This window comes from Amycolatopsis camponoti, from assembly GCF_902497555.1.
Classification (GTDB): domain Bacteria; phylum Actinomycetota; class Actinomycetes; order Mycobacteriales; family Pseudonocardiaceae; genus Amycolatopsis; species Amycolatopsis camponoti.
In genome coordinates, this window is sequence record NZ_CABVGP010000002.1 from 1,428,918 (window position 1) to 1,539,433 (window position 110,516).

Genomic DNA, 110,516 nt, shown 5'->3' on the forward strand with positions numbered 1-110,516 from the left:
AAGATCGTCCAGGCGGACATGCCGCTGGGCCTGGTCGTCCCGGACGGCACGGACATCGAAGCGGTGGCGAACAACCGGCCGGGTGCGCCGGGCGGGCGTGAGACGGAGCTGGCGTGGGTGCTGCGGGAGATCCAGCGCCGCCGCGTCCGCAACGTGGTCTGGCTGACCGCGGACGTCCACTACACGGCGGCGCACCACTATTCGCCGGACCGAGCGGCCTTCCAGGACTTCGACCCGTTCTGGGAGTTCGTGTCCGGACCGCTGAACGCGGGCGCGTTCGGGCCGAACGCCCTGGACCCGACGTTCGGCCCGGAGGCGGTGTTCGTCCACGCCCCACCGGTCGCGAACACGGCCCCGATCGACGGCTTCCAGCACTTCGGGGAGCTGAACATCGACGGCGGGAGCGGTGACCTGACGGTGGACCTCCGGGATGCCACCGGGGCGTCGCTGTGGTCGAAGAAGCTGCACCCGCAGGGCCGCTGACCCGGTCGGCTACGCTCACGCGCACCGACCCAAACCGCACCAAGGAGAAACACCGTCGTGACTGAACGCACGCTGGTCCTCGTCAAGCCCGATGGCGTCGCGCGCGGCCTCGTCGGCGAGGTCGTCTCGCGGATCGAGCGCAAGGGCCTGAAGCTCGCCGCCCTCGAGCTGCGGACCGTTCCGCAGGCGCTGGCCGAGGAGCACTACGCCGAGCACAAGGAGCGTGCGTTCTTCGGCGACCTGCTGGAGTTCATCACGTCGGGCCCGCTGGTCGCGCTGGCCGTCGAGGGCCCGCGGGCCATCGCCGCGTTCCGTCAGCTGGCCGGCGGCACCGACCCGGTCGAGAAGGCCATCCCGGGCACCATCCGCGGCGACTTCGCGCTGGAGACCCAGTACAACCTGGTCCACGGCTCGGACTCGCCGGAGTCGGCCGAGCGCGAGCTGAAGCTCTGGTTCCCCGACCTGTGATCGGCACCGGGGCCACGCCCGCGCGTGGCCCCGGTTCTCCCCAGGAGCGACCATGACGACGATGCCGTTCCCGGCCCGCGACTACCTCCCCGTCCTGCGGGAGCTGACGGACGCGTTCGCCGCGCGGCTGCACACCGCCGACGCGGCCGCCGCGGTGCCGGACTGCGCCGGCTGGACCCTGGCCGACCTCGGCACCCACCTCGGGAACGTGCACCGCTGGGCCGCCACCGTGGTCACCACCGGCGAAGTGCAGCCGCAGAACTTCGAAGCCGGCCCGGACGCCGATCTCGCGTCCTGGTACGCCGAAAGCGCTCAGCTGCTCCTCGCCGCCCTCGAGAAGGCGGTCCCCGAAGACCGGTGCTGGCACTTCGGCGGCACCGGGAAGACCAAGGCGTTCTGGTTCCGCCGCCAGGTTCACGAAACCGCCGTCCACCTCGCCGACTCGGGCAGCGACCACGCACTGGACCCGCCCGTGGCCGCGGACGGCGTCGACGAGGTCCTGACCGCTTGGCTCCCGCGCGTCACGCGCTGGCACGCCGCGCCGTCGCTGACCGCGCCCCTCGCGCTGCGCGCCACCGACACCGGCGACGTCTGGACGCTGCACCCGGGCGAACCGCCCACGCTCGGCTCGGCGACCGAACCCGCCGCGACCGCCGAGGCGCCGGCCCGGGACCTCCTGCTGCACCTGTGGAAGCGAACGGCGACCCCGCCGAGCGTCAGCGGTGACACCACGATCGCCGACCAGCTCCTCAAGGCCCCTTTCACCGCCTGACCCGGTAGCTGTTCTAGACCATTCAGGCGGCGTTCACCGGGAAGCCTTCCGCCGGCCGTGCCGCTGCGCTGTGCTGGTCGGGCTCACTCTCACTCGATACTGGGGTACCTGGTGAAGAAGTCACACTCTCTTTTCGGGGGTCCGGGTGGCGGAGCCCCCGGCTCGGGGCGAAGCCCCGGTTGTTACCGCGTAGTGCTGCCGTTCGTCGCCCTGGTCGCGACGGCGTTCGCCGTTCCCGCCCACGCCGATCCGCTCCGGGCGCCGCTCGGCACCCCACCGGTCGAGGCCGCGCCCGCCGCGTCGTCCGACCACCAGGCTCCGGCGACCTTCGCCGTCGCGGATCTCGACGACGGGCTCGTCACCGGCAGCGCGACCACCGAGGTCGCGCCCGGCTTGAACCTCACCCAGTTCGACCGGTTCGACCCGGCGGGCTGGATCCGCGGCGACACCCTCGCCGTCGACCTGGGCAGCAAGGTCCTGAAGCCGGCGTACCTGAGCCCCGGCACGGTGTCCGCGCGCACGCCGCTTTCGCAGCAGCTCGCGCGCACGGGCGCGGTCGCCGGCGTGAACGGCGACTTCTTCGACATCAACGCCACCGGAGCCCCGATCGGCGTCGGCATCGACCACGGGCAGCTGCAGACCGCGCCCGCGGCCGGCCACAACTACACCGCCGCGATCACCGACGCGGGCAAGGCCCAGCTGGCCTCGGTGTTCCTCGAAGCCGCGGTGACGCTGCCGGGCGGCACCGTGCAGGCCACGAACTTCAACAGCCCGGTGCTCGACAAGGACGCGATCGGCGTCTACACGCCGTTGTGGGGCGCCTCCGGCCGCGCGACCTCGGTGGCCGGGGCGTCCCGGGTGCGCGAGGTCGAGCTGCGCGACGGTGTCGTCACCGCCGTGCGCGAGCGGCCCGCCGACGGCCCGATCGCGGCCGGGACCACGTTGCTCTTGGCCCGCGAAGCCGGGGCGGACGCCCTCGCGGCGCTCGAGCCGGGTGACCCGGTGGACGTCACGTACGCGCCGCGCTCGGACGCCGGGAAGATCGCGGTCGCCGTGGGCGGCAACGAAGTCCTGCTGCGCGACGGCGTCGTGCAGCCCGTCGACAACGTCGCGATGCACCCGCGGACGGCGGTCGGCTTCTCCGCCGACGGCAAGCGGCTGTGGCTGGCCACTGTGGACGGACGCCAGGCCGACAGCCGCGGCATGACCGAGCTGGAACTCGCCCGGCACATGAAGAGCCTCGGCGCCGACGACGCGATCAACCTCGACGGCGGCGGCTCGTCGACCCTCTTGGCGCGCAACGAGGGCGAAGCCGCGCCGAGCGTCCGGAACGCACCGTCGGACGGCGGGGAACGCCTGGTGCCCAACGGGATCGGCTTCACGACCGTGCCGGGCAGCGGCAAGCTCACCGCGTTCTCGCCGACGCCGGCCGTCGCGACCGGCGACGCGAACCGCGTCCTGTCCGGCCTGACCCGGCACCTGGTCGCCGACGGCCACGACGAAACCGGGGCGGCGGTCGCCGCCGACCCGCGCTGGAGCACGTCGGACCCGCGGCGGGCCACCGTGACCCGCGGGGTCGTCACCGGGCACGGCGCGGGCGCCGTCGACGTCGTGGCGCGCTCGGGTCGCGCGGCGGGGAAGACGGCGCTTTCGGTGCTGGGCAGGCCGGTCCGGCTCGGCACGAGCACCGAGCAGGTCGCGCTGTCCGGTGCAGGCGCGAAGAGCACGTTCGAGGTCTACGGCTACGACGCCGACGGCTACGGCACCTGGCTGGAGCCCGACGACGTCAAGCTCGACTACGACCACTCCGTCGTGCGGGTCGAGCCGTCGGGGGACGGGTACGCGGTGACCGCGCTGACCGCGTCCGGCGCTTCGGCGATCACCGCTTCGGCGGGCGGCCTGACCACGCACCTGGCGGCGTCGGTCGGGACCGTGCCGCAGGTCGCGTCGCCGCTGGACGGGCCGGCGGGCTGGACGGCCACGGTGTTCCCGGCGGTCGTCGGCGCGGCGCTGTCCGCGGCGCCCGGGCGCGCCGGCGGCGCCGGTCTCGCGCTGGACTACCGGCTCACCGGCACGACCGCGACGCGCGCCGCGTACGTGACGCCGTCTTCTCCGCTCGCGGTTCCCGCGGGCACGCAGAAGATCGGGCTGTGGGTGAACGGCGACGGCAAGGGCGCCTGGCTGCGGGCCGAGCTGCGCGACGCGGCGAACGTCGCGTCCATCGTGGACTTGTCGCTGAGCGTCGACTGGACGGGCTGGCGTTACGTCACCGCCGCCGTCCCGGCCGGGCTGCCGGACGGCCAGCGGCTGGCGCGCTTCTACGCCGTGGAAAACGTGCCGGACCAGCAGTACGAAGGTCACCTGGTGTTCGACGACCTGACCTTCGAGGTGGCGCCGACGACGGCGGTGCCGGCCGATCCGGCGCCGCGTGATCCGGCGCTGGTCACCGACGGCACGCTGACCGGCGGCCTGCGCGTCGCGGTCGTCAGCGACGCGCAGTTCACCGCGGACGACCCGGCCGGCCCGCTGGTCGCGCAGGCCCGCCGCGCCCTGCGCGAAGCCGTCGCGGCGAAACCGGACCTGGTGCTGATCAACGGCGACTTCGTCGACCGCGGCACGGCACCCGACTTCGTGCTCGCCAAGCAGGTCATCACCGAGGAACTGGACGGCAAGGTGCCCTGGTACTACGTGCCGGGCAACCACGAAGCCGAAGGCGGCAACGGGCTCGCCAACTTCCAGGCGGCGTTCGGCGTGACGCACCGGGTCGTCGACGTGCACGGCATCCGGCTGGTGCTGATGGACTCCTCGCGCGGCTCGCTGCGGGCGGGCGGGTTCGACCAGGTCCGGATGCTGCGGGACGCTCTCGACTCGGCGGCGGGGGACCGGTCGGTCCGCGGCGTCGTCGTCGCGATGCACCACCCGGTGAAGGACCCGAGCCCGACCGGGAACTCCCAGCTCGGCGACCGGAAGGAAGCGACGCTGCTGACCCGGTGGCTGACCGGGTTCGAGCGGGCGTCCGGAAAGCCGGCCGCTTCGGTGGCTTCGCACGCCGGCGTGTTCTCCCTGTCGCGGGTGGACGGCGTGCCGTACCTGGTCAACGGCAACTCGGGCAAGGCGCCCGCGGCCGCGCCCGGCGACGGCGGGTTCGTCGGCTGGACGCTGCTGCGCCTCGACCCGGCCGACCACGCGCAGCCGGTGCGCTTCGAGACGCGGCCGAACGTCGACTCCCTGACCTTGTCCGGGCCTTCCTCGCTGAAGCGCGGCGAGCGCGCCGAGGTCCGCGCGACGCTGCGGCAGGGGACCCGCGACGTGCCGGTCTCGTACCCGGTGAGCGCCGACTGGACGGTCTCGTGGGGCGTCGTCGCGTTCGACCCGGCTTCCGGCGTCCTGACGGCGTTGCGGCCGGGCGTCGCGCGGCTTTCGGTGACGGTCAACGGGGTGACGCGGACGCTGGTCGTGACGGTCCGGGGTTAAACCGTTCGGTTTTTGTCGGTGCCCGCTCGTATGGTCGGGGTGTGGACGAATCGGAGGACCGGGAACCGGCGCTGGTGCAGGCGAAGGCACTCGTGAAGCGCTTCGGCGAGTTCGAGGCCGTGCGCGGGATCGACGTGGAGGTGCGGCGCGGGGAGGCGTTCGGCTTCCTCGGCCCGAACGGCGCCGGCAAGTCGTCGACGATGCGGATGATCGCGTGCGTGTCGCCGCGCACCGACGGCGACCTCCGCGTGCTGGGGCTGGATCCCGAGGTCGCCGGGCCGCGGATCCGCGCGCGCCTCGGCGTGGTGCCGCAGCTGGACAACCTGGACGTCGAGCTGACGGTCCGGGAGAACCTGGTGATCTACGCCCGGTACTTCGGGCTGTCCCGCGCGGCGGCGCGGGCCAAGGCGGACGAGCTGCTGGAGTTCGCGCAGCTGAGCGACCGCGCGGCCGACAAGGTCGACCCGCTGTCGGGCGGCATGAAACGCCGGCTGACGATCGCGCGGTCGCTGGTCAACGACCCGGAGCTGTTGCTGCTCGACGAGCCGACGACCGGGCTCGACCCGCAGGCCCGCCACCTGCTGTGGGACCGCCTGTTCCGGCTGAAGGAGCAGGGCACGACGCTGATCGTCACGACGCACTACATGGACGAGGCCGAGCAGCTGTGCGACAGGCTGGTGGTGATGGACCACGGCCGGATCGCCGCGGAGGGGTCGCCGTCGGAGCTGATCAGCCGGTACTCGACGCGGGAGGTCGTGGAGCTGCGGTTCGCGTCGGGCCACCAGGTGGCGTCGGCGCAGCAGGTGGAGGGCCTGGCCGAGCGCATCGAGGTACTGCCGGACCGGGTACTGCTCTACAGCGACAACGGCGAAGACACCCTGGAGCACGCCCACGCGCGCGGGGTACGGCCGCTGTCGAGCCTGGTGCGCCGCAGCTCGCTGGAGGACGTGTTCCTGCGGTTGACCGGCCGGACGCTGGTGGACTGATGGGGAACGAACTGACTGCGCCGCCGCCCGCCGGGCCGATCGGTGGTGTCCTGCCGCGCTCGGTCGCCTCCGGAGCCTCGGCGTACGACCGGGCTGCGAGTGGGCCTTTCCCACGCCCGGCGCGGGTTTCGGGCACTGCGCCGCGCGTTCGGAGGTGGCGATGACCACCGTCGAGCCCACCGGCCGCGTCGTCGGTACGTGGCACGGCGCCTGGCTGCGCGTCGAAGGGTACTGGACCTGGTACCGCCGGCACTGGGTGTCCACTTTGTACTCCACCGGCCTCCAGCCGGTGCTGTTCCTCGCCGCGATGGGACTCGGCTTCGGGTCGCAGGTGCGGCCGGGTGCGGTCACCGGTGGCCTGTCCTACCTCCAGTACATCGCCCCGGCCCTGCTCGCGGCCGGCGCCGCGCAGCAGGCCGTCGGCGAATCGAGCTACCCCGTGCTGTCCGGGTTCAAGTGGCAGAAGGACTACCTGGCGGTCACCGCCACCCCGGTGTCGCCGGGCCAGGTGCTCGGCGGCCACCTGATCTGGACGACGCTGCGGCTGACGCTCGCGGGCGCGATCTACGCGGTGGTCGCGGTGTTCTTCGGCGCCTGGACCGGCCCCGGCGTGCTGCTGGTGATCGTCGCCGGCACCGTCACGGGCCTCGCCTGCAGCACGCCGGTGACCGCGATGGCGGCGCGGACGTTCGACGAAGGCCAGCGCTTCGGCATCGTCTTCCGCTTCATCCTGATGCCGATGACGTTGTTCTCCGGCACGTTCTTCCCGATCGCGCAGCTGCCGGGCGCGATCCGCTGGCTGGCCTGGCTCTCCCCGCTGTGGCACGGCACGCAGCTCGCCCGCGGCGTGAGCGTCGGGGGAGTCGGCGGCTGGGCGATGCTCGGCCACTTCGCGGTGCTCGCGGCGATGTTCGCGGCCGGGTGGGCGGTCGCGCACCGGGCCTTCTACCGGAGGCTGGTGGTCTGATGGTGAGCGTCCAAGCTCCGCCGGCGCGGGCCGGGCTGCTGCTGCGGATCCTGCCGCCCGGGCTGTACGCGGGCCGCGCGCGCATGCTCGTCGAGCGGTCGGTGCGGGTCTACCGCAACAGCTGGCTGATCTTCCTGTCCGGCGCGGCCGAGCCGTTCCTGTACCTGCTGGCGTTCCAGCTGGGATTCGGCAAGCTCGTCACCGAGGTGGCGGGCCCGGACGGCCGCCCGATGGGCTACGTCGCGTTCGTGGCGCCGGCGCTGCTGGCGACGTCGGCGATGAACGGCGCCGTGTTCGAGTCGACGTACAACCTGTTCTTCAAGCTGCGTTACGCGAAGCTGTACGACGCGATGCTGGCGACGCCGATCGGCCCGCTGGACGTGGCGCTCGGCGAGATCGGCTGGGCGATGACCCGCGGCGGCGTCTACGCGGTGGCGTTCCTCGCGATCGCGGCGGCGATGGGGCTGCTGGCGTCGTGGTGGGCGCTGCTGATGGTCCCGGCGGCGCTGCTGGTCGGGCTGGCCTTCTCGGCGATCGGCATGGCGCTGGTGACGTTCCTGAAGTCGACGGCCCAGTTCGACTACATCGCCCTCGCGCTGATGCCGATGTTCCTGTTCGCGACGACGTTCTTCCCGCTGTCGGTGTACCCGGAGCCGCTGCAGTGGGTGGTCCGCTGCCTCCCGCTGTACCACGCGATCGAGCTGATGCGGGGCCTCGCGACGGGCCTGCTCTCCGGCAGCATGCTGGTCAACCTGGCCTACCTGCTGGCCCTGGGCGCGCTGGGCCTCTGGGCCTCGACGCGCCGCATCGCGAAGCTCCTTTTGACCTGACGTCGTGTCGTCCACCCGGGTACGCGTGTCGTCCGTTCGCGTGCGGCTCAGCGGGCCGGATCGGGCCGTCCCCGGGGCGCGACGGCGGCGAGCGCGTCCACCATCCCGTGCCCGTAGAAGCCGTTGAACCCCTCGTACCCCGCGCAGTACGCGTCCTGGGTCCCGTCGCCGGTGAGGTCGTAGTCGGCCGGGCACGGCATCGGCATCGCCTGGGCGTCCAGCGTCCGCCGCAGCTGCCGCGGCCCGGCGTCCCGGTGCGTGGACGCCAGCAGCGCCAGCACCCCGGTGACGTGCGGCGCGGCCATCGACGTCCCGCACAGCGGCGCGTACCCGCCGGGCACCGTCGAAAGCACGCACTCGCCCGTCTCCCCGCCGGGCGCGGTGACGTCGATCACGCCCAGCCCGTACGAGCTGTAGCCCGCCTTCACCCGGTCCGAGCCGACGGCGGACACCGCGACGACGTCCCGCAGCGCCGCCGGCAGTGCCTCACACCCCGAACCCGCCCCGGGCGAGCCGGACCGCGCCGACGGCGTCAGGTCGACGGCCTCGTTGGTCGCCGCCGCGACGTTCAGCGTGCCCGCGGAAGTGCTGTACTCGACCGCGCGCGCCAGCGCTTCGTGCACCACCCCGCGGTCGTCGCCGCGGATGCACGACAGCGTCCACGGGTTCACGAAGAAACTGCTGTTCGTCAGCTTCATGTGGCGTGACGCCGCCCACATCAGCCCGCACACCGCGGCCTCCGGGTCGGCGTAGCCGCGGTCGTCGATCACTTTCACCGACGCCACCCTGACCCCGGGCGCCACACCCGTCACGCCCCGACCGTCGTCGGCCGCCGCGATGATCCCCGCCACGTGCGTGCCGTGCACCGACGTCGTCGGCGCCCAGGCCGACGGTGACCGGTCCGGGGCGCCGGTCAGGCAGCCGGCGGAGTCGTCGCGGTCGAGGGCGCCGCTGAGGTCCGGGTGGTCCGGGTCGATGCCGGAGTCGAGCACGCCGACGACGACGTCGCGGCTTCCGCGCGAGACGTCCGACACGCCCGGGGCGCGGCCCGCGTTGATCATCCGCATGTCCCACTGCCGGTCGCTGAGATCCGCGGTGGGAACGCGAGCCGGGTCGGTGACGGGCAGCGTCGCCCGCGCGGGCTGCGGCCTGACCTCGGTGGCGCGCTGCGCGGCCAGCCGCTCGGCCTGGGCGCTGAACGCCTGGTCGAGCCCGATCCGGGCGCCGAACGAAGAGTCGCCCGAGGTGGCGACGGCGACGGCGATCTGCGGGTAGTAGACGGTGGTGGCCCCGCACGCGCCGGTGATCCGCGCGCGAGCGGTGGACTCGGGCGTGCCGCGGTCGAAGGTGACGACGTAGCGGAGGTTCCGGCCGTGGCCGCAGGCGGGCTCGTCGGCCGCCGCCGGACCGGCGGTGACGCATCCCGAAAGCACCAGGACGGTGCACACGGCCGCCCGCAGGGGCCGCGCCAGCAGGGACACCGGACCTCCCACCGGATGCAGGAACCGCGGGTGCCGGCGCGCGAGATCCCGGTCACCCCGAGCCGCACGGTAGCCACCCCGTGCCCGGCGGACAAGCGCTACGGCCAAGTTCCCCCGGCCGGTGGGCCCCGCGGCGCGCCCGGCGGCGTGGGCGGAGGTACCGAGTACACCGGAGCAGTCACCCGGTGTGGGATACTCGGGGAGGCCACCGGGCCGCGGGGCGCATGTGAGAGGTGCTGCCTGCGGTGTTGTGGCCCGGTGATGTGCGTGAACTCCCGCGACGCGTCGCCGCCCGCGAGCCGGGCGGCTGGACGACGTGGCGGGCGGCCCGGGGGTTGCGACAGCCTGGCCACGCACGCTCACCGTGCAGACCTTTGACCGGGTTGTGCGCCACCGAGGCGGTGGTGCGGCGCCCGGTTGTCGGGCCAGGATTCCCGCCGCTGGTGACCACCACGGCGGAACGAACAGAAAGGGGCCCCTGCGCGGCCGCGTCCCTGCCGGTGAACACCGGCAGACGCGCCCGGGGGCGGAGGAGACACATGTCGAACGCGGAAACACCCGCCGAGCAGACCGGCGGGAATCCCGCCACACCCACGAGCGGTCCACTGGCCGACCTGCCTGCCCGGATCCGGGTCCACGCGCTGGCCAAGCTGCTCGCGAAGAACAGCCGGGACGTCATGGCCAAGCTCACCGAGCTGGGCGAAAGTGTGCGCAGCGCGCAGTCGAGCGTGACCAGGGACGTCGCGCACAAGGTCGCCGAAGCCTTCTCGGGCGGTGACGTCGAGGTGGCGCCGGCTTCCGGCGGTGACGTCGAGGTCGCGCCCGCTTCCGGTGGCGACGTCGAGGTGGCACCGGCGAAGGCCGAGCCGGAGTCCCGCCGCTCCGCCGTCCCGCCGGTGGCCGAGGTGCCGGCTGCCGAAGCCGAGAAGCCGCGCCCGCGGCAGAAGACCCGCGCGCACCTGCCGGTGTTCGCCGCACCCTCGCCGGTCTTCCTGCCGCCGGAGCCCGCGGCCACCAAGCCGGCCCGCAAGCCCGCCGACCCGTTCGCGGAGCCGCCGGCCCCGGTGAAGCAGCAGGTCGAGCCGGAGAGCGCCGAGGAAGAGGCCGAGGACACCACGCCGGTCACCGACTCCGGTGACGACGACGGTGACGACGCCAACAGCCGCCGTCGCCGCCGTCGTGGCCGCCGCGGCCGTGGCCGGGGCAAGGGCGCCGACGGCAGCGACGAGACCGAGAACGAGGGCGACGACAGCCAGGCCGAGGAGCAGCCGCCCGCGCGTCGCCGCTCCCGCAACGCTGACGAAAAGCCCGCGAAGGACGAATCCGACACCGCCGAGGAGTCCGAAGGCGCCACCGACGAGTCCGACGCCGACAGTGACGACGGTGAAGGCGGCAGCAAGCGCCGTCGCCGCCGCCGTCGCCGCAAGGGCTCGGACGGCGACGACGCCGAGACCACCGACGACCCGCCCAACACCGTCACCCACGTCCGCCAGGCCAAGGCCGAGCAAGCCGAGCGCGAGCGCCCGGCGCGCGACGAGGTGCGCAGCGTCCGCGGCTCGACGCGGCTGGAGGCCAAGCGCCAGCGCCGCCGTGACGGCCGCGAGGCCGGCCGCCGCCGCGCGCCGATCCTGTCCGAGGCCGAGTTCCTCGCCCGCCGCGAGTCCGTCGAGCGCGAGATGGTCGTCCTCGAGAAGGGCGACTCGACGCAGATCGCCGTGCTCGAGGACGGCGTGCTGGTCGAGCACTTCGTGACGCAGTCGGGCTCCGGCTCGATCGTCGGCAACGTCTACCTCGGCCGCGTCCAGAACGTGCTGCCGAGCATGGAAGCCGCGTTCATCGACATCGGCCGCGGCCGCAACGCCGTGCTCTACGCCGGTGAGGTCGACTGGGACGCCGCCGGGCTCGAGGGCAAGGCCCGCAAGATCGAGCAGGCGCTGTCCACCGGCGACTCCGTGCTGGTCCAGGTGACCAAGGACCCGGTCGGGCACAAGGGCGCCCGGCTGACCACCCAGATCTCGCTGCCCGGCCGCTTCCTGGTGTACGTCCCCGCGGGCGGCGCCACCGGCATCTCCCGCAAGCTGCCGGAGAACGAGCGCCGCCGGCTCAAGGACATCCTCAAGCGGATCGTCCCGGAGGACGCGGGTGTCATCATCCGCACCGCCTCCGAGGGCATCGGCGAGGAGGAGCTGGGCCGCGACGTCGACCGCCTGAAGGCCCAGTGGGACGTCATCAAGGAGAAGGCCGCCGCCGGTTCCGGCAAGAAGGGCGGCGCTCCGACCATGCTCTACGAAGAGCCCGACCTGCTGGTCAAGGTCGTGCGTGACCTCTTCACCGAGGACTTCGCCAAGCTGGAGATCCAGGGCAACCGCTCCTGGGAGACCATCAACGGCTACGTCAGCCACGTCGCGCCGGAGCTCGCCGACCGGGTCAAGCGCTACACCGGCACCGGTGACGCGTTCGCCGACCACCGGATCGACGAGCAGATCACCAAGGCGCTCGACCGCAAGGTCTGGCTGCCGTCCGGTGGTTACCTGGTCATCGACCGCACCGAGGCGATGACGGTCATCGACGTCAACACCGGCAAGTTCACCGGTTCGGGTGGCAACCTCGAGGAGACGGTGACCCGCAACAACCTGGAGTCGGCGGAGGAGATCGTCCGCCAGCTCCGGCTGCGGGACATCGGCGGCATCATCGTGATCGACTTCATCGACATGGTGCTCGAGTCCAACCGCGAGCTGGTGCTGCGCCGCCTGACCGAGTGCCTCGGCCGCGACCGCACGCGTCACCAGGTCGCCGAGGTCACCTCGCTCGGCCTGGTGCAGATGACCCGCAAGAAGATCGGCACCGGCCTGCTGGAGGCGTTCTCGACGCCGTGCGAGCACTGCAAGGGCCGGGGCGTGCTCGTCTCGACCGAGGTGCAGCGCACGGCCGGCGGCTCGCAGTCCCACGGCGGGAACGGCAACGGCGGCGGCAACGGCGGCAACAGCGGTGGCGGCGGCGGGGAGAAGAGCTCCCGCCGGTCGCGGGGCCGCGGCAAGGGCGACGAGGCAGCCAAGGAGCAGGCCGAGGCCGCCAAGGCCGAGGTCCACGCGGTCCCGCCGCCGGAGCAGCGCGCGTCGGTCGCGTCCGCGGTGGCGGCGATGGCCAACGCCTCGAAGGCGGCCAAGGACCACGACCACGGCGCGCTCAACGGCAACGGGCACGTCCCGGAGGTGACCGACACGGCCGAGGCCGCGGAGGCCGCCGAAGAGACGCGTCAGGAGGCCGTCGTGGAGCCGGCCACCGAGGTCGCGGGCGTCCCGGTGACCACCGAGGCGGACGAGGCCCCGGTGCCGCAGGAGGAGCCGGCGGTCGAGCGGACCTCGGCGCCCGAGCCGGCCGAAGAGCCGGTAACGGACGCTGTGGGGTCTTCGGAGCCCGCCGACCTCGACGTCGAGGTGCCCGAACCGGCCACGCGCCCCACCCGGCGCCGGTCGCGCCGGGCCGCGTCGCGCCCGGCGGGTCCGCCGGTGCACGCCTCCGACCAGAGCCAGTGAACGACTTGGGGACCCCGGTGGTAACGCACCGGGGCACCCCACGTAACCTGTAGTACGGCCTGCCACCAGAGCAGGTCGCTGCGCGAGTGCAGGACCGCCTCCCCGGAGGTGGGCCGATCGTGCGGGCCCCCACCCATTGTCGAGTAATGCAGGAGACTTCCGTGTCGGCGTACGCGATCGTCAAGACCGGCGGCAAGCAGTACAAGGTGGCCGTCGGCGACGTCGTCGAGGTCGAGAAGCTCGAGGGCGAGCCGGGCACCGAGCACATCCTCCCCGCCGTTTTGTACGTCGACGGTGGCGATGTCACCACGGACGCCGACGCGCTGGCGAAGGTCTCGGTCACCGGCAAGGTCGTCGAGCAGACCAAGGGTCCGAAGATCCGGATCCACAAGTTCAAGAACAAGACGGGCTACCACAAGCGTCAGGGTCACCGGCAGAAGCTGACCCGCGTCGAGGTCACCGCCATCTCCCTGTAAGAACTTCCGGATCTGCTTTTCAGAAAGAGGGCTGAGCCATGGCTCACAAGAAGGGTGCGTCCAGCTCCCGCAACGGTCGTGACTCGAACGCGCAGCGCCTCGGCGTCAAGCGCTTCGGCGGCCAGGAAGTCAACGCCGGCGAGATCCTGATCCGCCAGCGTGGCACCAAGTTCCACCCCGGCGTGAACGTCGGCCGCGGCGGCGACGACACGCTGTTCGCGCTGGCCGCCGGTGCGGTCCAGTTCGGCGAGAAGCGTGGTCGCAAGACGATCAACATCGTCGTGCCTGTCGAAGCCTGAGTTTCGGCTTCTACGCTAGACCTCTGACGAGGGGTGGGGCCGGAATATCCGGCGCCACCCCTCGTTTGTTTTGTCAGTACCCCTTTTGGTTTCGCGAGTGAATAGAGGCAAGTCATGGCGTCCCGGTTCGTGGACCGCGCGGTCATCCACCTGACCGCCGGTGACGGGGGCAACGGCTGTGCCTCGGTGCACCGCGAGAAGTTCAAGCCGCTCGGCGGCCCGGACGGCGGCAACGGCGGCAACGGCGGCGACGTCCTGCTGGTCGTCGACCCCAACGTGCACACCCTGCTCGACTTCCACTTCCGCCCGCACGCCAAGGCGGGCAGCGGCAAGATGGGCCAGGGCGGCAACCGCGCGGGTGCGGCGGGGGAGACCCTGGTGATGAAGGTGCCGTCCGGCACCGTCGTGTTCACCGAAGACGGCGAGATGGTCGCCGACCTCATCGGCCCGGGCACCACGTTCGTCGCGGCGCAGGGCGGCCGCGGTGGCCTCGGCAACGCGTCGCTGTCGTCGAAGGCCCGCAAGGCCCCCGGGTTCGCGCTGCTGGGCGAGCCCGGTGAGGCCCGCAACCTCGTGCTGGAGCTGCGCTCGGTCGCCGACGTCGGCCTGCTCGGCTTCCCGTCCGCCGGCAAGTCGTCGCTGATCTCGGTGCTGTCCGCGGCCAAGCCGAAGATCGCCGACTACCCGTTCACCACGCTGGTGCCGAACCTCGGCGTCATCACCGGCGGCGAGACGGTGTTCACGATGGCCGACGTGCCCGGCCTGATCCCCGGCGCGTCCGAGGGCAAGGGCCTGGGTCTCGACTTCCTGCGTCACATCGAACGCTGCGCCGTGCTGGTGCACGTCGTCGACTGCGCGACGCTGGAGCCGGGCCGCGACCCGCTGTCCGATGTGGACGCTCTCGAAGCGGAGCTGTCCAAGTACACCCCGGGTCTCGGCGGGAAGCTCGAGGAGCGCCCGCGCGTGGTCGTGCTCAACAAGATCGACGTCCCGGAGGCCGCCGAGCTCGCCGAGTTCGTCCGGCCGGAGCTGGAAGCGCGCGGCCTCCAGGTGTTCGAGGTCTCGACGGCCTCGCGCAAGGGCCTGCGCGAGCTGACGTTCGCGCTCGCCAAGGTGGTCGAGCAGTACCGCGAGATGCAGCCCGTGCTGGAGCCGGAGAAGATCGTCCTGCGGCCGCTCGCCGTCGACGACACCGGCTTCACCGTCGAGCTCGACCCCGAGGAGGAGGGCGCGTTCATCGTGCGCGGCGTCCGCCCGGAGCGGTGGATCCGCCAGACCAACTTCGGCAACGACGAGGCCGTCGGCTACCTGGCCGACCGGCTCAACCGCCTCGGCGTCGAGGACAAGCTGGCGAAGCTCGGCGCGCGGCCGGGCAGCCCGGTCACGATCGGCGACGTCCAGTTCGAGTGGGAGCCGACGACGCCGAGCGTCGCGATGCACCTGTCCGGGCGCGGCACCGACGTCCGCCTCGAGAACCACGACCGGATCGGCGCGGCCGAGCGCAAGGAAGCCCGCCGGATCCGGCGCGACGGCTCGGACGAGCCGGAAGGCGACGACCTGGACCTCGACGCGTGAGCGGCACGCGGGAAGCCATCGCTCTTGCTCGCCGGCTGGTCGTCAAGGTCGGTTCGTCGGCCCTGACCACGGCGGGCAGCGGGCTCGACGCGGCCCGGCTGGACGCGCTGGTCGACGCGATCGCGGACCGCGTCGCCCGGGACACCCAGATCGTGCTCGTCTCGTCGGGCGCGATCGGGGCCGGGCTGGCCCCGCTTTCGCTCGGCAAGCGCCCGCGCGACCTCGCGACGCAGCAGGCGGCGGCGAGCGTCGGGCAGCTGGCGCTGGCGCACGCGTACGCGGAGTCGTTCGGGCGGTTTTCGCTTACGGTCGGCCAGGTGCTGCTGACGTCCGACGACGTCGTCCGCCGGTCGCACTACCGCAACGCGCAGCGGACGTTCTCGCGGCTGCTGGCGCTCGGCGCGGTCCCGGTGGTCAACGAGAACGACACGGTGGCCACGGAAGAGATCCGCTTCGGCGACAACGATCGCCTGGCGGCCCTGGTGGCCCACCTGATCGGCGCGGACGCGCTGATCCTGCTGTCCGATGTGGACGGACTCTACGACGGCGACCCCCGCGAAGGGGCCACTCGCAAGCTCACCGAGGTCCTTTCGGAGTCCGATGTGGACGGGATCTCGGTCGGCATGTCCAGCTCCGGCCTCGGCACGGGCGGCATGGTGTCGAAGCTGGCGGCGGCGCGCACGGCGGCGGGCGCGGGCATCCCGGTCCTGCTGGCGGCGGCGTCGGAAGCCTCCGCCGCGTTGACTTCCGCCTCCCCGGGCACGGCGTTCGCCCCGGCGGACACCCGCCTGTCGGCCCGCCGCTTCTGGCTCGGCTACGCGGCGGACACGACGGGCAAGCTCCGCCTGGACGACGGCGCGGTGACGGCGGTGGTCCGCCGCCGCCGGTCGCTGCTGGCGGCGGGCATCACGGGCGTGGAGGGCGACTTCCAGGCCGGCGACGTGGTCGACCTGGTGGACGCGAAGGACCGCCCGGTGGCCCGCGGAGTGGTGGCGTTCGACGCGACCGAACTCCCGGACCTGGTCGGCCGCTCAACCCCCGAACTCCCCCCAGAGCAACGCCGCGAGGTAGTCCACGCCGACGACCTCGTCCCCCTCCGCCGCTGACCCCCACCCCGCGTCCCCGCAGGCATCACCCGTGATTGAGCAGGCATCACACGTGATCCGGCGGGCATCACCGTGTCGACCCTTCAATCACGCGTGTCGACTCCCCAATCACGTGTGATGCCCCTTCAGTCACGTGTGATGCCCTTCCGATCACACGTGATGCCTCGCTGATCACGGGTGATGCCCCGTCGCGACGGGCTCAGCCAACCGAGACCAGGCGGGCGCCGCCGTCGGCTTCCAGGATCGTGCCGCTCAGGTTGCGGTTCGTCGCCGCCAGCGCGACCACCTCGGCGACGTCGTCCGCCGTCGCCACGCGGCGGGACGGGATCGAAGCCGCCGTCTGCGCGAAGAACCCTTCGCGCACCTCCGTCGGGAAGCCGCTCCACCAGGCCGTGTCGACGACCCCCGGCGAAACCGCGTTCACCCGCCGCGGCGCCAGCTCGACCGCCAGTGGCTTGACGAGCGCTTCCACCGCCGCGTTGAGCGCGCCGATGCCCGCCGTCCCGGGCATCGCCGCGTGCGCGCTGATCGCGCCGAGCAGCGTGATCGACCCGTCTGCGGCCAGGTGCGGCAGCACCGCCTGGATCGTCGTCAGGTGCGCCCAGAACTTCGCGTCGAACGCCCGCCGCAGCATCGCCAGGTCCAGCGAAGCGATCGGCCCCATCCCCTCGGCGCCGGAGAGGCTCACCACCAGCACGTCCACCATGCCGAGCGACTCCGCCAGCGCGGCCATCGCCCCGGCGTCACCGCCGTCGGCCTGGTGTCCCGTCAAGGAAGGGTCGCTCACCGCGACGTCGTCGAGACGTTCCTTGCCACGTCCGGTCACGTGGACGTCGTAACCCTGTTCGTGCAGCCGACGCGCGGTCGCCAGGCCGATGCCCGAAGTGCCGCCGGCCACGAGAGCGATGCTCATGTCTGTTCCCCATTTCGAACCGGTACGTCTCGTTTCGAAATGGACGCTACCATCGGATCCCATGACCGACCAGTCCCGTCCCGGCCGCAAGCGCAGCGAACAGAGCCGGCTGGCGATCCTCGCCGCGACGCTCGACCTCGTCGCGGAGGCGGGCTACGGCACGCTGACCGTCGAAGGCATCGCCGCGCGCTCCGGCGTCGGCAAGCAGACGATCTACCGCTGGTGGCCGTCGAAGGCCGACGTCCTGCTCGACGCGCTCGCGACGAAAGCGGACCTGTTCGTGCCGATCCCGGACGAGGGGACGTTCCGCGCCGACCTCGCCGGCTTCCTGGGCAGCACGTTCGAGCTGGGCGAAAAAGCGCAGGTGGCGGACACGCTGCGCGCGCTGATGGCGCAGGCGCAGATCGACCCCGACTTCGGCAAGCGGTTCCGCGAGGACTTCCTCAACCGCCGTCGCGAGGCGCTCGGCACCATCGTCGAACGGGCTCGCGAGCGCGACGAACTGCCGGCGGAAGTCAGCTCCCGCACGGTGATCGACGTCGTGTTCGGCACGCTCTGGTATCGGCTCCTCGCGACGCGGGAGCCGATCGGCCGCGATCTGGCCGGTGAACTGGTGGCGCTACTGGCCGATCACGGCGCTTCGACCGCCGAAATCCGGTAGCGCGCCACCGACGCGTCGACGATCTGCACCGCCTGCTCGTCCGACGGCCCGGACCCGCGGAAGCGCTCGAGGTCCTCGTCGGACTCCCAGCGTTCGTACACGGTGATCCGGCCGGGGTCGAGCAGGTCGGCGCCCAGCGAGTATTCGAGGCAGCCAGGAGCTTCCCGCGCCAGCCGCACAGCCTCACGACAGTCGTCGAGGTACGCATCGCGGCTTTCGGGAGCGACGGCGAGCCAGCCGGCGACGATGATCATGTCGGGTTGATCCGGTCCGGCTTGATCGTGAGCAGCAGCCGCGTCTGGTCCCGGCCACCCCACCACGGGTACGGGCCGCCGAGGTAGCGCTGCGAGAGCTTCTCGATGTGCTCGACCGCGCCGTCCTCGGTCATGTCGATGACCTGCCCGCGGATCGCGTAGTAGCGCGACGGCCGTTCGCGGTCGGCGACGTTGAGCGCCACCCGCGGGTCACGCTCGATGTTGCGCTGCTTCTGGTGGCCCAGCACGGTGTTGACGAGGAGGTGCGTGCCGTCGGTGTCCACCCAGGTCTGGGTGAGCTGCGGCGAGCCGTCCGGCATCACCGTGGACAGGAAACAGAGGCTGGGCTCGCTCAGCAGAGCGAGCAGATCGCCGGGCAGTTCCACAGTGGTCTCCCGCTAGAGCTGGTCGGGCGCTTCGATGCCGAGCAGGGAAAGCCCGAGCGCGAGCGTGTGCGACGTCAGCGTAGTCAACCTGAGCCGGGACGCGCGCAGTGACGGTGAAGACGCTTTCAAGACCGGACATTCCTCGAAGAACCGCGAGAACGAGACCGCGGTCTCGTACAGGTACGTACAGAGCTTGTGCGGCGCGTAGCCGTCTGTCGCGGCCTTCAGCGCTTCGCCGAACCTGAGCAGCTTCAGCGCCAGCGCACGCTCGGCGGGCGCTTCCAAGAGCACGTCGGTGCCGTCGGGCAGCCCGCCCGCCTTCCGCAGGATCGACCGCGTCCGCGCGTACGCGTACTGCAGGTACACGGACGTGTTGCCCTCCTTGGCGAGCATCCGGTCCCAGGCGAAGACGTAGTCGCGTTCGCGGTCGCCGGACAGGTCGGCGTACTTGACCGCGCCGATGCCGACCGCACGCGCGACTTCGGCTTGCCCCGCCGCGTCCAGCTCACTGCGTTCGGCGACGACCGCGGCAGCCTGCGTCACGGCTTCGGTGAGCAGGTCGGCCAGCTTGACCGTGTCGCCGGAGCGGGTCCGCATGGTCTTGCCGTCCGCACCCAGCACCGTGCCGAAGCCGATGTGCTCGGCGTGCCCGGTCAGCCAGCCGGCCGCGCGGCAGACGGCGAACAGCATCGCGAAGTGCTGTGCCTGCGGCGCCCCGACGACGTAGAGGAGGTCGGTCGCGCCGCGTTCGGCCGTCCAGTACCGGACGGTGGCCAGGTCGGTCGCTGCGTACCCGTAGCCGCCGTCGCGCTTGCGGACGATCAGCGGTAGCCGGTCGCCCTCGCGGTTGCGGAACCCGTCGGGGAACACGCAGACGGCGCCGTCGCTGACCTCGGTCAGCCCGGCTTTCTCGAGGTCGTCCACCACCGCCGCGAGGTACGGGTTGTAGAAGCTCTCGCCGTAGATGTCCTGGTCCGTCAAGGAAATTCCGAGCAGCGCGTAGACCTCGTCGAAGTGCCGTGTCGATTCGGCGACCAGCTCCCGCCAGACCGCGAGGGTTTCTTCGTCGCCGCTCTGCAGGAGCACGACGCGCTCGCGCGCCCGCGTCGCGAACCCTTCGTCGCTGTCGAACTTCTGCCGTGCTTCGCGGTAGAACGCGTCGAGGTCGGCGATGGCGCGGTGCCCGGCCGGTACGTCGAGGAGGTGCTCGATGAGCATGCCGAACGGCGTACCCCAGTCGCCGAGGTGGTTGTGCGGCAGCACTTCGTGGCCGGCGAACCGCAGCAGGCGCGCGAGCGCGTCGCCGATCACCGTCGTGCGCAGGTGCCCGACGTGCATCTCCTTCGCGACGTTCGGGCTGCTGTAGTCCAGCGCGATCCGCCGCGGCCCAGTCGTTTCGGGCACGCCGAGACGTGGATCGCCGAGCAGCCCGGCGGTGCGTGTCTCCAGCCATTCCTTGCGCAGCACGAAGTTCAGGAAACCCGGCCCGGCGACTTCGGGTGGGTCGGCGATGCCGTCGAGTTCCAGCGCTCCGGCAATGGCTTCGGCGACTTCGCGCGGTGGGCGGCCGAGCCGCTTGCCCAGGCTCATCGCGAGGTTGCCCTGGTAGTCGACGCCGTCGCGCGGCGACGCCTGGATCAGCGCCTGCTCCGGCCTCAGGTCGACGTTCAGTGCTTTGCCGGCGGCGGCCACCACGCGGCGCGCCAGCTCCTCGGTAACGTCGGCGGTGTGCACGGTGTCCCTCCTTCGGCTCGGTCTCGGAGCACGCAGCGTAGCGAGCGTGACCGGGCGGTGACGAAGGGTTTACCGCAGCTCGCTGCCCTTGGTCTCGGGCAACGTGAGGATGACGGCGAAGGCGATCGCCGCGCCGGCCGCGACGTACCAGAAGTAGAGCGTCGGCGAGACCGCGCCGAAGACGGTGATGAGCAGCGGCGCGGTGCCGCCGAAGATCGCGACGGTCAGGTTGTACCAAGCGCCGATCCCCAGCCCGCGCAGTTCGGTCGGGAACAACTCGCTCATGATGGCCGGCGCGATCGACGTCATCGCCGTGTACAGCCCGAGCCCGACGCAGAACACGACGAGCAGCCCGCCGATGCTCGGGCCGATCAAGGTCGACAGCGGCACGACGACGACCGCGGTCGCCCCCGACCAGACGAGCAGCTGCGGCTTCCGCCCGACCCGGTCCGCGAGCGCGCCCATCGGGTACTGCAGGGCGATGAACAACGCCGTGCCGACGGAGAGTGCGAGGAACACGGAGTCCGCGTCGGCGTGCCGGTTCTTGACCGCGAACGACGTGAGCGCGCTGAAGAACGTGTAGTAGCAAAGGGTCGAGAGCATCGTGAAGCCGACGAGCCTGCCGACGGCCTTGGGGTGGTGCGTGAGCGTCGTCAGCAACGGCCGTTCGAGCTTGCGCGCCTTGGCCTTCGTCTGCTCGAACAGCTCGGTTTCGGCGAGACTGCGGCGCAGCCACAGCCCGACCAGGCCGAAGACGCCGCCCAGCAGGAACGGCAGCCGCCAGCCCCAGGACGCGAGCTGCGCCTTGTCCAGCGTGCGGGCCAGGACGAACCCGAGCACGGTCGCGATCAGCACCGCCGTCCCGGTCGAGATGTAGAAGAACGCCGAGTACCGGCCACGACGCTCCGGCGGCGCGATCTCGCCGAGGTAGGCGGACGCGTTCGACACCTCGCCGCCGAGTGACAGCCCCTGCGCGATGCGGGCGAGCAGCAGCAGGATCGGGGCGAGCCAGCCGACCTGGGAGAACGTCGGCAGCAGCCCGATCGCGACCGAGCCGCCGGCCATGAGCAGGATGGTGAGGATCATGGCGGGCTTGCGGCCGCGCGTGTCCGCGAAGCGCCCGAGCAGGACTCCGCCGAGCGGGCGGAAGAAGAACGCGAGCGCGTAGGTGGCGAACGTGTTGATCAGGGCGAGGGTGTCGTTCCCGGCGGGGAAGAACGCGCCGGCGAAGTAGATGCTGAACGTCGCGTAGATCGTCCAGTCGAACCACTCCAGCGCATTGCCCGCGCTCGCCGCGAACAGCTTGCGCACCGGCAGCCGGTGCCGCAGGGATGCCTGCACGGTGGACTCGGTCATGGCGGCCTCCACGTCACCCGAAGGTGGAACGGGACTTTGCCACATTCGTTCGCGGTGCGAAAGATCCCCACTGCCCGATTACCCCGCCACCCCGACTTCCAGCCACGCCCCGACCCTCCAGCCACGCGCCCCGGCCCTCCAGGCACGCGAGTCGTCCGTCCAGGTACGCGAGTCGTCCGTCCGGATAGGTAACTCCCTCCCTTACGCCGTGCTGGCCAGCGCGAACGGCAGCACCGCGGGCGCCCCGGCCCGCCGCAGCAGCCGCGCGGCCAGCGTCATCGTCCAGCCCGTGTCGATGACGTCGTCCACCAGCAGGATCGGCCCGGCCGGCAGCGTCGCCGCGAGGTCGGCCGGCATGCTCATCCGCCGCCACAGATCGGCCAGCCGCTGCGCGCTGTTCGCCTGACGCGGCGGCGGCCCGTCCGCGTCGAGCGCGCCCAGGAAGTCCAGCTTGCCGACGTCGGCCAGCCGCGTCGCGAGGCTGTACACGAGCTGCGGCCGCGTCGACGACGGCACCGCCACCACCGCGACCGGCCGCTCCGCCCACTTCCACCCGGCGAGCACCTGGACGCAGGCCTTGAACACCGAGTCGGGCACGTCGGTGTCCGCCGCCGTCGCGCCGACGAGCTCCCGCAACCGGTTGCCCCACCCGACGTCGGTGAGCCGCCCGAGCACCTGACCCGGCTCGGCCTGGTCGTCGGCCGAGATCCGGCCGGACACCGGAACGTCCAAAGAGGACATCCCGGTGGGCCACTGCTTCCGGGGCGCGACCTCGACGCCCGGCCGTTGCAGCCGTTCCCGGGTCGCTTCGGCGACGTCGTCGGCGACCGTCGTGTCCCAGTGCTTGCCGGTGCAGTTGTCGCACCGCCCGCACGGCGCCGCCTCGGGGTCGTCGAGCTGGCGCCGCAGGTACTCCATCCGGCAGCCGTCGGCCGCCAGGTAGCCGAGCATCGCGGCTTGCTCGCGCTCCCGGGCCTCCGCGACCCGTCGGTACCGCCCGCGGTCGTACTCCCAGTCCTGACCTGTGCTCGTCCAGCCGCCCTTCACGCGCCGCACCGCGCCGTCGACGTCCAGGACCTTGAGCACCATTTCCAGCCGAGACCGGGAAAGCTCCACCGACGGCTCGAGCGCGGCCGTCGACAGGGGACGGTCGGCGTAGGCGAGGGTGTTCAGCACCTGCGTCACCCGCAGCTCGTCGGGGAAGGCGAGCGACCCGAAGTACGCCCAGATCGCCTTGTCCTCCTCGCCGGGCAGCAGCACGACCTCGGCGCGCTCGACACCACGCCCGGCGCGGCCGACCTGCTGGTAGTACGCGATCGGCGACGACGGTGCCCCGAGGTGCACGACGAACCCGAGGTCCGGCTTGTCGAACCCCATGCCCAGCGCGGACGTCGCGACCAGCGCCTTGACCCGGTTGCCGAGCAGGTCGTCCTCGGCCGCCTGCCGGTCGGCCGGGTCGGTCTTGCCGGTGTACGCCGCCACCGGGTAACCCCGGTCCTTCAGCAGCGACGCGACGTCGTGCGCCGCCGCCACGGTCAGCGTGTAGATGATCCCCGACCCGGGCAGCTCGGCCAGGTGCTCGGCGAGCCAGGCCAGCCGCGCCTGCGATGTCGGCAGCCGGCACACCGACAACCGCAGGCTCTCCCGGTCGAGGGTGCCCCGCAGCACGAGCGTGTCGGTGCCCGTGCCGAGACCCAGCTGCTCGGCGACGTCGGTGACGACGCGGTCGTTCGCCGTCGCCGTGGTCGCCAGCACCGGCACGCCGTCGGGCAGGTCGCCCAGCAGCGTGCGCAGGCGCCGGTAGTCCGGCCGGAAGTCGTGCCCCCAGTCGGAGATGCAGTGCGCCTCGTCGACCACCAGCAGCCCGGTGCTCGCGGTCAGCTTCGGCAGGACGTTGTCGCGGAAGTCCGGGTTGTTCAGCCGTTCGGGGCTGACCAGGAGGACGTCCACCTCGCCGGCCGCGACCGAGGCCTGCACCTGGTCCCACTCCTGCGCGTTCGCGGAGTTCATGGTCGCCGCGTGGATCCCGGCCTTCGCCGCGGCCGAGATCTGGTTGCGCATCAGGGCGAGCAGGGGCGAGACGATGACCGTCGGCCCGCTGCCCTGTTCCCGCAGCAGTGCCGTGGCCAGGAAGTACACCGCCGACTTGCCCCAGCCGGTGCGCTGCACGACCAGCGCGCGACGTCGCTGCGCGACCAGGGCCTCGATGGCCGTCCACTGGTCTTCGCGCAGCTTCGCCGAATCGCCGGCCAGGGCCCGGAGGAGGGTCTCGGCGCGGTCGCGGAGGGCTGGGGTGGTGCTGGTCGTGTCCACGTCCCCACGTCTACCCCATGGCACCGACGATCCGGGAATCGGCGGCGGCGCGAACGGACCGTTCGTGTCGAATACGGGTGGTTATGTGACCTGAATCACATTCGCGACCCGGTCGGGCGAGGTGGCGGACAGCACCCGACGCCTCGCGCGCGCGATGTATAGGCTCCCGAGTCATGTCACCACGGCGGATCGGGGTCATGGGCGGCACGTTCGACCCCGTGCACCACGGCCACCTCGTCGCGGCCAGCGAGGTCCAGTCCCGGTTCGGGCTCGACGAAGTGATCTTCGTCCCCACCGGCCAGCCCTGGCAGAAGACCAGCCGCCGGGTGACCAAGGCCGAGGACCGCTACCTGATGACGGTCATCGCGACCGCGTCCAACCCGGTCTTCTCGGTCAGCCGCGTCGACATCGACCGCGCCGGCCAGACCTACACCGTCGACACCCTGCGCGACCTGCACGCCGAGTACCCCGGCGACCAGCTCTTCTTCATCACCGGCGCCGACGCCCTCGAGCAGATCCTGACCTGGCACAAGGCCGACGAGCTGTTCGACTTCGCGCACTTCATCGGCGTCACGCGGCCCGGCTACCGGCTCAATTCGCACCACCTGCCCAGCGGCAAGGTGAGCCTCGTCGAGGTCACCGCGATGGCGATCTCGTCGACCGGCTGCCGCGATCGCGTCGAGCGCGGGGAGCCGGTCTGGTACCTCGTTCCCGACGGCGTCGTCCGCTACATCGCGAAGAAGGATCTCTACCGGAAGAGCGACTGAAGCACCGCTGGTCGCGGCGGGTACTCTTCTCGGGCGAACCCGATCTGTGAAGGAGCACCGTGGCAGCCACGTCCGAGGCACGAGAGCTGGCCGTAGCGGCCGCACACGCGGCGGCGGACAAGAAGGCCAGCGACGTAGTCGTGCTGGACGTGTCCGAGCAGCTCGTCATCACCGACGCCTTCGTCATCGCCTCCGCGTCCAACGAGCGCCTGGTCGGCGCGATCGTCGACAATGTCGAGGAGAAGCTGCGGGAGAGCGGGCACAAGCCGGTCCGCCGCGAAGGCGCCCGCGAGGGCCGCTGGGTCCTGCTCGACTACGTCGACGTCGTCGTGCACGTCCAGCACGTCGAGGAGCGCACGTTCTACGGCCTCGAAAGGCTGTGGAAGGACTGCCCGCGCATCGAGGTGGCCGGTCTCGAAGAGCCGCCCGCCGACGAGGACCCGGACGTCCCGTGAGCCCCCGGCGGCTCGTGCTCTGGCGCCACGGCGAGACGGACTACAACGCCGCCGGGCGGATGCAGGGACACCTCGATTCGGCGCTGACGCCGGTCGGCTGGAACCAGGCCCGGTTCGCGGTCCCCGCGCTGGCCCGGTTCTCCCCGGACCTCGTCATCGCGTCCGACTTGCGCCGCGCCACCGACACGGCCACCGTGCTCACCGACGCGATCGGTGTTCCGCTGCGGATCGACAAGCGGCTGCGCGAGACGCACCTCGGCGAATGGCAGGGGCTCACCGGCGCGGAGGTCGACGCGGCCTACCCCGGTGAACGCGACCGCTGGCGCAAGGACGCGACCTGGGCGCCGCCGGGCGGGGAGAACCGCCTCGACGTCGCCGACCGCGCGGGCGAGGTGGTCAGCGACCTGCAGCAGGCCAACTCTTCGGTGGGCGACACCGTGCTGCTGGCCGCGCACGGCGGGCTGATCACGGCGCTCACCGCGCGGCTGCTGAACCTGCCGGTGGAGACCTGGCCGTCGCTGGGCGGGATCTCGAACTGCCACTGGGTCGAGCTGGGCGCGCGCGACGGGAAGTGGCGGCTGCAGGCCTACAACGCGGGGATGCACGGCTAGCCGATGGGGCCGCGCCTGCTCGTGTTCGGCGATTCGCTGAGCTTTCACGGTCCCGAAGGACCCTGCGCCGCGGACGAACCACGGCTGTGGCCCAACGTGGCCGCGGCCGCGTTGGGCGGCACCGCCGACCTGGTCGCCGGGATCGGCTGGACTGCCCGCGACGCCTGGTGGTCGCTGACCGGCGACCCGCGGGTCTGGGCCGATCTGCACCACGTCGACGCGGTCGTGCTGGCGGTCGGCAGCATGGACACGTTGCCGTCGCCGTTGCCGACGTACCTGCGCACCGGGCTGAAGTACCTGCGGCCCGACCCCGTGCGACGCGTGGTGCGCAAGGCCTACCTGGACGCGCAGCCCCGGCTTTCGGTCGCCTTCCGCGGCCGTCCTGTCGTGCTGCCGGCCAAGCTCACCGTGCAGTACCTCGACACGGCGGTGGGCGCGTTGCGCGTCCTGCGGCCGGAACTGCCGATCTTCAGCATGCTGCCCTCGGTGCACCGCGCGGCGGCCTACGGTGGCGTGCACACCGCGCGGCCGGCCGCGGCGGCCGCGATGGCGGCCTGGGGCGCGCGGTCGGGGGTGCCGTTGCTGGACCTCGAAGCCGTTGTCGGAGAGCACGTCCTGAGCGGCGAAGGCAACCCCGACGGCATGCATTGGGGCTGGCAGGGACACGCCGCGGTGGGCGACGCGATGTCCGTGTTGATGAAGCCGGTGCTGACCCCCGGCCACGTAGGCTGACGGCGTGTCGGTCGCCGTAGTCACGGATTCCACCGCCCACCTGCCGGAGGGCTTCGCCGAACGGCACGCGGTCCGGGTGGTGCCGCTGCACGTCCTGGTCGACGGCGTGGTCTCCCTCGACGGCGTCGAGACCGGCCCCGCGGCGGTCGCCGAGGCGATGAGCCAGCACAAGATCGTCACGACGTCCCGGCCGACGCCCACGGAGTTCGTCAAGGAGTACCGCGCGGCGCTCGCCGACGGCGCGGACTCGATCGTTTCGGTGCACCTCTCGCGCGAGTTGTCGGGCACCTGGGAAGCGGCGGTGCTGGCCGCGCAGGAAGTCGGGCCGGACCGGGTCCGCGTGGTCGACTCGCGCACCACCGCGATGGGGCTCGGGTTCGCCGCGCTGCACGCCGCCTCCGCGGCCGCGGCCGGGTCCGACGCGGCCGCGGTCGAAGCCGCCGCGGTGACCGCGGCCGGTTGCTCGTCGACGTTGTTCGTCGTGGAAACCCTCGACCACCTGCGTCGCGGCGGGCGGATCGGGCCGGCGGCCGCGCTGCTCGGCACGGCACTGGCGGTGAAGCCGGTGCTGCACATGTCCGAAGGCCGGATCCTGCCGCTGGAGAAGGTCCGCACCATGAACCGGGCGCTCGCGCGGCTGGTCGAGCTCGCCGCCCAGGCCGCCCGGGACGACGACGTCGAGCTGGCCGTCCACCACCTCGCGTCGCCGGAGCGGGCGGTCGAGCTGGCGAACCGGCTGGAGGAAGCCGTGCCGCGCTCGGCGGGGTGCGTGGTTTCCGAGCTGGGGGCGGTGATCGGGGCCCACACCGGGCCCGGGGTGCTCGGGGTGGTCATCCAGCGGACGGTCCCGTCCCGCAGCTAGCCCGCCGGCGCGCCGAACCCTCCAGGATGCCACCCGGGTACGACGGAAACGACCGTTCCCGGCTCGGGCGGAGTGGATCCGTCCACATCACCCCGGTTGTCCACAGGACGCGGCGGCACCCCTGTCGGACGCCACCCCGCGAGCCCTAACGTCGATCGTGTGTTCGAGCAGCCCGCCCGGGATCCGGGCCTCCCCGTCAACGACCGGCTCGCCTGGCTGGCCGACCAGCTCTCGCCCGACGCGAGCACGGTCGGGCCCGGTGGCCGGCTGGTCCGGCGCTGGCTGCCGGGCGGTCCGGCCGGTGCCGGCCGCCGCCGGTGGGCGTTCGCCGGTGTCCTCGTGTCGGTCGTGGTGATCGTCCTCGGCTCGGTCGCGCTCTTCGGCGGCCCGCCGGTACCCGAGCCCCCGCCCGCGCTGCCCAGCGCGAAACCGGCAAGCGAAGCACCGGCCCGGGCCGCACCCCAGGCGGGTCTCGTCGTCAGCGTGATCGGCCGGGTCCGGTCGCCCGGCCTGGTCACTGTGGTCCAGGGCGCCCGGGTCGCGGACGTCCTGCGGGCCGTCGGCGGGGCCGAGCCCGGCGCGGACCTGAGCGCGCTCAACCTCGCCCGCCGGGTGACCGACGGGGAGCAGCTCGCGGTCGGGATCCCGGCGCCCGCGGCCGCGCCGGCCGGTGCCCCGGCGGACGCGAAGGTCGACCTCAACGCGGCGAGCGCGGACCAGCTGGACACGCTGCCCGGCGTCGGCGAGGTGACGGCCCAACGGATCATCCAGTGGCGCACCGAGCACGGCGGCTTCACGAAGGTCGAGCAACTGCGCGACGTCGGCGGCATCGGCGAAAGCAAGTTTCAGAAATTGCGGGAGAAGGTGACGGTCGGATGAGCACCCTGCCCACGACCGACACCCGGCAGGACATGCGGCTCGTCCCGGCGGCGCTGGCGTGCTGGCTGGCCGCGCTCGGCGGGCTGCTGCTGGGCTGGTGGACGGCGGTGGCACTCGGCCTCGCTTCGGCGGTGGTCGCCGGGCTGCTGCTCTGGCGGGCGCGGGGGCGTCCCCGGGTGCTCGGCGCGGCGGCGGCCCTGCTGGTGCTGGGACTGGTCGCCGCGGGCCCGGTCGCCTGGCGGATCCGGGAGGCGCAGCGCGACGACCTCCGCGCGGCTTCGGCCGACGGGCTCCCCGCGTCGCTGCGGGTCGTCGTCGCCGAGCGGCCGAAACCCGTGCGCAGCGCCGGCTACGCCGATCAGCAGGCCGGTGCCCGATCGGTGGTGCTGACGACCGACGTCCGCACGGCGTCGGTCGACGGCCGGCCCGTGACGTCGTCCGGACGCGTCCTGCTGCTGGCGCCCGTCGCCCAGTGGGCTTCACTGCTGCCGGGCCAGGAGGTGACGGCGAGCGGCTTGCTCATGTCACCGCGCGGCTCGGACCTGACCGTCGCGGTGCTGTCCGTGCGCGGCCCGCCGGGAGACCTCGGGTCGGCGCCGTGGTGGCAGCGGACCGCGGCCGGGCTGCGCGCCGGACTCCACGACCTGTGCCAGGTCCTGCCGGACGAACCGGCCGGCTTGCTGCCGGGCCTGGTTCTGGGCGACACGAGCGGGTTGTCGCCGCGGGTCGAGCAGGAGTTCGTCACCGCCGGGCTCGCCCACCTGACCGCGGTCAGCGGGGGAAACCTGGCCGTGGCGTGCGGCGCGGTACTGCTCTTGCTGCGGCTGGTGCGGCTCGGGCCGCGGCTGTCGGCGGTGGCGGCCGGCGCGTGCCTGGTCGGGTTCCTCGTCCTGGTCGGCCCGGAGCCGAGCGTGCTGCGCGCGGGGGTGATGGCGGCGGTCGCGTTGCTGGCTCTGGCGCTGGGCAAGCGAGGTTCGGCGTTGCCCGCACTGGCTTTCGCGGTGGCTGCGCTGGTGGTGACGGATCCGGCGATGGCGACGGACTTCGGGTTCGCGCTGTCGGTGTTCGCCACGGCCGGGCTGGTCCTCCTCGCGCCCCGCTGGGCCGTCGCGCTGGCTCGTCGCGGTGTCCCGCCGGGATTCGCCGAAGGGCTGGCGATCCCGCTGGCGGCCTTCCTCGTGACCGCGCCGGTCATCGCGGGCATGGCGGGCACGGTGAGCCTGGTTTCGGTGCTGACCAACGTCCTCGCCGCGCCCGTCGTGGCCCCCGCGACGGTGCTCGGCGTGCTGGCGACGGTGATCGGGCCTTGGTGGCCGGGTGCCGGGAAGGTCCTGGTGCACCTGGCCGACCCGGAGGCCCGGTGGCTGATCACCGTGGCGCGCCACGGCGCGCGGGCTCCCGGCGCGGTCGTCGCCTGGCCCGGCGGCTGGTCGGGCGGGCTGCTCGCGGCCGCCGTGCTGGCGGTGCTGGTGCTGGCCGCTCGGCGCCGGCGCGTGCGGTTGGTAATGGCGGTGCTCGTCGTCGGCGCGCTGCTGGTCTTCGTGCCGGTCCGGGTGCTCGCGCCGGCGTGGCCACCGCGGAACTGGGCGATGGTCGAGTGCGACGTCGGGCAGGGCGACGCCGTCGTGCTGGCGACCGCCGAGCCGGGACGCGCGGTCGTCGTGGACACCGGACCCGAGCCGGGACCGGTCGACGAGTGCCTGCACCGGCTGGCGGTCGACCGGATCCCGCTGCTGGTGCTGAGTCACCTGCACGCCGACCACATCGGCGGGCTGACATCGGTCTTCGACGGCCGGGCGGTCGGCGGGATCGCCGTCGGCCCCGGGCGGGCGCCGGAGTGGGCGTGGCGGCAGGTCGCCGCGGAGGCTCGCCGGCAGGGGGTGCCCCTGGTGGAGCTGAGCCCGGGGGAGCGGCTGACGTGGCCCGGGCTGTCGCTCGACGTGCTCGGCCCGCGCTACGTGCCGGAGCGTTCGGCCGGTCTGCAGGACGGCACAACGATCAACAACAGCTCGGTCGTCCTGCGAGCACGGACCCCGGCCGGCCGGGTGCTCCTGACCGGCGACGTCGAACTGGCGGCCCAGGCCGACCTGCTGGCCGACGGCGACGACCTGAAAGCGGAGGTGTTGAAGGTGCCCCACCACGGCTCGCGCTACTCGTTGCCGGCGTTCCTCACGGCGGTCGGGCCGCGGGTGGCATTGGTCAGCGTGGGCGCGGGCAACACCTACGGGCACCCGAACAAGTCCACAATGGACACCTTGACGGCGCTCGGAGCCTTGGTCACCCGGACCGACATGGACGGCGACACGGCGGTGGTCGGCGACCCGGCAGGCCCGGCGGTAGCGCGACGGGGCGAGCCGCGCGGCCCGCCGCGCCGCTGAAGCCGGAGCTGGCCCCGCGAGCCCGCCCTGCAGCGGAGGTCAGTAGCCGAGCTTCTTGATCGCTTTGACGAACAGCCTGGCGGCGTTGGCCGGACCGATGCGGGTGGCGGCGCAGCGGAGGCGGGCGGCCCAGCACGTGGTCCGCCTCGCCGTTGAGCGAAGTCGCCTGTCCGCAATAAGACCCCGAGAGGAGGTACTCGCCGGGCGGGCAGCGGAGTCTACCCCGGCCGCGGAGGTCAGTAGCCGAGCTTCTTCTTCATGGCTTCGCTGCACAGCTCGGCGGTGCCGGCTGGACCGACGTGGGCCGTTGAGCGGAAGTCATCTGTCCCGCGAACAAAAATCCGAAAGGAGGCACTCGCCGGGGCGGGCAGTGAACCCGCCCCGGCGAAGGACGTCAGTAGCCGAGCGCCTCGTTCACTGCCTTGGCGGACGCGGCCACGGTCGCCTTCGGGCCGATGTGGTTCTCGACCGCGTCGAGGGTCTTGAGGCCGTCGCCGGTGATCAGGAGCACCGTCTCGGCGTCCGGGTCCAGCTTGCCGGTCTCGACCAGCTTCTTCGCCGTCGCGACGGTGACCCCGCCCGCGGTCTCGGTGAAGATGCCTTCGGTGCGGGCCAGCAGCCGGATGCCCTCGACGACCTCTTCGTCGGTGACGTCCTCGATCGCGCCGCCGGTGCGGTTGACGATGTCGAGCACGTACGGGCCGTCGGCCGGGTTGCCGATCGCCAGGGATTTGGCGATCGTGTCCGGCTTCACCGGCTGGACCACGTCCTGGCCGGCGCGGAACGCGGCCGACACCGGCGAGCAACCGGTGGCCTGCGCGCCGAACACCTTGTACGGGCTGGCGTCCACGAGACCGAGCTGGCCCAGCTCGCGGAAACCCTTGTCCACCTTGGTCAACTGCGAACCGGAGGCGATCGGCACGACGATCTGCGGCGGGATGCGCCAGCCGAGCTGCTCGGCGACCTCGAAGGCCAGCGTCTTCGAGCCTTCCGAGTAGTACGGCCGGACGTTCACGTTGACGAACGCCCACTTCGGGTGCTCGCCGGCGAGCTCGGTGGCGAGGCGGTTGACGTCGTCGTAGTTGCCGTCGACGGCGATCAGGTCGCCGTCGTAGACCGCGGTGGTGAGGATCTTGGCGCGCTCGAGGGTCTTCGGGATCAGCACGACCGACCGCCAGCCCGCGCGGGCCGCGGCGGCGGCCGTCGCGTTGGCCAGGTTGCCGGTCGACGGACAGGCGAGCACCTCGAACCCGAACTCGCGGGCCGCGGCCAGCGCGACGGCGACCACGCGGTCCTTGAAGGAGTGCGTCGGGTTGCCGGTGTCGTCCTTGACCCACAAGCGCTTGAGGCCGAGTTCCTTGGCGAGGCGGTCGGCGCGGATCAGCCGGGTCGCGCCGGGCTCGGTGTTCGGGATCTCTTCGATGTTGGACGGCACCGGGAGGAGCTTCTTGTAGCGCCAGATGTTCTTGGGGCCGGCCTCGATGTCTTCGCGGCGGACGCGGCCGAAGTCGTAGGCGACCTCGAGCGGCGAGAAGTCCTCGGCGGAGACGAACTCCGGGGCGAGCGGCTGCCGGTGGCCCTCTTCCTTCGACACCAGTTCGACGGCGGGACCGAGATCCGGGGTCTTCGTGGTGGAGGTCGTTCCGAGGGTGGCGGTCATCGCGAGGTTCCTTTCCTCATCTGCCCCGCCGAAGCGGGCCGGAATTGGCACCGTGGTCGTCAGCTACCCCGCGATCGCGGGATGACAGGCTGTACGCCGGTTGCCGGGGCTTCGTCGGGCCGTTCCCTCTGCCCCTCTGGATGAGCGGTATTCGGTTGTCGGTGCGCGCCAAGAAGCGCGCCGCCTCGAGGACACCGTACGACATGGCGCTCACGCTGTGCCATGGTGGCCGCTCGACATCACCGGAGCGGGCGCACGAGACCGCAAGTGAGAGGATCCACCCGTGACCGCGCAAGCCACCGCCCCGGCCCCGCTTCACCTGGTCCTGGGTGAGGAAGAACTGCTGATCGAGCGCGCCGTGCGGGAGACGCTCGCCGCGTCCCGCGCGCTCGACGCCACGGCCGAGCTGACTCGCGTCCGGGTGTCGGATCTCACAGCCCCCGAGCTGGCCGAACTCGTCAGCCCGTCGCTGTTCAGCGAGGGTCGCGTGATCGTCTTGGAGTCGGCGCAGGACATCTCGCAGGAGCTTTCCGACGCGGTGGCGTCCTACCTGAAGGACCCGGCGGACGGTGTCGTGCTGGTCGTCGTGCACACCGGCGGCGGGCGCAGCAAGGCGGGCAAGACGCTCCCGGCGGTGCTGAAGAAGGCCGGCGCGGAGGTCACCGAGTGCCCGAAGATGACCAAGCCGGCCGAGCGCGAGCAGTTCGTACGGCACGAGGTGCGCCGCGCGGGCGGCAAGATCGACCCGGGCGGAGTCGCCGCTCTGATCGACGCCGTGGGGTCCGACCTGCGAGAACTCTCCTCGGCGGCGACGCAACTGGTGGCGGACGCCGGCGGAACCGTCGACGCGGACGCAGTCCATCGCTACCACCGCGGGCGCGCTGACGTGACCGGCTTCGCGGTCGCGGAGAAGGCCGTGAGCGGCGACCGTTCGGCGGCGCTGGAGTCGCTGCGCTGGGCGATGCAGCTGGGCGTCCCGCACGTCCTGGTGGCGGACGCGCTGGCCGACGCGGTCCGCACGATCGCCCGGGTCTCGGGCGCGGGCCGGGGCAACCCGAACCAGCTGGCGGGCGAGCTGGGCATGCCGCCGTGGAAGATCCGCAAGGCCCAGGGCCAGGTCCGGGGCTGGAACCAGGACGGCCTGGCGACGGCGATGCGCGTGGTGGCGAGGCTGAACGCCGAGGTCAAGGGCGTGGCGGCCGACCCGGGCTACGCGTTGGAGCGCGCGGTCCTCGAGGTAGCGGCCGCCAAGGGCGACCGCTGACGGCGGTGAAACGAGCCGCGCCCACCGGCTCCCGCCGCGCCCACCGGCTCCCGCCGCGCCCACCGGCTCCCGCCGCGGCTCCCGCGCGGGCGGTCATGACGGGTCTCGCGCGGTCGGCGTTGCCGTACGCGAGTACTGATCAGGGCTCGCGGCAAGCGACCGGCGGGTGCAGCTCTGCCGCTCGCGGGAATGTGCCGACGCCGATCCACTGCGCGCGCCGCGCAAGCTCCGGGCATGAAGAAAGCCCCGGCCGAAGCCGGGGCTTTCCCAGAAATCAACCGGCTCAGAGCGCGTTGACGCGCTTCGCCAGCGCCGACTTCTTGTTGGCGGCCTGGTTGGCGTGGATGACGCCCTTCGAGACGGCCTTGTCCAGCTTCTGGGCGGCGTCGCGCTGCAGCTCGACGGCCTTGGCCTTGTCGCCGGACTCGGCGGCTTCGCGAACCTTGCGGATCGCGGTCTTCACCGAGGACCGGATCGCCTGGTTGCGCTGACGCGCCTTCTCGTTCGTCGTGATGCGCTTGATCTGCGACTTGATGTTGGCCATAGGGCAACTCCTGTTTCACTCGGTGAGATCGCCGCCGCGCTGAAGTGGCCCCGCGGAAAGCGGGTTTCCTCCATGACGGAATGCCGCACGGGCAGCGAGCGACCACTTTAACAGCCGGGCCGCGGACGCCCGGAGCCGGGAGTATCGTGGGCGGCGGCAGTGCCTAGGGTTCCGTCGCCGGTCTGCGCTCCCGCTCCACACAACCAGGACCGGCGGGTCTGGTCCGAGCGGCACCATCGGCGGGCCCGGACGGCCGGTCGTTCATCTGACGGGGCAAAAGCCTGGAGGACCCGGTTTTCGCGCGCGCGAAAACCCGAAGGGTCCCATGAACACCACCGCCCTCTCGCTCGTCCTCGTCGCCGCCGTCGTGCACGCCGCGTGGAACCTGGCCGCCAAGCGGATCTCCTCCGGTGGCACCCAGTTCGTCTGGCTCTACTACACCGCTTCCGCCGTCGTGCTGCTGCCGGTCACGGTCGTGCTGCTCGTCGTGGAAGACGACCGTCCACAGTGGAGCTGGCTGGTGGCCGCGGTGGTCACGTCGGTGCTGCACATCGTCTACGGCATCGTGCTGCAGCGCGGGTACCGCGTCGGCGACCTCTCCGTCGTCTACCCCGTCGCGCGGGGCACCGGGCCGCTGCTGTCGGTGCTGGCCGCCGTCCTCGTGCTCGGCGAGCGGCCCGGCTGGCTCGGCCTGCTCGGCGCGTTCCTGGTGATCGCCGGGGTGCTCGTGATCAGCACCGGCCGCCAGGGCGGCGACCCGAAGGCCGTCAAGGCCGGCATCCTCTACGGCCTCCTGACCGGGGCCGTCATCGCCGGCTACACCCTCTGGGACGCGCACTCGGTGACCGGCCTCGGCGTGCCGCCGGTCGTCTACTTCGGCCTCGGCTCGGTCCTGCAGAGCGTGCTGCTCCTGCCCGGCGCGCTGGCCGGCCGCGTGGAGGTGACGCGGATCTGGCGCGAGCAGCGCCGCGAGGTGTTCATCGTCGGGCTGCTTTCGCCGATCGCGTACATCCTCGTGCTGTTCGCCCTCACGATGGCGCCGGTCAGCCTGGTCGCGCCCGCCCGGGAGCTGAGCATCGTGCTCGGCGGCCTCGCCGCCTGGCTGGTGCTGGGCGAAAGCGACGCCGTGCGGCGGCTCGCCGGGTCGGTGATCGTGCTGTCCGGCATCGCCGCGATTGCGGCGGCCTGAGCGCGTCCGGTAGGGATGGTCGGATGGAAGTCCTGAAGAGCAGGCTGATCGTCCGCGCGCGCGACGCCGAGGCGACGACGGCGTTCTACCGCGACACCCTCGGCCTGGCCGTGGAGCGTGAGTTCCCCGGCGGCACGGTGTTCTTCCTCGGCCACGGCTCCCTGGAGGTCTCCGGCCGGGGCGAGACGGGCGCGTCGCCCGATCTGGTGCTCTGGCTGCAGGTCCGCGACCTCGCCGGCACCTTGGCCGATCTCAAGGAGCGAGGCCTGGAGCCGGTGCGGGGCGCCCAGCGCGAGCCCTGGGGCCTCGACGAGGCCTGGATCGCCGACCCGGAAGGCACGCGGATCGTGCTGGTCGAGGTGCCCGAGGGCCACCCCATCCGGGTGGACACCCGTTAGACGGGCTTGACGGCGCGCAGCTGCGCGGCCAGCGCGGCGAAGCCGGGCGGGTCCCAGGTCCACGTCTGCAGGTCGGCGAAGCCCGCTTCGGCGGCTTCGTCGGCCAGGACGTGCCTGCTCACGGGCAGCCACTTCTCGTGCGCGGACAGCAGCAGCCGCCCGCCGGGCCGCAGCACCCGGAGCAGCTCGGCGAACCCGACCGCCCGGTCGTCCCAGAGCATGACGTTGTTGACGGTCAGCACGACGTCGACGGACCCGTCGGGCTCGCCGGTGCGGGCCGCCGACCCTTCGCGCAGCTCGGCGCGGTCGCCGCAGCGCTCGTGGCAGAGCCCGAGCATCTCGGGGGAGGGGTCGACGCCGATGGCGCGCCCGGCCAGCCGCGCGGCGGCGTCCAGGCCGACGCCGGGGCCGGGGCCGACGACCAGGACGGTCTCGTCCGGTTCGATCCGGGCCAGGTCGACGACGCGCTGCTCGGTGGCGGCGTTGCCCCGCGCCATCACCCAGCCGCCGAGGCGGCCGAGCGGGCCGGAGGGGTGACCGAACGCACGGTCGAGAACGCGGGCGAAGCCGCTGGTCTCCGGCTGGGGAGGGGGTGCCGGCTGGTGCGAAGTGCTCATACTTCGAGGGCACCACGGATCACCAAAGCCCGCATCGGGGATGACCCCCACTGGCACCCGGAGGGCCATGGGAGCATAGAGGTGGCCATCCCCGACTTTCCGAGGACTCATTCGAGTGACGACGTTCGCCGACACGACCTTCACGCCTCCGGAGCTCATCCGGAACTTCTGCATCATCGCGCACATCGACCACGGCAAGTCCACCCTGGCCGACCGCATGCTGCAGCTCACCGGCGTCGTGGAAGAGCGGGCCATGCGCGCTCAGTACCTCGACCGGATGGACATCGAGCGCGAGCGCGGGATCACGATCAAGGCCCAGAACGTCCGGCTGCCCTGGCAGGTCGACGGGCAGGACCACGTCCTGCACATGATCGACACCCCGGGCCACGTCGACTTCACCTACGAGGTCTCCCGGGCGCTGGAGGCGTGCGAAGGCGCCGTCCTGCTGGTCGACGCCGCGCAGGGGATCGAGGCCCAGACGCTGGCCAACCTCTACCTCGCGCTGGAGAACAACCTCCAGATCATCCCGGTGCTGAACAAGATCGACCTGCCCTCGGCCGACCCCGACAAGTACGCGGGTGAGCTGGCCCACATCATCGGCTGCGAGCCGGACGACGTGCTGCGGGTCTCGGCCAAGACCGGCATGGGCGTCGGCGCGCTGCTCGACGAGGTCGTGAAGTCGGTCCCGGCGCCGCAGGGCGACGCGGACGCGCCGGCCCGGGCGATGATCTTCGACTCGGTCTACGACACCTACCGCGGCGTCGTCACCTACATCCGCGTCGTCGACGGCAAGATCACCCCGCGCGAGCGCATCAAGATGATGTCCACCGGCGCCACCCACGAGCTGCTGGAAGTCGGCATCATCTCGCCGGAACCGAAGGCCAGCAAGGGACTCGGCGTCGGCGAGGTCGGCTACCTGATCACCGGCGTGAAGGACGTCCGCCAGTCCAAGGTCGGCGACACCGTGACGTCCGAGCGCAACGGCGCGAAGGAAGCGCTGGCCGGGTACCGCGAACCGAAGCCGATGGTCTACTCCGGACTGTATCCGGTGGACGGGTCCGACTACCCGGAGCTGCGCGAGGCGCTGGACAAGCTCCAGCTGAACGACGCCGCGCTCGACTACGAGCCGGAGACGTCGGTGGCGCTGGGCTTCGGCTTCCGCTGCGGCTTCCTCGGCCTGCTGCACCTGGAGATCACGCGCGACCGGCTCGAGCGCGAGTTCGGCCTCGACCTGATCTCGACGGCGCCCAACGTGGTCTACGACGTCGTGCTGGACGACGGCAAGGAAATCCACGTCACCAACCCGTCGGACTGGCCGACCGGCAGCAAGATCGACAAGGTGCTGGAGCCGGTCAGCAAGGTCAGCATCCTGGCGCCGTCGGAGTTCATCGGCACGATCATGGAGCTGTGCCAGAACAAGCGCGGCCAGCTGCTCGGCATGGACTACCTGTCCGAGGACCGCGTCGAGCTGCGGTACAACATGCCGCTGGGCGAGATCATCTTCGACTTCTTCGACACGCTGAAGTCGCGTACACGCGGTTATGCGTCGCTGGACTACGAAGAGGCCGGCACCCAGGCGGCGGACCTGGTCAAGGTGGACATCCTGCTGCAGGGCGAGGCCGTGGACGCGTTCTCCGCGATCGTGCACAAGGACGACGCCTACAACTACGGCAACCGCATGGTGAACCGGCTTCGCGAGCTGATCCCGCGGCAGAACTTCGAGGTGCCGATCCAGGCGGCCATCGGCGCCCGGATCATTGCCCGCGAAACCATTCGCGCGATCCGCAAGGACGTTCTGGCCAAGTGCTACGGCGGTGACATTTCGCGTAAGCGCAAGCTGCTGGAAAAGCAGAAGGAAGGCAAGAAGCGGATGAAGACCGTGGGCCGGGTCGAGGTCCCGCAGGAGGCCTTCGTCGCCGCACTGTCCACTGAGGACTCCGGGAAGAACAAGAAGTAACTGTTCCACTGATGTGACAACGGCGCCCATATTCACGCCACCGCGTGAATATGGGCGCCGAACCCGTGTTCGACGCGGTTTCTGTCGGTGCTGTCTGGTTCGCTCTGGTGCGAAGAGCGAAAGGAGAGCACTATGACGGTCATGGCGGACATCGAGCATCCCACCGATTCGGGCCCCTTGACGGTGCACGATATCGAGGGGATCCCGAATGACGGCCGACGCTACGAGCTCATCGACGGGGTGCTCATCGTGAGCCCTGCGCCGGGAAGAAGACATCAGAAGGTCGTGGTGAGGCTCTCCAGAGCCCTCGACGATGCTTGCCCGCCTGAGTACGACGTACTCGTCGCGCCGTTCGCGGTGCATCACGGTGACCAGATCGAGCTGCAGCCCGACGTCCTGGTCGGCCGGGACGAAGACTTCACCGAGAAGGATCTCCCGGTGCCGCCGGTACTGGCGGTCGAAGTGCTGTCGCCGAGTACCGCGATCCACGACCTCAACACCAAGAAGGCGGTCTATGAGCGGCTGGGCGTGGCCGCTTACTGGGTGATCGATCCGGTCGAGCCCGCGCTCACCGTGTTCGAGCTGGACGAAGACGGCCACTACCACCAGGTCGGCAAGGCGGCCGGTGACGAACCGTTCGAGGCCGAGCGGCCGTTCCCGGTGCGGATCGTGCCACGGGAGCTGCTGGGCCGGCTCGGCTGAACGCCGGTCAGCGGATGCGGGGCGTGCCGCGCAGCTGAGCGTGGAGCTGCCGGTGGCGCAGCTCCTTCCGGACGCGGTCGACCACCGCGTCGAACAGGGCCGGGTCGAGGATCGCCGTCTGCTCGAACTGGCGTCGCTGGGGCGGCGCGGGCGTGAGCTTGCCGCGGGGCGCGTACCGCTGCACCGAGCTCTCGACGCCTTCGCCGGTGATCAGGTCGACCCAGAGGGCGTCGCGCAGGAAGCCGTCGCCGAACCGGGCCGAGCGGCGGGTGGAGACGTCGGCGATCTGCGACCACGGGATCAGCCGCGTGCTGAGGGTGCCCGCGGGCACGCGGAGGCCCTCCTCGCCGACGGTCAGGTCGCGAAGGCCCGCGAAGCCGCGCTTGAGCGTGCGGGCGCGCGACAGACGGAAGGCCACGACGGCGAGGAGCACGGTCGCCGCGTAGGCACCGCCGAGCAGCCACGGTGAGAGGTCGCGCACCAGGCCGGCGATCAGGGCCGCGCCGAAGCCGGCGTCGGCGACGAGGAGCACGCCGATCAGGACCTTGACCGGCGTGGTGACGCGGGGCGGGGACTCGGGCAACGGGTCGACTCCTCGGGCCGGGCGGGTCAGGGGTTGCCGATTATCCGGTCCGCCGTGACGAACACCGCGACCCGCCGCTCTTCGGCCATGACGCGGTCGTACTCGTCCCAGTCGTCGTGGGTGCCGGTGGCGGCGACGAAGACGTCGCGCAGGAGCTTCGGCAGGCCCGCGGGGTCGAAGGCGGGGTCGGGGTCGTCCGGCCCGATGAGGTGGGTCGCTCCGGTGACGGAGACCCAGTTCCAGCCGCGGCGGAAGGTCACGGTGGCGTGCCCGGCCCGCCGCAGCAGCGCGAGCTTGTGCGCCCGCCCGACGGCGACGTACGCGACACCGGGCGCGCCGGTCACCGGGTCGGCGAAGACACCGGCGTTGACGACGGAGGAGTGAACGGTGCCGTCGCCCCGCGTCGTGGCGACGGTGGCCAGGCCGTTTTCCCGCAGCGACAGCTCGCGAACCTGCTCGAGATCAACGCTCATGCCCCAACCTAACCCGCCGGGCGAACCCTGTGTTCCGGTTTCACCGGGTGCGGTGCGGCGCTGACCGTCCGCACAACCCGGCGCCGGCCACACTCCGGCGGGAAAATCGCCGTCCGATCGCCGGAGCGCGGTGGTGGACACCCGGAGTGCGCGGCACCCTGCGCCTCTTCGACCAGCTCGTGGACCGGGACCCGCAGGGCCAAGGCGGCTGGCCCCGTCCCGGCTGGGCCGAGACGCTTCAGCAGGCGCCGTTGTCGGTCCACACTCCCCACTGGCCCGTTGTCCCCGGCTCCTCGCCCTGCGTCCACCACTTGGCCGTCCACTTGTGGCCGTTGTGCGACACCACGTTCCCGCCCGTGTACACCTGTGACGCCGCCCAAGCCGGGTCCGCGCACGTGCCCGGGTTCGTCGTCCCGCCGGTGTCCCAGGCAACCTGCGACGACCGGTAGAAGTTCAGCCCCTGCGCCACCCAGCGCGGGGCCTGCGCGCCCAGGCGGGTGCGGAACGCCGTCCAGTCGTGGGTCGACCACGGGGACCAGCCCAGCTCGGCGTGCGCCGCCAGGCGCGGGAACGCCAGGTAGTCGATGTCCGCGGGTGTCACCACCGTCTCCGCCCACAGCGGCGATTCCACTCCGCGGACCGCCGACTCGCCGACCCCCGACAGGTACGCGCCCGGGTTCCAGCCGTACGCGTCCTGGACCTCGATGTAGCCCGCCCACGACAGGCCGATCGGGGTCGAGCTGTTGTACTTCATGTCCAGGTACGCCTTGTTCGCCGGCGACAGGATCACCTTGCTGCCGCGGGAGACCGCCGTCGACACCCCCGCGTCCGACGTGGAGGTTCCCCAGAACTGCGGGGAAGCCGAAGCGGGCAGGGAAGCCTTCGCGATGTCGTGCCAGCCCACCACCGACTTGCCCGTGGCCGCCACCAGGGGGAGCACCTTGTTCACGAACGTCACGTAGTCCGCCGCCGACGTCGAGGACGCCTCGTCGCCGCCGATGTGGAGGTACGGGCCCGGGGTCAACGCCGCCAGCTCGCGCAGGACGTCGCCGACGAACGTGTACGTGATGTCCTTCGAGATGCACAGCGAGCTGTAGCCCACCGCCGTGTCCGTCCGCAGCGCCGGCGCCACCCCGTTGCAGTTCAGCTCCGCGTACGACGCCAGCGCCGCGTTCACGTGACCCGGCATGTCGATCTCCGGGATGACCGTGATGTGGCGCGAGGCCGCGTAGGTCACGATGTCCGTGTACTGCGCCTTCGTGTAGTAGCCGCCCGCGCCGCCGCCGACCTGCGTGCTGCCGCCGTAGGTCGTCAGGCGGGGCCAGCTGTCGATCTGGATGCGCCAGCCCTGGTCGTCGGCCAGGTGCAGGTGCAGGTTGTTGATCTTGTACTGGGCCAGCTCGTCGATGTACCGCTTCACGGTCGACACCGGGTGGAAGTGCCGGGCGACGTCGAGCATCGCGCCGCGGTAGCCGAAGCGCGGGTAGTCGACGATCGTCGCGCCCGGGACGGTCCACGGTCCCGCTTGGGCCGTGGGGCTTTCGACCCGGCCCGGCAGCATCTGACGCAGTGTCTGGACGCCCGCGAAGAGCCCGTCGGCCGTCTGGGCGCGCAGGGTGACCGAAGACGCCGTCGCCACGAGCTGGTAGCCCTGCGTGCCGACGGAAGCGGGCGCGCCGCTCAGCAGCAGCGCGATGCTGTCGGACGGCACGGACGCGGGCGCGTCGGACACCGGCAGCGCGAAGCCGGTCGACGGCCGCAGCACGCCGGCCAGGTAGGTGCCGACGTCCTTGGCCGGCGCCGAGCCGGCTTCGGTGACGATCTTCGTCGTCGAGACCAGCGGGAACGTGACGCCGGCCGCCGGGGTCACCGAGGCCGGCACGGGCACGATCGACTGCAGCGCCGGTGTGGCCGCCGCGGCCGGGGCCAGCTGGGCGGCGGTCGTACTGGCGCCGATCAGCGCCAGCACGGCGAGCGCGCGGCCGAGCCGCCGCGCGAAGGGAGTCTTCACCGGGGGACCTCCTGGCGGGAAGGGCGCGACATCGCCGTCGCACCTGCCCGGATCGTCGCATTTCCCCGGGCGATGGTCTAGACCAAGTCGGGTGGTTAAGCTCGCGCCATGGCCGAAGAGCTCGCGCCGGAGTCGCCGTTCGCGCTGCTGACGGCCGCCGAGACGGCCGCCTGGTACGCGTACATGAAGGTGCACCTGCGCCTGGAGTACGAGCTGAACCGGCAGCTGCGCGCCGACAGCGGGATCTCGCTCGCCGACTACCACGTGCTGGTCGCCCTCACGAGCGAGCCGGAAGGCCGGATGCGGGTCACCGACCTCGCGATCCGCATCGGCTGGGAACGCAGCCGGCTTTCGCACCACCTCAAGCGGATGCGGGAACGCGAACTGGTCGAGACCGGTGCCAACGCCGAGGACCGCCGGGCCGTCGACGTCGCCTTGTCCGAGGCCGGCCGGGAGGCGCTGCGCCAAGCCGGGCCGGACCACGTCGAGTTCGTGCGGAAGGCGTTCCTGGACACGCTCGGGCCGGACGGGATGCCGCAGCTGGCGACCTTGCTGGACCGCGTCTACGACGCGCTCGTCGAGCACGGCACCCTGCCCCGGCCGGACGACCACCCGTGACATTTACGTGAAATGTCACGTAATATGGTGGGCGTCCCCCGGAACGAGGAGCGTGTGATGGCGACGGTGGCCGAGCTGATGGAAGCCAACCTGCTCGGGGTGTTCAACGAACGCGACGACGAACGGCGCGCGAAGGCGATCGCGGCGACCTACGCCGCCGACGTCGTGTTCGTCGATCCCGAAGGCAGCGCGACCGGCCACGAGGAGCTGAACGCCAAGGCCAAGGGGCTGCTGGACCAGTCGCCGGGGTTCGTGTTCGCCGCGGCCGGGCCGGTGCTGGTCAACCACGACCTGGGCCACCTCGCCTGGGAGCTCGGTCCGGCGGGCGGGCCGCCGGTCGTGCGCGGGATCGACGTCGCCCTCGTCGAAGACGGGCTCATCAAGAAGCTCTACACGATGCTGCTGCCCGGCTGAGGCCATTACGCTCGGGAGCATGTTCGACGAGCTGACGTTCCCGGTCATCGCCGCCCCGATGGCGGGCGGGCCGACCACCCCCGAGCTGGTCGCCGCGGTCAGCGAGGCCGGCGGGTTCGGCTTCCTTTCGGCCGGCATGCTCACGCCCGCGGCGCTCGCCGCGCAGATCGACCGCACGCGGGAGCTGACCGGCCGCGAGTTCGGCGTCAACCTCTTCGTCCCGCAGCCCGACACCGGCGCCGACGTTTCCGCGCACCAGGAGCGCCTGCAGGCCTTCGCCCGCGAATACGACGTCGAACTCGGCGAACCGAAGTGGGACGACGACGCGTACCCCGCGAAGCTGGACGTCGTGCTCGAGAAGCGGGTTCCCGTGGTGTCGTTCACCTTCGGGCCGCCGTCGCCGTCGGACGTCGTCCGGCTCCACGAGGCCGGCAGCGCGGTCGTCGTCACGGTGACGACCCCGGAAGCCGCGCGGCGGGCCGCGGGCCTCGGCGCCGACGCGCTCGTCCTGCAGGGCTTCGAAGCGGGCGGGCACCGGTCCCTGTTCACCGACGACGCGCGCCTGCCGGGCGGTGGCGCCGAATACGGCGTCCTCGCGCTGCTGCGGCTCGTCGCGGCGCACGTCGACCTGCCGCTGGTCGCGGCCGGGGGTCTGGTGCACGGCGCGGACGTCGCCGCCGTGCTCGCCGCGGGAGCCGTCGCCGCCCAGCTGGGCACGGTCTTCCTGCGCGCCGACGAAGCCGGGACCTCCGAGGCCCACCGCAAGGCCCTGGCGCTGGCCGAGCGCGAGACGGCGTTCACGCGCGCCTTCAGCGGCCGTCCGGCACGCGGGCTGGTCAACAAGTTCATGGACGTGCTCTCCGAAGGCGCGCCCGCGGCCTACCCGCAGCTCAACAGCCTCGCCGGGCCGGTGCGGAAGGCGGCGGCGAAGGCCGGCGATCCGGAGGCGATTTCGCTGTGGGCGGGCCAGACGTACCCGCTCGCCTACGACGCGTCGGCCGCCGTCATCCTCGAACGGCTGAAGGTCGAGGCGCGCGACGCCGCCGCACGCCTCGACCGGATCCGCTAGTCCGTCTTCTCGACGTCCGAAGCGGACGAAGCAGCCGGCGTGTGGTTCAGGAGCGAGTGCCGGCGGCTGTAGAGGAAGTAGATCACCATGCCGATGGCGAACCAGATCGCGAACCGGATCCAGGTCGCCGGCTGCAGGAACGTGATCAGCCAGATCGAGAACACGATGCCGACGGCCGGGACCACCGGCATGCCCGGCGTCTTGAACGTCCGGGGCAGGTTCGGCTGCTTGTAGCGCAGCACGATCACCGCGACGCAGACGACGACGAACGCGAGCAGGATGCCGATGTTCGTCAGCTCGGCGGCCTCGCCGATCGGCAGCACCCCGGCGATGATCGCGGAAGCGCCGCCGAGGATCCACGTCATGCGGCTCGGCACCTGGCGCTTCGGGTTCGTCTTGCCGAACCACGGCGGGAGCAGGCCGTCGCGGCTCATCGAGTAGCCGACGCGGGTGGCGCCCATCAGGAACGTGAACAGCACGGTGAGGATGCCGACGATGGCGCCGATCGCGATCACCGTGGCCAGCCCGGAGAGGCCGACCGACTTGAACGCCGTCGAGAAGCCGCTCTTCGGGTCGATCTCGGTGTACTTCTGCATGCCGGTCAGCACCAGGCAGGCCAGCACGTACAGCACCATCGAGATCCCCAGCGAGTAGAGGATCGCCTTCGGCATGTGCCGCTGCGCGTCCTTCGACTCCTCCGCGGCGGTGCTCATGGCGTCGTACCCGAAGACGGCGAAGAAGACCGTCGCCGCGCCGGTCACCGCGCCGCCGAAGCCGGCCGGGGCGAACGGCGTGTAGTTGCCCGTCTTGACGTAGAAGAAGCCGACCAGGATGACCACCAGCACGATCAGGACCTTGATCCCGACCATCACCGTCTCGAACCGGGCGGCGCTGCGGATGCCGCGGTTGAGCAGGTAGGCGATCAGCAGGCACAGCAGCATGGCGAAGAGGTCGACCTTGTGGCCGGGTCCGGTGCCGGGGGCGCCGAGCATCCAGGCGGGCAGGTCGAGGCCGAGCTGGCCGAGCAGGAAGCTGAAGTAGCCGGAGATGCCGATGGCCACCACCGCCACGATCGCGGTGTACTCCAGCAGCAGGTCCCAGCCGATGAACCAGCCGACGACCTCGCCGAGCACCGCGTAGCCGTACGTGTAGGCCGAACCTGCCTTGGGGATCAGGCCCGCGAACTCGGCGTAGGAGAACGCGGCCGCCGCGCTCGCGACGCCGGCGATGAGGAACGAGATCAGCACGGCCGGCCCGACCCCGGGGATGCCCGCCGAGTCGTCGCCGTGGGCGACACTGCCGGCGAGGGCGAAGATCCCCGCGCCGATGATGCCGCCGATGCCGATGGCGGTCAGCTGCCACAGGCCCAGGGTGCGTTTCAGGCCACCGCTTTCCGAGGTGTCCTGGATCTGGTCGATCGGCTTTCGCCGGAAGATGCCGGAGCCGGCACCCACTGGAGAGGACATCATCATCTCCCGAACGTCGCGGTGGACGGGCCCGGATCACGGACCCAACGCCGGAACCTACCGCGATCTCGGTGTGAAGACAGCGTGAGCCGTTCAGCCCGCCGCGGTGTCCTCGCTCACCGTCTCGACCGCGCGCTTGGCCTGGGTGGTCCGGACCGCGCTCGCCGCGAAGTAGGTGAGCAGCTCCGCGATCTCGACCGGGTCGTCCAGCTGCGGGCAGTGCCCCCAGTCTTCGCGGACCAGCAGGCGGCTGTGCGGCACGAGCGTGTGCAGCTGCCGTCCGGACGCGGCGGTCACGAGCTTGTCCTTGCCGCACGCGACGACCAGCAGCGGCACCTTCACCGAGTCGAGGCGGTAGGCGTCGGCGAGCTCCGCGACGAGCTGCCGGGCCTGCTCGAGCCGGCTCTTGGTCGCGCGGTAGTCCGGGAACAGGGCCGTGAAGCGTTGCACCTGGAGCGCGTCGGCCGCGCCCGAGTTCGCGTAGAGGAGCCGCGGGACGAGCTGCTCGGCGACCTTGCGCACCAGGAAGCCCGGTACCGGGACCGGCAGCGCAGAGTAGAGCCGCAGGGGGAACGGGTAGCGCGCCACGGTCCGGATCAGCCACGAGTCGACGAACCCGGGCGCGGCGATGGACACGACGCCGGAGATGGGGAGACGGCTGTTCTGCGCGGCGCGCAGGCTCATCGTGCCGCCGAGGGAGTTGCCGGCCAGCACGACCGAGCCGAGCACGGCCTGCTCGCGGACGACGGCCGTGGTGAACGCGTCGAGCTGCGGCAGCATCGGACCGGGCCGCAGCGGCTGCGCGTCCCCGAAACCCGGCAGATCGACCGCGACCGCCGGGATCCCGGCGGCCGCGAGCTGCTCCAGGGCGGGGCGCCAGGTGTCGGCGCTGTCGCAGTAGCCGTGCAGCAGCACCAGGCGCGGCGCGCTCGGCCGCACGTGGGGCGTGGCCGCGCGGCGGCGCAGCGAGCGGCGGGGGAGGTCCGGGTCCGGGCCGGCTTCGCCGACCTCCAGGACGCGGGTGCGGACACCGGCGTAGCGCCGGAAGGAGACCCGGATCGGGTCCGGGTCGCTGCTGGACCGGCCGCCCGGTCCAGCCGAGTCGGGCCGCTTCGTCGCGGTCATGACTACAGAATACCTTGCGACCATTGGGTTTTGGTCGAATTCAGGTGCTAACGACCAGATCTCGAACTGAGTACGTTAGGGATTCACCTAATGCCGAGCCGGGCGGAACAAGACGATCCGCCCAGCTCAGCGCGGGTCTAGCGGGTGAAGACGATCTTGCCGGCGGTGTCGCCGTCGAGCATCGCCCGGAACCCCTTAGGGGCCTCGGAGAAGGGCAGTTCGGCGCCGATCTGCGGCCGCACCCCGGTCAGGTCGAGGTAGGCGAGCAGGTCCGCGAGCTCGTCGCGGGTGCCCATGGTCGACCCGGAGACGCGCAGCTGGAGGAAGAAGACGCGCTGCAGCTCGGCACCCGCGTCCGGGCCGCTGGTCGAGCCGGAGACGACGATGATCCCGCCCGGCTTGAGCGATTTGACCGAATGCGACCAGGTCGCCTTGCCGACGGTCTCGAACACGGCGTCGACGCGCTCGGGCAGCCGCGCGCCCGACTCGAACGTCTGGTGCGCGCCGAGGCTCGAGGCCAGCGCGCGCTTCTCCTCACTGCGGCCGGTCACCCAGACCCGGAACCCGGCCGCGCGGCCGAGCTGCACCAGCGCCGTCGAGACCCCGCCGGAGGCGCCCTGGACGAGCATCGTCTGGCCGGGCCGCAGCCCGGACTTCACGAAGAGCATCCGGTAGGCGGTCAGCCAGGCCGTGCCCATGGTCGCGGCCTCGGCGAAGCTGAGCCCGGCGGGCTTCGGAACGACGTTGCGGGCCGGCACGACGACCTGGTCGGCGAAGGTGCCCTGGTGCTTCTCGGTGAGCAGCGTCCGCTTCGGGTCGAGGGTGTCGTCACCCTGCCAGCCCGGCGCGTTGATCACCGAGTGGATCACGACCTCGGAGCCGTCGTCGAGGGTCCCGGCGCCGTCGCAGCCGAGGATCATCGGGAACTGCTCGGGCTTGATCCCGACGCCTCGCAGCGTCCAGAGGTCGTGCATGTTGAGGCTGGCCGCCTTGACGTGCACGCGGACCCAGCCGTCCGGCACGTCGGGTTCGGGGCGCTCGCCGACGACGAGCGAGTCCAGGGGGCTTTCGGCGTTGGGTTCCTGCGCGTACACGGCGAACATGCCTCGCAACGTACCGCCTCCTCAAACCCTGTGCTGCGTGTCGCGAGACACGCGAACCGGGCCTTGCGCCGTGTGGTTCCGAACCCGACTTCGTCGGGTGGCTGCGCCTCCGCAGCAATCGGCTCCGCCGATTTCGGGAGAGAGGCCCTGAAGCGCGGCGGCAGTAGACCGCGCGTAGGCTCACACCGTGTTCAACGGGCTTGCCGACTGGTGGGACGGGGTCGAGCTGTGGCTCGCCCAGGCTTGGTTCCCGGTCCAGTTCGTGCTGGTCATGGTGGTCGTCGTACCGCTGTGCCTGGCCGCCGCGTGGGTGCTCGACAAGCTCGTCGGGCTGTTCGCCCGCAGGCTCGCTCCGGGGCGTGACGACGACCGCTCCGACACCCCGTCCTAGGCTGGCGCACCATGTTCAACCGTAGGCGGATCACCGCCGCCCTGATCGGGCTCCTCGTACTGGTGCTGGGGGGCTGGCTGGTCAAGGACGCCGTCAGCGACGACTCGAAGCCGGCGCCGGGCACCTCCACGAGCAGCTCGGCGACCGCCCCCGCGAAGGGTGGCGCGGCCGTGCCGGGCGCGGACTCCGGGCTGCCGGTCAAGGCGCTCTCGACGCTGCCCCCGCAGGCCGGCGACACGTGGAAGCTGATCGAAAAGGGCGGGCCGTACCCGTACCCGCGCAACGACGACGTCGTGTTCGAGAACCGCGAGAAACGGTTGCCCGGCAAGAAGTCCGGCTATTACCACGAGTACACCGTGAAGACCCCCGGCAGCGCCGACCGCGGCGCGCGGCGGCTGATCACGGGCCAGGCCCACGAGCTGTACTACACCGGCGACCACTACGCGTCGTTCGTCGTCGTGGACCCGGCCCGATGAGCGCCTCGGAGCAGGCGAAGGCCGCCGCGGAAGAGGCCTTCGCGAGGGGCGCGTACCCGCACCTGGTGAACTCGCGGCCCACCGTGGACAAGGCCGGCACGCTGGCCGCGTTCGCCGAGGCACTGTCCTTTCCGGACCACTTCGGCAACAACCTCGACGCCCTCTACGACTGCCTGACCGACCTGTCCTGGCTGCCGCCGGGGGAGCACGTGCTGATCTGGCCGGGCTCGGACGCGCTGCGCAAGGCCGAGCCCAAGACCTACCTGGCGATCCGCAGCGTGCTCTCGGACGCGCAGCGCGCACTCGGGCCGAACGGCCGCAGCGCCGGTTCGTGGCGGCTCACGGTCGTGCTGCCGGACGCCTGAGCGGCGTCCCCGCGCGCTTGACCGTGCGGATGACCGGCGCGCTTTCGAGCGTCCGCACGCCGGGGAGCCCGGCCACGCGATCGGTGAGGTAGCGGTAGAGGTCGCCGCCGTCGCGGCAGTTCACCATCGCGGTGAGGTTCGTGGTGCCGGTGGTGGCGACCGCGAACGACGTCTCCGGGTGGCCCGCCAGCGCCTCGCCCGCCTCGGCCAGGTTCGCCGGCGCCACCGCCAGCCAGAGCCGCGTTTCGGAGCGGAATCCCAGGCGGGCCGGGGAGACGTCGAGGTGGTAGGTCAGCGTGCCGTGCCGCCGCAGCACCTCCATCCGGCGTCGCACGGTCGAGTCGGACCAGCCGGTCGCCGCCGCCAGCGCCGTGTAGCCGGCGCGCCCGTCCCGCGCGAGGGCGTCGAGGAGGGCCCGGTCGCCGGGTTCCGGTGCGAGGCCGGTGCCTTCCGGTGGGGGCGGGCGCAGGCGTTCGACCTGCTCGGGTGACAGGCAGTGCAGCCCACTCCAGCCGTCCGGGAGCGCGAACGTGTGCAGCAGTTCGTGCGCGGAGACGGCGGTGACCCGGTTGGCGCGCGGCAGTTTGCGCAGCAGGAGGTCGTCGCGCCCGGCCGTGTCCGGTGCGTGGACGGTGCAGGAGATCTCGGTGCCGCCGGAGAGCAGGTGCACCCACGAGACGTCGGTCCGGTCGGCGAGCGCGTCCGCCACGGCGGCCCCGGCGTCGGGTGTCGTGCGCAGGCGCAGGGTCCACGTCGTGTAGCCCGCTTCGCCGCCGCTGACCGCGCCCGTGACGCGGAGGAGACCGGCGTCCCGCAGCCGCCGGTAGCGGCGGGCGACCGTGTTCTCGGAGACGCCGAGCACCTGGCCGAGCGTGCGCATCGACGCGCGGCCGTCGATCTGCAGGGCGTGCACGAGCCCGCGGTCGAGGTCGTCCAGGATGACGGTATCCATGCGGACATCGTAAGTGCTGACGGTATCCGGCGGATTTATCGACTTTCCTGGTGGCAATCGGCACGCTGACCACACCCTTCGAGGCACACGAAGGGAGATTCGATGCGCAAGTGGTGGCCGTTGCTCGCGATCTGCGCGGGCTCGTTCCTGTTCCTGCTGGACACCACCGTCGTGAAGGTGGCGCTGCCCCGCATCGGCGCCGACCTGTCGGCGTCGGTGGGACAGCTCCAGTGGGTGCCCGACGTCTACACGCTCGTCTTGGCGGTGCTGATGCTCGCGGCGGGTTCGCTCGCCGACCGCTGGGGCCCGCGGCGGGTGTTCCTCGCCGGGCTGGCGGTGTTCGGCTCGGCGTCCCTGGCTTGCGGGCTCGCACCGGACATCGGGACGCTGATCACGGCGCGCGGGGTGCAGGCGGTCGGTGGTGCGGCGCTGGCGGTGACCGGGTTCGCCTTGCTCGCCGCCGGCTACGAAGGGCGCTCGCGAGGGACCGCGATCAGCGTCTTCTTCGCGGTGAACGGGCTCGGCGCGGCCGCGGGGCCGGTGGTGGGCGGGGTGCTGACCGAGTACTTCGGCTGGGCGGCGATCTTCTTCGTCACCGTGCCGCTCGCGTTGCTCACGATGGCGTTCACGGTGTTCGCGATCGGGCGGGACACACCGGTGCGGGGCGGCCGGTTCGACTTCGCGGGCGCGGCGTGGTTCGCGGTGGCGGCGGCGAGCCTGGTGCACGGGCTGACATTGGGTGGCTCGGGACGGTGGACGTCACCGGTCACCATCGGGGCGCTGGCGGTTTCGGTGCTGGCGTTCGTCGCGTTCGGACTCGTCGAGCGGCGCCCGGATCCGTTGCTGGACCTGCGTTTGTTCCGCGACGGCGGGTTCGCGACGGTGGTGGCTTGCGCGGCGGCGTCGACGGTGACTTTTGCGGCGCTGGTGTACGTGTCCCTGTGGCTGGCTCTTTCGCTGTCGCCGGTCGAGGCCGGGCTCGCGATGGCGCCGCTCGCGGTGGCGTCGTTCCTGACCTCGACGTTCCTGGGGAAGGTGCTGCACCGGTTACCGCCGCGGGTCCTGCTGGGCACCGGGGTGCTGCTGGGTGCGGTCGGCTGTCTGGTGCTGCTGGTCGCCGGGATTCCGATCGGCCTCGCGGTGACCGGGATCGGGGTGGGGATCGCGGGGCCGGCGACGGGGGCGGCGATCGCTTCGGCGGCGCCGCCGGGCCGGGCGGGGATGGCCGCGGGGATCCTGACGACCACCCGGCAGTTCGGGCAGACGCTCGGCGTCGCGGTGCTCGGGATCGCTTACCAGGCCGGGGGTTTGACGCCGGTGTACGTCGTGGCCGCGGCGTGCGGCGGGGTGACGGGCCTGCTCGCGCTGCTTCCGCGCGAGCAGGCCCGGGTTCCGGCGTGACCCGCTTCAGTCCTGGGGGACCCAGTTCGGCTTGCGCTTCTGGGCGAAGGCCAGGATGCCCTCCTGTCCTTCCTCGCTCGCGAAGAACTTCGCCGACAGCCCGATCATCTCCTCGAACCCTTCCGACGGCGTCGCCGGGCGGGGGCGGCTCAGCAGCGCCTTCGTCTCGGCCAGGGCCGTCGGGCCGCCCGCGGCCAGCGCCTTGACGAACCGGGCCACCTCGGCGTCGAGGTCGGACGTCGCCGAGTTCAGCAGGCCGATCTCCACCGCTCGGCGCGCGTCGAACGTGTCGCCCGTGAGGAACAGCTCGTGCGCCGCACGGGGGTTCAGCCTCGGCAGGACCGTCAGGGAGATCACCGCCGGGACCACGCCGATGCGGACTTCCGAAAAGGCGAACGTCGCTTCCGGGACCGCGACGGCGATGTCACAGGCCGCCACCATGCCGATGCCGCCGGCGCGGGCCGGGCCGGCCAGGCGGGCGACCACCGGCTTCGGGCTGGTCCACAGCTGCTCGAGGATCTTCGGGAACTCGTTCACGCCCTGGTCGCCCGCGCCGGCGCCGCGGGCTTCCTTGAGGTCCATCCCCGCGCAGAACACCGGACCCGTGTGGGTGAGCACGATGACCCGGACGGCGTCGTCGGCCGCCGCGGCGGCCAGCGAGGCGGACAGCTCGCGGCGCAGCTGCGCCGACAGCGCGTTGCGGTTGTGCGGGGAGTCCAGGGTGATCGTGGCGGTGCCGCCCACCACGTCGTAGTGCACCAGTTCGTCAGCCATGACCGACACCCTTGCACATCCCCCGCGCGCCACCGGTGTTACGCGGGCCACCCCGCGGGCGGGAACCCGCGGGGTGGCCCGGGCACTCAGCCGATGGTCGTCGTGGTGAAGACCGGGCTCGGGTTGGGGAAGCAGGCCGTCGGCGCGGTGATGTCGCCGATGATCGTGCTCGCCACCGCCTTGAACGTCAGGCCCGGGTCGCTGTAGCTCGTGCCGGACAGCTTCGTCTCGATCGTGCCCGACTGGCCGGCGGTCAGGTGGGCGGTCGCGGTCGGCAGCTCGAACGTCGCGCCGCCCGCGATCGGGCCGGGGAAGCTCAGGGTCGCGACGCCGTTCGCGACGGCGATGGTGGGCGCGGTCGAGCCGAGCCCGGAGCCGCCCGCGAGGTCCGCGCTGACGAAGCTGGAGTTCGCCGGGATCGGGAACTTCAGCGCGAACGTGTTGATGTTCTTGACCTTGTTCCCGCTCACGTCGCCCGGGACGGTGTTCGGCGCCGGGTCGATGACGACGTCGAACGCGCCGCCGGGCGCGACCGTCGCGGGCGCGGTGACATCGGTGTCCTGGTTGAGCGACACCTGCTGCGGCCCGACGATCGGGGCGTCGGCCTGGCAGTCGAAGGTGACGGTGGTGGCCGCCGAAGCCGGGGCGGCGAGAGCGATCGGGAGGGCCGCGACCGCGACCAGAACGCCGAGCTTGGAAAGGTGAAGTGCTTTCACTTGTATCCACCTACCTGCGGTTTTGGAGGGGAGGAAAGAAAGCCGCGCAGCGCTTAGATAGTTACCGGCAAGTTAACTAGCGCGTCAAGGATTTACCGTTCCCATGCGCGCTGGGTAACAGAAATGTGAAAAAGACTCGCCTTTCGGCGGTCGCGAGCGCCCTGAGCTAGGCGTATTGGCGGAGCAAGCCGCTCACCGCGGTGGCGTACCGGCTGATGACGACGTCGGCGACGCGCGGATCGTCGGCGAGCGGCGCCGCGACGAACGCGCGGGGATCGGCCTCGCGGGCCAGCCGCTCGATGCGGTCCGGCAGCAGGCCCGGCGCCAGGAACCACGACGCCACGACCAGGTGCCGCGCGCCGCGGGCACGCAGCCGATCGGCGGCCGCGGGGATGTCCGGCTGGGCGGCCGAAGCGAACGCCTCGCTCACCGGAACACCCAGCTGTTCTTCCCAGCGCGCGGCCAGGGAAGCGACCACGGCGTTGGCGGAAGCGTTGGACGAGCCGACCGCGCTCAGCAGCACGCCGGTGCCCCGCCGGCGCGGCGCGGCGGCCAGCCGGTCCAGGGCCACCGCCTCCAGCGCCGGGTCGGCGCCGAGCACGGCCGATGCCTCGACGCGGAAGCCCGGGCACTCGGCGACGACCTGGTCGATCAGTGCCGGCAGGTCGACCCGCGCGTGGAACGCGCTGCCCAGCAGCAGCGGGACCACGACCGCCGTCCGGTGCCCGGCCGCGTACAGCGACCGCAGCACGTCCGTGACGTTGGGCGAAGAAAGGTCCAGGAAGGACTCGTGGACCGGCAGCCCGGGCGCCCGCGCGCGCACGACGTCGACGAGCGCCCGCACGGTCGACGCCGAGCGGGGATCACGACTGCCGTGCGCGACGGCGACCAGGGGCGGTGTCACGAGAAGCGCTGACCCACCAGGCCCGCGGCGAGGGTGTCGCCGTCCTTCGGGTCGATGACCAGGAACGCGCCGGTGCGCGGGCTGACACCGTAGTCGTCGACGCCCAGCTCCTCGGCCAGCGTCAACGTGACCAGGCCGATGTCGTTCAGCTCCAACGACGATGGAGCGTCCACACTGGACAGGTTCTGCTCGTCGAACCGCGCGTGCAGCTCGCCCACGAGTGCCTGTACCGTGCGGGCGCCGTGCTTGACGAGCACGCGCGCGCCAGCCCTGAGCGGCTTCGACGACAGCCAGCACAGCGTGCCGGTGATCTCGTCGGTGACCCGCGGCGGCGCGTCCGCGGCGGCGATCAGGTCGCCGCGGGAGATGTCGATGTCGTCGGCCAGCAGCAGCGTCACCGACGTCCCGGCGCCGGCTTCGTCGAGCGGGCCGTCCGCGGTGTCGATGCGCTCGATGCGGCTGCGGATGCCTTGGGGCAGCACGACGATCTCGTCGCCCGGGCGGACCGTGCCGGCGGCGATCTGGCCCGCGTAGCCCCGGTAGTCGAGGTACTCCGGCGTCCGCGGGCGGATCACGTACTGCACCGGGAAGCGCAGGGCCGAGTCGTGCGGGTCGGGCGCGACCGGCACGTCCTCCAGGTGCTCCAGCAGGCTGGGGCCGGAGTACCACGGCGTCCGCTCCGAGCGCGTCGCGACGTTGTCGCCCTCCAGCGCCGAGACCGGGATCGCGAGCACGGAACCCCGCGGGTACCCGAGCGTCTCGGCGTGCGAAGCGAACTCCTTCGCGATCACCGTGAACGTCGCCTCGTCGTAGCCGACCAGGTCGATCTTGTTCACCGCGAGCACCAGCTGCGGCACGCCGAGCAGGGCCAGCACGGCCGCGTGCCGCCGGGTCTGCTCGATGACGCCCTTGCGCGCGTCGACCAGCAGCACGGCCAGCTGCGCGGTGGACGCGCCGGTCACCGTGTTGCGCGTGTACTGCACGTGCCCCGGCGTGTCGGCCAGCACGAACGACCGCTTCGGCGTCGCGAAGTACCGGTACGCGACGTCGATGGTGATGCCCTGCTCGCGTTCGGAGCGCAGGCCGTCGACGAGCAGGGAAAGGTCCGGTGTGGACAGTCCCTTGTCGACGGACGCGCGCGTGACGGCGTCGAGCTGGTCGGCGAGCACCGACTTGGTGTCGTACAGCAGCCGGCCGACCAAGGTGGACTTTCCGTCGTCCACGCTCCCGGCCGTGGCCAGGCGAAGCAGCGAACTCATCAGAAGTACCCCTCACGCTTGCGGTCTTCCATGGCCGCCTCGGACATCCGGTCGTCGGCGCGGGTCGCGCCGCGTTCGGTCAGCCGGGACGCCGACACCTCGGCGATGACGTCTTCGACCGTGGCCGCGGTGGACTCGATCGCCCCGGTGCACGAGCCGTCGCCGACGGTCCGGTAGCGGACCGTCCGCTCGCGGACCTCCTCGCCCGGGCGCGGTCCGCCCCACGGGCCTTCGGCGAGCCACATCCCGTCGCGCAGGTACACCTCGCGCTGGTGCGCGTAGTAGATCGACGGCAGCTCGACCTTCTCGCGGGCGATGTAGTTCCAGACGTCGGCCTCGGTCCAGTTGGACAGCGGGAAGACGCGGACCTGCTCGCCCGGGCGGTGCCTGCCGTTGTAGAGGTTCCACAGCTCGGGCCGCTGCCGGCGCGGTTCCCACTGGCCGAACGAGTTGCGGAGGCTGAAGATCCGCTCCTTCGCCCGGGCGCGCTCCTCGTCACGGCGGCCGCCGCCGAACACCGCGTCGAACTTGTTCTCCGCGATGGTGTCCAGCAACGGCGTGGTCTGCAACGGGTTCCGCATGCCGTCGGCGCGCTCTTCCAGGCGCCCGTCGTCGATCCAGTCCTGGACCTTCGCGACGACCAGGCGCAGCCCGTGCTTCTCGACGACGCGGTCGCGGAACTCGATGACCTCGTCGAAGTTGTGCCCGGTGTCCACGTGCAGGAGCGGGAACGGCACCGGCGCCGGCCAGAACGCCTTGATCGCCAGGTGCAGCAGCAGCGTCGAGTCCTTGCCGCCGGAGAACAGGATCACCGGACGGTCGAACTCGCCCGCCACCTCCCGGAAGATGTGGATGGCTTCGGATTCCAAAGCGGCCAGGTTGTCTTGCGCCGCATCGGTCGCGGGCTCCAAGGTCGTCATGCGTCCCTTCCTCAGCCGTGCAGTCCGCACTCGGTCTTCGACTGGCCCGCCCACCGGCCGCTGCGCGGGTCCTGGCCCGGCTCCACGCGAGCCGTGCAGGGCGCGCAGCCGATCGAGAGGTAGCCGATCGAGACGAGGGGGTTCTCCAGGATCGAGTGGTCCCGGATGTAGCCGTTGAACTCGTCGTCGGTCCACGCGGCGATCGGGTTGATCTTCACCAGGCCGTTGCGGTCGTCCCAGGTGACGATCGGGGTGTTCGCGCGGGTCGGCGCGTCGACCCGGCGGACGCCGGTGATCCACGCCGAGTAGTTCGCCAGGGTCTTGCGCAGCGGCACGACCTTGCGGAGGTTGCAGCACAGCGTCGGGTCGCGGTCGTGCAGCTTCTCGCCGTATTCCGCGTCCTGCTCGGCGACGCTCTGCTCGGCCTGGGCGTTGACGATCTTCACGTCCGGGTAGACCGCCTGCACGGCGTCACGGGTGCCGATCGTCTCAGGGAAGTGGTAGCCGGTCTCGAGGAAGAGGATGTCCACATCGGACTTAACCTTCGTCGCGAGGTCGATCAGCACCGCGTCCTGCATGTTGGACGCGACGATGAAGTCCTCGCCGAACGTGTCGACGGTCCAGCGGATCGCCTCGTCCGCGGTCGCTTCGGCGAGTTCTTTGGACGCGCGCTCGGCGAGCGTCTTGTAGTCGGCAGTGGCGGTCATCGGGACACCTCCGGAAGGGACAGTCCGAGGAACTTGACCGAGAAAACCCGGCGACAGGCCGAACAAAGCCAGCCGCCGTTCTCTTCCGGCCGCAGATCTTCGTCGCCGCAGTACGGGCAGTGGTACGGCACGGCGCGTTCGGTGGAGGTCACTGCAGGGCGCTCTCGTCGGCGCGCCCGGCCCACTGCGCGAACCGTTCGCCGTCTTCGCGCCCGGTGACGTAGTTGCGCACGACGCGCTCGACGTACCCGGTCAGCTCCGACGCGGTCACCTTGTGGCCGCGCAGCTTCCGGCCGAACCCGGCGTCGAGGCCGAGGCCGCCGCCGAGGTGCACCTGGAAGCCTTCGACCTGGTTGCCGTCGGCGTCGGTGACGATCTGGCCCTTGAGGCCGATGTCCGCGGTCTGGATCCGCGCGCAGGAGTTGGGGCAGCCGTTGAGGTGCACGGTCACCGGCGTGTCGAGGCCGTCCTGGATGTCGGCGAGCGACTTCTCGAGGTCCGCGACGAGCTGCTGCGCGCGGGCCTTCGTCTCGACGATCGCGAGCTTGCAGAACTCCAGCCCGGTGCACGCCATCACGCTGCGCCGCCACGGCGACGGCTTCGACTCCAGGCCCAGCTCGGCCAGCTCCGCCTGGAGCGTCCCGAGCTGCGCCTCCGGGACGTCGAGCACGACCAGCTTCTGCTGCGGGGTGAGCCGGACCCGGCCCGAGCCCGCCCGCTCGGCGGCCTTGGCCACGGCGACCAGCGTGCCGCCGGAGACGCGCCCGGCGATCGGGGCCGCGCCGACGTAGAACTTGCCGTCGACCTGCGGGTGCACGCCGACGTGGTCGATCGGCACGGCCGGGTCGACCGGCGGCGGGCCGTCGATCAGCTCCCGCTTGAGGTACTCGTCCTGCAGCACCTGGCGGAACTTCTCGGCGCCCCAGTCCTTCACCAGGAACTTGATCCGGGCCCGCGAGCGCAGCCGCCGGTAGCCGTAGTCGCGGAAGATCGAGATGACGCCTTCCCAGACGTCCGGCACCTCGTCGATCGGCACCCAGGCGCCCAGACGCTGCCCGAGCATCGGGTTGGTGGAGAGGCCGCCGCCGACCCAGAGGTCGAAGCCGGGGCCGTGTTCGGGGTGGTTCACGCCGACGAAGGCGATGTCGTGGATCTCGTGGGCCACGTCGGGCTGGCCCGAGATGGCGGTCTTGAACTTGCGCGGCAGGTTCGCGAACTCCGGCTTGCCGATGTAGCGGCGCTTGATCTCGTCGATGGCCGGGGTGCCGTCGATGACCTCGTCCGCCGCGATGCCCGCGACCGGCGAGCCGAGGATGACGCGCGGGCTGTCGCCGCAGGCCTCCATCGTGGTCATGCCGGCGTTCTCGAGCTTCGCCCAGATCGTCGGGACGTCCTCGATCCGGATCCAGTGGTATTGGATGTTCTGCCGGTCGGTGATGTCGGCGGTGTCCCGCGCATACGCCTGCGAAATCTCGCCGAGCACGGTGAGCTGCTCGGTGCTCAGCACGCCGCCGTCGAGCCGGACCCGCAGCATGAAGTAGCGGTCGTCGAGCTCTTCGGGCTCCAGCGTCGCGGTGCGGCCGCCGTCGATGCCCGGCTTGCGCTGGGTGTAGAGGCCGAACCAGCGGAAGCGGCCGCGCAGGTCACCCGGGTCGATCGCGTCGAACCCGCGGTGGGCGTAGATGTTCTCGATCCGCGCCCGCACGTTGAGCGGGTGGTCGTCCTTCTTGGACCGCTCGTTGGGGTTCAGCGGCTCCCGGTAACCGAGCGCCCACTGCCCTTCACCGCGCTTCTGCTTGACGCGCGCGGGGCGGGCGGGGGTCTGGGGCGTGGCCATGGCGGCGTCCTCCGAGAGGCTTTCGTGGCGGCGGAGGAACACCGGCTCGCGGGTGTGTCCTCCGGCGCCGGCTGTCCAGATTTCGTGGCAGGTGGTGGGGCGGGAGTCAGCGAACGGGTACGCAGAGGGCGCTGGCGACCCGCAGGAGGTCGACGTGGCGGCGGGCCACGAGGAGAACACCGGCATGAGTCACGGCGTCAGCGTGCCACGCGTCCACAATGTGGTCCAGCGGTGCCCGGATGGTGGGAGAAGGGTCACTCGCCTGGGAGAATGCGGTCGACCAGCAGGCCCACGACCTGCGCGTCCGAGTACCCGGAGAAGGCCTCGGGCAATGTCAACCGCTCGACGGTCAAGCCGGTCAGGGCCAGATAGAGCAGCAGGACCTCGTCGCGTCCGCCGGGCAGTCCGGCGGCTTCGTGGAAGCCCGCGCTCAGCTCGAAGCTCTCCTTGACGGTCGCCGTCAGCGCCGCCGCCAACCCGGGCCGCCGGTTCGCCTCCAGCCGCAGTTCGAGCAGTGCGAGGTAGGAGCTGCGGCGAGTGGTCAGCCGGGTCATCAGGTCGCCGAGCAGTGCGGCGACCCGTCCGGTCGACGGCTCTTCGGCCCGCGGATCGGCCAGCACCTCCGCCGGTGCGGACAGCCGGACGTGCACGCGGTCACCCGCCTCGGCCAGCAGCTGGTCGCGGTCGCGGAAGTAGTTCGACGTCGTCCCGGGCGGGACGCCCGCCTCGGTGTCGACCGCGCGGTAGGTGAGCCCGCGCGCGCCGTCCCGGGCGAGGACCTCGATGGCCGCGTCCGTCAGGGCCGTCCGCCGCTCGGTGTTCTGCCGCACGAATCCTCCTTGCCCGATTCAAACCACTATGTTTAGAGTACTACAGACATAGTGGTTTGACGGAGGGGAAGCGCGGATGCAGGTCAAGGGTTTCGGGGCGGGGTACCTGGTCGACGACGTCGCCGCGACCACCCGCTTCTACCGGGAGGTGATCGGCCTGCCGGTCACGGTCGAGCTGGACTGGTTCGCCAGCGTCAACGCCGGCGCGCCCGGCTACGAGATCAGCTTCGTGCGGCGTGGGCACGAGTCGGTTCCGGAGGGCTACCGGGCACGGCCGGTGTCGGGGCTGGCGTTCGGGCTCGTCGTCGAGGACGCCCGGGCCGAGGCGAAGCGGCTGGAAGAAGCCGGTGTGGAGCTGGTCACGCCGGTCGTCGACGAAGCCTTCGGGCAGCGGCACTTCTACGTCGCCGACCCGAACGGTGTGCTGCTCGACGTCATCGAGATGATCCCGCCGGACCCGGACTGGGCGGCGGCGAACCTCCCGGCGTCGTAGGGGACAATCGGGGGGTGCCCGTGCTGCGTCCCGACTCCACCACCTCGATCGAACCGGCGTTGCCGGAGAGCGCGCTGAAGGGGCTCGGCAGCAGAACGTTCGGGGTCTACGTGCACGTCCCGTTCTGCGCGACGCGCTGCGGCTACTGCGACTTCAACACCTACACCGCGGGTGAGCTCGACTCGGACTCGTCGCCGCAGTCCTGGCTCGAAGGGCTGCGGCGCGAGCTGGAGCTCGCCGCGAAGGTCCTGGTCGTGCCGCCCGCCGCGGACACCGTGTTCGTCGGCGGCGGCACGCCGTCGCTGCTCGGTGCCGACGGCCTCGCCTCGGTGCTCGACGCCGTGCGCGACGTCTTCGGGCTCGCCCCGGGCGCCGAGGTCACGACGGAGTCGAACCCGGAGTCGACGTCGCCGGAGTTCTTCGCCGGGATCCGCGAGGCCGGCTACACGCGCGTCTCGCTCGGCATGCAGTCGGCCGCGCGGCACGTGCTGAAGATCCTCGACCGCGTGCACACCCCGGGCCGGCCGGGCCAGGCCGCCGCCGAAGCGCGGGCGGCCGGGTTCGAGCACGTGAACCTCGACGTGATCTACGGCACGCCCGGAGAGCGCCCGGACGATCTCCTCGCCACGCTCGACGCCGTGCTGGCCGCGGGCGTCGACCACGTGTCGGCGTACGCGCTGATCGTCGAAGAGGGCACCGCGCTGGCCCGCCGGGTGCGCCGCGGCGAGCTGCCCGCGCCGGACGACGACGTGCTGGCCGCGGACTACGAGATGATCGACGCGACGCTGTCGGCGGCGGGCCTGCGCTGGTACGAGGTGTCGAACTGGGCGGCGGACGACGCCGCCCGCTGCCGCCACAACCTCGGCTACTGGCGCGGCGACGACTGGTGGGGCGCCGGGCCGGGCGCGCACAGCCACGTCGGCGGCGTGCGCTGGTGGAACGTCAAGCACCCGGCGCGCTACGCCGCGCTGCTGGCCGCCGGCGAGTCGCCCGCGGGCGGGCGCGAGGTGCTCACCGACGACGACCAGCACCTCGAGCGGATCATGCTCGAACTGCGCGTCGCCGAAGGACTTCCGCTGGACGTCCTCGACGAGCCGGGGCTGGCCGAAGCCCGGGCGGCGGCGGCCGAGGGCCTGCTCGATCCGTCCGCTTTGGACACCCGGGGCCGCGCGGTGCTGACCGACCGCGGACGGCTCCTCGCCGACGGCGTCGTCCGGCGTCTCGCGGGCTGACGGGATTAAATCGCGCGGCCCGGTCGTTGCTTGTATCGAGCAACGACTTTTGAGGAGGCCTCATGGCGCGCGCGATCAGGTTCGGCGAGTACGGCGACGTGGAGGTCCTGCGGGTCGAGGATGTCCCGAAGCCGGTACCGGGACGGGGGCAGGTGCTCGTCGAGGTCCGCGCCGCCGGGATCAACCCGGGTGAGGCCGCCATCCGCCGCGGGCTCCTGCACGAGCGTTTCCCGGCGACCTTCCCGTCCGGACAGGGCAGCGACTTCGCCGGCGTCGTCGCGGAACTCGGCGAGGGCGTCGAGGAGATCGCGGTCGGCGACGAGGTGATCGGCTTCGTGAACACGCGCTCGAGCCACGCGGACTACGTCGTGGCGGAGGCTTCGGACCTCACGCCGCGGCCCGACGGCGTGTCGTGGGAGGCCGCGGGGGCGCTGTTCGTCGCCGGCACCACGGCCTACGCCGCGACAGCCGCGGTGTGCCCGCGCGAGGGCGACACGGTCGTCGTCTCGGGTGCCGCCGGCGGCGTCGGATCGCTGGCCGTCCAGCTGGCTCTGCTCGCGGGCGCCCAGGTGATCGGCCTGGCCGGTCCGGCGAACCACGAATGGCTGCGCGCGCTGGGCGCGATCCCGGTGACCTACGGCGACGGCGTGCTCGACCGGATCAGGGAAGCGGCCCCGGACGGCGTGCACGCCTTCGTCGACACGTTCGGCTCCGGCTATGTGGAACTGGCTCTGCACCTGGGCATCCACCCCGGCCGGATCGACACGATCATCGACTACGAGGCCGCCGGGAAGTACAACGTGAAGACCGAGGGCAACGCGGCCGGGGCCTCGGCCGAGGTGCTGCGCGAGCTGAGCCTGCTGGTGGGCAAGGGACTCCTGGAGGTGCCGATCGCCCGCGTCTACCCGCTGGACGAGGTGCACGACGCCTACCGCGAACTGGAGCAGCGCCACACGCGCGGCAAGATCGTCCTGGTTCCCTAGTTCTTCGCCGCGACCACCTTGAGGCCGGCGAGGTAGACGTCGAGAGCGAACTCCAGGCGGTCGGTCGCGGTCTCGGCGGAGAAGAACTCGCCGATGTGCAGCATGTTCGGGAACGCTTCGGGCGGCAGTGAGCGCATGTACGCCACCATCTGCTCGCCGCGTTTCGCCGTCTCGGCTTCGTCGATGTCGCCCCAGGTCCAGCCGCTCGCTTCGTAGGCGTACGCCTTGGCGTAGAGCGCCAGGGCGTCGCCGGCGAACGTCGCCTGCTTGAGGGTCAGGCCACCCGCGCGCAGCAGGGCGAGCATCGCCTCGCCCTGCCGCAGCGAGCTGGGCGTGACCGGCACGGCGATGTCCCACGCCACCCGCGCGATGCCGGGGTGGGCGACCATCACCCGGATCTGGCCGCGGACCAGGTCTTTCACCTGCTCGTCCCAGTGCGCCGGGTCCGGGTCCGGGATGGGCGCTTCGGCGAGCACGGCGTCGAGCATCAGCTCCGCCAGCTCGTCCTTGTTGGCCACGTGCGCGTAGAGCGACGCGGGTCCCGTCTCCAGCTCCTGGGCGACCCGCCGCATGGTGACCGCGTCGAGGCCCTCCTTCGCCAGGATCTCCAGCGCCGTCTTCACGACCAGCTCCTGGGAGAGCGCGGGTTTCGCGGCGCGGCGGCTCGGGGCGCTGCGCCACGGTGGCGGGGGAACGGTCACGCGAACACTGTACTTGACGCGAACGTTGTTCGTATGTAGAACGGTGTTCGTAAAACGAACATCGTTCGTAAAGGGGATCTCATGACCACGACCACCGCCGAAGCCGACGTTCGCGCCGTGCTCGGCCGCCTCACCGAGGCGTGGAACTCCGCCGACGCCGCCGCGTACGGACGGCTCTTCACCGAGGACGCGGACTACGTGACGTTCTTCGGGATGAACCTCCCTGGCCGGGAGACGATCGAAAGCTCGCACCGCGCCCTCTTCGAGGGGCCGCTCAAGGGCTCCAAGCTGACCGGGCAGCTCGGCGCGGCGGCGAAGGTGCGCTTCGTCCGCCCGGACGTCGCCGTGGTCGTCGTGGGTGGCGGTTCCTCGCTCACGGGCGCCGACACCACCGACGAAGGCCGTGATTCCACCGTCAGCTTCGTGCTCGTCCAGGAGGGTGGCGAATGGCTGATCACGGCGTTCCAGAACACGCGCGTCTCGGATCCGCGCGGGTGAAAACGCTTGCGGAGGCGACGGGCGTCGTCGCGCGGCCGCCCGCGGAGGTGTTCGAGGACGTGCTGCGCCGCGTGACCGGGGGCGGGTACCCGATGCGGACGGAGGTCGACCGCGAACGGGGGTTCCTCGCGGTCCAGGGCGGTTGGTGGTACCGCGGCGAATACCGCGTCACGGCCGATCCGGGCGGCGCGCGCGTCGAGCACCGGGTGGTCAACGCGGCTTCGTGGGGGCGCTGGGGAGTCCCGTTGGCCAACCGGTTCTTCGTTGGCTTCCAGGCGAAGACGACTGCCGGTTTTGCCCGGATGCTCGAAGAACTGGGGCGGCCCGGTGGCCACGGGCCGGACTTGGCGCGTACGGTGCTTAGGTAACCCTTAGTTCTTTGAGGAGTGGTCGATGGCTGAAGCACCCCGGCGGTCCGGGCGTCCCGCGGTGCGGCTGCGGGTGCTGCGCACCGAGCGGCTGACCCCGCACATGATCCGGATCGTCGCGGGCGGCGAAGGCATCGCCGACTTCACGCCGAACGCGTTCACCGACGCCTACGTGAAGGTGCTGTTCAAGGTGCCGGGCGTCGAGTACCCGGAGCCGTTCGACGTCCAGGAGTGCCGGGCCACGCTGCCGCGCGAGCACTGGCCGCGGATGCGGTCCTACACCGTCCGGGCGTTCGACCCGCAGGCCGGCGAGCTGACCTTCGACTTCGTGCACCACGGCGACGAGGGCATCGCCGGCCCGTGGGCGGCCTCGGCTCAGCCGGGTGACGAACTGCTGCTGTCCGGTCCTGGTGGGGCGTACGCGCCGGGCACCGAAGCGGACTGGCACCTGCTGGCCGGCGACGAAAGCGCGTTGCCGGCCATCGCGGCGTCGCTCGAAGCGTTGCCGGCCGGGGTGTCGGCGCAGGCCGTGATCCTGGTCGAGAACGCCGCCGAGGAACAGGAGCTGGTCACGAAGGCCGACGCGCAGATCACGTGGCTGCACCGCGCGTCCGGGGGCGACGTCGCCGCGGCGGTGCGGGAGCTGCCGTGGCGCGACGGCGTCGTCCAGGCGTTCGTGCACGGCGAAGCGGGGTTTGTCCGGGAGCTGCGGCGGTACCTGCTCGACGAGCGCGGGGTGCGGCGCGAGCTGCTGTCCATCTCGGGGTACTGGCGCGTCGGCAAGGACGACGAAGCCTGGCGTGAAGAGAAAGCGGCCGAACGGGCGCGCGGCTAGCGCCAATCCGACCAAAAGCAGGCAGACCTCTGAGCGGCACGTAATGGAGCCGCGAAAGTGATTCTGCCGTGGCTGTGGTCGGATTGGTGGTCATCGGCACAGTAACCTCGCCGATATGGCGAACCTCAAGGTGGAGGTCGAGCCGGCGGACGCCGGGTTCGACGCGGACCGGCTGTCCCGGATCGACGCGCACTTCGACCGGTATGTCGAGGACGGACGATTGCCCGGCTGGCTCGCGGTGGTGAGCAGGCACGGCCGGATCGTGCACGTCGGCCACGGCGGCCACAGCGACGTCGAAGCGGGCACCCCGGTGGAGACCGACACGCTGTGGCGGATCTTCTCGATGACGAAGCCGATCACGTCGGTCGCGGCGATGATGCTCGTCGAAGACGGCCTGCTGGAGCTGGACGACCCGATTTCGCGGTGGCTGCCGGAGTTCGCGTCGCCGCGGGTGTTCGTCAAGGGGTCGGCGCTGCGGCCGGTGACCGAACCGGCCACGCAGCCGATCCGGGTGTGGCACCTGCTGACCCACACGGCGGGCCTGACGTACGGCTTCCACCACGGCCACCCGGTCGACGCGATCTACCGGGCGGCGGGCTTCGAGTGGGGGACGCCGCCGGGGTTGGACCTGGCGGCGTGTTCGGAGCAGTGGGCCTCGTTGCCCCTGTTGTTCCAGCCGGGCGCGGAGTGGAACTACTCGATCGCGACGGACGTGCTGGGGCGGCTCGTCGAGGTGGTTTCGGGACAGTCGCTGGACGAGTTCTTCTCGTCGCGGATCTTCACGCCGCTGGGCATGACGGACACGGGCTTCGTGGCTTCGTCGGTTTCGCGCTTGGCGGCGTTGTACGTGCCGGATCCCGCTACCGGCCGCGCCACGCGCAACGAGGCGTTCGGCAGCTTGGGGAAGTCCCGCCCGGACTGCCTGTCGGGTGGCGGCGGCCTGGTGTCGTCGGCGTCGGACTACTGGCGTTTCACGGAGATGTTGCTGCGCGGCGGCGCTTTGGACGACGTCCGGCTGCTGTCCCCGCGAACGGTGGCGCTGATGGCTTCGAACCACCTGCCGGGCCACGTGGACCTGGAGGAGTACGGCCGCCCGCTGTTCGCGGAGATGCCGTTCGACGGGCACGGGTTCGGTCTGGGCTTCTCGGTACTGGAGGACCCGGTGAAGGCCCGGACGCTGTCATCGGCGGGCGAGTTCGCCTGGGGTGGCGCGGCTTCGACCGCGTTTTGGGTGGATCCGGACGAGGATCTGACGGTGGGGTTCTACACGCAGCTGTTGCCGTCGAGCACCTATCGGCTGCGGTCGCAGCTGCGGCAGCTGGTCTACCAGGCACTGGTGGACTGAGCGGGTCGCCTGCTCAAGGATTTCGCTGGAAGAACGAAAATGCCCGGCCCGGCTCCCGAACAGGAGCCGGGCCGAGCGGCGCTTCAGGATGGTCGCGCAACTGGACCTCAGCCTCCGCGACTCCCTCCGCGATCACCCGGCGCCCTCGCGCGTAGTCCAACAGCTCCGCCACCGGGCGGTTGTCCGCCGAATACACCGCCGTGAACCGCTCGAACCCGCGCTCCAACGCTGCCAGCCCCAGCATGTGCAGCAGGGCTGAGGCCAGCCCGACCCGGCGCCACTCGGGCGCCACCGCTATCGCCACCTCCGCCATCCGCTTGCCCGTTGCCTCGTAGCGGGCCACTGCCACTCCCGGGCCCTCCACCGAACGGGCCACCAGGGCGAACCGGCGCTCGTAGTCCAGCACCGTCAGCCGCTGGAGGAGCTGGGGGGTCACTCGCGGGGCCGAGCCGCAGAAACGGCGGCGCAGGGTCTCCGGGTCCGCCGTGCGGATCGCTTCGCCCAGCTCCGGCGCGTCCTGCGGGGTCAGCGGGCGGACCCATACCCGGCGGCCGTCGCGGAGGAGGAGCGTGCGGTCGAATCCCGGGGGCGGCTGCGTCACCGGCCCACCCTAGCGGCCGCCCGATCGGGCGGGAGCGGGTTCACCGAAAACGAGTACGTTGGCAGTAAAGGGTTTCCGGGGGGAAGGGCGGCCATGCGGCGGATCGGGATCGTCGGAGCGGGGCAAGCGGGACTCGTCCTCGCCATCGGGTTGCGCCAACAGGGTTACGACGTCACGGTGTTCGCCGAACGCTCCGCCGAAGACGTGCGCGACGGACGGCTCGTCTCCAACCAGTGCCTCTTCCACCCCGCCCTCGAACGGGAACGTGCGCTCGGCGTCAACTTCTGGGAGGCGCCGCCCATCCGCGAAGTCGCCTTCGCCGCCGCCGGAGAGGGCGCGGAGCCCGCCATCTCCTGGCGCGTGGGACTCGACCGGCCCGCGCAGTCGGTCGACCAGCGCGTCAAGGTCTCCGACTGGATGACCGAGTTCGACCGCCTCGGCGGCGACCTCCGGATCCGCCGGGTCACCCCCGACGCCCTCGACGACTGCGCCCGCGAGTTCGAGCTGCTCATCGTCGCGGCCGGGCGGGGACCGCAGTTCGACGCGCTCTTCCCGCGTGACGACGAACGCTCGCCCTACCGCGAGCCGCAGCGCGCGATCGGCATCTGCTACGTCGCCGGCGCGCTCGACGCCGTCCCGGGACTCACCTTCGGCATGGCGCCGGTCGGCGAGTTCTTCCTGCTGCCCGTGCTTTCGGTTCACGGCCCGGTGCACGGTATCGGTTTCTTCGGCCTGCCCGGCGGCCCGATGGACGTCTGGGACGGCGTCGCCGACGTCGACCAGCACTACGAGACCGCCCGGAAGCTGTTGCGCACGCAGTACCCGTGGCAGGCGACGCTGCTGGACAACGCGCGTCCCGTGGCGCCGACCGAGATGCTGCACGGCCGGATCACGCCGATCGTGCGACACCCGGTCGGCACCCTGCCGTCCGGGGCGAAGGTCCTCGCGATGGGCGACACCGCGGTGACCAACGACCCGGTCGGCGGGCAGGGCGCCAATATGGCCGCACGCGCGGCGCGCGCGTACCAGGAGGCCATCGTCGAGCGCGCCGACCGGCCGTTCGACGAGGAGTTCATGCACGACGCTTTCGCCCGCTACTGGCACCACGCCCGGCACGCGACGCGCTTCAACAACGACCTCCTGGCCCCGCCGCCACCGCACGTACTGGCCACTTTGGACACTGCGCAACGCGTTCCCGAAGTGGCGCACCGGTTCGCGCACCTCTTCGAGAACCCGGCCGACTACGAAGGCTGGCTGGGTGATCCCGAAGCGGCGATGGCCTACCTTCAGTCGAAGGGGCCCCGGTCCGGGGCGCAGAGCGCACCCCGGGCGGGCAGCGAACCCGCGACGTAGTACCGGTCGAGCGCCTCATCCACGCACGCGCTCTTGCCGCGCGAACCGTGGCCGTACGTGTCGAGGCTCAGCAAGTGCGCGTTGGCCAGCAGCTTCTCGGTCCGCTGCGCGCCGGAGTACGGGGTTTCCAGGTCGCCCTGGCGGTTGGCGAGCAGCAGGATCGGCGCCGTCGGCCGGTTCCACGGGCCCGCGTATCGGCCGGTGTCCGAGACGTCCCAGGTGGCGCAGGGGAGCGTCTTGTAGACGTCGTACGGCCCGAAGCCGCGGCCGACCTGGTCCGCGCGCTGAGCGTAGTCCCACCAGACGGCCGGATCGCGCGGGTTCGCCGCGTCCGAACACAGCGTCGCGCCGCCGCCCAGCAGGGAGTCGACGTCCGGGGGCCCACCCGCGGACACCGGTGCGCGCGACGACGGATCCGCCAGCGCCCGCAGGAACGCCGCCAGCTGCGGCGCGGCCTGCGCGTCGGTCAGGTAGTTGTGGATCGTCGCGATCGCGCTCTGGTAGGTGACGACGACCTGCTTCCCGGCCGTGTCCGTCACCGTGATCGGGCCGGCTTCGAGCCGGTCCAGGATCGCGTCGTAGTCGAACGCGCAGCGCGACGCGCAGGCGTCCAAAAAGGACTGAAGTGCGCGAGGCCCGTCTTCGTAGCCACGCAGGCGGTAGCTCATCGGGCCGGAACCGGTCGCCCAGCGCATCGGGTCGTCGACGGCGTCGAGCGCGAGCGAGCCGACGCGGCCGGGGAACAGGTTGGCGTAGGTCTCCCCGAGGTAGGTGCCGTACGACTTCCCGTAGTACCGCAGCTTCGGCTCGCCGAATGCCGCGCGCAGCCGGTCCAGGTCGCGCGCGATCGTGCCGGTGGAGAGGTGGTTCGCCAGCGGTCCGGCGTTCTGTTCGCAGAGGTCGGTGACGGTCTTCGTGTCCGCGATCTGCCGCTGTTCCGCCGAACGGGTCAGCGGGAACGTGCCGAGCGCCCGTTGGAGCACCTCGAGCTGCGACGGATCGGTGAAGCAGTGGATCTTCGAACTGGCGCCGACGCCGCGCGGGTCGAACCCGACGATGTCGAAGCGCTCGTGCAGGAACGGCGTCAACGCGGGTGCGAACCGGCCGGACGAGCCGGGTCCGCCGGGGTTGTAGAAGATCGTGCCCAGCTTGTGGGCCTGGTCGGTGGCGGGCAACCGGCCGACGGCGACGGACACGTTGCCGGCGGCGGGATCCTGGTAGGACATCGGGACGTCGAGGTGGCCGCACTCGTAGCCGGCCTGACAGGAGTTTTCCCAGACGATTCCGGCGGGGCTCGCCGCAGCCGCGGGCGCTAGGGCACCCACCGCGAGAGCGGCGGCCCCCAGAGCCAGCGCAGCACGGATTTTCGGAGAATTCATGGCCCCGATCGTCTCGCCGCCGGGACCGGGGGCGCGCTGGTGCGCACCCCCGGAACCGGGGTAGGGCGGGCCCTACGCGGTGAGCTTCGGGATGATCTGCGAGCCGTACGACGCCAACGTCGCCTCGCGGTCGTCGTGCATCAGGTACAGCGAAAACTGGTCCACGCCCAGCTCCGCGAGTTCTTGGAGCCGGGAGATGTGCGCCGAAGCCGGGCCCAGCAGGCAGAACCGGTCGACGATCTCGTCCGGGACGAACTCCGTCGACGGGTTGCCCGCCTTGCCGTGGTGGCTGTAGTCGTAGCCCTCCCGTTCGCGGATGTAGTCGGTCAGCTCCCGCGGCACCGCGCCCGTGGAGCCGTAGCGCGCGACCAGGTCGGCGACGTGGTTGCCGACCATCCCGCCAAACCAGCGCAGCTGCTCACGCTGGTGCGCCAGGTCGTCGCCGACGTACGCCGGGGCCGCGACGCAGATCGTGATGCCGCCCGGGTCGCGACCGGCCGCGCGGGCCGCGTCGCGCACCGCGCCGATCGTCCAGCGCGCGATCGCCGGGTCCGCGCACTGGAGGATGAAGCCGTCGGCGTGCTCGCCGACCGTCTTCAGCGCCTTCGGCCCGTACCCGGCCATCCACATTTCCAGGCGGCCGTTGCGGATCCACGGGATCTGCACGGTCGTCTCGTTCATCTCGACGGCACGGCCCTCGGCGAGGTCCTTCACGACGCGCATGCAGTCGCGGACGGTGGCCAAAGTGGACGGTGGCTTCCCGACGACCCGGTGCGCCGAGTCGCCGCGGCCGATGCCACAGACCGTCCGGTTGCCGTACATGTCGTTCAGCGTGGCGAACGTCGACGCCATCACCGACCAGTCGCGCGTCCCGGGGCTGGTCACCATCGGCCCCACGACCAGTGACGACGTCGCCGCGAGGATCGCCGAGTAGATGACGAACGGCTCCTGCCACAGCACGCAGGAGTCGAACGTCCAGCCGTAGCGGAACCCGGCGTCCTCGGCGTCCTTCATCAGCCGCACGACGTCCCGCGCGGGCGGGTCCGTCTGCAGCACGATCCCGAAGTCCATGGTTGCCTCAGTTCAGGTACTGGTTCAGCGAGCGCGACAGGAACTTCCCGTGCGAAGTCGACCCGGTGAAGCCGTCAGGCGACACGACAACGCGCCCACGCGATAGCACCGTGTGCACCCGGCCGGTGATCTCGAACCCTTCGTACGCCGAGTAGTCCACGTTCATGTGGTGCGTCTCGGCGGACAGTGTCTGCGTCGCCGACGGGTCGTAGATGACGATGTCCGCGTCCGAACCCGCCGCGATGACGCCCTTGCGGGGGTACAGCCCAAACATCCGCGCCGGCGTCGCCGAGCACGTCTCGACCCAGCGCCCGAGCGTCAGCTCACCCGCGACGACGCCCTGGTGCAGCAGGTCCATCCGGTGCTCGACACCCGGCATCCCGTTCGGGATCGCGCGGAAGTCGCCGCGGCCCAGCTCCTTCTGGTCCTTGAAGCAGAACGGGCAGTGGTCGGTGGACACCACGGACAGGTCGTTCGTCCGCAGCCCGCGCCACAGGTCGGCCTGGTGCGACTTCTCCCGCAGCGGCGGCGAGGCGACGTACTTCGCGCCCTCGAAGTCCGGCTTCGCCAGGTCCTCAATGGACAGGTAGAGGTACTGCGGGCACGTCTCGGCGAAGACGTTCTGACCGTCGTTGCGTGCTTCCGCCACCGCCGCAAGCGCTTGCGACGCCGACAAGTGGACGATGTACAACGGCGCACCGGTCACCTTCGCGAGCTGGATCGCCCGCGACGTTGCCTCTCCTTCCAGTTCCGGCGGCCGCGTCAGGCCGTGCTGCACCGGGTCGGTGTTGCCCGCGGCGACGGCTTGGGCTGCCAGCTGATCGATCGCGATGCCGTTTTCCGCGTGCATCATGATCGTAGCGCCGATTTCCCGCGCTTTCTGCATCGCCAGCAGGATTTCCCCGTCCGTGGAGTAGAACACTCCCGGGTACGCCATGAACATCTTGAAACTGCCGACGCCGCCGTCGACGCAGGCTTCCATCTCCTTCAACGACTGGTCGTTGACGTCGGAGACGATCATGTGGAAGCCGTAGTCGATCGCGCAGTTGCCGTCGGCCTTGCTGTGCCACTTGTCCAAAGTGGACAACAACGACGTCCCCTTGGCCTGCACGGCGAAGTCGATGATCGTCGTGGTGCCGCCCCACGCCGCCGCCGTGGTGCCGGTCGAGAACGTGTCGACGGAGTGCGTGCCGCCGAACGGCATCTCCATGTGCGTGTGCGCGTCGATGCCGCCGGGCAGCACGTACTTGCCGGTGGCGTCGATCGTCTCGTCGCCGGTCAGCGTGCCGGGCGCGCCGACGGCGGCGATGGTCTCGCCGTCGACGAGCACGTCCGCGAGGAGAGCGCCCGATGGGGAAACGACCTGGCCGCCCTTGATGAGCGTGGTCATCAGGCCTCCGTAAGGGGGCCGTAGGTGTCCGGGCGGCGGTCGCGGTAGAACGCCCACAGGTCCCGGACCTCGTCGAGCAGCGTCATGTCGAGGTCGCGGATGACGACCTCGTCGTCGGTGTCGGACGCGGCGTCGCCGATCAGCTGCCCGCGCGGGTCGGCGAAGTACGTCTGGCCGTAGAAGTCGTTGTCGCCCAGCGGTTCCACGCCGACGCGGTTGATCGCGCCGACGAAGTACTCGTTGGCCACGGCGGCCGCCGGCTGCTCCAGCTTCCACAGGTACTGCGACAGGCCGCGGCTGGTCGCCGACGGGTTGAAGACGATCTTCGCCCCGGCCAGGCCCAGCGCGCGCCAGCCCTCCGGGAAGTGCCGCTCGTAGCAGATGTAGACGCCGATGCGGCCCACGGCGGTGTCGAACACCGGGTAGCCCAGGTTCCCGGGCCGGAAGTAGAACTTCTCCCAGAAGCCCTTGACCTGCGGGATGTGGTTCTTCCGGTGCTTGCCGAGGTACGTGCCGTCGGCGTCGATCACCGCAGCGGTGTTGTAGTACACGCCGGGCTGCTCGACCTCGTACATCGGCACGATCAGCACGACGCCGTGGCGCTCGGCGACCTCCTGCATGAGCTGGGTCGTCGGCCCGTCCGGGATGCCCTCGGTGTAGGAGTAGAACTCGGTGTCCTGCACCTGGCAGAAGTACGGCCCGTAGAACAGCTCCTGCAGGCAGACGACCTGGGCGCCCTGCGAGGCGGCGGTGGCGATGTGGTCGACCGCCGCCTTGATCATGGACTCCTTGTCACCCGTCCACCGCTGCTGGATCAATCCGGCTCGGACGACGCTCACTTGCTTCCTCCTTGTTCGTGGACATGGACAGGGCGGCGAAGACGACGAACGCGCCGACGAAGCCGACCACCCAGTTGTAGTCGTAAAGCGGCTTGAGGAACGGGATCAGGCCGCCGTCGGGGAACGGGCCGGTATCAGCGGCGCTGTAGGCGCCTCCTACCGCCAATACGGCTCCCACCAGCGTGGCGACCAGCGCCCGCCAGTTCCAGCCGCCGCTGAACCAATACACCCCATCGGGTGTGTAGAGGTCCTTCAACCTGAGCCTCGTGCGGGCGATCACCCAGTACCCGGCGACGAGCACGCCGGCGACCGCGCCGAGCAGGCCGCCGTAGAAGCCGAGCCAGGCGAAGATGTAGATGTTCGGGTCGGAGTAGAGGCGCCACGGCTGGATCAGGACGCCGATGACGCCGGTGATCCCGCCGCCGATCGCGAAGGTGATCTTCTTCGGGAAGGCGTTCGAGAAGTCGTAGGACGGGCTGACGACGTTGGCCGCGAGGTTCGCCGAGATCGTCGCGAGCACCAGCGCGACCAGCGCCACGACGACCACGACCGGGCTGGTGAACCTGTCGGCCAGCTGCGCCGGGTCCCAGATGTCCTCGCCGTAGAGGACGTGCCCGCCCGACGTGGTCAGGATGGCGACGATCGCGATGAACGTCATGGTCGTCGGCAGGCCGAGGATCTGGCCGCGGACCTGCTTGCGCTGGCTGCCGCCGAACCGCGTGAAGTCCGGCATGTTCAGCGAGAGCGTCGACCAGAACGCGATCATCGCCATCAGCGACGGCGCGAACACCTTCCAGAAGTCCGGGCCCCAGCCGAGCTTGCCGCCGTCGGACAGGATCGGGCCGAGCCCGCCCGCCTTGACCAGCACGTAGCCCAGCATGATCAGGAAGCCGACCGACACCAGCGGCGCCGTCCAGTTCTCGAACCGGCGGACCGCCTCCATGCCGCGCCAGATGATCAGCATCTGGCCGATCCAGAAGACCACGAAGGACAGCCAGAGCGTCCAGTGCTGCCCGGCGATCTCCGGTGCGTCGCGCCACCACGAGCCGAGCAGGCGCCCGAGGATGACGTAGATGGCCTCGCCGCCTACCCACGTCTGGATGCCGAACCAGCCGCACGCGATGAACGCGCGCAGCAACGCGGCCAGGTTGGCGCCGCGCAGGCCGTAGAAGGCGCGGGCGAACACCGGGAACGGGATGCCGTACTTCGTGCCGGCGTGGCTGTTGAGCAGCATCGGCGCCAGGACGACCAGGTTGCCGATCGTGATCGTGATCAGCGCCTGCACCCAGTTCATGCCGAGCGCGATGAGCGACGCGGCCAAGGCGTAGCTGGGGATGTTGTGGGCCATCCCCATCCAGAGCGCGAAGTAGTTGTAGGTGGTCCAGGTGCGTTTCGCCACGGGGACGGGGGCCAGCTCCTCGTTGAAGAACCGGCTGCCTTCGAGAGACCCGACGTCGGCGGGGTCGAGCTCGACCCGGCCGTCGTCGTGCACGCGCTGGTCTGCGGGTGTCGGCGCCATTGCGGAATCCTGCGCGCCGGGTCGCGGCCGGGGCAACGGCAGACTGTTCACTCTTCCCTGATCAGGAGTGCAGACTGTCGATTGCGCGAACGCGCGGCGGGTGCATGACCTGCGTCACACATCGGACGGTCACATCCCGGCAAAGCGGGGGAAACGTCTCCACAGGATCTCCACACTTCGCGCGGACCCTCTCCACCGCCGATCCCTAAGGTCGTTCGCATGGAACCGGTAGTGCGGCGAGTGCTCGTCGTCGAGGACGACGTCACCATCGCCGCGTCGATCGCGGCCCGGCTGCGGGCCGAAGGATTCAGTGTGGACGTCGCCCACGACGGGCCGGCCGCCGTCGAAGCGGAGTCGTCGTCGGAGCCGGATCTCGTGGTCCTGGACGTCATGCTCCCGGGCTTCGACGGCTTGGAGGTCTGCCGCCGGATCCAGGGGCGCCGCCCGGTGCCGGTGCTCATGCTGACCGCGCGCGCCGACGAGACGGACATGCTGGTCGGGCTGGGGGTCGGGGCCGACGACTACCTCACGAAGCCGTTCTCGATGCGAGTGCTGACGGCGCGGGTGCACGCGCTGCTGCGGCGGGTCGACCGCTCGTCGTCCGCCGCGGGCACCCGGATCGTCCTCGGCGACCTCGAGATCGACGTCGACCAGCGGCGCGTCGCCCGGGCCGGCGTCGCGGCGCAGCTGACGCCGATCGAGTTCGACCTGCTGGTGCACTTCGCGCGGCGGCCGCGGGCGGTGCAGCCGCGGGAACGGCTGCTGTCGGAGGTGTGGGACTGGGACGTCCACGGCACGTCCGCGGGCACCCGCGCGGTGGACAGCCACATCAAGGCGCTGCGGCGGAAGCTCGGCGCCGACCTCATCCGGACGGTGCACGGCGTCGGGTACGCGCTGGAGGCGGGATCGTGAAGGCGTTGCTGGTCAGGGTGGTCGAGCTGCTGCCGCGGCCGTTGGACGGGGTCCGGTCGATCAAGCTGAAGCTGGCGATCCTGATGGTCGCCTCCGGCGGGGTCGCGTTCGCGTTCTTCAACTGGCAGATCGGCTGGCTGCCGCCCCGGACGACGATCACCGCGATGGTGCTGGCGCTGCTGCTGTCGCAAGTGCTGGCGCACGGGATGACCCGGCCGCTGCGCGAGATGACGGGCGCGGTGCGGGCGATGGCGAAGGGCGATTACACGCGGCGCGTCCGGGCCACCACGCGGGACGAGGTGGGCGAGCTGGCGCAGGCGTTCAACCAGATGGCCGGCGACCTCGGTGACGCGGACAAGCGGCGCCGGGAGCTGGTGGCGAACGTGTCGCACGAGCTGCGGACGCCGATCACGGCGTTGAGCGGCGTGCTCGAGAACCTGGTCGACGGCGTCGAGGACCCGGACCCGGCGACGTTGAAGACGGCGCTGCAGCAGACCGAGCGGCTGGCGACGCTGGTGGACGAGCTGCTGGACCTGTCGCGGCTCGACGCGGGGGCGATTCCGTTGCACAAGACGTCGTTCTCGCTGTCTTCGCTGCTTTCGGAGGCGGTTTCCGAAGCGGCGCTGGTGCGCGGGGTGACGTTCTCGGTTTCGGTGACGCCCGCCGACGCCGTGGTGACGGCCGATCGTGGCCGGCTGTTCCAGGTGGTGGCGAACCTGCTGGAGAACGCGGTCCGCCACGGCCCGGCGGGCGGTTCGGTGCGGGTGCTGGCCGAGGTGCGGCCGGGCGAGGTGCGCATCGACGTGTGCGACGAGGGACCGGGGATCGCGCCGGCCGACCGGGTGCGGGTGTTCGAGCGGTTCACGCGGGGGGAGCGGCCGTCGGGCGGGGGGACGGGGCTGGGCCTGGCGATCGCTCGGTGGGCGGTGGAACTGCACGGCGGGACGATCGGGGTGGTCTCGCCTTCGGCGGGGGTCGGGAGCCGGATCCGGGTGACTTTGCCGACGGGCTGACGCTGGGACGCTGCGTCGACGGGTGGTCGGTGCACGTGTGGACATTTGCGAATGCGAACGAGAGTGGAGACGATGCCGAAGAGCAGGATCGACGAGCCGGGCGCGGAGAAGCCGGTGCCGAGGGGAAAGCGCTCGGCGGCGGGGGTTCGTGGGGTTGAGGCGGTCTCGGCCGAACCGGGACCCGGTGGGGCAGCCGGTGAAGCCCGAGCCGGTGGTGTGGCCGTCGCCGCTCCTCCTGTCCTCATGCGGCCGATCCCGCCGCCGAGATCGGCCATCGTCCCGCTGCCTCCCGCCGTCTTGCCCGCCGCCGGGCTGGCCGGGGTGGCCGCCGCTCTTGTGCTGCCTGTCGACCGGCCCGGGATCGGGTGGCTGCTGGCCGGGCTGGCCATCGCCTTCGCCGTCTTCGTTGCCGATCGGCGGTCTTCGGACGGTGCCGGGTCCTTCACCTGGGGCAGCGCCGGGTGGGTCTTCCTCACCCTCGCCCTGCTCGGGATGGGCGCCCTCCGAGCCTCCGAGTGGCTGTTCGTCCTCTGCGTCCTCGGGGCTGTCGTCACCGGGTCACTCGCCGTCGTGGGGAAGCGGACCGTCAACTCCGTCTTGTACGACATGTTCGCCGTCCCGCTGGAAGCCCTGCGCGCCGTGCCCTGGGCCGGCCGCGGGGTCGGCCGCTTCGCCGCCCGCCGTGACGGCGTCGCCCGGCGGATCGGGCTCGCCGTGCTGGCCACCGCCGCGATCGTCGCCGTCTTCGTGCCGCTGCTCGCCAGTGCCGATGCCGTGTTCGCCGACGTCGTCAACGCCGTCGTCCCCGATCTCAGCCTCGACGTCCTCGTGCGGTGGTGTTGCGTGTTCGCCGTCGCGGCGTTGCTGGTGGCCGGAGCTTGCTATTTCCTCGCCGCCCCAGCGCATCGCGCGGAAACAGACCGTCCGTACCGGACCAAGTACGGTCTGGAGTGGACAGTCCCGCTCACCGTCCTGGTCCTGCTGTTCAGCGTGTTCGTCGGCGTCCGGCTGGTCGTGCTCTTCGGCGGCACCGGGTACGTCCTGCGCACCAGCAACCTCACCTCCGCCGAGTACGCCCGCGGCGGCTTCTGGCAGCTGTGCGCCGTCACCGTGCTGACGCTGGCGATCGTCGCGGCGGCACTGCGCTGGGCGCCGAACGTCACGAAGGCCGACCGGCTCCGCCAGCGCGTCCTGCTGGGGGCCTTGAGCGCGTTGAGCCTGGTGCTCGCCGGGTCGGCGTTGAGTCGCATGTGGACCTATCAGGAGGCGTACGGCTTCACCGTGCTGCGGCTGCTGGTCGAGGTCTGCGAACTGTGGTTCGGCGCCGTGTTCGTGCTGGTGCTGGCGTCGTTGGTCAAGCTCCGCTCGGCGTGGCTGCCCCGCGCGGCGATCGGCACCGCCGCCGCGGCGCTGCTGGTGCTCGCCGTCCTCGACCCGGAACGCCTCATCGCCGACGCCAACCTCGACCGCGCCGCCGCCGGCAAGCCCCTCGACCACCGGTACCTGGCCGGATTCTCCACCGACGTCGTCCCCGTGGTGTCGGCGCGACTGCCGGAGCCGCTGCGGACGTGCGTGCTGCGCCAGGTCCTCGCCGGCGACGCCCCCGACGGCTGGCCGGCCTGGAACCTCAGCCGCGCGAACGCCCGCGACGTGACTCTCGGCAACTGCTGAACCGCCGGCGCGGGCTGTGCGTGATTAAGAGCAATGCGCGGAAGCCACCGGGCCGTCGTGGGGGCGGCCCGGCGGCTTCCGCGCGCCCAGCGTCAGAACGCGAAGACGTCGTCCGAGTCGCGGTCCGCCGCACAGCGGTTCGGGTACGACGTCCGGAACGACACCGGCTTTCCGCGCCAGGTCCCGACCACCGTCACGTCCACCGGGGCGTAGATCAGCGTGCACGCCTGGTGCCGCGCCTGGATCCGCGAGAAGTCGCCGTCCACGCCCGAAAGCACCGCGCACGCCTTTTCGCGCTTGGGGTGCGTGCCGCCCGCCGGGTCGCACGTCAGGACCACCGAGCCGATCCGGTTGGCGGTGTCGTGGCTGGTCAGCTGCAACGTCGACGCCGGGGGCTGCGCCGGGGCGAGGCAGCTCAAGCTCATCAAGCAGGCTGCGAAGGGGAGTAGGGCCATATCGGTTCCATCGGCAGCCCGAGGTCGATCACTGTGCTCCACGTCCGGGTGAGTCTTCTTCGCTCGACCGAGTGAGGTCCAGCGCCAGCAAGGCCACGTAGAGCGAAAGCATCGACTCCGGGTCCTCCAGGCGGACGCCGAGGACCTGCTCGATCCGGGCGAGCTGCTGGTAGTACGCCGTTCGCGAGGTGTGTGCCGCCGCCGCGGCCGCCGACTTGTTGCCGCCCTGCTCGCAGTAGTGCCGCAGAGCCTGCACCAGCCGGCTGCCGGACGCCGCGTCGCGCTGGAGCAGCGGCCCGAGCTCCCGGACCGCGAACGCCGTCACGCGCTCGTCGCCCGAAAGCAGGTGCAGCAGGCCGCGCAGGCGGACGTCCGACAGCCGGTGCAGCACGCGCTCGGCGCCCGCCCCCAGGGCGGCCGCCGCCACCTGGCCGGCCTCCAGCAGCGTCCGGCCCGCCTCGGCCGGCGACGAGACCGTCGTGCCGACCGCGAGCACGCCCGGCGCGCTGCCCCGGGCCTCGTGGACGTCGGTGGCGAGCCGGTGCAGCACCGTGTCCGCGTTCGCCTCCGGCGACAGCGCGATCAGCGCGCGCACGCCGAGGTCGTCCGTCGCCACCAGCGCCGACACCTTCGCGCGGCGCGCCGCGAGCACCGTCGCCTCGGCCAGTTCGCGCAGCACCGGCGGCGTGGACAGAGCCGGACGGCTGCCGATCAGCCGGGGCCGGACCGCCAGCCCGACCAGCTGCCGCCCGGTCAGCGGCACGGCCAGCGCCGACGCCCGCGCCAGCAGCTCCGCCGTCGGGGCGGGCGACGCGAGCAGCTCGTGCAGCACGGCCCGGTGGGCCTGCCGCTCCAGGCCGTCGGAATCCTTGGCGACCAGCCGGTGCACGGCCAGCGCGGACGCGGCCCGCTCGGCGACCACCCGGTGCCGGTGCGGCGGTGGGTCGGCGCAGACGACCACGAGGCGCCCCCAGTCGTGCCCGCGCGCGCCGACGACGGTCACCAGCCAGCCCGAGCCGGGGTGGTAGCCGGTCCGCTCGCCGACCTGGACGACGCGCGACCGGGCCGGCCAGCCGGTGAGCAGTTCGGCCGGGTCGGTGCCGGCCGCGTCGTAGGCGAGGACCTCGTGCGAGAGCGTCTCCAGCACCACCGGCTGCTCGGTCAGCCGGGCGACCTCGCCCAGGACGACGCCGGGTTCGGCGCCCGCGACCGTCAGCGCGGTGAACGTCTCGTGCACGCGCTCGGCGGCGCGCAGCTCGGCGACCTGGGCGTCGACGATCTGGCCGTTCACCGCCTCGGTGACGCTGACGTACCGGGTTTCGCGCGAGAGCGTCACGAGCGGCAGCCCGTGCTTCTCGGCCGCTTCGACCAGGGCGGCGGGCAACTTGTCGCTCCAGTGCCGGACCAGCTCGATCACCAGGCCGGCCGCCCCGACCCCGGCCAGGTCGGCGACGTAGCGGGCCAGCGACGGGCCGTCGTCGGGCAGCGCGACGCCGGTCGTCAGCACCAGCTCGCCGCCGCGCAGCAGGTGCGCGATGTCGGCGACCTCGGCGACGTGCGCCCAGCGCACCAGGGCGCCGAGCCCGGCCACGCCGGCGACGACGTGCGGACGGCCCTGGCGCAGCACCGGCAGCGCGAGCACCTCGGCGACGGTCGGGTACATGGCTCCTCGCGGTCCGCGCGGTCTGATCGGCAGGGACAGACTGTACGGCCGGGAGCCAACTGACGTACACGTTGTCGATGGCGGTGGCGTGGCGCGCGCCCGGAGACTCGCAGGAGACGTCCCCGAGCCGAGGAGTGCCCGCCGTGACCGAACGCATCAGCCACTGGATCGACGGCAAGCCGTTCACCGGGACCGCCGAGCGCTCGGGCGAGGTGTTCGACCCCGCGACCGGGCAGGTGCGGGCGCGCGTCGACTTCGCCGGTGACGCCGAGGTCGAAGCCGCCGTCGCCGCGGCCAAGGCGGCGCTGCCCGGCTGGCGCGGGACGTCCCTGGCCGGCCGGACGCGGGTCATGTTCGCCTTCCGCGAGCTGCTGTCGGCGCGCAAGCACGAGCTGGCGAAGATCGTCACGAGCGAGCACGGCAAGGTCGAATCCGACGCGGCGGGCGAGGTCGCCCGCGCGATCGAGAACGTCGAGTACGCGTGCGGCGCGGCGCAGCTGCTCAAGGGCGGGTTCAGCGAGAACGCGTCCACCGGCGTCGACGTCTACTCGATCGCGCAGCCGCTCGGCGTGGTCGGCGTGATCTCGCCGTTCAACTTCCCGGCGATGGTGCCGCTCTGGTTCGTTCCGAACGCGCTGGCCTGCGGCAACACCGTCGTGCTCAAGCCGAGTGAGAAGGACCCGTCCGCCGCGGTGTTCATCGCCGAGCTGTTCGCCGAAGCGGGTCTGCCCGCGGGCGCGCTGAACGTCCTGCACGGCGACAAGGCGGCGGTCGACGGGCTCCTCGAACACGACGACGTCAAGGCGATCTCGTTCGTCGGGTCGACGCCGATCGCGCGCTACGTCTACGAAACCGGCACCCGGCACGGCAAGCGCGTCCAGGCCCTCGGCGGGGCGAAGAACCACATGGTCGTGCTGCCGGACGCGGACCTCGACCTGGCCGCCGACGCCGCGGTGTCGGCCGGGTTCGGCTCGGCGGGGGAGCGCTGCATGGCGGTGTCGGTGGTCGTCGCGGTCGACCCGATCGGCGACGAGCTGGTGCGCAAGATCACCGAGCGGATGTCCGTGCTGCGCGTCGGCGACGGCCGTGACCCCGAATCCGAGATGGGCCCGCTGGTGACGGCGGCCCACCACGCGCGGGTCGAGTCCTATGTGGACGCCGGGGTGACCGAGGGCGCGTCGCTGGTGGTGGACGGCCGCGGGATCGAGGTCCCCGGTTCGGCGGACGGCTTCTGGCTCGGCCCGACGCTGTTCGACCACGTCCGCCCGGAGATGTCGATCTACGCGGACGAGATCTTCGGCCCGGTCCTGTCGGTGGCGCGCACGGCGTCCTACGACGACGCGCTGGACCTGATCAACGCGAACCCGTACGGCAACGGCGTCGCGATCTTCACCGGCGACGGCTCGTCGGCGCGGCGGTTCCAGAACGAGGTCGAGGTCGGCATGGTCGGCGTGAACGTCCCGATCCCGGTCCCGGTGGGGTACTACTCGTTCGGCGGCTGGAAGGACTCGCTGTTCGGCGACAGCCACGCCTACGGGCCGGAGGGGTTCCACTTCTTCACCCGGACGAAGGTCGTGACGTCGCGGTGGCCGGACCGCTCGCACGCCGGGGTGAACCTGGGCTTCCCGCGCAACTCCTGAGCCGGGAATCGCCGGTGGGTCCGCCGGGTTGGCACCAAGGGGACCCACCGTCGACGTTAGGCAGACGAATGAGCGCGAAGAACTCCGGCACCTTCACCATCGGCGGCGACCTCCCGGTCACCCGCCTCGGGTACGGCGCCATGCAACTGACCGGCCCGGGGGTCTGGGGCGACCCCAAGGACCCGGACGAGGCCGTGCGCGTGCTGCGGCGCGCCGTCGAGCTGGGCGTGACCCTGATCGACACCGCCGACGCCTACGGCCCGTTCGTCGCGGACCTGCTGATCAAGAAGGCCCTGCACCCCTACGCCGACGACGTGGTCATCGCCACCAAGGCCGGTTTTACCCGGCAGGGGCCGAACCAGTGGATCCCGGTCGGGCGGCCCGAGTACCTGCGGCAGCAGGTCGAGCTGAGCCTGCGGCACCTCGGCGTCGACCGGATCGACCTGCTCCAGCTGCACCGGATCGACCCGAAGGTGCCGCTCGTCGAGCAGGTCGGCGAGCTGAAGAGCCTTCAGGACGAGGGCAAGATCCGGCACATCGGCCTGTCCGAGATCAGCGTGGACGAGCTGAAGGAAGCGCAGAAGACCGCCGAGATCGTGTCGGTGCAGAACCTGTTCAACCTCGCCAACCGTGACGCCGAACCGCTCCTCGACCACGCCACCGAGCACGGCATCGCCTTCATCCCGTGGTTCCCGCTCGCCACCGGCGCCCTGGCCGGGGCGGACAGCCCGCTGACCGCGCTCGCCAAGGAGCACGACGCGTCGCCGTCGCAGCTCGCGCTCGCGTGGCTGCTCAAGCGGTCGCCCGTCGTGCTGCCGATCCCGGGGACCTCGTCGGTCGCGCACCTCGAGGACAACGTCGCCGCCGCCGACATCGAACTGACCGACGCCGAGTTCGACGCCCTGACCAAGGCGGTCTAAGCGGGCAGGACGTTGATCAGCGTTTTCGTGCGCGGAGTCAGGTAGACGGCATTGGTCCGCTCCGGCTGGATCCGCTCGCGGAGCGCGCGGTCGTCGAGGCGGAAGCTGCGGTCCTGGACCACGAGGTAGGTGAACCAGATCCGTTCCATGATGGTGTAGAGGTAGATCGGGTACTGGCCGCGCTCGGGCCGCTTCCCGTGGACCTTGCCGAAGTCGTGGGTCCAGCCGGTGATCACGACCAGCCGCCCGCTTCCGACCTCGGACAGCCGTCGCCCGCACACGAACGCGAACCAGGCCGTCGCCGCGAGGATCGGGACGAGGGCCGCCGCGACTCCGTCGGTGATCGCGAGCGCCGCGGTCCACAAACCGGCGAGCACCAGGACCACCGCAGCCCAGAAATTGAAGTCGAGCAGCTTCCGGCGCTGCGACGGGTGGAGCCGGCCATTGCGGTTGGCCAGCTCCACCTCGGCCTGCTCGGTCACTCGGCCTCGCCTTCGGGGTGTTCCTTCTCGTAGGCCTCTTGCGTCTCGTGGTAGCGGTCCTGCTGCTCGTTCTCCTGGCGGCGGCCCTCGGTCACGACGCCGACGGTGTCCGCGGGCTTCCACCCCGGATAACCGCCGGACTCCTGCCACGCACCCGGCTTGAGCACGCTGCGGCCGTCTTCGGAGTACTTCTTGCCCGGGCCTTCCAGCTTGTCGCCGCCGGGGACCTTCTCGCGCGCGGCGTCCTTCCAGCCGTCGGCCGTCTCCTCGGCGGACTTCGCCTCCTTGCCCGCCTGCTTCAGCTCGTTGGCCTTCCGCTCGATGCCAGCGGCCGTGTCGACCGACTTGTCCACGAGCTTGTCGACGCCCTTGCCCACCTTCTTCAGCGCGTTCGCCGCGCCTTCGAGGGCCGCCTTCGACTTGCCCGCGCCCTTCGCCAGGCTCTCCAGCTTCTCGACGATCTTCGTGATGCGCGTGCTGATCTTCTCGGCGAGCACGCCGCCCTCGACGACCGTGTCGGCGATGAACGCCGCGATCGTGCCGCCGAAGGTGCACCAGGACGCGGCCAGCGCGGCCAGCGCCTTGACGATCAGCTCGCCCACGAACGACGAGATCATGTCGCGGATCAGCCCGCGCTCGGTGCCGACCAGCGCCGCGCCGACGTTCATGGCGGTCGACGCGTCCCCGGCGTGCGACGCGGCGCCGCGCAGCACGTTGACGTAGCTTTCGGCCGTCCGCTGGTAGGCCTCGGCGGAGCCGCAGTCGCTGAAGGACTGCTGGACCTTCTTGGCCTGCTGCTCGTAGCTCTCGGCCGTCTCGGTGAGCGACTTGGCGATGTTCGTCCAGGTCACGGCCTTGGCGGTGACGGCCTCGGGCTTGCCGGCGAGCTTGTCGAGGCCGTCCTTGAGGAAGCTGATGTGCTCGATCAGCCAGCCGACCCCGGCACTGGCGAGCGTCCCGAGCGGGTCCATCGCCGCGCCGAGCAGGTCGAGGGCGTCGGTGCCGACGTCCATGGCGAGGTTGCCCCAGTCGCCGTTGCGCGCGTCGGTGAGCGTGGACGCGGCGTCGCTGAAGATGCCCGCGCCGCCGGTCTGGGCGTTGACGTTGTCCAGCTCGCCCTTCGAGCCGTCGCCCATGCCGCTCCAGAAGCCGCCCGGCGATTCGGCCGTCGCGACCAGTGCGTTCTCGGTCATGCCGGGAGCTCCTTGCCGATGCCCTCGATCAGGCACTTCGTCTTGTCTTCGTGGTCGCGGAACGCCGTGTGCGCGGTCTTCACCCGGTCCGCGACCTCGTGGCCGGCCTCGACGGCGTCGCTCAGGAAGCCGTTCGCGGTCTCCACCCACACTTGGATCGGCAGCGCGAACACCTGCCCGACCAGGCCGAACGCGTCGAAGTCGAGCGCGCCGGCGGTGCCGGCGGCCTCGACCGCCTGCTGCACCCGGTCGGCGATCTGCCGGATCTCGTCCTCGTGGCCGCCGAGGACGTCGAAGTCGACCTTCATCGCCTTGCCCGCCATCACAGCCCCCGGCGCAGGATCGGGCCGCCGAAGTCGTCGTCGTCGGCCGGGCGCGGCCGGGCCGGGCGCACGGGCGGCGGCGGGGTTTCCGGCCGGGCTTCGGTGAATTCCCAGTGCGGCGGAGCGGCCGCTTCTTCTTCCGGTACTTCGGGCGCCGGGATCTGTTCCCGGAGGAAATGCATCGCGTCGCTGTCGGTGCCGATCACCGGCGCCATGATCGCGGTCAGCTGCTGGGCGGCGTCGACCTGCGCGCGTTTGGCGGCGGCGAGAACGGCCTGGGCGAGCCGGGCCCGCGGCAGCTCGTCGGCCCGCGGGCCGAAGGTGAGTTCCTGCAGCGCACCGCTGGTGTTGACGGTGACCGTGACGGACCCGTCGGCACTCGACGCGGTCGCCGAGACGCGCTCGAGCCGGGCTTTCGCCTCGGCCGCGCGCCGGGCGATATCGGGCATTCCGGCCGAAGCGGGTTCATTTCGGTTCACGGCGACCTCGTAGTCGGGGAGCGGCATGCGGATCAGAGGCAGCAAACCGCTTTTCGGTTCCCTCTTCAAGCCGGAAATCCGGTGCGACAAGAATGCATGGGAATTCATTTGTCCGTTCTTTACCCGGCCGGGACGGGCGGGGTTGAGCACGACCCGCTCAGGCTTCCGTAAACTCATGGTGAGCAGCGAGCGAGGTAGGTGAGGAACGGTGGCCAACGCGGACGAGCGCCGCTTCGACGTGCTGCGGGCGATCGTGGCCGACTACGTGTCCAACCAGGAGCCCGTCGGCTCCAAGGCGATCGTCGAGCGGCACAACCTGGGCGTGTCGAGCGCCACCGTGCGCAACGACATGGCCACCCTCGAAGAAGAGGGCTACATCACCCAGCCCCACACCAGCGCCGGCCGCGTGCCGACCGACAAGGGCTACCGCCTCTTCGTCGACCGGCTGTCCGAGATCAAGCCGCTGAGCGCTCCGGAGCGCCGGGCGATCACGACCTTCCTCGACAGCGGCACCGACCTCGACGACGTCCTCCGCCGCTCGGTCCGGCTGCTCGCGCAGCTGACCCGGCAGGTCGCCGTCGTCCAGTACCCGATGCTGACCAACGCCAAGGTGCGCCACCTCGAAGTGGTGCCACTCACCCCGGCGCGGCTGATGCTGGTGCTGATCGCCGACAACGGCCGCGTCGACCAGCGCACCGTCGACCTCGGCGACGTCGTCACCGAAGAAGACGTGGCGCGGCTGCGGTCCGTGCTCAACACGGCCATGTCCGGACGGCGGCTCAACGAGGCCGCCGCGCGCGTCGCCGAGCTGCCCGACAAGGCACCCGGCGAGCTGCGGGACGCGCTCATCCGCGTCACCACGGTCCTGGTCGAGTCGCTGGCCGAACACCCCGAAGAACGCCTGGTCCTCGGCGGCACCGCGAACCTCACGCGCAACGTCGCCGACTTCCCGGGTTCGCTGCGCCAGGTCCTCGAAGCCCTCGAGGAGCAGGTGGTCGTGCTCAAGCTCCTGGCCGCCGCGCGCAACCCCGGTGCGATCACGGTGCGCATCGGTGAGGAAAATGAAGACGAGCAGATGCGCAGCACCTCGGTCGTCTCGATCGGTTACGGCCAGGACATGGTGCTCGGCGGCATGGGGGTGGTCGGCCCGACCCGGATGGACTACCCCGGCACGATCGCCGCGGTGCGCGCGGTCGCCAACTACGTGGGGCAGATCCTGGCCGGCCGCTGAGCCGGGCAGAGCAGAAGGAGAAGCAGAGACGGTGGCGAGGGACTACTACGGCATCCTCGGGGTGGCCAAGAACGCGAGCGATCAGGACATCAAGCGCGCGTACCGGAAGCTGGCCAGGGAGCTGCACCCCGACGTCAACCCGTCGGAAGACGCGCAGCACAAGTTCGGCGAGGTGACGACGGCCTACGAGGTGCTGTCCGACCCGCAGAAGCGCAAGATCGTCGACCTCGGCGGCGACCCGATGGACGGCGGCGCGCGCGGCGGGGGCGGCGGCGACCCGTTCGCGGGCTTCGGCGGCCTCGGCGACATCATGGACGCCTTCTTCGGCGCGGCCGGTGGCGGCGGCGGGCGCGGGCGCGGACCCCGCAGCCGCGTCCAGCCCGGCTCCGACGCGCTGATCCGGCTCGGCCTGTCCCTCGAGGACTGCGCCACCGGGGTCGACAAGGAGATCGCCGTCGACACCGCGATCGTCTGCGACCTCTGCCGCGGCGCCGGCACCACCGAAGGCACCGGCGTCAAGACGTGTGACACCTGCGGCGGCGCCGGCGAGGTCCAGTCCGTCCAGCGGTCCTTCCTCGGCCAGGTCGTCACGGCCCGCCCGTGCCCGGTCTGCCGCGGCTTCGGCGAGGTCATCCCCGACCCCTGCCGCCAGTGCGGCGGCGACGGCCGCATCCGCGCCCGCCGCAACGTCACCGCCAAGATCCCGCCGGGCGTCGGCGACGGCATGCGCATCCGCCTGTCCGGCCAGGGCGAGGTCGGCCCCGGCGGCGGCCCGGCCGGCGACCTCTACGTCGAGATCGACGAGACCCCGCACGAGGTCTTCGTCCGCCAGGGCCACGACCTGCACTGCAACTTCCGCATCCCGATGACCACCGCCGCCCTCGGCGCCACGGTGCCCATCTCCACGCTGATCGACGGCGACTACGAGCTCGACGTCGAACCCGGCACCCAGCCCACCGCCGAGCTCGTCCTCACCGGCAAGGGCATGCCCCGGCTGCGGTCCTCCGGCCGCGTCGACGGCCGCGGCGACCTCCACGTCCACATCGACGTCGTGGTCCCGACGAAGCTCGACGAAGCCCAGCGCGAGCTCCTCGTCGAACTCGCCCGGCAGCGCGGCGAGGAAGTCCCGACGCTGGCATCCAACGGCAGCAAGCACGGCGGCCTCTTCTCCAAGCTGCGCGCCAAGAACCACCGCTGACCGTGCCCGACACCACCCTGCCGGTCTTCCTCGCCGACGCCGTCCCCGCCTCCGGGCGCGCGGTGCTCGACGGCGAGGAAGCCCGGCACGCGGCCACGGTCCGCCGTCTCCGCACGGGGGAGCGGCTGATCCTTTCGAACGGCGCGGGCACCATGGCCCGCTGCGTCGTCGAAGCCGTCCAGCCCGGGCGTGACGCCGTCCTCACCCTCGCGGTCGAGGAGAGCTGGACCGAGGAACCACCCGCACTGCGCGTCGTGCTCGCCCAAGCCCTCGCCAAGGGCGACCGCGGCGAGCTCGCCGTCGAGCTCGCCACCGAAGCCGGCGTCGACGCGATCGTCCCCTGGCGAGCCGCCCGCAGCGTCGCCAAGTGGGACGACGGCGGCCGCGGCGACAAAGCCCTCGCCCGCTGGCGCGCCACCGCCCGCGCCGCCGCCAAGCAAGCCCGCCGCGCCCACGTCCCCGACGTCACCGAGCCCGTCACCACCGGCGAACTGGCCGGGCTGGCCGCCACGATGTCCCTGGTCGTCGTCCTCGAGTCCGACGTCTCCGACCGCCTCACCGACCTCGCACTGCCGGACACCGGCGACCTCCTCCTCGTCGTCGGCCCCGAAGGCGGCATCACCGACGGCGAACTCCGCACCCTGCGCGAAGCCGGCGCACGAGCCGTCCGCCTCGGCACGACCGTCCTGCGCACGTCCACCGCCGCGGCCGTCGCCCTCGGTGCGCTGGGCGCCCTCACCAGCCGGTGGCGGTGAAAAGATCACCGGAAAAAAGACCCCCGATTTTGCGCCCAGTTATGGCGCGATCACACTCCGACCCGTTACTCTCGTTTACTAACGCGCCACACACCGTTTCCGGGTTCGGCGCGCCACTGGGAAAGCACAGACCCCGCCGGGCACCTCCCCCCTCGGTCCGGCGGCCGCCGCGGTGGCGGTAGATCGACCCCCAGGGTCTACCGCTCCGCGGCCCCCTCCCTCGCTTCGCTTCGGTCGTTGGGCCGCTTCGCGTTCGTTGTGTCTTCTGGGGGTCGGACCCCCAGACCCCCGCCGGGGCATGCCCCGGACCCCCGCGCCCTCGCTCGGTGCCGGTTGGGTGGCGCGTCTTCCTTCGTCGGTAGGGTCTCTCCTCATGAGTGAGGATGAGACTCTCTTTGAACGGATCATTGCTGGTGAGATCCCTGCTGATGTTGTCTATCAGGATGATCTGACCTTTGCCTTCCGGGATATTCGGCCTCAAGCCAAGGTTCATGTGCTTGTTGTGCCCAAGGTTCGGTATCGGAACCTGGGGGAGCTTGCTGCTGGGGATCCGGGGCTGCTGGCCGCTGTTGCGCTCGCTGCTCGGCGGGTTGCGGAGCTCGAGGGGGTTCTCGAGTCGGGGTATCGGGTTGTGTTCAACACCGATGGTGATGCCGGGCAGACTGTTTTTCATGTTCATGCCCATGTTCTGGGTGGGGAGCCTCTGGGGCTCTTCGGGGCTCCTGAGCAGGACTAGGGCAAACCCGTCTGCGTTCTGTCGGTGGGTGCCAGTAGCATCGGTGGGGTCCGTTCTCCCTCACCGAGAAAGCAGGCCTGAGGCCACGTGGCCGGAACCGTACCGGGTGGTGCCGCCCGACCCGACGTCCCCGGGGACGTCGCCAAGACCGAGGATGCCGCCGTCCAGGCAGCGCAGTCCCGGTTCCCCATTCCCGACGCCGCCGCGCTCAGCCTGCTCGGCTCCCGTGACGAGAACCTGCGTGTCGCCGAGGAGCTTCTCGCCGCCGACGTGCACGTCCGCGGCAACGAGGTCACCCTCACCGGCACCCCCGCCGACGTGGCCTTCGCCGAGCGCGTCTTCGCCGACCTCGTCACCCTCGCCACCGGCGGGCAGCAGGTCGGCCCCGACACGGTCCGCCGCACCATCGGCATGCTCTCCACCGGGGACGCGTCGCCCGCCGAGGTCCTCAGCCTCAACATCGTCTCCCGCCGCGGCAAGACCATCCGGCCCAAGACGCTCAACCAGAAGCGCTACGTCGACGCGATCGACAAGCACACCGTCGTCTTCGGCATCGGCCCCGCCGGCACCGGCAAGACCTACCTCGCCATGGCGAAGGCCGTCCAGGCGCTGCAGGCCAAGCAGGTCACCCGCATCGTGCTGACCCGCCCCGCCGTCGAAGCCGGCGAGCGCCTCGGCTACCTGCCCGGCACCCTCAACGAGAAGATCGACCCCTACCTGCGGCCGCTCTACGACGCGCTGCACGACATGGTCGAACCCGAGTCGATCCCGCGGCTCATGCAGGCCGGCACCATCGAGATCGCGCCGCTCGCCTACATGCGCGGCCGCACCTTGAACGACGCCTTCATCATCCTCGACGAGGCCCAGAACACCACGCCCGAGCAGATGAAGATGTTCCTCACCCGGCTCGGCCAGGGCTCCAAGATCGTCGTCACCGGTGACGTCACCCAGGTCGACCTGCCGAACGGCCAGCGCAGCGGCCTCCGCGTCGTGCGCGACATCCTCGGCGGCGTCGAAGGGCTCCACTTCTCCGAACTGACCAGCCAGGACGTCGTCCGGCACAAGCTCGTCGGCGACATCGTCGACGCCTACGAGAAGTGGCAGGCCGTGCAGGACGCCCAGGACCAGCAGCAAGGCAACGGCTGGAAGGGCAACCGGCGTTGAGCATCGAAATCGCCAACGAGTCCGGCGTCGACGTCGACGAGACGTCCATCGTCTCGGCGGCCCGCTACGCCCTCGACAAGATGGAGGTCAGCCCGCTCGCCGAGCTGTCCATCCTGCTCGTCACCCTCGACGTCATGGAAGACCTGCACGAACGCTGGATGGACCTGCCAGGGCCCACCGACGTCATGGCGTTCCCGATGGACGAGCTCGACTCCTCCCGCCGTCCCGACGCGCCCGACGCGTCACCGGCGCTGCTCGGGGACATCGTGCTCTGCCCGGCGTTCGCCAAGGACCAGGCCAAGACGGCGGGGCATGCCCTGATCGACGAGCTGCACCTGCTCACCGTGCACGGCTGCCTGCACCTCCTCGGCTACGACCACGCCGAACCCGCCGAAGAGCGCGAGATGTTCGCCCTCCAGAAGCGGATCCTCGGCGAGTACCAGGACGCCGTCGCCGCCCTGCAGAAGCGTGACGCCCAGCGCAACACCGACGACCGCGTCCTCGGCATCGCCGGGCTCGACGCGGCCACCGCCCCGGCCGCCGAACCACCCGCCGGGGAAACGCCCTAGCGCCGGCCATGGTCCAGCTCCTGTTCGCGATCGCGCTCGTGCTCCTCGCGGGCGTGTTCGCGGCGGCCGACGCCGCCATCAGCACCGTGTCGCAAGCCCGGGCCGAAGGGCTCGCCCGGATGGGCCTGCCCGGCGCCCGCCACCTCGCGGCGGTCGTCGTCGAACGGCGCCGGCACATCAACCTGCTGCTCCTGCTGCGCCTCGGCTGCGAGCTGACGGCCACCGTGCTGGTCACCGTCTTCGTCGGCACCCGGCTCCGGCCCCTGGGCGTCGCCGTGCTGGTCACGGCGGTCGTCATGATCGTCGTGAGCTACGTCCTCATCGGCGTCGGCCCGCGCACCCTCGGCCGCCAGCACCCGTACCGCATCGGCCGCTACGTCGCCGGGCCCGTCCGCGTCCTCGGCTCGATCCTCGGCCCGCTGTCCCGGCTGCTCATCCTCATCGGTAACGCCATCACCCCCGGCCAGGGCTTTCGCGAAGGCCCGTTCACCTCCGAGGTCGAGCTGCGCGAGCTCGTCGACCTCGCCCAGGAACGCGGCGTCGTCGAGGACTCCGAGCGCGAGATGATCCACTCGGTGTTCGAGCTGGGCGACACCATCGCCCGCGAGGTCATGGTCCCGCGCACCGAGATCGTCTGGATCGAGCGCACCAAGACCGTCCGCCAGGCCCTCGCCCTGGCGCTGCGCACCGGCTTCACCCGGCTCCCGGTGATCGACGAGTCGGTCGACGACATCGTCGGCGTCGTCAACATCAAGGACCTGATGTCGGCGTACATGGACCCGGACGGGTCGAGCACGGTCGTCGACACCCTGATGAACGAAGCCTCCTTCGTCCCCGACTCGAAGCGCCTCGACGAGCTCCTCAAGGAGATGCAGCGCTCGCACCACCACATGGCGATCGCCGTCGACGAGTACGGCGGCACCGCCGGCCTGCTCACCATCGAGGACGTGCTGGAAGAGATCGTCGGCGAGATCACGGACGAGTCCGACGCCGACGAGCGCCCCGAGGTCGAGGAGCTCGCCGACGGCGCCGTCCGCGTGTCGTCCCGGATGAGCGTCGACGACCTGGGCGAGCTCTTCGGCATCGACCTCGAAGACCACGACGTGGAGACCGTGGGCGGGCTGCTCGCGGAACGACTGGGTAGGGTCCCGCTGCCGGGGGCCGAAGCCGAGGTCGCCGGCCTCCGGCTGTTCGCCGAAGGCGGCAAGGACCGGCGCGGCCGCATGCGGATCACCTCCGTGGTGGTCCACCCGGCCGACGCCGACGCGATGACCGACCCGGCCGACCGCACCACCCGGCGCCGTACGCGCCTGCCCCACCCCGACGAACGCGACAGGAGCGTCGAACATGCCTGACCTCGAGGCGGAGGACCAGAAGCTGGTCACCCTCGCCCGGTCCTCGCGCGCCCGCATCCAGGCTCCCGAAGGCGCCGCGGTCCGCGACACCGACGGCCGCACCTACGCGGCGGGCACGGTCGACCAGCCGTCGTTCAAGCTCACCGCGCTCCAGGCCGCGGTCGCCGCGGCGCTGTCCAGCGGTGCCGAAGGCATCGAAGCGGCCGCCGTCGTCAGCGAAGAAGGACTGCTCAAGGGCGCGTCCGTGCAGGCCGTGCGCGACATCGCGAAGTACGCGCCGATCATCCTCGCCGCCCCGGACGGCTCGGTTCTCGAGGTGCTGGAGCGATGACCGAGCACCGTTCCGGCTTCGCCTGCTTCGTCGGCCGTCCCAACGCGGGCAAGTCGACGCTGACCAACGCCCTCGTCGGCACCAAGGTCGCGATCACCTCCAGCAAGCCGCAGACCACGCGCCACGCGATCCGCGGCATCGTGTCCCGTGAGGACGCCCAGCTCGTCCTCATCGACACCCCCGGCCTGCACCGCCCCCGCACCCTGCTCGGCGAGCGGCTCAACGACATCGTGCACACGACGTGGTCCGAAGTGGACGTCGTCGGGTTCTGCGTGCCGGCGAACGAGAAGATCGGCCCCGGCGACAAGTTCATCGCCGGCGAGCTGCAGAAGATCGCCAAGCGCACCCCCGTCATCGGCATCGTCACGAAGACCGACCTCGTCCAGCCCCAGCAGGTCGCCGAGCAGCTGCTCGCGCTGCAGGAGGTGATGGAGTTCGCCGAATTGATCCCGGTGTCCGCCGTGGACGGCTTCCAGGTCGGCGCGCTCGCCGACCTGCTCGTCGGCAAGCTCCCCGAAGGCCCGCAGCTCTACCCGGGCGGCGAGCTCACGGACGAACCCGAGCAGACGCTGGTGGCCGAGCTGATCCGCGAGGCGGCGCTGGAAGGCGTCCGCGACGAGCTGCCGCACTCGATCGCCGTCACCGTCGAAGAGATGCTGCCGCGCGAAGGCCGCGACGACCTCATCGACGTGCACGCCTTCCTGTTCGTGGAGCGGCCCAGCCAGAAGGGCATCATCCTCGGGCACAAGGGCGAGCGGCTGCGCGAGGTCGGCGCCACCGCGCGCAAGAACATCGAGGCGCTGCTCGGCTCCAAGGTCTACCTCGACCTGCACATCAAGGTGGCCAAGGAGTGGCAGCGCGACCCCCGTCAGCTGCGCCGGCTCGGGTTCTGACGTGGCCGAGCCGCCGCGGCCGCCCGCGGACTACAACCCCGGACCCCCGCCCGCGACCAACCTGGTCTGGGGCATCGTCAGCGCCGTCCTGTGCTGCCTCCCGTTCGGCGTCCTCTCGATCTACCAGGCCGCCAAGGTCGAAAAGCTCTGGGCCCAAGGTGACCAGGACGCGGCGCTCGCGTCGGCTCGCGACGCCCGGCGGTGGGCCGTGGTCGCCGCCGTCGCCGGTGCCGTCCTGTGGGTCGCCGCGATCGTGACGATCGTGCTGCTCTTCGGAACGCTCACCGACGACGCCGCGTCGAACTGACGACGACGGCAGCAGGAGGCGATCCCGGTGACCCAGCCCTACCCGCAGTACCCGCCGCCGCCCGGCTGGCTGCCGAACTACGGGCCGCCGCCGGAGAACAACATGGTCTGGGCGATCCTGTCGACGGTGATGTGCTGCATGCCGTTGGGTATCGTCTCCATCGTGAAGGCGAGCCAGGTCAACTCCCTGTGGTTCCAGGGGTTCCACGCCGAAGCGCACCGGGCCGCCGACGAAGCCCGCAAGTGGGCGATGTGGTCGGCGATCTCGTGCGGCATCCTGCTCGCGCTCTACCTCGTGTTCATCCTGGTCATGTTCGCCGTCGTCGGCGCCTCCTTCTGGTCGCTGGTGCCATGACGACCGTCTACACGGGATACCCGGCCCGCGGGGCGAAGGCCACGCTGCGGGCGCTCGGCGCCCCGATGGCCGTCGTGGGCGGGCTCGGCGTGTGCTGCGCGGCCGTCCTGATCGGCGACCCCACGACTCCCGGCGGCTGGCTCCCCGTCTGCCCGACCAAGGCGTTGTTCGGCATCGACTGCCCGGGCTGCGGCGGCATGCGGATGGCCTACAGCCTGATGCACGGCGACCTTCCCGCGGCCTTGCACTACAACGCCGTGTCCCTCGTGTTCATCCTTCTCTTCGTCTGGAGCACGGCCGCCTGGACGGCCGGGCGGCTGCGCGGCCGTTGGGTGAACAGCTGGCTGCACTGGCGCTGGACCCCGCTGACCGTCGGCGTCGTGTTCGCCGTCTGGTTCGTCATTCGCAACCTCCCGTTCGCCCCGTTCACCGGCCTGCGCGTCTGATTTCGACGGACGGGAACCACTTCGCCACGCAGCGCGTCGGACGCTCGCCGGGTTCACCCGGACAGTGGACGCCTGGGCAGCGCTGCCGCAGGTGAACCGAGTACGCTCCCGCGGACCAATGCCGTACATTCGGCGCGGTTCCGCACGGAGCGTGCGGTGGAGTGACCAGCGAGGGGGAGACACAGATGACCGATCCCTACGGTCAGCAGCCGTTCGGGCAGCAGCCCGGTGGCCAGCAACCGTTCGGACAACCGCAGCCCGGTCAGGCGCCGCCGCCGTACGGGCAGCCCGCCCCGTACGGGCAGCCGGCACCGTTCGGCCAGCCGGGAACTCCCTTCGGCGCACCCCAGAACTACGCGAACTGGGGCCAGCGCGCGGTCGCACTGCTGATCGACCAGGCGCCGGTGCTCGTCATTTACCTCATCGCGGTCATCCTCTTCGTCTCCGGCGCCTACGGGCTCGGCGGGACCTTGTACGGCATCGGTGCGCTCGCCGGCATCGGCTGGGCCGTCTACAACCGGTGGATCCAGCAGGGCAACACCGGTCAGTCGCTGGGCAAGCGGATCGCCGGCATCAAGCTGATCGGCGAGCAGACCGGGCAGCCGATCGGCGCCGGGTCGGCGTTCCTGCGCGACCTCTGCCACGTCGTCGACGGCGCGGCCTGCTACATCGGGTTCCTGTGGCCGCTCTGGGACGACAAGAGCCAGACGTTCGCGGACAAGATCGTCGGCACGGTCGTGGTGCAGGCCGACGCGGCACCCGGCCAGACGCCGTTCGGGCAGCAGCCCGGCGCGCAGCAGCCCTTCGCCGGCGGCTACCCGCCGGCGGGCCAGCAGCCCGGCCAGCCGGGCCAGTTCGGCCAGCCGCCGTCCGCTGGTTTCCCGCAGCAGCCCCAGTCCGGCGGTTTCGGCCAGCCCGCGCCGGGTGGCTTCCCGCAGCAGCCGTCGTCCGGTGGGTTCCCGCAGGACCCGTCGTCCGGTGGGTTCGGCCAGCCGCCGCAGCCGGGCGGCTTCGGGCAGCAGCCGGGCCGGCCGCTCGCCCCGCCGCCGGGCGGTTCCGCCTTCGACGAGGTCGAGCGCACGCAGATGCTCCGCCCGGACTCCGCCGGCAGTGGGTCCGCGTTCGACGAAGAGGCCGAGCGGACGCAGATGCTGCGTCCGGAAGGCCAGGGCGACTCCGGAGAAACCCGGAAGATCCAACCCGGTCAGTACGGCCAGCCGCCGAACGACCAGCCGCCGCACCACTGAGGCACGTTTTTTCCGCAGGACCGCCGGGGTGACCCGGCGGACGTTCACGAGTAATTGGGGTAGACGTTCATGACCAATCCCTACGGCCAGCAGCAGCCGCCTTACGGTCAGCAGCCGCAGTCCGGCGGTTTCCCGCAGCAGCAGCCCGGTTACGGCCCGCCGTCGGGCGGGATGCCCGCCTACGGCCAGCCCGCGCCGTACGGCCAGCCCCCGTCCGGCGGCTTCGGCACCCCCGGCTACGGCATGCCCGGCGGTGGCGGCGACATCAACGCCATCAAGGACTACAAGGGCTGGGCGATCGCCTCGCTCTTCCTGGGCGGCCTGATCCTCGGCATCTTCGCGATCATGAAGTCGAACGAGGTCGGCACGTACAAGATGCAGGGCAACTACATGATGGCGGAGCAGGCGTCGCGCACCACCAAGACGCTCTGCCTGATCTCCACCATCCTGGGCAGCATCGGCTGCGTCGTGGCGATCATCGCGATCATCGCCTCGGCCGTGGCCGTCAGCACCTGCTACGGCTACTACTGCTGATCCCGGCGGTTCGGCGGGGCGCTCCACCCCGGCATCACCCGAGAGTGGGACGATGTCGGGGTGGTGAACCTCTACCGCGACACCGGGGTGGTGTTGCGCACGCACAAGCTGGGTGAGGCCGACCGGATCGTCACCCTGCTCACGCGACGGCACGGCAAGGTCCGCGCCGTCGCGAAGGGCGTGCGGCGGACGTCTTCGCGGTTCGGGGCCCGGCTGGAGCCGTTCGGTCACGTCGACGTGCAGTTCTACACCGGGCGCACCCTCGACGTGATCACCCAGGTCGAGACCGTCGACGCGTTCCACCTGCCGCTGGTCGCCGACTACCAGCGCTACACCGCGGCCAGCGCGATCGCCGAAACCGCGGACCGGCTCTCGGCCGAAGAGGGCGAGCCGGTGCTCAAGCTCTACCTCCTCGTCTGCGGCGCCCTGCGGTCCCTCGCCGCCGGGGAGCGGGACGCGTCCCTCGTGCTCGACGCGTTCTTCCTCCGCGCGATGTCCTACGCCGGCTGGGCGCCCGCGCTCACCGAATGCGCCCGCTGCGGCCTGCCGGGCCCGCACGTCGCGTTCAGCGTCGCCGCCGGCGGCTCGATGTGCCAGGACTGCCGCGTGCCCGGCTGCGTGCACCCCGCGCCCGAGGTCCTCGACCTGCTCACCGCCCTCCTGCACGGCGAATGGCCGCTGGCCGAGTCGACGCTGCAGGGCACCCGCCGCGACGCGAGCGGCCTGGTCGCGGCCCATCTGCAGTGGCATCTGGAGCGTCAGCTCCGGTCCCTTCCCCTGGTCGAGCGACGTGCCCGGGAGACCGTGCTGACATCCGGGGCTTCGCCCCGGGCCGGGGGCTCCGCCACCCGGACCCCCGAAGGACAAGGGGTGCGAGGGCAGTAGGGTCGGCCCTGATCGGTTTAACCCATCCAGGGAGGCTCGCAGTGCTGCGCAGGGGACGCGAGAACAAGGCGTCGCGGTACGAGCTGCGGCCCCCGGATCCGCACCCGTCCGGCGCGAAGCCACCGGAGATCCCGCGTGAGCTGGTGCCGAAGCACGTCGCGCTGGTCATGGACGGCAACGGCCGGTGGGCCAACCAGCGCGGCCTGCCGCGGATCGAAGGTCACAAGCGCGGTGAGGCGGTGATGATCGACGTCGCCGCCGGTGCCGTCGAGATCGGCGTCAAGTGGCTCTCGGTGTACGCGTTCTCGACGGAGAACTGGAAGCGCAGTCCTGAAGAGGTGCGGTTCCTGATGGGCTTCAACCGCGACACGATCCGCCGTCAGGTCGACTACCTCGGTTCGATCGGGGTGCGCATCCGGTGGGCCGGGCGGCGGCCGAAGCTGTGGGCGTCGGTGATCAAGGAGCTGCAGGCGGCCGAAGAGAAGACCAAGCACAACACGGCGCTGAACATGACGATGTGCGTCAACTACGGCGGCCGGGCCGAGCTGGGCGACGCGATGCAGCGGATCGCGCGTGACGTCGCCGACGGCAAGCTGAACCCCGACAAGGTCAACGAGAAGACCATCGGCAAGTACCTGTACCAGCCGGACATGCCGGACGTGGACCTGTTCCTGCGGCCGTCGGGGGAGCAACGGACGTCGAACTTCCTGCTGTGGCAGTCGGCTTACGCGGAAATGGTCTACCAGGACACGTTGTTCCCGGACTTCGACCGGACGCACTTGTGGCGCGCGTGCCTGGAGTTCGCGAAGCGGGATCGCCGCTTCGGCGGCGCTGTCGACCAGGCGTCGTCATGAGCGCGACCGAAGCGGCCGAGACCGCGGAACTGCTTACGCAGGCGAAGGAATCGCTCGAGCGCTACCTCGAGGTGCACGTCGACGACGACGGCGCGCTGACGTTCTCCCACGGCGACGTTCCGTGCGTGATCCAGGCGACCCGGCTCGGCGAAGGCCTCACGGTTCTCTCGCTGACCTGCGTGGTCGGCTGGGACCTCACGGACGGGCCGGAGCTGTCGATCGCCGTCGCCGAGCGGGCGGGGCAGGGACTGTTCGGGACGCTGGGCGTCGGGCACTCGGACAACGGCGTGGACGTGACCCTGCGGTACGCGTTCCCGGCGGCGGGCCTGGACGCCGCGGCGCTCGGGACGTTGCTGATGCTGGTGGTGTCGACGGCGTCGCAGCTGCGGACCGATTTGCCGGGAATCGCGCCCGGCGAGTAACCCGCTCGGGGTGTCGTTTTCGCCGCGAACGGCGAATTCCGGCCGGAAACCGGCACTTTTCGACCGTTCGCGGATGTGCGGTGCTCTCGCTGTCGGACCCGGCTGGCATCATCGCCTTCGTGAACATCGTTTCCGATTCGGCTCGGCGCACCCGCCGGTTCCGCATCAGCTCCGTCGAGGTGCTGTGCGCGATCCTGCTGGTCGCGATCCTCGCCCAGGGCCGGCTGCAGCAGGTGTTCGACGTGCCCGCGCTGCGCACGGGCTCGACCGTGTTCGTCGCCGTCTGCGTGCAGGCGTTGCCGTTCCTCGTGCTGGGCGTGCTGATCAGTGGCGCCATCGCGGCGTTCGTGCCGGCCCGGGTGCTGGAGAAGGTGCTGCCGAAGCGGGCCGGCGCGGCGGTCGGTGTGGCGGGCCTGGCCGGGGTCGCGCTGCCGGGTTGTGAATGCGCTTCGGTGCCGGTGGCGCGCCGGCTGATGGGGCAGGGCGTGGCCCCGGCGGCGGCGCTGACGTTCCTCTTGGCGGCGCCGGCGGTGAACCCGGTGGTGCTGGTGGCGACGGCGGTGGCGTTCCCGGGCCGGCCGGAGATGGTGCTGGCGCGCTTCGCGGGTTCGCTGGCGACGGCGATGGTGATGGGCTGGCTGTGGGCCCGCTGGGGCAAGCTGGAGTGGATCACTTCGCGGGCGTTGCGGCGCCTGCCCGAGGTGGCGGCCGGGCAGCGGTGGCGGGTGTTCGCGGAGACGGCCCGCACGGACCTGGTGGAGGCGGGCGGTTTCCTGGTGCTGGGGGCGCTGATCTCGTCGGCGCTGAACGTGCTGGTGCCGGCTCACTGGTTCGGGGTGCTGGGCGACCAGCTGGTGCTGGGCGTCGTGGTGATGGCGGTGCTGGCGGTGGTGCTGGCGCTGTGCAGCGAGGCGGACGCGTTCGTGGCGGCGTCGCTGACGGCGTTGCCGATGCTGCCGAAGCTGGTGTTCCTGGTGGTGGGGCCGGCGGTGGACGTGAAGCTGTTCGCGTTGCAGGCGGGCACGTTCGGCCGGTCGTTCGCGGCGCGGTTCGCCCCGGCGACGTTCGTGGTGGCGATGGCGTGCGCCGTGGTGGCCGGCCTGGTGGTGGGGGTGGCATGAGGCGCGAAACGCAGAACATCCTGCTGATCCTGCTCGGCGGCGCGCTGGTCAAGATCGCGGTCAACGGCGACTACCTGCGGTACGTCAAGCCGGCGCAGCAACCGTGGATCATCGCCGGCGGAGCGGTGATGGTGCTGCTGGGCGCGGTCGCGATCGTGCGCGACCTCCTGGCGGCACGGGCGAAAGCGGCTGCCGAGCAGGACCACGGCCACTCTCATTCGGCGCGCCCGGCGTGGCTGCTGCTGGTGCCGGTGCTGGCGGTCTTCCTGGTCGCCCCGCCCGCACTGGGCGCCGACTCGGTGATCCGCACGGAGGCCCGTGCCCCGGCGAGCGCGGCCGCCGCCAACGCTGCGGCGTTTCCGCCACTGCCCGCGGGGAACGTGGTACCGCTGACGGTGAACGAGTTCGTCAGCCGAGCAGGCTGGGACGCGGCGGGCACCCTCGACAACCGCACGGTCTCGCTGACGGGGTTCGTGGTCCACACGGGCGGCCGCACGCTGCTGGCCCGCCTGGTGATCAGCTGCTGCGCGGCGGACGCGTTCCCGGTGACGGTCCACCTCCGAGGAGGCGAAGCCGACCACCTCCCGAGCGACGCGTGGATCCGGGTGACGGGCTCGGCCGTCCCCCGCACGGCGACGAAGGACAACAGCTACACGCCGGACTTCACGTTGGCTTCGATCACGACGGTCCCGACGCCCAAGGACCCTTACGAGTACTGAGCCGGGGAGCCGCTGGCCCGGTGTGGGCGGGGTGGGCGAGGCCGCGTCGAGACCTGGGACCGAGGCGGCCCGATGTCCGCGTCGGCCTGGGACTTCCTGCGATCGCCGGTGCCGGATCAGCGCGACCCTGAAGCCCGCGTCAGTGCTCCCCGCAGGTCCCCGTGATCTCCACCGTGTGCGAGATCTCCGAAAAGCCGTGCTCGGCGGCGATCTTCTCCGCCCAGCGCTCCACCGCCGGCCCCTCGACCTCGACCGTCCGGCCGCACAGGCGGCACACCAGGTGATGGTGGTGGTGCGCCGAGCAGCGGCGGTAGATCGCCTCGCCCGAGTCCGTCCTCAGCACGTCGATCTCGCCGGCCTCCGACAGCGACTGCAGCGTGCGGTAAACCGTCGTCAGGCCGATTCCGTCGCCGCGTTTGCGCAGCTCGTCGTGCAGTTCCTGGGCCGACCGGAAGTCGTCGACGGTGCTCAGCAGCTCGACGACCGCCGCACGCTGGCGGGTCGATCGGCGCCCGGGCACCGGGGCCTGGCTGCGCGGTACGACGGCGTTCATCACTTTCCTTCCTGCACGTGGGCGACGGCGTCGACGACGATGTGCGCCAGGTGGTCGTCGGCGAGCCGGTACACGACCTCGCGGCCGCGACGCTCGCCCTGGACCACCCCCGCGGTCTTCAGCACCCGCAGGTGCTGGCTGATCAGCGGCTGGGCGACGTCGAGGGCGTCCACCAGCTCGTGCACGCACCGGTCGGCCGCGCGCAGCTGCAGCACGATCGCGATCCGGACCGGGGCCGCCAGCGCGCGCAACAGGTCGCCCGCGTCGTTCAGGACCGACGCGGGCGGGTGGGCCGGGGTCCCGGCCGGTACCGGAGCGCACTCCGCGAGGCCCGGCTGGGCGCCACCTCCGGTGACTGTCGCCATTCCCGCCTCCACGCTGCTCGTCATCGCCGCCGCCGACCATGAATTCCGTAGTCATTGCCGATAACGGCACCACCCATCCTAGTGTTCCCCCGGGTAGCACCCGCTCCGTCACCGCGCACTGCGGACTACGGCCGGTCGTACTCCCCCATTCGGGTGAGTTCGTGGGGAATTGCCTCTTCGGCTTCGCAAGTAGTGGCCGACGGTGCAAGGTTGTCGCGGAGCGTTTCGTCGCTATCTCGTACGCTGGCGACCCGCCCGAGCAGAGCAGTGGGGAGACATGACCCGTTTCGTGACGAAAGCAGCCGCACTGACGGCCGTTCTCTTCCCGCTGGTCGGCGCCGGGGCGGCCGGGGCGCAGAGCCAGGCCGTCGACGAGAAGACCGGGCCGGTCTCGTTCGCGAACATCGCGTCGATCCGGATCGGCGGCGAAGGCCAGCACGGCGGCGCCCTGATCACCGAGACCCAGCGCTCCCCGCTGCTGCCCGGCCAGTCGAAGCTCGGCACGGACCGCGTCACGGTCCCCAAGGACGACGGCGAGCGCGCGACCTTCGGCGGGCACTACCAGATCGACCTCGGCCGCTACAGCGGCGGCAACCCGTACCCGGCGGGCGTCGCGAGCCGGGACCACAACGTCGTCGCCGCGCTGCAGGCGACCACCGTGCCCACCGCCGTCGCCGAGACCAGCTACGCGCTGCGCGACAACTGGCAGGGCGGCGCGAAGGCGGCCGACAACACCGTGCTCGTGCTCGAAGGCGCGAAGACGGCGGTGGACTGCACCGGGCCGGCGAAGCTCACCGGCACCACGTCGGTGACCCGGCTCTGGGTGCGCCAGGGCGGCGGCCTCGGCATCGTCCCGATGCCCGGCGGCAACGCCGGCCTCGAGCTGCAGAACCTGCGGCTCGGCCCGCCCGGCGACATCACGAACGCGAGCAAGGACACGACGGTCTCCGACCTCAAGCTGACCCGCGTCGGCGCGTTCGACCAGCTGATCCGCCAGGACGGCTGGCGAGGCGGCGACTACACCGCCGTCGCCGGCTGGCGCGTCGAGATCACCACCCACGTCAAGGACGCGGCGGGCGCCGCGCTGCAGGACGTGCAGACGAACATCGTGCTCGGCGGGGTCAGCTGCTCGGTGCCGAAGGGGTTCGTCGCGAAGGCCTCGGGCGGCACCGGCGGCGGCACGAGCGCGACGCAGGCCGCGGTGCCGACGCAGGTCCCGGCCGGGTACCTCGGCGCGGCCGCGCCCGACACGGGCAGTGACGGCTCGCGCGTCCCGCTCGGCATCGGCCTGCTCTTCGGCGGGGTGTTCTTCGGGGCCGTCGCGCTGCTGCTCGGCCGGCGCCGCAAGTCCGGGACGGACTAGGTGCTGCGCACCGGGCTGGCCGCCGTCTCGGCGGCGCTGGCCGTGGCCGCTTTCGCGGCCGGTGTCATCCTGCTGACCTGGTTGCCGCCCGAGCCGGCGGCGCTCGCCGCGCCCCCGCCCGGTTCGCTGCCGGGGGAGAACGCGGCCCCGGCCGTGCTGCCCGCGGACAGCGAGTCCGCCGCGCAGCAGCGCCCGGGCACGGTCCGGCTGCCCGGCGGCGCCACCGCCCGCCTGGTCCGGACGGAGCTCACCGACCGCGGCGTCCTCCCGATCCCGCGCGGCCTGGGCGACGCCGCCTGGTGGGGCGCCAAGCTGGGCGCGGCCCAGGGCGCGGCGCTGCTGTCCGGCCACGTGAACTGGGAAGGGCAGCGGGGTCCGTTCGACGAGCTCTGGCGCATGCGTGACGGCGACCAGGTGAGCGTGGTCGACGCGCGGGGTGGCCGCTGGGTCTACCGCGTCGACGACGTCGTGACGCTCCCGAAGGAGACGCTGCCGGAGCAGGCCGCGAAGTGGTTCGGCCAGGACGGCCCGCACCGCCTGGTCCTGGTGACCTGCGGCGGCGACTACGTCGGCGGCACCGAGGGCTACGACGAGAACCGCCTGGTCACGGCCACGCTGGTGACGCGCCCCACCGGCTGACCGGATCCGGTGCAACCTCCTTCGCCGGCCGCCGCATGTGTGTCTTCGCAACGGCACGGACAGCGAAGGAGCACAGGCGCATGCAGGAGCAGAACCCGGCGGAACCGAAGAAGGGCCCCGGCCGCTGGTGGATCGTCGGCGTCGCCGGCGCCTTCCTGGTCGCGGCGCTCGTCGCCACGCTGCTCATCTTCACCGGAAAGGATGAACCCGCCGGCGCGAACGGCACGACCACGCCCGTGGCGGCCGCGGAACAGCCCGCCGGCCGGCAGGCGGAGCCGGACACCGGCCGGGCGCCCGCGCAGCTGTCCCTGCCCGGTGGCGGTGCCGCGAAGCTCGTCCAGGAGGACCTCGACGACGCGGGCGCCCTCAAGATCCCCGAGGGCCTCGACGAAGCCGCCTGGTGGGGCGCGAAGCTCGGCGCCGACCACGGTGTCGCGCTGCTGTCCGGGCACGTGAACTGGAAGGGAAAGAAAGGCCCGTTCAACGAGCTCTGGCAGGTCAAGCAGGGTCAGGAGGTCAAGCTGACCGACGCCGCCGGCGGTGCCTGGGTCTACCGGGTCGACGCGACCGAGACCATCCACAAGTCCGAGCTGGCCGGCCGGTCGGAGCAGCTGTTCGACCCGGACGGCCCGCACAAGCTGCTCCTGGTCACCTGCGGGGGCGAGTACGTCGGCGGCAGCGAGGGCTACGAGGACAACCGCGTCGTGACGGCGTCGCTGGTGTCGCGGCCGTAGGTTCACCTGCGCGAAAAGCGGTGGGCACCGGCGGATACCCTGGACGTTCCAGTCAGACAACCGTCCCGCAAGCTTTCCGGAGCGTGGAGTGCCCACGAACACCATCGATACCGTAGTCAGCCTGTGCAAGCGCCGTGGTTTCGTCTTCCCCAGCGGAGAGATCTACGGCGGTACCCGCTCGGCGTGGGACTACGGGCCGCTCGGGGTCGAGCTCAAGGACAACATCAAGCGCCAGTGGTGGAAGACCGTGGTCCAGGGCCGCGACGACGTCGTCGGCCTCGACTCCTCGGTGATCCTGCCGCGCCAGGTGTGGGTGGCTTCGGGGCACGTCAACGTGTTCACCGACCCGCTGATCGAGTGCCTCTCGTGCCACAAGCGGTTCCGCGCCGACCAGCTCGCCGAGGAGTACGCGGGCCGCACCGGCAAGGAGACCACCGAGGACGACCTGTCCGACGTGCCCTGCCCGAACTGCGGCACGCGCGGCCAGTACACCGCGCCGCGGGACTTCAACATGATGCTGAAGACCTACCTCGGCCCGGTGGAGTCCGAAGAGGGCCTGCACTACCTCCGTCCGGAGACCGCGCAGGGCATCTTCGTGAACTTCACCAACGTCCAGCAGACGACGCGGAAGAAGCCGCCGTTCGGCATCGGCCAGATCGGCAAGTCGTTCCGCAACGAGATCACGCCGGGCAACTTCATCTTCCGGACGCGCGAGTTCGAGCAGATGGAGATGGAGTTCTTCGTCGAGCCGGGCGAAGACGAGACGTGGCACCAGTACTGGATCGACGAGCGCACGAAGTGGTACACGGACCTCGGCATCAAGGCCGACAACCTGCGTCACTTCGAGCACCCGAAGGAAAAGCTCTCGCACTACGCGAAGCGCACCGTCGACATCGAGTACCGGTTCGCGTTCAACGCCGGGCAGGAGTGGGGTGAGCTCGAGGGCATCGCCAACCGCACCGACTTCGACCTGACCACGCACTCGAACCACTCGGGTCAGGACCTGTCGTACTTCGACCCGGTGTCGAAGGAGCGGTACCGCCCGTTCGTCATCGAGCCGGCGGCGGGTGTCGGCCGGTCGATGATGGCGTTCCTGGTCGACGCCTACCACGAGGAGCAGGTCCCGAACGCCAAGGGCGGCACCGACACCCGTGTGGTGCTGAAGCTCGACCCGCGGCTGGCGCCGTTCAAGGCCGCGGTGCTGCCGCTGTCGCGCAACGCCGACCTGACCCCGAAGGCGAAGGCCGTCGCCGACCTGCTGCGCAAGCACTGGAACATCGACTTCGACGACGCCGGGTCGATCGGCAAGCGCTACCGCCGCCAGGAGGAGATCGGCACGCCGTACTGCGTGACCGTCGACTTCGACAGCCTCGACGACAACGCCGTCACGGTCCGCGACCGCGACACCATGGCGCAGGAACGCGTCGCGATCGACAAGCTGGAGTCCTACCTGGCCGGCCGCCTCATCGGCTGCTGAACCGCTTTCCCGCCGAAGCCGCCCCGCACCCCGCGGGGCGGCTTCGGCGCGTTCCACCCCTGACACCTGTCACCCCCAGGTCGTGACGCACGGTCTGGGAACCCGGGCCGCCCGGGCGGCAGCCTGGGGACATGCGAGAAACAGACATCCAGGCGGTGGCGGCGGGGGCCGCGATCCACCTCACCGGCCTGCGGAAGCACTACGGGGACGTCCACGCGGTCGACGGCGTCGACCTCACGATCGCCCCGGGCGAGGTGGTCGCCCTGCTCGGCCCCAACGGCGCCGGCAAGTCCACCACCGTCGACATGATCCTCGGCCTCAGCACGCCGGACAGCGGCGAAGTGCGCGTCTTCGGCCGCAAGCCGATCGACGCCGTCCGCGCCGGCCTGATCGGCGCGATGCTGCAGGGCGGCGCCCTGATGGACGACCTGACCGTCGCCGAGACCGTCGGCATGGTCGCGGCCCTGCACCGCCGGCCGATGCCGGTCGCCGAAGCGCTGCGCGCCGCCGGCGTCGAAGAGCTGGCCGGCCGCCGCGCCAACAAGCTGTCCGGCGGGCAGAAGCAGCGCGTGCGGTTCGCCGTCGCCCTGGTCAGCAACCCCGACCTGCTCATCCTCGACGAGCCGACCGCCGCGATGGACGTCGGCACCCGGCGCGAGTTCTGGCAGTCGATGTACGCCTTCACCGAGTCCGGCCGCACGGTCCTGTTCGCCACGCACTACCTCGAAGAGGCCGAAGAGTTCGCCGACCGGGTCGTGCTGATGCGCCGTGGCCGCGTCGTCGCGGACGGGTCGGTCGCCGAGGTCCGCGCGCTGGCCGGCGGCCGCACGCTGCGGGCCGCCGTCCCGGGCGTCACCGAAGCCGTCGTCGCGGCGCTGCCCGGCGTCAAGGAGTTCGAGCTGCGCGGCGACCGCGTCGCGATCTCCACCGCCGACTCGGACGCGACGCTGTGGGCGCTCAAAGCCGCGGTGCCCGCCGTGCACGACGTCGAGATCAGCGCCGTCGGCCTCGAAGGCGCCTTCCTCTCCCTGACCGCCGACGAGACCCCGGAGTCCGTGCGATGAACGCCACCTACCTGCTCACCGAGATCCGCCGGAACTTCCGGGCGCCGCGGTTCCTGATCTTCGTCGTCGCCTTCCCGGTGCTGATGTTCCTGTTGCAGGCCAACGTCTTCACCAAGTCGTCCGATCCGGAGCACGCGCAGATCGTGGCCGTGATCATGATCAACATGATGACGTTCGGCGCGTTCGCCGCCGCGACGAACAGCGGCGCCCGGCTCGCGCTGGAGCGGGCCGCGGGCTGGCAGCGTCAGCTGCGCCTGACCCCGCTGACCGGCAGCGGCTACCTGGCCGGCAAGGGCGTCTCCGGCCTGCTCGTCGGGCTGCCCGCGCTGATCCTCGTGCCGGCGCTCGCCGTGGTGGGCGAAGGGGTGCACCTCGACGCCGCGGGCTGGGTCCGGATCTTCGCCGGCGTCTGGCTCGGCACGATCCCGCTGGTGCTGCTCGGGCTGCTGCTCGGCCAGTTCGGCACGCCGGAGTCGATGCAGCCGATCAACATGCTGGTCACCCTCGGCATGGGCTTCCTGGGCGGGCTGTGGATCCCGATCGAGACGATGCCGGGCTGGATGCACGACGTCGCCCAGATCATGCCGACGTACTGGGTGCTGCAGCTGGCGCGGCCCGCGGTGACCACGGACATGGTCGTGTCGCTGCCGACCGCCGTGGGCGTGCTCGCGGCGTGGACCGTCGTGCTCGGGGCCCTTGTGATCAGGCGTTACTGTAAGGACAGCGCCCGGGTCTGAGGGCCGGGGACAGGGGAATGGGAACGGCGATGGCCAAGGACGAGGCGCAGAAGTACGGGCTGGGCAGCCGCGAGACGTGGTGGGAGGACCCGCCGCCCAACCGCGGCAAGAGCGGGCCGGACAAGTTCCGGTGGCCGTTCCTGTCGATCGTGTTCACCCTGCCCTACCTGATCCCGGTGACGAAGTCGCTGCTGGCCGTGGACCGGGTGACGCCCGGCGTGGTGGCGCTGTGGGTGCTCGTCTACGGCGTCGCGGTGTCCTACGCGCTCTTCCCGGTGGCGTTCGACCGCGGCCGCCCGTTCCGGTTCGCCTACAGCGTGTGGATGCTCGCCCTGGGCCTGACGGTGGTCGCCGCGACGCACACCAACCCGTTCGTCCTGCTCTACGGCACCGCCGCGCTGGTGTTCCTGCTGCCGCTGGCGTGGGTGGTGCTCCTCGACGGCGCGGCGCTGCTGGTCGCGGCGGTGATCCTGCTGGTGAACGGCCGGTTCGGCGACAACTGGGGCGACCTGGTCACCGTCGGGTCGGTGACGATGGCGATGTTCTTCATGTCCAGCCTGGTCCGGGCGGTCCGGCGGCTGCAGCTGGCCAACGAGGAGATCGCCACGCTCGCGGTGGCGAACGAACGCGAGCGCGTCGCCCGTGACCTGCACGACCTGCTCGGGCACAGCCTCACCACGATCACCGTCAAGGCGGGGCTGGCCCGGCGGGTGCTGGAAAGCTCGGGGGACATCCCGCGCGCGGTCGAGGAGATCCGCGAGGTCGAGGGCCTCACCCGCAGTGCGCTGTCCGACGTCCGCGCCACCGTGTCGGAGTACCGCGAGGTGTCGCTGTCGGCCGAGATCGTCGGCGCCCGGGCCGCGTTGCGGGCCGCGGAGATCGACGCCGACCTGCCGCACGCGGTCGACAACGTGCGGCCCGAGCTCCAGAGCGTCTTCGGCTACGTGCTGCGCGAGGCCGTGACGAACGTGCTGCGGCACTCCGGTGCCAAGCTGGTCAGGGTGAAGCTGGGGGACACCTGGCTGGAGGTCGAGGACGACGGCACCGCGACCGAGGTCGTGCCGGGCAACGGCCTGCGCGGGCTCACCGAGCGGCTCGCCGCGGTGGGGGGCACGGTACGCGCGTCGGCGCGGTCCGGGGGAGGATTGACGGTGCGGGCGGAGGTTCCGCTGCCCGAATCCCGCGCGGCCGCTCCGGTCGTGCGCGCCGAACCCGCGGGAGGACTCGCTTGATCCGGGTGTTGCTGGCCGACGACCAGGCCATGGTGCGCGGCGCGCTGGCGACCGTGCTCGGCCTCGAATCGGACATCGAGGTGGTCGGGCAGGTCGGCTCGGGTGACGAGGTGGTGGCCGCCGCGCGCGAGACCGAGCCCGACGTCGCCCTCCTCGACGTGCAGATGCCGGGCAAGGACGGGCTCGAGGCGGCGGCCGACCTCCGGGCCGCGCTGCCGTCGTGCCGGGTGATCATCTGCACGACGTTCGGCCGTCCCGGCTACCTTGCCCGCGCGATGGCGGCGGGCGCGGCCGGGTTCGTGGTCAAGGACGCCCCGCCCGAACAGCTCGTCGAGGCCGTCCGTCGAGTCCACAGTGGACTCCGGGTGGTCGACCCGGCGCTGGCCGCCGAATCGCTGGCCACCGGCGCCAGCCCGCTCACCGGAAGGGAGCGGGATGTGCTGCGGGAGGCCAAGGACGGCAGCACGGTGGCCGACGTCGCTCGCGCGCTCCACCTGTCGGAAGGGACCGTCCGCAACCACCTGTCCGCGGCGATCGGCAAGACCGGCGCCCGGACGCGGGCCGAGGCGGTGCGGGTTTCCGAGGAGCGCGGCTGGCTCTGAGCGGCCGGCGGCCTTCTGACAAGATGGTCCGGGTGGGTACCGCTGAACGCACCAAACCGACGCTGGCGAGCTGGGCGCGCCGGATCGCCTTCGGCACGGTCCTCATGCTGCTCGCGCTCGTCGGCGGCACGGCGTTCCGCGTCTGGCAGGTCGCGCGCGAGAACGACCGCACGGCCGCCGACGTCATCGTGGTGCTGGGCGCGGCGCAGTACAACGGCAAGCCGTCGGACATCTACGCGGCGCGGCTGGAAAAGGCGAAGCAGCTCTACGACGCGGGCGTCGCGAAGACGATCGTCACCGCGGGCGGCAAGAAGGCCGAGGACAACTTCACCGAGGCCCGGGCCGGCCAGCTCTGGCTGACCCGGCACGGCGTGCCTCCGTCCGCGACGCTGGCGGTCGGGGAGGGCAGCGACACGCTGCGCAGCCTCCGCGCGGTCGCCGACGAGGTCCAGGGGCGCGGCTGGCACACGGCGGTGCTCGTCAGCGACCCGTGGCACTCGTTCCGCGCCCGGACCATGGCCGGCGACCTGGGATTGGACGCCTGGACCGCGCCGACGCACAGCGGGCCGATCGTGCAGGAGCGCGTCACCCAGGTGCGCTACATCGTCCGCGAGACCGGCGCGCTGCTGTACTACCGCCTGACGAAGACCCCGGCCGACGATCTCTTCGCCACGTTCCTCGGCTGAGTTTGTCGGTCCTCCCGTTTAGGCTGGCCGGGTGGAGTACACCGAGCACGACACCGCCCGCCTGCTGCCGGAGCCGGCGAAGGGCGCGGCGCTGCCCGGTACGCGGGCGGACGGGCGCAGCGCGTTCTCGCGCGACCGGGCCCGCGTGCTGCACTCGGCGGCGCTGCGGCGGCTCGCCGGCAAGACCCAGGTGGTCGGGCCGGGGGAGGGCGCCGAGGTCACCGGCGTCCCGCGCACGCGGCTGACGCACTCCCTGGAGGTCGCGCAGATCGGGCGGGGCATCGCCGACGAGCTGGGGGCGGACCCGGACCTGGCCGACACCGCGGGGCTGGCGCACGACATCGGGCACCCGCCGTTCGGGCACAACGGCGAGCGCGCGCTCGACGAGGTCGCGGCCGCGTGCGGCGGGTTCGAGGGCAACGCGCAGACGTTGCGCATCCTCACCCGCCTCGAGCCGAAGCTGCTGTCCGACGACGGCGACCCGGTCGGGCTCAACCTGACCCGCGCGTGCCTGGACGCGACCACGAAGTACCCGTGGCCGCGCAAGCCGGGGCAGGTGAAGTACGGCGTGTACGCCGACGACGTCCCGGTGTTCTCGTGGGTTCGCGAAGGGGCGCCGGCCGAGCGGACGTGCCTGGAAGCGCAGATCATGGACTGGGCGGACGACGTCGCGTACTCGGTGCACGACGTCGAGGACGGCGTGCTGGCCGGCCGGATCAAGCTGGGCGTGCTCGCCCACCCGGACGAGCGCGCGGCCGTCGCCGAGGCCGCGGCCAAGCACTTCTCGGCGCAGTCGGTGTCCACTTTGGAGGATGCGGCGGCGGAGCTGCTGGCGCTGCCGGTGGTGGCGGCGCTGACGTCGGCGGAGCCGGACGGTTCCCCGGGCGCCCAGGTGGCGTTGAAGCGGTTGACGAGCGAGCTGGTCGGCCGCTTCACGACGGCGGCGGTCACGGGCACCCGAGCGGAGTTCGGGGAGGGTCCGCTGGGCCGCTACCGGGCGCGGTTGTGCGTCCCGGAGCAGGTCGCGGCGGAGGTGGCCCTGCTGAAGGCGCTGGCGCTGCGGTACGTGATGAGCGACCGCCGCCGGCTGGCGATGCAGGAGGGTC

The 110,516-nt window shown here is 71.5% G+C and carries 116 protein-coding genes and 1 riboswitch (2 of these 117 cut by a window edge); of the genes, 74 read left to right on the top strand and 42 right to left on the bottom strand.

Annotated features, from left to right (window positions below; translation table 11 throughout):
- From AA23TX_RS27250 to AA23TX_RS27280, 7 genes are all read left to right on the top strand, one after another.
- A protein-coding gene (locus tag AA23TX_RS27250) for an alkaline phosphatase D family protein (RefSeq protein ID WP_155545665.1) crosses the window boundary here: on the top strand, positions 1-483 show its 3' portion. 1,065 nt of this gene lie to the left of the window's left edge; the window shows 483 of its 1,548 coding nt (coding positions 1,066-1,548); the start codon falls outside the window, past its left edge; it ends in the stop codon at positions 481-483.
- 57 nt (positions 484-540) lie between these two features.
- Positions 541-951, top strand: a complete 411-nt coding sequence (gene ndk, locus AA23TX_RS27255; protein ID WP_155545666.1) for a nucleoside-diphosphate kinase — start codon at positions 541-543, stop codon at positions 949-951.
- Positions 952-1,003: 52 nt separating this feature from the next.
- Positions 1,004-1,723, top strand: a complete 720-nt coding sequence (locus tag AA23TX_RS27260; RefSeq protein WP_155545667.1) for a maleylpyruvate isomerase family mycothiol-dependent enzyme — start codon at positions 1,004-1,006, stop codon at positions 1,721-1,723.
- 192 nt (positions 1,724-1,915) lie between these two features.
- Positions 1,916-5,197 (top strand): phosphodiester glycosidase family protein, encoded by a 3,282-nt coding sequence (locus AA23TX_RS27265; protein ID WP_155545668.1) that lies wholly within the window; start codon positions 1,916-1,918, stop codon positions 5,195-5,197.
- A 41-nt stretch (positions 5,198-5,238) separates the two neighbouring features.
- Complete coding sequence (locus AA23TX_RS27270; protein WP_155545669.1) at positions 5,239-6,183, top strand: ABC transporter ATP-binding protein; 945 nt, start codon at positions 5,239-5,241, stop codon at positions 6,181-6,183.
- A gap of 160 nt (positions 6,184-6,343) precedes the next feature.
- Positions 6,344-7,150, top strand: a complete 807-nt coding sequence (locus tag AA23TX_RS27275; RefSeq protein ID WP_155545670.1) for an ABC transporter permease — start codon at positions 6,344-6,346, stop codon at positions 7,148-7,150.
- Positions 7,150-7,980 (top strand): ABC transporter permease, encoded by an 831-nt coding sequence (locus AA23TX_RS27280; protein WP_155545671.1) that lies wholly within the window; start codon positions 7,150-7,152, stop codon positions 7,978-7,980. Before AA23TX_RS27275 ends, AA23TX_RS27280 begins: the two co-directional genes overlap by 1 nt.
- 47 nt (positions 7,981-8,027) lie before the next feature.
- Here the strand turns inward: AA23TX_RS27280 and AA23TX_RS27285 are convergent, their stop codons facing one another.
- Entirely contained in the window at positions 8,028-9,461 is a 1,434-nt protein-coding gene (locus AA23TX_RS27285) for a S8 family peptidase (RefSeq protein ID WP_155545672.1), read from the bottom strand.
- Between the two features lie 539 nt (positions 9,462-10,000).
- On the opposite strand from AA23TX_RS27285, the gene AA23TX_RS27290 reads away from it, so the two are divergent.
- From AA23TX_RS27290 to proB, 5 genes are all read left to right on the top strand, one after another.
- Positions 10,001-12,997, top strand: coding sequence for a translation initiation factor IF-2 N-terminal domain-containing protein (locus tag AA23TX_RS27290; RefSeq protein WP_155545673.1), 2,997 nt, complete (start codon positions 10,001-10,003; stop codon positions 12,995-12,997).
- A gap of 161 nt (positions 12,998-13,158) precedes the next feature.
- Positions 13,159-13,473, top strand: coding sequence for a 50S ribosomal protein L21 (gene rplU, locus AA23TX_RS27295; protein ID WP_003067132.1), 315 nt, complete (start codon positions 13,159-13,161; stop codon positions 13,471-13,473).
- Between the two features lie 38 nt (positions 13,474-13,511).
- The gene (rpmA, locus tag AA23TX_RS27300) at positions 13,512-13,772 is read left to right on the top strand and encodes a 50S ribosomal protein L27 (protein WP_155545674.1); all 261 of its coding nucleotides are present in this window, start codon (positions 13,512-13,514) and stop codon (positions 13,770-13,772) included.
- A gap of 114 nt (positions 13,773-13,886) precedes the next feature.
- Positions 13,887-15,347 carry a GTPase ObgE gene (obgE, locus tag AA23TX_RS27305; protein ID WP_155545675.1) on the top strand — a complete coding sequence of 487 codons (1,461 nt, stop codon included), beginning with the start codon at positions 13,887-13,889 and terminating at the stop codon, positions 15,345-15,347.
- A complete protein-coding gene (gene proB / locus AA23TX_RS27310) occupies positions 15,344-16,453 on the top strand; it encodes a glutamate 5-kinase (RefSeq protein WP_155545676.1) in 1,110 nt (369 codons plus the stop codon). The genes obgE and proB overlap by 4 nt, the downstream gene beginning before the upstream one ends.
- Positions 16,454-16,652: 199 nt before the next feature.
- Here the strand turns inward: proB and AA23TX_RS27315 are convergent, their stop codons facing one another.
- The gene (locus tag AA23TX_RS27315) at positions 16,653-17,366 is read right to left on the bottom strand and encodes an SDR family oxidoreductase (protein ID WP_155545677.1); all 714 of its coding nucleotides are present in this window, start codon (positions 17,364-17,366) and stop codon (positions 16,653-16,655) included.
- Positions 17,367-17,427: 61 nt separating this feature from the next.
- On the opposite strand from AA23TX_RS27315, the gene AA23TX_RS27320 reads away from it, so the two are divergent.
- On the top strand, positions 17,428-18,027 hold the full coding sequence (locus AA23TX_RS27320) for a TetR/AcrR family transcriptional regulator (RefSeq protein ID WP_155545678.1): 600 nt from the start codon (positions 17,428-17,430) through the stop codon (positions 18,025-18,027).
- Here AA23TX_RS27320 and AA23TX_RS27325 read toward each other — a convergent pair.
- The 5 genes from AA23TX_RS27325 to AA23TX_RS27345 all read right to left on the bottom strand — a co-directional run bounded on the left by AA23TX_RS27325 (position 17,997) and on the right by AA23TX_RS27345 (position 24,070).
- The gene (locus AA23TX_RS27325) at positions 17,997-18,281 is read right to left on the bottom strand and encodes a putative quinol monooxygenase (protein WP_155545679.1); all 285 of its coding nucleotides are present in this window, start codon (positions 18,279-18,281) and stop codon (positions 17,997-17,999) included. The two genes, AA23TX_RS27320 and AA23TX_RS27325, sit on opposite strands and share 31 nt — an antisense overlap.
- On the bottom strand, positions 18,278-18,667 hold the full coding sequence (locus tag AA23TX_RS27330) for a PPOX class F420-dependent oxidoreductase (protein WP_155545680.1): 390 nt from the start codon (positions 18,665-18,667) through the stop codon (positions 18,278-18,280). Before AA23TX_RS27330 ends, AA23TX_RS27325 begins: the two co-directional genes overlap by 4 nt.
- 12 nt (positions 18,668-18,679) lie before the next feature.
- Positions 18,680-20,401: an arginine--tRNA ligase gene (gene argS / locus AA23TX_RS27335; RefSeq protein ID WP_155545681.1), complete on the bottom strand. Its 1,722-nt coding sequence runs from the start codon at positions 20,399-20,401 to the stop codon at positions 18,680-18,682.
- Between the two features lie 69 nt (positions 20,402-20,470).
- Complete coding sequence (locus AA23TX_RS27340) at positions 20,471-21,757, bottom strand: MFS transporter (protein ID WP_155545682.1); 1,287 nt, start codon at positions 21,755-21,757, stop codon at positions 20,471-20,473.
- A 201-nt stretch (positions 21,758-21,958) separates the two neighbouring features.
- A complete protein-coding gene (locus tag AA23TX_RS27345) occupies positions 21,959-24,070 on the bottom strand; it encodes a RecQ family ATP-dependent DNA helicase (protein WP_155545683.1) in 2,112 nt (703 codons plus the stop codon).
- Between the two features lie 197 nt (positions 24,071-24,267).
- Here AA23TX_RS27345 and nadD point away from each other — a divergent pair, with 197 nt between their 5' ends.
- The 7 genes from nadD to AA23TX_RS27380 all read left to right on the top strand — a co-directional run bounded on the left by nadD (position 24,268) and on the right by AA23TX_RS27380 (position 30,754).
- Entirely contained in the window at positions 24,268-24,837 is a 570-nt protein-coding gene (gene nadD, locus AA23TX_RS27350) for a nicotinate-nucleotide adenylyltransferase (RefSeq protein ID WP_230862945.1), read from the top strand.
- Positions 24,838-24,896: 59 nt separating this feature from the next.
- Positions 24,897-25,292 carry a ribosome silencing factor gene (gene rsfS, locus AA23TX_RS27355; RefSeq protein WP_003067112.1) on the top strand — a complete coding sequence of 132 codons (396 nt, stop codon included), beginning with the start codon at positions 24,897-24,899 and terminating at the stop codon, positions 25,290-25,292.
- The gene (locus tag AA23TX_RS27360; protein WP_155545685.1) at positions 25,289-25,903 is read left to right on the top strand and encodes a histidine phosphatase family protein; all 615 of its coding nucleotides are present in this window, start codon (positions 25,289-25,291) and stop codon (positions 25,901-25,903) included. Before rsfS ends, AA23TX_RS27360 begins: the two co-directional genes overlap by 4 nt.
- A gap of 3 nt (positions 25,904-25,906) precedes the next feature.
- The gene (octT, locus tag AA23TX_RS27365; protein ID WP_155545686.1) at positions 25,907-26,635 is read left to right on the top strand and encodes a diglucosylglycerate octanoyltransferase; all 729 of its coding nucleotides are present in this window, start codon (positions 25,907-25,909) and stop codon (positions 26,633-26,635) included.
- Positions 26,636-26,639: 4 nt separating this feature from the next.
- Positions 26,640-27,497: a DegV family protein gene (locus AA23TX_RS27370; RefSeq protein ID WP_155545687.1), complete on the top strand. Its 858-nt coding sequence runs from the start codon at positions 26,640-26,642 to the stop codon at positions 27,495-27,497.
- A 159-nt stretch (positions 27,498-27,656) separates the two neighbouring features.
- On the top strand, positions 27,657-28,376 hold the full coding sequence (locus tag AA23TX_RS27375) for a ComEA family DNA-binding protein (protein ID WP_155545688.1): 720 nt from the start codon (positions 27,657-27,659) through the stop codon (positions 28,374-28,376).
- On the top strand, positions 28,373-30,754 hold the full coding sequence (locus AA23TX_RS27380) for a ComEC/Rec2 family competence protein (RefSeq protein ID WP_155545689.1): 2,382 nt from the start codon (positions 28,373-28,375) through the stop codon (positions 30,752-30,754). Before AA23TX_RS27375 ends, AA23TX_RS27380 begins: the two co-directional genes overlap by 4 nt.
- A gap of 394 nt (positions 30,755-31,148) precedes the next feature.
- On the opposite strand, the gene thrC is transcribed toward AA23TX_RS27380, so the two are convergent.
- On the bottom strand, positions 31,149-32,414 hold the full coding sequence (thrC, locus tag AA23TX_RS27385; protein WP_155545690.1) for a threonine synthase: 1,266 nt from the start codon (positions 32,412-32,414) through the stop codon (positions 31,149-31,151).
- A 13-nt stretch (positions 32,415-32,427) separates the two neighbouring features.
- Positions 32,428-32,561, bottom strand: a riboswitch (SAM riboswitch).
- A 136-nt stretch (positions 32,562-32,697) separates the two neighbouring features.
- Between thrC and holA the strand changes: the two genes are divergently transcribed.
- On the top strand, positions 32,698-33,678 hold the full coding sequence (gene holA, locus AA23TX_RS27390) for a DNA polymerase III subunit delta (RefSeq protein ID WP_155545691.1): 981 nt from the start codon (positions 32,698-32,700) through the stop codon (positions 33,676-33,678).
- Between the two features lie 283 nt (positions 33,679-33,961).
- Here holA and rpsT read toward each other — a convergent pair whose 3' ends face one another.
- Entirely contained in the window at positions 33,962-34,222 is a 261-nt protein-coding gene (gene rpsT, locus AA23TX_RS27395; RefSeq protein ID WP_155545692.1) for a 30S ribosomal protein S20, read from the bottom strand.
- Positions 34,223-34,547: 325 nt separating this feature from the next.
- Here rpsT and AA23TX_RS27400 point away from each other — a divergent pair, with 325 nt between their 5' ends.
- The gene (locus AA23TX_RS27400) at positions 34,548-35,411 is read left to right on the top strand and encodes a DMT family transporter (RefSeq protein WP_155545693.1); all 864 of its coding nucleotides are present in this window, start codon (positions 34,548-34,550) and stop codon (positions 35,409-35,411) included.
- Positions 35,412-35,434: 23 nt separating this feature from the next.
- Positions 35,435-35,809, top strand: coding sequence for a VOC family protein (locus AA23TX_RS27405; protein WP_155545694.1), 375 nt, complete (start codon positions 35,435-35,437; stop codon positions 35,807-35,809).
- On the opposite strand, the gene AA23TX_RS27410 is transcribed toward AA23TX_RS27405, so the two are convergent.
- Entirely contained in the window at positions 35,806-36,426 is a 621-nt protein-coding gene (locus tag AA23TX_RS27410; protein ID WP_155545695.1) for a class I SAM-dependent methyltransferase, read from the bottom strand. The two genes, AA23TX_RS27405 and AA23TX_RS27410, sit on opposite strands and share 4 nt — an antisense overlap.
- Before the next feature lie 115 nt (positions 36,427-36,541).
- Between AA23TX_RS27410 and lepA the strand changes: the two genes are divergently transcribed.
- Both lepA and AA23TX_RS27420 read left to right on the top strand, forming a co-directional pair.
- A complete protein-coding gene (gene lepA, locus AA23TX_RS27415; protein ID WP_155545696.1) occupies positions 36,542-38,383 on the top strand; it encodes a translation elongation factor 4 in 1,842 nt (613 codons plus the stop codon).
- 132 nt (positions 38,384-38,515) lie between these two features.
- Complete coding sequence (locus AA23TX_RS27420; RefSeq protein WP_155545697.1) at positions 38,516-39,085, top strand: Uma2 family endonuclease; 570 nt, start codon at positions 38,516-38,518, stop codon at positions 39,083-39,085.
- Between the two features lie 7 nt (positions 39,086-39,092).
- Here AA23TX_RS27420 and AA23TX_RS27425 read toward each other — a convergent pair whose 3' ends face one another.
- The 3 genes from AA23TX_RS27425 to AA23TX_RS27435 all read right to left on the bottom strand — a co-directional run bounded on the left by AA23TX_RS27425 (position 39,093) and on the right by AA23TX_RS27435 (position 42,152).
- A complete protein-coding gene (locus AA23TX_RS27425; RefSeq protein WP_155545698.1) occupies positions 39,093-39,668 on the bottom strand; it encodes a PH domain-containing protein in 576 nt (191 codons plus the stop codon).
- A 26-nt stretch (positions 39,669-39,694) separates the two neighbouring features.
- Positions 39,695-40,141 (bottom strand): pyridoxamine 5'-phosphate oxidase family protein, encoded by a 447-nt coding sequence (locus AA23TX_RS27430; protein WP_155545699.1) that lies wholly within the window; start codon positions 40,139-40,141, stop codon positions 39,695-39,697.
- A 238-nt stretch (positions 40,142-40,379) separates the two neighbouring features.
- The gene (locus AA23TX_RS27435; protein WP_155545700.1) at positions 40,380-42,152 is read right to left on the bottom strand and encodes a beta-N-acetylhexosaminidase; all 1,773 of its coding nucleotides are present in this window, start codon (positions 42,150-42,152) and stop codon (positions 40,380-40,382) included.
- A 108-nt stretch (positions 42,153-42,260) separates the two neighbouring features.
- Between AA23TX_RS27435 and AA23TX_RS27440 the strand changes: the two genes are divergently transcribed.
- Genes AA23TX_RS27440 through AA23TX_RS27450 form a run of 3 tightly spaced genes read left to right on the top strand, consistent with a single transcriptional unit; the run spans position 42,261 to position 44,253 of the window.
- Entirely contained in the window at positions 42,261-42,770 is a 510-nt protein-coding gene (locus AA23TX_RS27440) for a MarR family winged helix-turn-helix transcriptional regulator (protein WP_155545701.1), read from the top strand.
- Between the two features lie 57 nt (positions 42,771-42,827).
- A complete protein-coding gene (locus tag AA23TX_RS27445; RefSeq protein WP_155545702.1) occupies positions 42,828-43,184 on the top strand; it encodes a nuclear transport factor 2 family protein in 357 nt (118 codons plus the stop codon).
- A 19-nt stretch (positions 43,185-43,203) separates the two neighbouring features.
- A complete protein-coding gene (locus AA23TX_RS27450) occupies positions 43,204-44,253 on the top strand; it encodes a nitronate monooxygenase (RefSeq protein ID WP_155545703.1) in 1,050 nt (349 codons plus the stop codon).
- On the opposite strand, the gene AA23TX_RS27455 is transcribed toward AA23TX_RS27450, so the two are convergent.
- From AA23TX_RS27455 to AA23TX_RS27465, 3 genes are all read right to left on the bottom strand, one after another.
- Positions 44,250-45,719 (bottom strand): amino acid permease, encoded by a 1,470-nt coding sequence (locus AA23TX_RS27455; RefSeq protein ID WP_196425549.1) that lies wholly within the window; start codon positions 45,717-45,719, stop codon positions 44,250-44,252. The genes AA23TX_RS27450 and AA23TX_RS27455 overlap by 4 nt on opposite strands.
- 93 nt (positions 45,720-45,812) lie before the next feature.
- Entirely contained in the window at positions 45,813-46,844 is a 1,032-nt protein-coding gene (locus AA23TX_RS27460) for an alpha/beta fold hydrolase (protein ID WP_155545704.1), read from the bottom strand.
- Positions 46,845-46,981: 137 nt separating this feature from the next.
- The gene (locus AA23TX_RS27465) at positions 46,982-47,947 is read right to left on the bottom strand and encodes a quinone oxidoreductase family protein (protein WP_155545705.1); all 966 of its coding nucleotides are present in this window, start codon (positions 47,945-47,947) and stop codon (positions 46,982-46,984) included.
- Positions 47,948-48,134: 187 nt separating this feature from the next.
- Between AA23TX_RS27465 and AA23TX_RS27470 the strand changes: the two genes are divergently transcribed.
- Genes AA23TX_RS27470 through AA23TX_RS27480 form a run of 3 tightly spaced genes read left to right on the top strand, consistent with a single transcriptional unit; the run spans position 48,135 to position 49,179 of the window.
- A complete protein-coding gene (locus AA23TX_RS27470; RefSeq protein ID WP_086676857.1) occupies positions 48,135-48,338 on the top strand; it encodes a hypothetical protein in 204 nt (67 codons plus the stop codon).
- Positions 48,339-48,349: 11 nt separating this feature from the next.
- Entirely contained in the window at positions 48,350-48,814 is a 465-nt protein-coding gene (locus tag AA23TX_RS27475; protein WP_155545706.1) for a guanyl-specific ribonuclease, read from the top strand.
- Positions 48,811-49,179, top strand: coding sequence for a barstar family protein (locus AA23TX_RS27480; RefSeq protein ID WP_155545707.1), 369 nt, complete (start codon positions 48,811-48,813; stop codon positions 49,177-49,179). Before AA23TX_RS27475 ends, AA23TX_RS27480 begins: the two co-directional genes overlap by 4 nt.
- Here AA23TX_RS27480 and AA23TX_RS27485 read toward each other — a convergent pair.
- Positions 49,154-50,131 (bottom strand): Lrp/AsnC family transcriptional regulator, encoded by a 978-nt coding sequence (locus AA23TX_RS27485; RefSeq protein ID WP_155545708.1) that lies wholly within the window; start codon positions 50,129-50,131, stop codon positions 49,154-49,156. The genes AA23TX_RS27480 and AA23TX_RS27485 overlap by 26 nt on opposite strands.
- A gap of 102 nt (positions 50,132-50,233) precedes the next feature.
- Here AA23TX_RS27485 and AA23TX_RS27490 point away from each other — a divergent pair, with 102 nt between their 5' ends.
- On the top strand, positions 50,234-51,532 hold the full coding sequence (locus tag AA23TX_RS27490) for an MFS transporter (RefSeq protein WP_155545709.1): 1,299 nt from the start codon (positions 50,234-50,236) through the stop codon (positions 51,530-51,532).
- A gap of 6 nt (positions 51,533-51,538) precedes the next feature.
- Here the strand turns inward: AA23TX_RS27490 and AA23TX_RS27495 are convergent, their stop codons facing one another.
- The 10 genes from AA23TX_RS27495 to AA23TX_RS27535 form a co-directional block, all read right to left on the bottom strand.
- Complete coding sequence (locus AA23TX_RS27495) at positions 51,539-52,306, bottom strand: enoyl-CoA hydratase family protein (protein ID WP_155545710.1); 768 nt, start codon at positions 52,304-52,306, stop codon at positions 51,539-51,541.
- Between the two features lie 86 nt (positions 52,307-52,392).
- The gene (locus AA23TX_RS27500; protein ID WP_155545711.1) at positions 52,393-53,022 is read right to left on the bottom strand and encodes a cyclase; all 630 of its coding nucleotides are present in this window, start codon (positions 53,020-53,022) and stop codon (positions 52,393-52,395) included.
- 166 nt (positions 53,023-53,188) lie between these two features.
- On the bottom strand, positions 53,189-53,926 hold the full coding sequence (locus AA23TX_RS27505; RefSeq protein WP_155545712.1) for a sirohydrochlorin chelatase: 738 nt from the start codon (positions 53,924-53,926) through the stop codon (positions 53,189-53,191).
- Positions 53,923-55,185, bottom strand: coding sequence for a sulfate adenylyltransferase subunit 1 (locus tag AA23TX_RS27510; protein WP_155545713.1), 1,263 nt, complete (start codon positions 55,183-55,185; stop codon positions 53,923-53,925). The genes AA23TX_RS27505 and AA23TX_RS27510 overlap by 4 nt, the downstream gene beginning before the upstream one ends.
- Positions 55,185-56,105 carry a sulfate adenylyltransferase subunit CysD gene (cysD, locus tag AA23TX_RS27515; RefSeq protein ID WP_155545714.1) on the bottom strand — a complete coding sequence of 307 codons (921 nt, stop codon included), beginning with the start codon at positions 56,103-56,105 and terminating at the stop codon, positions 55,185-55,187. Before cysD ends, AA23TX_RS27510 begins: the two co-directional genes overlap by 1 nt.
- 11 nt (positions 56,106-56,116) lie before the next feature.
- The gene (locus AA23TX_RS27520; RefSeq protein ID WP_155545715.1) at positions 56,117-56,812 is read right to left on the bottom strand and encodes a phosphoadenylyl-sulfate reductase; all 696 of its coding nucleotides are present in this window, start codon (positions 56,810-56,812) and stop codon (positions 56,117-56,119) included.
- Entirely contained in the window at positions 56,809-56,964 is a 156-nt protein-coding gene (locus tag AA23TX_RS50280) for an Insertion element protein (RefSeq protein ID WP_155545716.1), read from the bottom strand. Before AA23TX_RS50280 ends, AA23TX_RS27520 begins: the two co-directional genes overlap by 4 nt.
- Positions 56,961-58,649: a nitrite/sulfite reductase gene (locus AA23TX_RS27530; RefSeq protein WP_155545717.1), complete on the bottom strand. Its 1,689-nt coding sequence runs from the start codon at positions 58,647-58,649 to the stop codon at positions 56,961-56,963. Before AA23TX_RS27530 ends, AA23TX_RS50280 begins: the two co-directional genes overlap by 4 nt.
- A gap of 106 nt (positions 58,650-58,755) precedes the next feature.
- Positions 58,756-58,866 (bottom strand): putative leader peptide, encoded by a 111-nt coding sequence (locus tag AA23TX_RS51025; RefSeq protein WP_352252756.1) that lies wholly within the window; start codon positions 58,864-58,866, stop codon positions 58,756-58,758.
- Between the two features lie 37 nt (positions 58,867-58,903).
- Positions 58,904-59,479, bottom strand: a complete 576-nt coding sequence (locus tag AA23TX_RS27535; protein ID WP_155545718.1) for a TetR/AcrR family transcriptional regulator — start codon at positions 59,477-59,479, stop codon at positions 58,904-58,906.
- Between the two features lie 76 nt (positions 59,480-59,555).
- Between AA23TX_RS27535 and AA23TX_RS27540 the strand changes: the two genes are divergently transcribed.
- The 3 genes from AA23TX_RS27540 to AA23TX_RS27550 all read left to right on the top strand — a co-directional run bounded on the left by AA23TX_RS27540 (position 59,556) and on the right by AA23TX_RS27550 (position 62,187).
- A complete protein-coding gene (locus AA23TX_RS27540) occupies positions 59,556-59,972 on the top strand; it encodes a VOC family protein (protein ID WP_155545719.1) in 417 nt (138 codons plus the stop codon).
- Positions 59,973-59,986: 14 nt separating this feature from the next.
- Positions 59,987-61,204 carry a radical SAM family heme chaperone HemW gene (gene hemW / locus AA23TX_RS27545; protein WP_155545720.1) on the top strand — a complete coding sequence of 406 codons (1,218 nt, stop codon included), beginning with the start codon at positions 59,987-59,989 and terminating at the stop codon, positions 61,202-61,204.
- A 62-nt stretch (positions 61,205-61,266) separates the two neighbouring features.
- Complete coding sequence (locus AA23TX_RS27550; protein WP_155545721.1) at positions 61,267-62,187, top strand: NADP-dependent oxidoreductase; 921 nt, start codon at positions 61,267-61,269, stop codon at positions 62,185-62,187.
- Here the strand turns inward: AA23TX_RS27550 and AA23TX_RS27555 are convergent.
- Entirely contained in the window at positions 62,184-62,888 is a 705-nt protein-coding gene (locus AA23TX_RS27555) for a TetR/AcrR family transcriptional regulator (protein ID WP_230862726.1), read from the bottom strand. The two genes, AA23TX_RS27550 and AA23TX_RS27555, sit on opposite strands and share 4 nt — an antisense overlap.
- A gap of 81 nt (positions 62,889-62,969) precedes the next feature.
- On the opposite strand from AA23TX_RS27555, the gene AA23TX_RS27560 reads away from it, so the two are divergent.
- The 4 genes from AA23TX_RS27560 (at position 62,970) to AA23TX_RS27575 (ending at position 65,934) form a co-directional block, all read left to right on the top strand.
- Positions 62,970-63,386 carry an SgcJ/EcaC family oxidoreductase gene (locus AA23TX_RS27560; protein ID WP_155545722.1) on the top strand — a complete coding sequence of 139 codons (417 nt, stop codon included), beginning with the start codon at positions 62,970-62,972 and terminating at the stop codon, positions 63,384-63,386.
- Positions 63,383-63,754, top strand: a complete 372-nt coding sequence (locus AA23TX_RS27565; RefSeq protein ID WP_155545723.1) for a hypothetical protein — start codon at positions 63,383-63,385, stop codon at positions 63,752-63,754. Before AA23TX_RS27560 ends, AA23TX_RS27565 begins: the two co-directional genes overlap by 4 nt.
- Positions 63,755-63,779: 25 nt before the next feature.
- Entirely contained in the window at positions 63,780-64,589 is an 810-nt protein-coding gene (locus tag AA23TX_RS27570; RefSeq protein WP_196425550.1) for a siderophore-interacting protein, read from the top strand.
- A gap of 115 nt (positions 64,590-64,704) precedes the next feature.
- Entirely contained in the window at positions 64,705-65,934 is a 1,230-nt protein-coding gene (locus tag AA23TX_RS27575; protein WP_155545724.1) for a serine hydrolase domain-containing protein, read from the top strand.
- 13 nt (positions 65,935-65,947) lie between these two features.
- On the opposite strand, the gene AA23TX_RS27580 is transcribed toward AA23TX_RS27575, so the two are convergent.
- The gene (locus AA23TX_RS27580) at positions 65,948-66,535 is read right to left on the bottom strand and encodes a GNAT family N-acetyltransferase (protein WP_155545725.1); all 588 of its coding nucleotides are present in this window, start codon (positions 66,533-66,535) and stop codon (positions 65,948-65,950) included.
- Between the two features lie 93 nt (positions 66,536-66,628).
- Between AA23TX_RS27580 and AA23TX_RS27585 the strand changes: the two genes are divergently transcribed.
- A complete protein-coding gene (locus tag AA23TX_RS27585) occupies positions 66,629-67,888 on the top strand; it encodes a styrene monooxygenase/indole monooxygenase family protein (protein WP_155545726.1) in 1,260 nt (419 codons plus the stop codon).
- On the opposite strand, the gene AA23TX_RS27590 is transcribed toward AA23TX_RS27585, so the two are convergent.
- From AA23TX_RS27590 to AA23TX_RS27610, 5 genes are all read right to left on the bottom strand, one after another.
- Complete coding sequence (locus AA23TX_RS27590) at positions 67,822-69,267, bottom strand: alpha/beta hydrolase (RefSeq protein WP_155545727.1); 1,446 nt, start codon at positions 69,265-69,267, stop codon at positions 67,822-67,824. The two genes, AA23TX_RS27585 and AA23TX_RS27590, sit on opposite strands and share 67 nt — an antisense overlap.
- Positions 69,268-69,339: 72 nt before the next feature.
- Complete coding sequence (locus tag AA23TX_RS27595) at positions 69,340-70,338, bottom strand: TIGR03842 family LLM class F420-dependent oxidoreductase (RefSeq protein WP_155545728.1); 999 nt, start codon at positions 70,336-70,338, stop codon at positions 69,340-69,342.
- A 7-nt stretch (positions 70,339-70,345) separates the two neighbouring features.
- Entirely contained in the window at positions 70,346-71,728 is a 1,383-nt protein-coding gene (gene hydA, locus AA23TX_RS27600) for a dihydropyrimidinase (protein WP_155545729.1), read from the bottom strand.
- Complete coding sequence (locus AA23TX_RS27605; protein WP_230862946.1) at positions 71,728-72,510, bottom strand: nitrilase-related carbon-nitrogen hydrolase; 783 nt, start codon at positions 72,508-72,510, stop codon at positions 71,728-71,730. Before AA23TX_RS27605 ends, hydA begins: the two co-directional genes overlap by 1 nt.
- A 10-nt stretch (positions 72,511-72,520) precedes the next feature.
- On the bottom strand, positions 72,521-74,086 hold the full coding sequence (locus AA23TX_RS27610; protein WP_155545731.1) for an NCS1 family nucleobase:cation symporter-1: 1,566 nt from the start codon (positions 74,084-74,086) through the stop codon (positions 72,521-72,523).
- A 219-nt stretch (positions 74,087-74,305) separates the two neighbouring features.
- On the opposite strand from AA23TX_RS27610, the gene AA23TX_RS27615 reads away from it, so the two are divergent.
- The 3 genes from AA23TX_RS27615 to AA23TX_RS27625 all read left to right on the top strand — a co-directional run bounded on the left by AA23TX_RS27615 (position 74,306) and on the right by AA23TX_RS27625 (position 77,682).
- Positions 74,306-74,998: a response regulator transcription factor gene (locus AA23TX_RS27615; protein ID WP_155545732.1), complete on the top strand. Its 693-nt coding sequence runs from the start codon at positions 74,306-74,308 to the stop codon at positions 74,996-74,998.
- Entirely contained in the window at positions 74,995-76,011 is a 1,017-nt protein-coding gene (locus tag AA23TX_RS27620; RefSeq protein WP_196425551.1) for a sensor histidine kinase, read from the top strand. Before AA23TX_RS27615 ends, AA23TX_RS27620 begins: the two co-directional genes overlap by 4 nt.
- A gap of 243 nt (positions 76,012-76,254) precedes the next feature.
- Positions 76,255-77,682, top strand: a complete 1,428-nt coding sequence (locus AA23TX_RS27625) for a DUF4153 domain-containing protein (protein ID WP_155545733.1) — start codon at positions 76,255-76,257, stop codon at positions 77,680-77,682.
- Positions 77,683-77,774: 92 nt separating this feature from the next.
- Here AA23TX_RS27625 and AA23TX_RS27630 read toward each other — a convergent pair whose 3' ends face one another.
- Both AA23TX_RS27630 and AA23TX_RS27635 read right to left on the bottom strand, forming a co-directional pair.
- Positions 77,775-78,107: an SSI family serine proteinase inhibitor gene (locus tag AA23TX_RS27630; RefSeq protein WP_196425552.1), complete on the bottom strand. Its 333-nt coding sequence runs from the start codon at positions 78,105-78,107 to the stop codon at positions 77,775-77,777.
- Positions 78,108-78,165: 58 nt separating this feature from the next.
- The gene (locus tag AA23TX_RS27635; RefSeq protein ID WP_155545734.1) at positions 78,166-79,800 is read right to left on the bottom strand and encodes a PucR family transcriptional regulator; all 1,635 of its coding nucleotides are present in this window, start codon (positions 79,798-79,800) and stop codon (positions 78,166-78,168) included.
- Positions 79,801-79,943: 143 nt separating this feature from the next.
- Here AA23TX_RS27635 and AA23TX_RS27640 point away from each other — a divergent pair, with 143 nt between their 5' ends.
- On the top strand, positions 79,944-81,440 hold the full coding sequence (locus tag AA23TX_RS27640; protein ID WP_196425553.1) for a CoA-acylating methylmalonate-semialdehyde dehydrogenase: 1,497 nt from the start codon (positions 79,944-79,946) through the stop codon (positions 81,438-81,440).
- 68 nt (positions 81,441-81,508) lie between these two features.
- The gene (locus AA23TX_RS27645; RefSeq protein ID WP_155545735.1) at positions 81,509-82,360 is read left to right on the top strand and encodes an aldo/keto reductase; all 852 of its coding nucleotides are present in this window, start codon (positions 81,509-81,511) and stop codon (positions 82,358-82,360) included.
- Here AA23TX_RS27645 and AA23TX_RS27650 read toward each other — a convergent pair.
- Genes AA23TX_RS27650 through AA23TX_RS27665 form a run of 4 tightly spaced genes read right to left on the bottom strand, consistent with a single transcriptional unit; the run spans position 82,357 to position 84,987 of the window.
- Positions 82,357-82,842 carry a hypothetical protein gene (locus AA23TX_RS27650; RefSeq protein WP_155545736.1) on the bottom strand — a complete coding sequence of 162 codons (486 nt, stop codon included), beginning with the start codon at positions 82,840-82,842 and terminating at the stop codon, positions 82,357-82,359. The genes AA23TX_RS27645 and AA23TX_RS27650 overlap by 4 nt on opposite strands.
- Complete coding sequence (locus tag AA23TX_RS27655) at positions 82,839-84,035, bottom strand: hypothetical protein (RefSeq protein WP_155545737.1); 1,197 nt, start codon at positions 84,033-84,035, stop codon at positions 82,839-82,841. Before AA23TX_RS27655 ends, AA23TX_RS27650 begins: the two co-directional genes overlap by 4 nt.
- Positions 84,032-84,358 carry a type VII secretion target gene (locus AA23TX_RS27660; protein WP_155545738.1) on the bottom strand — a complete coding sequence of 109 codons (327 nt, stop codon included), beginning with the start codon at positions 84,356-84,358 and terminating at the stop codon, positions 84,032-84,034. The genes AA23TX_RS27655 and AA23TX_RS27660 overlap by 4 nt, the downstream gene beginning before the upstream one ends.
- The gene (locus AA23TX_RS27665) at positions 84,358-84,987 is read right to left on the bottom strand and encodes a YbaB/EbfC family nucleoid-associated protein (RefSeq protein WP_230862727.1); all 630 of its coding nucleotides are present in this window, start codon (positions 84,985-84,987) and stop codon (positions 84,358-84,360) included. The genes AA23TX_RS27660 and AA23TX_RS27665 overlap by 1 nt, the downstream gene beginning before the upstream one ends.
- Before the next feature lie 58 nt (positions 84,988-85,045).
- On the opposite strand from AA23TX_RS27665, the gene hrcA reads away from it, so the two are divergent.
- The 19 genes from hrcA to AA23TX_RS27760 all read left to right on the top strand — a co-directional run bounded on the left by hrcA (position 85,046) and on the right by AA23TX_RS27760 (position 99,958).
- Complete coding sequence (hrcA, locus tag AA23TX_RS27670; RefSeq protein ID WP_155545739.1) at positions 85,046-86,068, top strand: heat-inducible transcriptional repressor HrcA; 1,023 nt, start codon at positions 85,046-85,048, stop codon at positions 86,066-86,068.
- A gap of 31 nt (positions 86,069-86,099) precedes the next feature.
- A complete protein-coding gene (gene dnaJ, locus AA23TX_RS27675) occupies positions 86,100-87,266 on the top strand; it encodes a molecular chaperone DnaJ (protein ID WP_155545740.1) in 1,167 nt (388 codons plus the stop codon).
- A gap of 2 nt (positions 87,267-87,268) precedes the next feature.
- Positions 87,269-88,021, top strand: coding sequence for a 16S rRNA (uracil(1498)-N(3))-methyltransferase (locus tag AA23TX_RS27680; protein ID WP_155545741.1), 753 nt, complete (start codon positions 87,269-87,271; stop codon positions 88,019-88,021).
- Between the two features lie 373 nt (positions 88,022-88,394).
- A complete protein-coding gene (locus AA23TX_RS27685) occupies positions 88,395-88,757 on the top strand; it encodes a histidine triad nucleotide-binding protein (RefSeq protein WP_155545742.1) in 363 nt (120 codons plus the stop codon).
- Between the two features lie 87 nt (positions 88,758-88,844).
- Positions 88,845-89,921 (top strand): PhoH family protein, encoded by a 1,077-nt coding sequence (locus AA23TX_RS27690; protein ID WP_155545743.1) that lies wholly within the window; start codon positions 88,845-88,847, stop codon positions 89,919-89,921.
- On the top strand, positions 89,918-90,490 hold the full coding sequence (gene ybeY, locus AA23TX_RS27695) for an rRNA maturation RNase YbeY (protein ID WP_155545744.1): 573 nt from the start codon (positions 89,918-89,920) through the stop codon (positions 90,488-90,490). The genes AA23TX_RS27690 and ybeY overlap by 4 nt, the downstream gene beginning before the upstream one ends.
- A gap of 8 nt (positions 90,491-90,498) precedes the next feature.
- A complete protein-coding gene (locus tag AA23TX_RS27700) occupies positions 90,499-91,845 on the top strand; it encodes a hemolysin family protein (protein ID WP_155545745.1) in 1,347 nt (448 codons plus the stop codon).
- Entirely contained in the window at positions 91,838-92,176 is a 339-nt protein-coding gene (locus AA23TX_RS27705; RefSeq protein WP_155545746.1) for a cytidine deaminase-like protein, read from the top strand. Before AA23TX_RS27700 ends, AA23TX_RS27705 begins: the two co-directional genes overlap by 8 nt.
- The gene (gene era, locus AA23TX_RS27710) at positions 92,173-93,069 is read left to right on the top strand and encodes a GTPase Era (RefSeq protein WP_155545747.1); all 897 of its coding nucleotides are present in this window, start codon (positions 92,173-92,175) and stop codon (positions 93,067-93,069) included. The genes AA23TX_RS27705 and era overlap by 4 nt, the downstream gene beginning before the upstream one ends.
- Position 93,070: 1 nt before the next feature.
- Complete coding sequence (locus tag AA23TX_RS27715; RefSeq protein WP_155545748.1) at positions 93,071-93,376, top strand: CD225/dispanin family protein; 306 nt, start codon at positions 93,071-93,073, stop codon at positions 93,374-93,376.
- Between the two features lie 27 nt (positions 93,377-93,403).
- Positions 93,404-93,730 carry a CD225/dispanin family protein gene (locus AA23TX_RS27720; protein WP_155545749.1) on the top strand — a complete coding sequence of 109 codons (327 nt, stop codon included), beginning with the start codon at positions 93,404-93,406 and terminating at the stop codon, positions 93,728-93,730.
- Positions 93,727-94,176: a DUF2752 domain-containing protein gene (locus AA23TX_RS27725; protein ID WP_155545750.1), complete on the top strand. Its 450-nt coding sequence runs from the start codon at positions 93,727-93,729 to the stop codon at positions 94,174-94,176. The genes AA23TX_RS27720 and AA23TX_RS27725 overlap by 4 nt, the downstream gene beginning before the upstream one ends.
- A 185-nt stretch (positions 94,177-94,361) precedes the next feature.
- Complete coding sequence (locus tag AA23TX_RS27730; RefSeq protein ID WP_155545751.1) at positions 94,362-95,423, top strand: RDD family protein; 1,062 nt, start codon at positions 94,362-94,364, stop codon at positions 95,421-95,423.
- Between the two features lie 69 nt (positions 95,424-95,492).
- Positions 95,493-95,957: a CD225/dispanin family protein gene (locus AA23TX_RS27735; RefSeq protein ID WP_155545752.1), complete on the top strand. Its 465-nt coding sequence runs from the start codon at positions 95,493-95,495 to the stop codon at positions 95,955-95,957.
- A gap of 60 nt (positions 95,958-96,017) precedes the next feature.
- Positions 96,018-96,842 (top strand): DNA repair protein RecO, encoded by an 825-nt coding sequence (recO, locus tag AA23TX_RS27740; RefSeq protein WP_155545753.1) that lies wholly within the window; start codon positions 96,018-96,020, stop codon positions 96,840-96,842.
- Positions 96,843-96,883: 41 nt separating this feature from the next.
- The gene (locus tag AA23TX_RS27745; RefSeq protein ID WP_155545754.1) at positions 96,884-97,696 is read left to right on the top strand and encodes an isoprenyl transferase; all 813 of its coding nucleotides are present in this window, start codon (positions 96,884-96,886) and stop codon (positions 97,694-97,696) included.
- Positions 97,693-98,118 carry a YbjN domain-containing protein gene (locus tag AA23TX_RS27750; protein ID WP_155545755.1) on the top strand — a complete coding sequence of 142 codons (426 nt, stop codon included), beginning with the start codon at positions 97,693-97,695 and terminating at the stop codon, positions 98,116-98,118. Before AA23TX_RS27745 ends, AA23TX_RS27750 begins: the two co-directional genes overlap by 4 nt.
- Before the next feature lie 119 nt (positions 98,119-98,237).
- Positions 98,238-99,239: a permease gene (locus AA23TX_RS27755; RefSeq protein ID WP_230862728.1), complete on the top strand. Its 1,002-nt coding sequence runs from the start codon at positions 98,238-98,240 to the stop codon at positions 99,237-99,239.
- Positions 99,236-99,958, top strand: coding sequence for a TIGR03943 family putative permease subunit (locus AA23TX_RS27760; RefSeq protein WP_155545756.1), 723 nt, complete (start codon positions 99,236-99,238; stop codon positions 99,956-99,958). The genes AA23TX_RS27755 and AA23TX_RS27760 overlap by 4 nt, the downstream gene beginning before the upstream one ends.
- 139 nt (positions 99,959-100,097) lie before the next feature.
- Here the strand turns inward: AA23TX_RS27760 and AA23TX_RS27765 are convergent, their stop codons facing one another.
- A complete protein-coding gene (locus AA23TX_RS27765; protein WP_155545757.1) occupies positions 100,098-100,511 on the bottom strand; it encodes a Fur family transcriptional regulator in 414 nt (137 codons plus the stop codon).
- On the bottom strand, positions 100,511-100,876 hold the full coding sequence (locus tag AA23TX_RS27770) for an ArsR/SmtB family transcription factor (RefSeq protein WP_155545758.1): 366 nt from the start codon (positions 100,874-100,876) through the stop codon (positions 100,511-100,513). The genes AA23TX_RS27765 and AA23TX_RS27770 overlap by 1 nt, the downstream gene beginning before the upstream one ends.
- A gap of 277 nt (positions 100,877-101,153) precedes the next feature.
- Here AA23TX_RS27770 and AA23TX_RS27775 point away from each other — a divergent pair, with 277 nt between their 5' ends.
- From AA23TX_RS27775 to AA23TX_RS27820, 10 genes are all read left to right on the top strand, one after another.
- Entirely contained in the window at positions 101,154-102,239 is a 1,086-nt protein-coding gene (locus AA23TX_RS27775; RefSeq protein ID WP_155545759.1) for an LPXTG cell wall anchor domain-containing protein, read from the top strand.
- Positions 102,240-102,878, top strand: a complete 639-nt coding sequence (locus AA23TX_RS27780) for a class F sortase (RefSeq protein WP_155545760.1) — start codon at positions 102,240-102,242, stop codon at positions 102,876-102,878.
- An 80-nt stretch (positions 102,879-102,958) separates the two neighbouring features.
- The gene (locus AA23TX_RS27785; RefSeq protein WP_155545761.1) at positions 102,959-103,612 is read left to right on the top strand and encodes a class F sortase; all 654 of its coding nucleotides are present in this window, start codon (positions 102,959-102,961) and stop codon (positions 103,610-103,612) included.
- Between the two features lie 88 nt (positions 103,613-103,700).
- The gene (locus AA23TX_RS27790) at positions 103,701-105,089 is read left to right on the top strand and encodes a glycine--tRNA ligase (protein WP_155545762.1); all 1,389 of its coding nucleotides are present in this window, start codon (positions 103,701-103,703) and stop codon (positions 105,087-105,089) included.
- 131 nt (positions 105,090-105,220) lie between these two features.
- Complete coding sequence (locus AA23TX_RS27795; protein ID WP_196425554.1) at positions 105,221-106,153, top strand: ABC transporter ATP-binding protein; 933 nt, start codon at positions 105,221-105,223, stop codon at positions 106,151-106,153.
- Positions 106,150-106,890, top strand: coding sequence for an ABC transporter permease (locus AA23TX_RS27800; RefSeq protein WP_155545763.1), 741 nt, complete (start codon positions 106,150-106,152; stop codon positions 106,888-106,890). Before AA23TX_RS27795 ends, AA23TX_RS27800 begins: the two co-directional genes overlap by 4 nt.
- A gap of 29 nt (positions 106,891-106,919) precedes the next feature.
- Positions 106,920-108,122 carry a sensor histidine kinase gene (locus AA23TX_RS27805; protein ID WP_155547342.1) on the top strand — a complete coding sequence of 401 codons (1,203 nt, stop codon included), beginning with the start codon at positions 106,920-106,922 and terminating at the stop codon, positions 108,120-108,122.
- The gene (locus AA23TX_RS27810; protein WP_155545764.1) at positions 108,119-108,724 is read left to right on the top strand and encodes a response regulator transcription factor; all 606 of its coding nucleotides are present in this window, start codon (positions 108,119-108,121) and stop codon (positions 108,722-108,724) included. Before AA23TX_RS27805 ends, AA23TX_RS27810 begins: the two co-directional genes overlap by 4 nt.
- Positions 108,725-108,756: 32 nt before the next feature.
- Complete coding sequence (locus AA23TX_RS27815) at positions 108,757-109,410, top strand: YdcF family protein (protein WP_155545765.1); 654 nt, start codon at positions 108,757-108,759, stop codon at positions 109,408-109,410.
- 31 nt (positions 109,411-109,441) lie between these two features.
- Positions 109,442-110,516, top strand: partial view of a deoxyguanosinetriphosphate triphosphohydrolase gene (locus tag AA23TX_RS27820; protein ID WP_155545766.1) — the 5' portion only. Its footprint extends 200 nt past the window's final position; only the first 1,075 of its 1,275 coding nucleotides appear in the window; it begins with the start codon at positions 109,442-109,444; the stop codon falls past the right edge of the window.

What these genes read in the sequence shown, in the direction of transcription:
- AA23TX_RS27260 (WP_155545667.1), top strand. Translation starts at nt 1,004, where the DNA reads ATGACGACGATGCCGTTCCCGGCCCGCGACTACCTCCCCGTCCTGCGG.
- AA23TX_RS27275 (WP_155545670.1), top strand. Translation starts at nt 6,344, where the DNA reads ATGACCACCGTCGAGCCCACCGGCCGCGTCGTCGGTACGTGGCACGGC.
- AA23TX_RS27280 (WP_155545671.1), top strand. Translation starts at nt 7,150, where the DNA reads ATGGTGAGCGTCCAAGCTCCGCCGGCGCGGGCCGGGCTGCTGCTGCGG.
- AA23TX_RS27290 (WP_155545673.1), top strand. Translation starts at nt 10,001, where the DNA reads ATGTCGAACGCGGAAACACCCGCCGAGCAGACCGGCGGGAATCCCGCC.
- rpmA (WP_155545674.1), top strand. Translation starts at nt 13,512, where the DNA reads ATGGCTCACAAGAAGGGTGCGTCCAGCTCCCGCAACGGTCGTGACTCG.
- obgE (WP_155545675.1), top strand. Translation starts at nt 13,887, where the DNA reads ATGGCGTCCCGGTTCGTGGACCGCGCGGTCATCCACCTGACCGCCGGT.
- AA23TX_RS27315 (WP_155545677.1), bottom strand. Translation starts at nt 17,366, where the DNA reads ATGAGCATCGCTCTCGTGGCCGGCGGCACTTCGGGCATCGGCCTGGCG.
- AA23TX_RS27320 (WP_155545678.1), top strand. Translation starts at nt 17,428, where the DNA reads ATGACCGACCAGTCCCGTCCCGGCCGCAAGCGCAGCGAACAGAGCCGG.
- AA23TX_RS27325 (WP_155545679.1), bottom strand. Translation starts at nt 18,281, where the DNA reads ATGATCATCGTCGCCGGCTGGCTCGCCGTCGCTCCCGAAAGCCGCGAT.
- AA23TX_RS27340 (WP_155545682.1), bottom strand. Translation starts at nt 21,757, where the DNA reads ATGACCGAGTCCACCGTGCAGGCATCCCTGCGGCACCGGCTGCCGGTG.
- nadD (WP_230862945.1), top strand. Translation starts at nt 24,268, where the DNA reads ATGGGCGGCACGTTCGACCCCGTGCACCACGGCCACCTCGTCGCGGCC.
- octT (WP_155545686.1), top strand. Translation starts at nt 25,907, where the DNA reads ATGGGGCCGCGCCTGCTCGTGTTCGGCGATTCGCTGAGCTTTCACGGT.
- AA23TX_RS27380 (WP_155545689.1), top strand. Translation starts at nt 28,373, where the DNA reads ATGAGCACCCTGCCCACGACCGACACCCGGCAGGACATGCGGCTCGTC.
- thrC (WP_155545690.1), bottom strand. Translation starts at nt 32,414, where the DNA reads ATGACCGCCACCCTCGGAACGACCTCCACCACGAAGACCCCGGATCTC.
- rpsT (WP_155545692.1), bottom strand. Translation starts at nt 34,222, where the DNA reads ATGGCCAACATCAAGTCGCAGATCAAGCGCATCACGACGAACGAGAAG.
- AA23TX_RS27400 (WP_155545693.1), top strand. Translation starts at nt 34,548, where the DNA reads ATGAACACCACCGCCCTCTCGCTCGTCCTCGTCGCCGCCGTCGTGCAC.
- AA23TX_RS27405 (WP_155545694.1), top strand. Translation starts at nt 35,435, where the DNA reads ATGGAAGTCCTGAAGAGCAGGCTGATCGTCCGCGCGCGCGACGCCGAG.
- AA23TX_RS27410 (WP_155545695.1), bottom strand. Translation starts at nt 36,426, where the DNA reads ATGAGCACTTCGCACCAGCCGGCACCCCCTCCCCAGCCGGAGACCAGC.
- AA23TX_RS27420 (WP_155545697.1), top strand. Translation starts at nt 38,516, where the DNA reads ATGACGGTCATGGCGGACATCGAGCATCCCACCGATTCGGGCCCCTTG.
- AA23TX_RS27430 (WP_155545699.1), bottom strand. Translation starts at nt 40,141, where the DNA reads ATGAGCGTTGATCTCGAGCAGGTTCGCGAGCTGTCGCTGCGGGAAAAC.
- AA23TX_RS27440 (WP_155545701.1), top strand. Translation starts at nt 42,261, where the DNA reads ATGGCCGAAGAGCTCGCGCCGGAGTCGCCGTTCGCGCTGCTGACGGCC.
- AA23TX_RS27445 (WP_155545702.1), top strand. Translation starts at nt 42,828, where the DNA reads ATGGCGACGGTGGCCGAGCTGATGGAAGCCAACCTGCTCGGGGTGTTC.
- AA23TX_RS27450 (WP_155545703.1), top strand. Translation starts at nt 43,204, where the DNA reads ATGTTCGACGAGCTGACGTTCCCGGTCATCGCCGCCCCGATGGCGGGC.
- AA23TX_RS27455 (WP_196425549.1), bottom strand. Translation starts at nt 45,719, where the DNA reads ATGTCCTCTCCAGTGGGTGCCGGCTCCGGCATCTTCCGGCGAAAGCCG.
- AA23TX_RS27460 (WP_155545704.1), bottom strand. Translation starts at nt 46,844, where the DNA reads ATGACCGCGACGAAGCGGCCCGACTCGGCTGGACCGGGCGGCCGGTCC.
- AA23TX_RS27465 (WP_155545705.1), bottom strand. Translation starts at nt 47,947, where the DNA reads ATGTTCGCCGTGTACGCGCAGGAACCCAACGCCGAAAGCCCCCTGGAC.
- AA23TX_RS27475 (WP_155545706.1), top strand. Translation starts at nt 48,350, where the DNA reads ATGTTCAACCGTAGGCGGATCACCGCCGCCCTGATCGGGCTCCTCGTA.
- AA23TX_RS27480 (WP_155545707.1), top strand. Translation starts at nt 48,811, where the DNA reads ATGAGCGCCTCGGAGCAGGCGAAGGCCGCCGCGGAAGAGGCCTTCGCG.
- AA23TX_RS27485 (WP_155545708.1), bottom strand. Translation starts at nt 50,131, where the DNA reads ATGGATACCGTCATCCTGGACGACCTCGACCGCGGGCTCGTGCACGCC.
- AA23TX_RS27490 (WP_155545709.1), top strand. Translation starts at nt 50,234, where the DNA reads ATGCGCAAGTGGTGGCCGTTGCTCGCGATCTGCGCGGGCTCGTTCCTG.
- AA23TX_RS27495 (WP_155545710.1), bottom strand. Translation starts at nt 52,306, where the DNA reads ATGGCTGACGAACTGGTGCACTACGACGTGGTGGGCGGCACCGCCACG.
- AA23TX_RS27510 (WP_155545713.1), bottom strand. Translation starts at nt 55,185, where the DNA reads ATGAGTTCGCTGCTTCGCCTGGCCACGGCCGGGAGCGTGGACGACGGA.
- cysD (WP_155545714.1), bottom strand. Translation starts at nt 56,105, where the DNA reads ATGACGACCTTGGAGCCCGCGACCGATGCGGCGCAAGACAACCTGGCC.
- AA23TX_RS27520 (WP_155545715.1), bottom strand. Translation starts at nt 56,812, where the DNA reads ATGACCGCCACTGCCGACTACAAGACGCTCGCCGAGCGCGCGTCCAAA.
- AA23TX_RS27530 (WP_155545717.1), bottom strand. Translation starts at nt 58,649, where the DNA reads ATGGCCACGCCCCAGACCCCCGCCCGCCCCGCGCGCGTCAAGCAGAAG.
- AA23TX_RS27540 (WP_155545719.1), top strand. Translation starts at nt 59,556, where the DNA reads ATGCAGGTCAAGGGTTTCGGGGCGGGGTACCTGGTCGACGACGTCGCC.
- AA23TX_RS27550 (WP_155545721.1), top strand. Translation starts at nt 61,267, where the DNA reads ATGGCGCGCGCGATCAGGTTCGGCGAGTACGGCGACGTGGAGGTCCTG.
- AA23TX_RS27560 (WP_155545722.1), top strand. Translation starts at nt 62,970, where the DNA reads ATGACCACGACCACCGCCGAAGCCGACGTTCGCGCCGTGCTCGGCCGC.
- AA23TX_RS27570 (WP_196425550.1), top strand. Translation starts at nt 63,780, where the DNA reads ATGGCTGAAGCACCCCGGCGGTCCGGGCGTCCCGCGGTGCGGCTGCGG.
- AA23TX_RS27575 (WP_155545724.1), top strand. Translation starts at nt 64,705, where the DNA reads ATGGCGAACCTCAAGGTGGAGGTCGAGCCGGCGGACGCCGGGTTCGAC.
- AA23TX_RS27585 (WP_155545726.1), top strand. Translation starts at nt 66,629, where the DNA reads ATGCGGCGGATCGGGATCGTCGGAGCGGGGCAAGCGGGACTCGTCCTC.
- AA23TX_RS27590 (WP_155545727.1), bottom strand. Translation starts at nt 69,267, where the DNA reads ATGAATTCTCCGAAAATCCGTGCTGCGCTGGCTCTGGGGGCCGCCGCT.
- AA23TX_RS27595 (WP_155545728.1), bottom strand. Translation starts at nt 70,338, where the DNA reads ATGGACTTCGGGATCGTGCTGCAGACGGACCCGCCCGCGCGGGACGTC.
- hydA (WP_155545729.1), bottom strand. Translation starts at nt 71,728, where the DNA reads ATGACCACGCTCATCAAGGGCGGCCAGGTCGTTTCCCCATCGGGCGCT.
- AA23TX_RS27605 (WP_230862946.1), bottom strand. Translation starts at nt 72,510, where the DNA reads ATGATCAAGGCGGCGGTCGACCACATCGCCACCGCCGCCTCGCAGGGC.
- AA23TX_RS27610 (WP_155545731.1), bottom strand. Translation starts at nt 74,086, where the DNA reads ATGGCGCCGACACCCGCAGACCAGCGCGTGCACGACGACGGCCGGGTC.
- AA23TX_RS27615 (WP_155545732.1), top strand. Translation starts at nt 74,306, where the DNA reads ATGGAACCGGTAGTGCGGCGAGTGCTCGTCGTCGAGGACGACGTCACC.
- AA23TX_RS27625 (WP_155545733.1), top strand. Translation starts at nt 76,255, where the DNA reads ATGCGGCCGATCCCGCCGCCGAGATCGGCCATCGTCCCGCTGCCTCCC.
- AA23TX_RS27630 (WP_196425552.1), bottom strand. Translation starts at nt 78,107, where the DNA reads ATGAGCTTGAGCTGCCTCGCCCCGGCGCAGCCCCCGGCGTCGACGTTG.
- AA23TX_RS27635 (WP_155545734.1), bottom strand. Translation starts at nt 79,800, where the DNA reads ATGTACCCGACCGTCGCCGAGGTGCTCGCGCTGCCGGTGCTGCGCCAG.
- AA23TX_RS27645 (WP_155545735.1), top strand. Translation starts at nt 81,509, where the DNA reads ATGAGCGCGAAGAACTCCGGCACCTTCACCATCGGCGGCGACCTCCCG.
- AA23TX_RS27655 (WP_155545737.1), bottom strand. Translation starts at nt 84,035, where the DNA reads ATGACCGAGAACGCACTGGTCGCGACGGCCGAATCGCCGGGCGGCTTC.
- AA23TX_RS27660 (WP_155545738.1), bottom strand. Translation starts at nt 84,358, where the DNA reads ATGGCGGGCAAGGCGATGAAGGTCGACTTCGACGTCCTCGGCGGCCAC.
- AA23TX_RS27685 (WP_155545742.1), top strand. Translation starts at nt 88,395, where the DNA reads ATGAGTGAGGATGAGACTCTCTTTGAACGGATCATTGCTGGTGAGATC.
- AA23TX_RS27700 (WP_155545745.1), top strand. Translation starts at nt 90,499, where the DNA reads ATGGTCCAGCTCCTGTTCGCGATCGCGCTCGTGCTCCTCGCGGGCGTG.
- AA23TX_RS27705 (WP_155545746.1), top strand. Translation starts at nt 91,838, where the DNA reads ATGCCTGACCTCGAGGCGGAGGACCAGAAGCTGGTCACCCTCGCCCGG.
- era (WP_155545747.1), top strand. Translation starts at nt 92,173, where the DNA reads ATGACCGAGCACCGTTCCGGCTTCGCCTGCTTCGTCGGCCGTCCCAAC.
- AA23TX_RS27725 (WP_155545750.1), top strand. Translation starts at nt 93,727, where the DNA reads ATGACGACCGTCTACACGGGATACCCGGCCCGCGGGGCGAAGGCCACG.
- AA23TX_RS27730 (WP_155545751.1), top strand. Translation starts at nt 94,362, where the DNA reads ATGACCGATCCCTACGGTCAGCAGCCGTTCGGGCAGCAGCCCGGTGGC.
- AA23TX_RS27735 (WP_155545752.1), top strand. Translation starts at nt 95,493, where the DNA reads ATGACCAATCCCTACGGCCAGCAGCAGCCGCCTTACGGTCAGCAGCCG.
- AA23TX_RS27750 (WP_155545755.1), top strand. Translation starts at nt 97,693, where the DNA reads ATGAGCGCGACCGAAGCGGCCGAGACCGCGGAACTGCTTACGCAGGCG.
- AA23TX_RS27760 (WP_155545756.1), top strand. Translation starts at nt 99,236, where the DNA reads ATGAGGCGCGAAACGCAGAACATCCTGCTGATCCTGCTCGGCGGCGCG.
- AA23TX_RS27765 (WP_155545757.1), bottom strand. Translation starts at nt 100,511, where the DNA reads ATGAACGCCGTCGTACCGCGCAGCCAGGCCCCGGTGCCCGGGCGCCGA.
- AA23TX_RS27770 (WP_155545758.1), bottom strand. Translation starts at nt 100,876, where the DNA reads ATGGCGACAGTCACCGGAGGTGGCGCCCAGCCGGGCCTCGCGGAGTGC.
- AA23TX_RS27775 (WP_155545759.1), top strand. Translation starts at nt 101,154, where the DNA reads ATGACCCGTTTCGTGACGAAAGCAGCCGCACTGACGGCCGTTCTCTTC.
- AA23TX_RS27785 (WP_155545761.1), top strand. Translation starts at nt 102,959, where the DNA reads ATGCAGGAGCAGAACCCGGCGGAACCGAAGAAGGGCCCCGGCCGCTGG.
- AA23TX_RS27795 (WP_196425554.1), top strand. Translation starts at nt 105,221, where the DNA reads ATGCGAGAAACAGACATCCAGGCGGTGGCGGCGGGGGCCGCGATCCAC.
- AA23TX_RS27800 (WP_155545763.1), top strand. Translation starts at nt 106,150, where the DNA reads ATGAACGCCACCTACCTGCTCACCGAGATCCGCCGGAACTTCCGGGCG.
- AA23TX_RS27805 (WP_155547342.1), top strand. Translation starts at nt 106,920, where the DNA reads ATGGCCAAGGACGAGGCGCAGAAGTACGGGCTGGGCAGCCGCGAGACG.